The sequence below is a fragment of the Lentzea sp. NPDC036955 genome, from assembly GCF_055608005.1.
Map to the genome: position 1 here is coordinate 1 of NZ_JBVJRC010000019.1, position 84,075 is coordinate 84,075.

Annotated in this window: 79 protein-coding genes and 1 pseudogene; 38 read left to right on the forward strand and 42 right to left on the reverse strand. The window is 71.7% G+C overall.

Translation table 11 applies throughout. The features are described from left to right. Positions 1-326 precede the first annotated feature (326 nt). Both ACZ7CF_RS40905 and ACZ7CF_RS40910 read right to left on the reverse strand, forming a co-directional pair. Positions 327-1,103 carry a hypothetical protein gene (locus tag ACZ7CF_RS40905; protein WP_470372392.1) on the reverse strand — a complete coding sequence of 259 codons (777 nt, stop codon included), beginning with the start codon at positions 1,101-1,103 and terminating at the stop codon, positions 327-329. After that, positions 1,100-1,633 carry a hypothetical protein gene (locus tag ACZ7CF_RS40910; protein ID WP_470372393.1) on the reverse strand — a complete coding sequence of 178 codons (534 nt, stop codon included), beginning with the start codon at positions 1,631-1,633 and terminating at the stop codon, positions 1,100-1,102. Before ACZ7CF_RS40910 ends, ACZ7CF_RS40905 begins: the two co-directional genes overlap by 4 nt. A 115-nt stretch (positions 1,634-1,748) precedes the next feature. On the opposite strand from ACZ7CF_RS40910, the gene ACZ7CF_RS40915 reads away from it, so the two are divergent. Genes ACZ7CF_RS40915 through ACZ7CF_RS40925 form a run of 3 tightly spaced genes read left to right on the forward strand, consistent with a single transcriptional unit; the run spans position 1,749 to position 4,942 of the window. Then, on the forward strand, positions 1,749-2,276 hold the full coding sequence (locus ACZ7CF_RS40915) for a hypothetical protein (protein ID WP_470372394.1): 528 nt from the start codon (positions 1,749-1,751) through the stop codon (positions 2,274-2,276). A 25-nt stretch (positions 2,277-2,301) separates the two neighbouring features. Next, a complete protein-coding gene (locus ACZ7CF_RS40920; RefSeq protein ID WP_470372395.1) occupies positions 2,302-3,549 on the forward strand; it encodes an ATP-grasp domain-containing protein in 1,248 nt (415 codons plus the stop codon). Beyond that, positions 3,542-4,942 (forward strand): pyridoxal phosphate-dependent decarboxylase family protein, encoded by a 1,401-nt coding sequence (locus tag ACZ7CF_RS40925; RefSeq protein WP_360400566.1) that lies wholly within the window; start codon positions 3,542-3,544, stop codon positions 4,940-4,942. Before ACZ7CF_RS40920 ends, ACZ7CF_RS40925 begins: the two co-directional genes overlap by 8 nt. Here the strand turns inward: ACZ7CF_RS40925 and ACZ7CF_RS40930 are convergent. From ACZ7CF_RS40930 to ACZ7CF_RS40945, 4 genes are all read right to left on the reverse strand, one after another. Next, positions 4,908-5,600, reverse strand: coding sequence for a response regulator transcription factor (locus ACZ7CF_RS40930; protein ID WP_470372441.1), 693 nt, complete (start codon positions 5,598-5,600; stop codon positions 4,908-4,910). The two genes, ACZ7CF_RS40925 and ACZ7CF_RS40930, sit on opposite strands and share 35 nt — an antisense overlap. A gap of 222 nt (positions 5,601-5,822) precedes the next feature. Next, positions 5,823-6,638 carry a VOC family protein gene (locus ACZ7CF_RS40935; RefSeq protein ID WP_470372396.1) on the reverse strand — a complete coding sequence of 272 codons (816 nt, stop codon included), beginning with the start codon at positions 6,636-6,638 and terminating at the stop codon, positions 5,823-5,825. 57 nt (positions 6,639-6,695) lie between these two features. Continuing rightward, entirely contained in the window at positions 6,696-6,992 is a 297-nt protein-coding gene (locus ACZ7CF_RS40940) for a DUF3040 domain-containing protein (RefSeq protein ID WP_360400560.1), read from the reverse strand. Positions 6,993-7,141: 149 nt separating this feature from the next. Next, positions 7,142-8,086, reverse strand: a complete 945-nt coding sequence (locus ACZ7CF_RS40945; RefSeq protein ID WP_470372397.1) for a ketopantoate reductase family protein — start codon at positions 8,084-8,086, stop codon at positions 7,142-7,144. 88 nt (positions 8,087-8,174) lie between these two features. On the opposite strand from ACZ7CF_RS40945, the gene ACZ7CF_RS40950 reads away from it, so the two are divergent. Then, positions 8,175-8,741, forward strand: coding sequence for a TetR/AcrR family transcriptional regulator (locus ACZ7CF_RS40950; RefSeq protein WP_470372398.1), 567 nt, complete (start codon positions 8,175-8,177; stop codon positions 8,739-8,741). Positions 8,742-8,792: 51 nt separating this feature from the next. On the opposite strand, the gene ACZ7CF_RS40955 is transcribed toward ACZ7CF_RS40950, so the two are convergent. The 6 genes from ACZ7CF_RS40955 to ACZ7CF_RS40980 form a co-directional block, all read right to left on the reverse strand. Continuing rightward, complete coding sequence (locus ACZ7CF_RS40955) at positions 8,793-10,034, reverse strand: RNA polymerase sigma factor (protein ID WP_470372399.1); 1,242 nt, start codon at positions 10,032-10,034, stop codon at positions 8,793-8,795. Beyond that, positions 10,031-10,426, reverse strand: a complete 396-nt coding sequence (locus ACZ7CF_RS40960) for a YciI family protein (RefSeq protein WP_360400548.1) — start codon at positions 10,424-10,426, stop codon at positions 10,031-10,033. Before ACZ7CF_RS40960 ends, ACZ7CF_RS40955 begins: the two co-directional genes overlap by 4 nt. A gap of 149 nt (positions 10,427-10,575) precedes the next feature. Continuing rightward, a complete protein-coding gene (locus ACZ7CF_RS40965) occupies positions 10,576-11,136 on the reverse strand; it encodes an EF-hand domain-containing protein (protein ID WP_360400545.1) in 561 nt (186 codons plus the stop codon). 115 nt (positions 11,137-11,251) lie between these two features. Beyond that, positions 11,252-12,448, reverse strand: coding sequence for an RICIN domain-containing protein (locus tag ACZ7CF_RS40970; protein ID WP_470372400.1), 1,197 nt, complete (start codon positions 12,446-12,448; stop codon positions 11,252-11,254). Position 12,449: 1 nt separating this feature from the next. Next, on the reverse strand, positions 12,450-13,970 hold the full coding sequence (locus ACZ7CF_RS40975) for an RICIN domain-containing protein (protein ID WP_470372401.1): 1,521 nt from the start codon (positions 13,968-13,970) through the stop codon (positions 12,450-12,452). A 219-nt stretch (positions 13,971-14,189) separates the two neighbouring features. Continuing rightward, the gene (locus ACZ7CF_RS40980; RefSeq protein WP_470372402.1) at positions 14,190-15,725 is read right to left on the reverse strand and encodes an RICIN domain-containing protein; all 1,536 of its coding nucleotides are present in this window, start codon (positions 15,723-15,725) and stop codon (positions 14,190-14,192) included. A 478-nt stretch (positions 15,726-16,203) separates the two neighbouring features. Here ACZ7CF_RS40980 and ACZ7CF_RS40985 point away from each other — a divergent pair, with 478 nt between their 5' ends. Further along, the gene (locus ACZ7CF_RS40985) at positions 16,204-17,442 is read left to right on the forward strand and encodes a glycosyltransferase family 2 protein (RefSeq protein ID WP_360400533.1); all 1,239 of its coding nucleotides are present in this window, start codon (positions 16,204-16,206) and stop codon (positions 17,440-17,442) included. On the opposite strand, the gene ACZ7CF_RS40990 is transcribed toward ACZ7CF_RS40985, so the two are convergent. After that, positions 17,404-18,492, reverse strand: a complete 1,089-nt coding sequence (locus ACZ7CF_RS40990) for a P-loop NTPase family protein (protein WP_470372403.1) — start codon at positions 18,490-18,492, stop codon at positions 17,404-17,406. The two genes, ACZ7CF_RS40985 and ACZ7CF_RS40990, sit on opposite strands and share 39 nt — an antisense overlap. 1,290 nt (positions 18,493-19,782) lie before the next feature. Here ACZ7CF_RS40990 and ACZ7CF_RS40995 point away from each other — a divergent pair. From ACZ7CF_RS40995 to lysA, 4 genes are all read left to right on the forward strand, one after another. Then, the gene (locus ACZ7CF_RS40995; RefSeq protein WP_470372404.1) at positions 19,783-22,032 is read left to right on the forward strand and encodes a collagenase; all 2,250 of its coding nucleotides are present in this window, start codon (positions 19,783-19,785) and stop codon (positions 22,030-22,032) included. A gap of 231 nt (positions 22,033-22,263) precedes the next feature. Beyond that, a complete protein-coding gene (locus ACZ7CF_RS41000; RefSeq protein WP_470372405.1) occupies positions 22,264-23,706 on the forward strand; it encodes a flavin monoamine oxidase family protein in 1,443 nt (480 codons plus the stop codon). A 254-nt stretch (positions 23,707-23,960) separates the two neighbouring features. Next, the gene (locus ACZ7CF_RS41005; protein WP_470372406.1) at positions 23,961-24,416 is read left to right on the forward strand and encodes a hypothetical protein; all 456 of its coding nucleotides are present in this window, start codon (positions 23,961-23,963) and stop codon (positions 24,414-24,416) included. Positions 24,417-24,595: 179 nt separating this feature from the next. Beyond that, complete coding sequence (gene lysA, locus ACZ7CF_RS41010) at positions 24,596-25,909, forward strand: diaminopimelate decarboxylase (protein WP_470372407.1); 1,314 nt, start codon at positions 24,596-24,598, stop codon at positions 25,907-25,909. Positions 25,910-26,040: 131 nt separating this feature from the next. Here the strand turns inward: lysA and sph are convergent, their stop codons facing one another. Continuing rightward, complete coding sequence (gene sph / locus ACZ7CF_RS41015; RefSeq protein ID WP_470372408.1) at positions 26,041-26,973, reverse strand: sphingomyelin phosphodiesterase; 933 nt, start codon at positions 26,971-26,973, stop codon at positions 26,041-26,043. A 113-nt stretch (positions 26,974-27,086) separates the two neighbouring features. Here sph and ACZ7CF_RS41020 point away from each other — a divergent pair, with 113 nt between their 5' ends. Next, entirely contained in the window at positions 27,087-27,548 is a 462-nt protein-coding gene (locus ACZ7CF_RS41020; RefSeq protein WP_470372409.1) for a hypothetical protein, read from the forward strand. Between the two features lie 5 nt (positions 27,549-27,553). Here the strand turns inward: ACZ7CF_RS41020 and ACZ7CF_RS41025 are convergent, their stop codons facing one another. Further along, complete coding sequence (locus ACZ7CF_RS41025; RefSeq protein ID WP_470372410.1) at positions 27,554-28,177, reverse strand: TetR/AcrR family transcriptional regulator; 624 nt, start codon at positions 28,175-28,177, stop codon at positions 27,554-27,556. A gap of 58 nt (positions 28,178-28,235) precedes the next feature. On the opposite strand from ACZ7CF_RS41025, the gene ACZ7CF_RS41030 reads away from it, so the two are divergent. After that, entirely contained in the window at positions 28,236-29,183 is a 948-nt protein-coding gene (locus ACZ7CF_RS41030) for an NAD(P)-dependent alcohol dehydrogenase (protein ID WP_360400506.1), read from the forward strand. A 10-nt stretch (positions 29,184-29,193) separates the two neighbouring features. Here the strand turns inward: ACZ7CF_RS41030 and ACZ7CF_RS41035 are convergent, their stop codons facing one another. Beyond that, a complete protein-coding gene (locus ACZ7CF_RS41035) occupies positions 29,194-29,784 on the reverse strand; it encodes a bifunctional 4-hydroxy-2-oxoglutarate aldolase/2-dehydro-3-deoxy-phosphogluconate aldolase (protein WP_470372411.1) in 591 nt (196 codons plus the stop codon). 113 nt (positions 29,785-29,897) lie between these two features. On the opposite strand from ACZ7CF_RS41035, the gene ACZ7CF_RS41040 reads away from it, so the two are divergent. Further along, entirely contained in the window at positions 29,898-30,758 is an 861-nt protein-coding gene (locus ACZ7CF_RS41040; protein ID WP_360400500.1) for an NYN domain-containing protein, read from the forward strand. Between the two features lie 58 nt (positions 30,759-30,816). Further along, the gene (locus ACZ7CF_RS41045; RefSeq protein ID WP_470372412.1) at positions 30,817-32,034 is read left to right on the forward strand and encodes a GDSL-type esterase/lipase family protein; all 1,218 of its coding nucleotides are present in this window, start codon (positions 30,817-30,819) and stop codon (positions 32,032-32,034) included. Between the two features lie 2 nt (positions 32,035-32,036). Here the strand turns inward: ACZ7CF_RS41045 and ACZ7CF_RS41050 are convergent, their stop codons facing one another. After that, the gene (locus ACZ7CF_RS41050; protein WP_470372413.1) at positions 32,037-32,939 is read right to left on the reverse strand and encodes an NAD(P)/FAD-dependent oxidoreductase; all 903 of its coding nucleotides are present in this window, start codon (positions 32,937-32,939) and stop codon (positions 32,037-32,039) included. Positions 32,940-32,987: 48 nt separating this feature from the next. On the opposite strand from ACZ7CF_RS41050, the gene ACZ7CF_RS41055 reads away from it, so the two are divergent. The 5 genes from ACZ7CF_RS41055 (at position 32,988) to ACZ7CF_RS41075 (ending at position 41,072) form a co-directional block, all read left to right on the forward strand. Beyond that, the gene (locus ACZ7CF_RS41055) at positions 32,988-33,557 is read left to right on the forward strand and encodes a helix-turn-helix domain-containing protein (RefSeq protein ID WP_360400491.1); all 570 of its coding nucleotides are present in this window, start codon (positions 32,988-32,990) and stop codon (positions 33,555-33,557) included. Between the two features lie 91 nt (positions 33,558-33,648). After that, positions 33,649-34,473, forward strand: coding sequence for a class I SAM-dependent methyltransferase (locus ACZ7CF_RS41060; protein WP_470372414.1), 825 nt, complete (start codon positions 33,649-33,651; stop codon positions 34,471-34,473). Positions 34,474-34,630: 157 nt separating this feature from the next. Then, on the forward strand, positions 34,631-37,723 hold the full coding sequence (locus ACZ7CF_RS41065; RefSeq protein WP_470372415.1) for a PA14 domain-containing protein: 3,093 nt from the start codon (positions 34,631-34,633) through the stop codon (positions 37,721-37,723). A gap of 40 nt (positions 37,724-37,763) precedes the next feature. Next, a complete protein-coding gene (locus ACZ7CF_RS41070; protein ID WP_360400482.1) occupies positions 37,764-38,777 on the forward strand; it encodes a LacI family DNA-binding transcriptional regulator in 1,014 nt (337 codons plus the stop codon). Positions 38,778-38,879: 102 nt separating this feature from the next. Beyond that, positions 38,880-41,072, forward strand: a complete 2,193-nt coding sequence (locus ACZ7CF_RS41075; protein ID WP_470372416.1) for a discoidin domain-containing protein — start codon at positions 38,880-38,882, stop codon at positions 41,070-41,072. Between the two features lie 122 nt (positions 41,073-41,194). Here ACZ7CF_RS41075 and ACZ7CF_RS41080 read toward each other — a convergent pair whose 3' ends face one another. Beyond that, positions 41,195-42,097, reverse strand: coding sequence for a DUF1996 domain-containing protein (locus tag ACZ7CF_RS41080; protein WP_470372417.1), 903 nt, complete (start codon positions 42,095-42,097; stop codon positions 41,195-41,197). A gap of 227 nt (positions 42,098-42,324) precedes the next feature. On the opposite strand from ACZ7CF_RS41080, the gene ACZ7CF_RS41085 reads away from it, so the two are divergent. Next, positions 42,325-43,617: a hypothetical protein gene (locus ACZ7CF_RS41085; RefSeq protein WP_470372418.1), complete on the forward strand. Its 1,293-nt coding sequence runs from the start codon at positions 42,325-42,327 to the stop codon at positions 43,615-43,617. A gap of 37 nt (positions 43,618-43,654) precedes the next feature. Here ACZ7CF_RS41085 and ACZ7CF_RS41090 read toward each other — a convergent pair whose 3' ends face one another. The 5 genes from ACZ7CF_RS41090 to ACZ7CF_RS41110 all read right to left on the reverse strand — a co-directional run bounded on the left by ACZ7CF_RS41090 (position 43,655) and on the right by ACZ7CF_RS41110 (position 47,685). Further along, positions 43,655-45,235 (reverse strand): Na+/H+ antiporter, encoded by a 1,581-nt coding sequence (locus tag ACZ7CF_RS41090; protein WP_470372419.1) that lies wholly within the window; start codon positions 45,233-45,235, stop codon positions 43,655-43,657. Between the two features lie 18 nt (positions 45,236-45,253). After that, positions 45,254-45,562: a thioredoxin gene (gene trxA / locus ACZ7CF_RS41095; RefSeq protein ID WP_360400467.1), complete on the reverse strand. Its 309-nt coding sequence runs from the start codon at positions 45,560-45,562 to the stop codon at positions 45,254-45,256. Then, positions 45,553-45,939 (reverse strand): MerR family transcriptional regulator, encoded by a 387-nt coding sequence (locus ACZ7CF_RS41100; protein WP_360400464.1) that lies wholly within the window; start codon positions 45,937-45,939, stop codon positions 45,553-45,555. Before ACZ7CF_RS41100 ends, trxA begins: the two co-directional genes overlap by 10 nt. A gap of 46 nt (positions 45,940-45,985) precedes the next feature. Next, positions 45,986-46,420: an ATP-binding protein gene (locus ACZ7CF_RS41105; protein ID WP_360400461.1), complete on the reverse strand. Its 435-nt coding sequence runs from the start codon at positions 46,418-46,420 to the stop codon at positions 45,986-45,988. A 98-nt stretch (positions 46,421-46,518) separates the two neighbouring features. Next, the gene (locus ACZ7CF_RS41110; RefSeq protein ID WP_470372420.1) at positions 46,519-47,685 is read right to left on the reverse strand and encodes a PP2C family protein-serine/threonine phosphatase; all 1,167 of its coding nucleotides are present in this window, start codon (positions 47,683-47,685) and stop codon (positions 46,519-46,521) included. Between the two features lie 107 nt (positions 47,686-47,792). On the opposite strand from ACZ7CF_RS41110, the gene ACZ7CF_RS41115 reads away from it, so the two are divergent. From ACZ7CF_RS41115 to ACZ7CF_RS41135, 5 genes are all read left to right on the forward strand, one after another. After that, positions 47,793-48,287, forward strand: coding sequence for a MarR family winged helix-turn-helix transcriptional regulator (locus ACZ7CF_RS41115; RefSeq protein WP_470372421.1), 495 nt, complete (start codon positions 47,793-47,795; stop codon positions 48,285-48,287). A gap of 180 nt (positions 48,288-48,467) precedes the next feature. Further along, on the forward strand, positions 48,468-48,908 hold the full coding sequence (locus ACZ7CF_RS41120) for an ATP-binding protein (protein ID WP_470372422.1): 441 nt from the start codon (positions 48,468-48,470) through the stop codon (positions 48,906-48,908). Further along, positions 48,905-50,155, forward strand: a complete 1,251-nt coding sequence (locus ACZ7CF_RS41125; protein ID WP_470372423.1) for a PP2C family protein-serine/threonine phosphatase — start codon at positions 48,905-48,907, stop codon at positions 50,153-50,155. Before ACZ7CF_RS41120 ends, ACZ7CF_RS41125 begins: the two co-directional genes overlap by 4 nt. 111 nt (positions 50,156-50,266) lie before the next feature. After that, positions 50,267-51,562, forward strand: a complete 1,296-nt coding sequence (locus ACZ7CF_RS41130) for a GAF domain-containing protein (RefSeq protein ID WP_470372424.1) — start codon at positions 50,267-50,269, stop codon at positions 51,560-51,562. 17 nt (positions 51,563-51,579) lie between these two features. After that, positions 51,580-52,263, forward strand: coding sequence for a hypothetical protein (locus ACZ7CF_RS41135; protein ID WP_470372425.1), 684 nt, complete (start codon positions 51,580-51,582; stop codon positions 52,261-52,263). Positions 52,264-52,271: 8 nt separating this feature from the next. Here ACZ7CF_RS41135 and ACZ7CF_RS41140 read toward each other — a convergent pair whose 3' ends face one another. Beyond that, complete coding sequence (locus tag ACZ7CF_RS41140; RefSeq protein ID WP_470372426.1) at positions 52,272-52,412, reverse strand: hypothetical protein; 141 nt, start codon at positions 52,410-52,412, stop codon at positions 52,272-52,274. 123 nt (positions 52,413-52,535) lie between these two features. Here ACZ7CF_RS41140 and ACZ7CF_RS41145 point away from each other — a divergent pair, with 123 nt between their 5' ends. After that, positions 52,536-53,105 (forward strand): TetR/AcrR family transcriptional regulator, encoded by a 570-nt coding sequence (locus tag ACZ7CF_RS41145; RefSeq protein WP_470372427.1) that lies wholly within the window; start codon positions 52,536-52,538, stop codon positions 53,103-53,105. 476 nt (positions 53,106-53,581) lie between these two features. Further along, complete coding sequence (locus tag ACZ7CF_RS41150) at positions 53,582-54,580, forward strand: hypothetical protein (RefSeq protein WP_470372428.1); 999 nt, start codon at positions 53,582-53,584, stop codon at positions 54,578-54,580. Here the strand turns inward: ACZ7CF_RS41150 and ACZ7CF_RS41155 are convergent, their stop codons facing one another. The 4 genes from ACZ7CF_RS41155 to ACZ7CF_RS41170 form a co-directional block, all read right to left on the reverse strand. After that, complete coding sequence (locus tag ACZ7CF_RS41155) at positions 54,581-54,985, reverse strand: ATP-binding protein (protein WP_360400431.1); 405 nt, start codon at positions 54,983-54,985, stop codon at positions 54,581-54,583. A gap of 71 nt (positions 54,986-55,056) precedes the next feature. Next, on the reverse strand, positions 55,057-55,470 hold the full coding sequence (locus ACZ7CF_RS41160; protein WP_470372429.1) for an ATP-binding protein: 414 nt from the start codon (positions 55,468-55,470) through the stop codon (positions 55,057-55,059). A gap of 16 nt (positions 55,471-55,486) precedes the next feature. After that, positions 55,487-57,799 carry a SpoIIE family protein phosphatase gene (locus ACZ7CF_RS41165; protein WP_470372430.1) on the reverse strand — a complete coding sequence of 771 codons (2,313 nt, stop codon included), beginning with the start codon at positions 57,797-57,799 and terminating at the stop codon, positions 55,487-55,489. Beyond that, positions 57,781-62,319: a HAMP domain-containing protein gene (locus tag ACZ7CF_RS41170; RefSeq protein ID WP_470372431.1), complete on the reverse strand. Its 4,539-nt coding sequence runs from the start codon at positions 62,317-62,319 to the stop codon at positions 57,781-57,783. The genes ACZ7CF_RS41165 and ACZ7CF_RS41170 overlap by 19 nt, the downstream gene beginning before the upstream one ends. A gap of 30 nt (positions 62,320-62,349) precedes the next feature. On the opposite strand from ACZ7CF_RS41170, the gene ACZ7CF_RS41175 reads away from it, so the two are divergent. From ACZ7CF_RS41175 to ACZ7CF_RS41185, 3 genes are all read left to right on the forward strand, one after another. After that, a complete protein-coding gene (locus ACZ7CF_RS41175; RefSeq protein WP_470372432.1) occupies positions 62,350-62,751 on the forward strand; it encodes a hypothetical protein in 402 nt (133 codons plus the stop codon). Positions 62,752-62,835: 84 nt separating this feature from the next. Beyond that, the gene (locus ACZ7CF_RS41180) at positions 62,836-63,960 is read left to right on the forward strand and encodes a hypothetical protein (protein ID WP_470372433.1); all 1,125 of its coding nucleotides are present in this window, start codon (positions 62,836-62,838) and stop codon (positions 63,958-63,960) included. Positions 63,961-64,050: 90 nt separating this feature from the next. Then, the gene (locus ACZ7CF_RS41185) at positions 64,051-65,118 is read left to right on the forward strand and encodes a spore photoproduct lyase family protein (RefSeq protein WP_470372434.1); all 1,068 of its coding nucleotides are present in this window, start codon (positions 64,051-64,053) and stop codon (positions 65,116-65,118) included. Positions 65,119-65,874: 756 nt separating this feature from the next. Here the strand turns inward: ACZ7CF_RS41185 and ACZ7CF_RS41190 are convergent. Continuing rightward, the gene (locus tag ACZ7CF_RS41190; protein ID WP_458432872.1) at positions 65,875-66,723 is read right to left on the reverse strand and encodes a coiled-coil domain-containing protein; all 849 of its coding nucleotides are present in this window, start codon (positions 66,721-66,723) and stop codon (positions 65,875-65,877) included. A 234-nt stretch (positions 66,724-66,957) separates the two neighbouring features. On the opposite strand from ACZ7CF_RS41190, the gene ACZ7CF_RS41195 reads away from it, so the two are divergent. From ACZ7CF_RS41195 to ACZ7CF_RS41210, 4 genes are read left to right on the forward strand one after another with little or no spacing between them, the layout of a single operon-like run. Next, entirely contained in the window at positions 66,958-67,677 is a 720-nt protein-coding gene (locus tag ACZ7CF_RS41195; RefSeq protein ID WP_470372435.1) for a transglycosylase SLT domain-containing protein, read from the forward strand. Position 67,678: 1 nt separating this feature from the next. Then, positions 67,679-68,716, forward strand: coding sequence for a CHAP domain-containing protein (locus tag ACZ7CF_RS41200; protein WP_470372436.1), 1,038 nt, complete (start codon positions 67,679-67,681; stop codon positions 68,714-68,716). Next, entirely contained in the window at positions 68,713-68,994 is a 282-nt protein-coding gene (locus ACZ7CF_RS41205) for a YbaB/EbfC family DNA-binding protein (protein ID WP_360400392.1), read from the forward strand. The genes ACZ7CF_RS41200 and ACZ7CF_RS41205 overlap by 4 nt, the downstream gene beginning before the upstream one ends. Next, positions 68,991-69,305 (forward strand): hypothetical protein, encoded by a 315-nt coding sequence (locus tag ACZ7CF_RS41210; protein WP_360400389.1) that lies wholly within the window; start codon positions 68,991-68,993, stop codon positions 69,303-69,305. The genes ACZ7CF_RS41205 and ACZ7CF_RS41210 overlap by 4 nt, the downstream gene beginning before the upstream one ends. A gap of 10 nt (positions 69,306-69,315) precedes the next feature. Here ACZ7CF_RS41210 and ACZ7CF_RS41215 read toward each other — a convergent pair whose 3' ends face one another. After that, complete coding sequence (locus ACZ7CF_RS41215; RefSeq protein ID WP_360400386.1) at positions 69,316-70,089, reverse strand: ESX secretion-associated protein EspG; 774 nt, start codon at positions 70,087-70,089, stop codon at positions 69,316-69,318. Positions 70,090-70,117: 28 nt separating this feature from the next. Between ACZ7CF_RS41215 and ACZ7CF_RS41220 the strand changes: the two genes are divergently transcribed. Then, positions 70,118-70,894 carry a helix-turn-helix domain-containing protein gene (locus tag ACZ7CF_RS41220; RefSeq protein WP_360400383.1) on the forward strand — a complete coding sequence of 259 codons (777 nt, stop codon included), beginning with the start codon at positions 70,118-70,120 and terminating at the stop codon, positions 70,892-70,894. Here ACZ7CF_RS41220 and ACZ7CF_RS41225 read toward each other — a convergent pair. From ACZ7CF_RS41225 to ACZ7CF_RS41255, 7 genes are all read right to left on the reverse strand, one after another. Continuing rightward, positions 70,809-71,378 (reverse strand): hypothetical protein, encoded by a 570-nt coding sequence (locus ACZ7CF_RS41225; RefSeq protein WP_360400380.1) that lies wholly within the window; start codon positions 71,376-71,378, stop codon positions 70,809-70,811. The genes ACZ7CF_RS41220 and ACZ7CF_RS41225 overlap by 86 nt on opposite strands. Positions 71,379-71,413: 35 nt before the next feature. Then, complete coding sequence (locus ACZ7CF_RS41230; RefSeq protein WP_360400377.1) at positions 71,414-72,085, reverse strand: hypothetical protein; 672 nt, start codon at positions 72,083-72,085, stop codon at positions 71,414-71,416. Further along, a complete protein-coding gene (locus tag ACZ7CF_RS41235) occupies positions 72,078-72,350 on the reverse strand; it encodes a type VII secretion target (RefSeq protein WP_458432864.1) in 273 nt (90 codons plus the stop codon). The genes ACZ7CF_RS41230 and ACZ7CF_RS41235 overlap by 8 nt, the downstream gene beginning before the upstream one ends. Continuing rightward, complete coding sequence (locus ACZ7CF_RS41240; RefSeq protein ID WP_458432863.1) at positions 72,347-73,582, reverse strand: PPE domain-containing protein; 1,236 nt, start codon at positions 73,580-73,582, stop codon at positions 72,347-72,349. Before ACZ7CF_RS41240 ends, ACZ7CF_RS41235 begins: the two co-directional genes overlap by 4 nt. Continuing rightward, positions 73,579-74,010: a hypothetical protein gene (locus tag ACZ7CF_RS41245; RefSeq protein WP_360400368.1), complete on the reverse strand. Its 432-nt coding sequence runs from the start codon at positions 74,008-74,010 to the stop codon at positions 73,579-73,581. Before ACZ7CF_RS41245 ends, ACZ7CF_RS41240 begins: the two co-directional genes overlap by 4 nt. Before the next feature lie 221 nt (positions 74,011-74,231). Continuing rightward, complete coding sequence (locus ACZ7CF_RS41250) at positions 74,232-74,756, reverse strand: peptidase inhibitor family I36 protein (RefSeq protein WP_470372437.1); 525 nt, start codon at positions 74,754-74,756, stop codon at positions 74,232-74,234. 48 nt (positions 74,757-74,804) lie between these two features. Further along, the gene (locus ACZ7CF_RS41255; RefSeq protein ID WP_360400362.1) at positions 74,805-75,263 is read right to left on the reverse strand and encodes a hypothetical protein; all 459 of its coding nucleotides are present in this window, start codon (positions 75,261-75,263) and stop codon (positions 74,805-74,807) included. A 124-nt stretch (positions 75,264-75,387) separates the two neighbouring features. Here ACZ7CF_RS41255 and ACZ7CF_RS41260 point away from each other — a divergent pair, with 124 nt between their 5' ends. Both ACZ7CF_RS41260 and ACZ7CF_RS41265 read left to right on the forward strand, forming a co-directional pair. Further along, positions 75,388-78,237 carry an AfsR/SARP family transcriptional regulator gene (locus tag ACZ7CF_RS41260; RefSeq protein ID WP_360400359.1) on the forward strand — a complete coding sequence of 950 codons (2,850 nt, stop codon included), beginning with the start codon at positions 75,388-75,390 and terminating at the stop codon, positions 78,235-78,237. A 90-nt stretch (positions 78,238-78,327) separates the two neighbouring features. Next, positions 78,328-78,756 carry a DoxX family membrane protein gene (locus tag ACZ7CF_RS41265; RefSeq protein ID WP_360400356.1) on the forward strand — a complete coding sequence of 143 codons (429 nt, stop codon included), beginning with the start codon at positions 78,328-78,330 and terminating at the stop codon, positions 78,754-78,756. A 222-nt stretch (positions 78,757-78,978) separates the two neighbouring features. Here ACZ7CF_RS41265 and ACZ7CF_RS41270 read toward each other — a convergent pair whose 3' ends face one another. The 3 genes from ACZ7CF_RS41270 to ACZ7CF_RS41280 form a co-directional block, all read right to left on the reverse strand. Beyond that, positions 78,979-80,115, reverse strand: coding sequence for a serine/threonine-protein kinase (locus ACZ7CF_RS41270; RefSeq protein WP_470372438.1), 1,137 nt, complete (start codon positions 80,113-80,115; stop codon positions 78,979-78,981). A 73-nt stretch (positions 80,116-80,188) separates the two neighbouring features. Further along, positions 80,189-80,530 (reverse strand): STAS domain-containing protein, encoded by a 342-nt coding sequence (locus tag ACZ7CF_RS41275; RefSeq protein WP_458432858.1) that lies wholly within the window; start codon positions 80,528-80,530, stop codon positions 80,189-80,191. Positions 80,531-80,607: 77 nt separating this feature from the next. Next, positions 80,608-81,030, reverse strand: coding sequence for a hypothetical protein (locus ACZ7CF_RS41280; protein WP_360400347.1), 423 nt, complete (start codon positions 81,028-81,030; stop codon positions 80,608-80,610). A 254-nt stretch (positions 81,031-81,284) separates the two neighbouring features. Between ACZ7CF_RS41280 and ACZ7CF_RS41285 the strand changes: the two genes are divergently transcribed. Then, entirely contained in the window at positions 81,285-82,262 is a 978-nt protein-coding gene (locus tag ACZ7CF_RS41285; RefSeq protein WP_470372439.1) for an L-threonylcarbamoyladenylate synthase, read from the forward strand. 246 nt (positions 82,263-82,508) lie between these two features. Here the strand turns inward: ACZ7CF_RS41285 and ACZ7CF_RS41290 are convergent, their stop codons facing one another. Both ACZ7CF_RS41290 and ACZ7CF_RS41295 read right to left on the reverse strand, forming a co-directional pair. Further along, complete coding sequence (locus ACZ7CF_RS41290) at positions 82,509-83,147, reverse strand: carbonic anhydrase (protein WP_470372440.1); 639 nt, start codon at positions 83,145-83,147, stop codon at positions 82,509-82,511. Between the two features lie 44 nt (positions 83,148-83,191). Continuing rightward, positions 83,192-83,656, reverse strand: coding sequence for a peroxiredoxin (locus tag ACZ7CF_RS41295; RefSeq protein ID WP_360400338.1), 465 nt, complete (start codon positions 83,654-83,656; stop codon positions 83,192-83,194). Between the two features lie 228 nt (positions 83,657-83,884). Between ACZ7CF_RS41295 and ACZ7CF_RS41300 the strand changes: the two are divergent. Further along, a pseudogene (locus ACZ7CF_RS41300) lies at positions 83,885-84,075 on the forward strand (fasciclin domain-containing protein); the annotation flags it as partial.

The window sequence follows — 84,075 nt, forward strand, 5'->3', positions numbered from 1 at the left end:
CGTGGAACCGCTCATCGGCAGCGTTGGCCGCCGCCCCTGCGACGCGCGCGGCCGCGTTGGCCGGCTTCGTCGGCGTGGTGATGGCACTCATGACTCACGCTCCCAGAACGCCGAACCCGCAGCAGCCACGACGACGCTGCGGGCGTTGGACCTCTCGTTCCTCGACCCACCGTAAGCGGGCACCCCGCCGAACGCTCAACGGTGGGTCCGCAGCACGCGGTCGCCGCTGAGAACAGCCGCTCATCGCAGACCCCGGCTCTCAGCTTCGGCCGCACGCTCCACCTGGTGTTCGGAGCGGGGTCCGGGAGCGGTTCGTGTCTGCCCGGTCACCCGGCGACCGGGGTCCACTTCCACCAGGGGTAGTGGTACTCGCCCTGCTCGACCTGGAACCGCCGGCCGCAGTCGAGGCACTCGCAGACGCGGTCGGGCACCCACTGCCGGTCATTGGGAACCGTCCGCACGACCCGGACGTGCCGGCGCCCGCTCTCCTTCGCCGGGTCGTAGAACTGGTGCGCGGGGTACGCCGCGCACAGGCACGTCCCGGCGGCGAAGAGCCGGACCCGGTCGAGCGCGTGCTCCAGGTTGGAGTGGTTGGACACGAGCAGGCCGCCGAGCTCGACGTCCGCGGTCGCCTCCTCGACGGCGCGCAGCGCGGGGACCAGCGGGGCCAGGACCTCGGGGTCACGGGTCCCGAAGACCGCCCACACCGAGGACAGGACGCGTTCGCCGTCACCGGAGAGGAAGTCCGCGACGACCGGCGACACGTCACTTCCGGCAGGTGGCTCTGCCAGCCACCGCGCCGGCAGCACCACCACGGCGGCGGGGGTGCCGACCAGGGCGACGGCGTCGTCCCCGGACCGCCACCACACCACCTCGGAGTCGATGAAGCGGCTCGCACCGGCGCGGTGGCGCGTGCCCCAGCTCCGGTCGGCCAGGTCGAGGAAGGACGACGGCACGGCAGCAAGGGGCAGCACGTGCTGGTGGACGTCCGTGTGCCCGGCGAGCCCGTCGACCTCCCAGTCGAGCCGCCCGTCGTCCGGCCACGGCAGCCCGGTCATCTGCTCGACCGCGGCCACCAGCTGCCCGGCGGTGACACCGGTCATCCAGCCGCGCCTTCGGCGAGCAGCGCGCGGTACCGGGCGCCGTGGTGCTCGTCCGGGGTCGGCGACACGGCCGGCTCCGGCAGGTCGTCGGGGTCGTCGGCGCTGATCGGGACGCCCTCCGCCCGGCACCGCGCGACCACACCGGCGTAGCCGTCGTCGGCCCACTGGCCGTACTCGTCGCTGAGGGCCTCGCTGAGGCTGCTGCCGCGGAGGCGCTCGAACTGGCCCTCGTTGTCGAGGACGACGACGGGCGCCGCGGTGAGCGGGAGGTGGCCCGGTCCGCGCCAGTAGCCGAACGCCCTGCCCTCGTCCTCGTCCTCGGCGACCCAGGTGACCAGCGCGGCCGTCTCCTCGATCGCCCTGGTGTTGGCGGCGACGTCGGGGTTCGCGAGGTCCGCGGCGGTCAGGTAACCGGTGTCCAGCGCCGCGGGCCGCTCGTCGTCCGCGAGCAGCCGCAGGCCCTCCGACCAGGGGTTGGGCTGACCCGCGTCCTGCCGGCGGCGCCACACGACGAGGTCTTCGGGAACCATCTGCGCACCTCTCGTAGGGGGACCGCAGTGTCGCACGGTGTACCCGATCCGGTGATCACCCGGATCGACTCGTGATCAATACGATCCGCTCACCCCCCGGTGCTTCGAGATCAGGATGCGTGACCGAATGAGCCACCTCGCCAAGTCCTGCCGCGCCCTCGGCGTCGTCGTCGCGGCGCTCGTGCCCGCCGTTCCCGGTGCGGCCGCGGTCGCGGACACGCCCGTCGTGGCGTGCACGACGACGTCGACCTGGACGTACTCGCCCGGTGTCGTGCTGGTGCCGCGACCGCTGCGCACGTCGGTGCGGGACGAGTACACCTCGTGCACCGGTGTGGTCACGGGCGGCACCAGCGAGTTCACCGTGGACCGCACCGCCGGGTGCCTGGAACCGCTCGCCGCCGTGCCGGAGAGCCGCGTGATCAGGTGGGCGGACGGGCGGACCAGCACGTTCACCTACACCGTGACCGTCACGTCCGCCCCCGGCGCCGACGTGGTCACCAAGACCGGCACGATCACCGGCGGCGTGTTCGCCGGGCGGTCAGCCCAGGCCGTGCAGGTGGCCCCCGCGGTCGACCTCGCGCGGTGCCTCACCGCGGAAGGCATCACCCGGCAGTCGTCGGCCGGCACCTTCACCGTCCTCTGAGCCCGCCGTGCCGACCATCGGTGGCGTGCCCCTCGACGAGGGCGTGCGGCTGTTACGCGCGCACGCGCCGCACCTGACGTGGCACGACCGGTCGCCGTTCCTCGGTGCGGTGGCCACGCCTGTGATCCCGTGGCTGCGCATCGCCCACCGGGACCACCGGCGCGAGGCGGACCTCCCGCCGCCCGCGCGACCGGCTGAACCGCACGGGCTCGCGGTGAGCTTCGCACCCGAGGACGGGATCGGCGCACACGCCTGGGCGGCTGCGGCGGGCCTGCGGCTGCTGGCCGCCGACCCGGCCGCCGTGGCCACCGCGGCCGACAAGATCACCTCGCTGGAGCTGTTCGCGGCGGCCGGTGCGGACACACCGCGCACATGGGTCGTCGAGGGCGAGATCCCCGACGCCGCAACGGGTCCGCTCGTCGTGCAGCGCCGGGCGAACAACCTCACCGGCAAGGGCACGCGCCTGGTCACCACACCGCGGCAGCGCGCCGACGTGCTGCGCGAGTGGGCCGGTGAGGCGCTGCGGGTGTCGGTCCACGTCGACGGAGTCCCGGTGACGGTGAGCGGATGCGTGACGCGGCACGGCACGGTGGTGTCCGCGTTGTCCCACCAGCTGGTGGGCATCCCCGAGCTGACGCCGTACTGGGGCGCGCACTGCGGCAACCAGCTGATCGCCGACGACGACCTCCCACCCGGTGCCGCGGCGCGGTGCCGCGAGGTGGGCGCACTGGTGGGCGACCAGCTCGGCGGGCTGGGGTTCCTCGGCGCGTTCGGGCTCGACCTGCTCGTCACACCCGCTGCGGCCGTGCTGGCCATCGAGATCAACCCGAGGTTCCAGACGGTCGTGTCGCTGGTGCAGGCCCAGGAACGCGCCGCGGGACTGCTGCCCACCCTCGGCACGCACGTGCTCGCCGCGGTGGCGCCGTCACTGCCCGTCGAGGAGGTGCAGGTGCCGCACCTGGAGCTCAGCCAGCTCGTCGTCACCGCCGACCGCAGCGGTGTGCTGCGGGAGGGGGTCGAGGCGGGTGTGCACCGGCTCGACGGCGGCGTGCCGCACCACCAGGGCGACGGCGACCTCGTCGGCCTGCGGCCCGGCGAGGCGCTGCTGTGGCCGCACGCCCGTCCCGGTGACCGGGTCCGGCCGGGGGAGGAGCTCGTCCTGCTGCAGTGGCGCGGACCGGCAGCCGCCGTGCGGCCGGCTCCGGAGCTCACGGCCGAGGCGCGGGACTGGGTCAGGGCCGTGCGCCGCGCGGTGGTGGTCGACGATGGCTGACGAGGAGGGCTGGCTCGACCTGCCACCGGAACGCATGCGCGAGCTCGGGCACCGGGTGGTCGACCTCGTCGTCGACCACCTGACCGGCCTGCGCGCCCAGCCGGTCAGAACACCGGCGACACCGCACGAGCTGCGGCACGTGCTGGACGACCCCGTGCCCGAGCACCCGTCCGACCCCGGCCTGCTCGTCGAGTTCCTCGCCCACGAGGTCTTGCCGCGTTCGCTGCGGCTCGGGCACCCCGGCTGCCTGGCGTTCATCCCCAGCGCCGGCAACTTCCTCAGCGTGCTCGGCGACCTGCTCGCCTCCGGCTTCAACACCTCGCCCGGTGCGTGGCCGGTCGGCGCCGGACCCGCGGCCGTCGAGCTGGTGACCGCACGGTGGCTCGCGAGCCTGCTCGGACTGCCGGAGGGCGCGGGCGGCGTGTTCACCCCCGGTGGTGCGCTCGCCAACCTGACGGCGATCGCCGCCGCGCGCGACGACCGCCTCGGCACGAACGCGACGGGCGGCGTCCTCTACTGCTCGGACCAGACCCACCCCGCCGTGCTGCGCGCCTGCCACGTCCTCGGGCTGCGGCGGGACCAGGTGCGGCTGCTGCCGGCGCTGCGCGCGGAGCCCGTGCGGCACGCGGTCCACGCCGACCGCGCCGCCGGACTGCGCCCGTTCCTGGTGCTGGCGACGGCGGGCACGACCGCGACCGGCGCGATCGACCCGCTGCCCGAGCTCGCCGCGCTGTGCCGGGCGGAAGACCTGTGGCTGCACGTGGACGGCGCCCACGGTGCCGCCGCGGCACTGACCGACCGCGGCCGCGCCGCCCTGCGCGGCCTGGACGAGGCCGACTCGGTCGTGGTCGACCCGCACAAGTGGCTGTTCCAGCCCTACGAGATCGGCTGCGTGCTGGTGCGCGACCCCGAGGTGCTGCGCAGGGCGTTCACCGTCGACCGCTACCGCGCCGGTGCCGACTACCTCAGCGTCTCCCGGCCCGCAGCCGCCGAGACGAACCTGTCCGACCACGGCGTGCAGTTCACCACCGCCGCCCGCGCGCTGAAGCTGTGGTTGTCCCTCAAGGGTTTCGGCGTGGCCGCCTTCCGCGCCGCCGTCGACCACGGCCTCGACCAGGCCGAGCACGTCGCCCGCCGCGTCACCGCCAGCAGGGACCTCGAACTGGTGGCGGGCCCGAGCCTGGGGATCGTCTGCCTGCGCCACCGCGGCGGTTCCGACGAGCTCCAGGCGGCGATCTGCGCCGCCGTCAACGAGTCCGGCAGCGCGTTCGTCACGACGACCACTGTGGACGGCCGGCTCGCGGTGCGGCTGTGCACGATCAACCCGCGCACCACCCGGGCCGACCTCGACGCCGTGCTCACCGCGATCGAGGCCGCCGGACGGAGGTCCTGAGCGACGGTTGCAGCGGCAGGATGCCCACGTGGTAGGCCAGTGCGACCGCGTGGGCGCGGTCGTGGGCGCCGAGCCGCCGCCGGATCTCCCGGACGTGGGTTCGCACCGTGGTCACGGCGATGTCCAGGGCGTGGGCGATGTCCTCGTCCACCTTCCCCTCGGCGACCAGTGCGAGGGTCTGGCACTGCCGTGAGGTGAGCACGTCGTGCCCGCTGCCGGACGGGTGCGGGCCCGGCGCGTTGAGGGCCAGCAGCAGCCCGGGGTCGATGTAGTGGCCGGCCGGCGCCGGCTGGAGGATCGCGCGGACCATCCTCGACGCGTCGGTCTCCCTGCTGAGCAGGCAGTGCGCCCCGGCCGCCCTGGCGATGCGCACGGAGGCGGGGGTGTGGTCGCGTTCGCGGAGCAGGACCGCCACCCGCAGCCTCGGGTTGGTCGTGACGAGTTCCTCGGTCAGCCGCCCCTGCGGGTCGATCGCGCTGTCCAGCAGGACCACGTGCGGGAGCGTGGTGCGCACGCTGTCGCGGATGACGTCGGGGTGGTCCGTGCCGCCGGCCCACTCCAGGCCGATCGTGCGCTGCACGACCGTGCGCAGGCCTTCGCGGAACACCGGGGTCGCGTCGGCGGCCAAGACCCGGCAGATGGCGGCGGTGGTGTGCATCGACGTCACGTGAGCTCGCCGAGCGCACGCGTCGGTAGGCCGTTCAGTGTGGTTCCGCCTAGGCCGTGAGGGTGAATCAAGAAGTAGGGGACCACACGACTGTAGTGGTGACCGAGTCGCGTTCTCGCTGCGTTGACCTGTGCGTTCAGTCGTTCAGGTGAAGAAGTGACACGTCCGGGTCGGTGATCTGCCCGGTCGACACCTGCGGCCCGTGCGCGGACGTCAGTCGTCGTAGGGGTCGTCGGCCGGTGAGTGGTCGTCCCAGTCCGAGGCCAGCTCCGGGTCGATGATCGCGAAGCGGGTGCCGAGCGGGTCGGCCAGCACCGCGACCTGACCCAGCGGCGAGGGGTAGGGCTGGAACCGCAGCCGCGCCCCGGCCGTGCGGGCCCGGTGCAGCGTCTCGGCGAAGTCCAGACCGGGCGGCACGGCGAAGTGCGCGATCCACCGCGGCGGCACGGTCGCCGGGGTGTCCGGCGCCATCCGCACCCGGCCGATCACCGTGTCCCCGCCGGTGGAGTACACGACGTGGTCGACGGCTGTGCCGTCCCCGACCTGCCGCTGCCGGAAGTCGAAGAGCGCGCCGTAGAACGGATCGGCCTGGCGGGGCGCGCGCGTGACGAACTCCAGCCACACGAGCGCACCCGGCACCCCGGCGGTGAACCCCCAGCCGTCGGCGACGGGCTGGGCGAGCCCCACCGTCGCCCCGCTCGGGTCGTCGACCAGGACCTTGGCCACGAGACCGGGCAGGACGTGCTGCCGGGTCTCCAGTGCCGTGCCACCGAGCCGCCGCACCCGTTCGCCCGCGGCGGCCAGGTCCGCGACGGCCAGGTAGGGCGTCCAGTCCAGCGTCGCGCGCTCCAGCGGCCGGACGCCGCCCACCGGTTCGCCGTCCAGGAGGGCGATCGCGTAGTCCTCGCCCGCGCCGTCCTTGATCCAGTGGTACCGCCAGCCGAACACGGACCCGTAGAAGGCCGTGCTGCGCTCGGTGTCGGTCGTGGCCAGCTCCACCCAGCACGGGTGTCCCGGTCGGATGATCATGGAAGTTGTCGGCTCCTGTGGGGCGTCAGCGGCTACCGGACTGCGGTGCGGGCGGGGTCACCGCTTCCCGCGCGTGCCCTGCCAGGCGCGGACGACGACCAGCACGGGGAAGACGGCGAGAACGGCGACGCCGAGCACGATGAGCACGACCGACCCGAGCGTGACACCACCCACCAGCACCGCCAGGCCGACGACGTCGGCCAGCACGAGCAGGACGGCGAACATCGCCTTGCGGGACAGCCGCTGGTGCGGCGGGGGCTTGCGGGTCAGCCTGGCGGCGAACCGCGGGTCCTCCTCGGCGAGCTGCCTCTCGATCTCCTTGAGCTGGAGCCTCTCCTTCTCGGGGAGTTCCACCGGGACACCTCCTGTTCTCGCAGGTGCTGTGCGCGCTCGGCGGCCGGGTCCGTGCCGACCGCTCGCGGTGGAACTTGTTCCGGCAACCACCCTCCTGTGTACACGAGTCGGCTCGTGCGCTGGTCAGGGCGGGCACGGCCCGTGCGGGCTCACGAAGTTCCGAGCAGGGCCGCCTCCAGCCGGGGCACCGCGACACCCCACCGCCGGGCCTCCGCCACGGCGTCGCGGACGATCTCCCGCGGCTCGGCGGCGCTCGCGTCCCAGTGGGTCCGGAAGCTGGCACGGGCCGGCGGGAAGTGGGCGACCAGCCACGCGAGGACGCTTCCCGTCAGCCAGGCGGGCGCGCGGAGCCCCAGCACGGCGGCCCGGTGCCGGCGCAGGTCGATCCCGCGCGCCTCCAGCACCGGCAGCAGCTCGCGACCGGTGCGCAGCGCCTCGCGGAAGGCACCCGGCACGCCGACCAGGTCGGCGAGCGCGCCCCTGCGCAGCGCCTGCGCGTGCAGACCGGCGTCCACCACGAAGTGCAACCACAGCCAGCCGCGGAGGTCCTGCCGTTCCCGCGGGCGGAACCCGGCCGCGCGGAACACCTGGCGCACAACCAGTTCACGCTCGGTGGGCGGCGCACCGACCGTGCCGAAGACGACCGGCGGCAGGAGCACCCCGCGCAGCACGCCGTCCGCGCCGAACGCGCCGCCGAAGCCGGGAAAGCCCCACGCGAGCCGGTCGAGGAGAAGCGGCTCGACCGCCTCCTCCGGTTCCTCCCAGACGTTGCCGAGCACCAGCACGGTCGCGCCGCCGACGCGTGGCGCCAGGAACTCGGCGGCCTCCGCCAGCCGGTGGTGGGGCACGCTCAGCACGACGAGGTCGTAGTCGTGATCGGCCGCCAGCTCCTCCCGCAGGCGCACCGGCCACCGCTGCTCGACCCGCCGCCCCCACGGCCGCCGCCGCGCGTCGACGAGCTCCAGCCGCACCGCGTCCCCGTACTGCGCCGCGCGCCCCGGCCGCACGTAGAACTCCACGTCGTGGCCCGCCTGCTCCAGCGCCCAGCCGCAGCCGGTGCTGATCGCGCCACGACCGAACATGAGGATATTCACTGCACACCCCGTGGAGTACGATAAAACGGAGACGATCTCCACTTCGACGATATGGAGATGGTCTCCACTTGTCAACGAGAGGCACCGCGTGAACACCGCCAAGCCGCTGCGCGCCGACGCCCGGCGCAACCGGGACGCCCTGGTCGCCAAGGCCAGGGAGCTCTTCGCCGACGGCAGCTTCTTCGACCTGCGCTTCGACGACTTCGCCCGCCTCGCCGGCGTCGGCACCGGCACGCTGTACCGCCACTTCCCGACCAGGGAGGCACTGGCCGAGGCCGTCTACCGCGGCGAGGTCGCCGCGCTCTGCGACCGCGTCCGCGACCTGCGGGCCCAGCTCCCCGCGGCGGACGCGCTGGCGGCGTTCCTGCGCGGCATGGTCGAGTACGTGGACGCCCACCGGGGCCTGGCCCGCACGCTGGCCACGCTCATGGCCACCCGTTCCGGCGCACTGGCGGAAGGCGGCCTCGCGCTGGAACAGGCCGTCGTCGAGCTGGTGCGGGCCGGGGTGGCGGAGGGCACCGTGCGGGACGACGTCGAGCCCAGTGCCGTCATGATGGCGTTGCACGGCATCACCGCGGCGCACGACCGTCCTCAATGGCGTGCCGAGGCCGACAGCGTGGTCACCGTCGTGCTCGCTGGCCTGAAGCCCCGGTAGTGCTGTGCCGGGTGGCTGCCGTGTGTCATTTTCCCTTGTGGACGTCCGGCTTCACTTCGCGTCGAGACGGCCGATCCGCGCGTTGAGGTAGCGCTGCTCGGGTTGGCTCGCCGTGAGACGGGCCGCCTGGCGGTAGCTCTCGAGCGCACCGGGCAGGTCGCCGGTCATCTCCACCAGGTGCGCGCGTACGGCGTGAGTGCGGTGGTGCCGCCTCGTCACGGGATCGTCGAGCAACGGACCGAGGAGGGCCAAGCCGTCCTCGGGGCCGAACGCCATCCCGACCGCGACCGCCTGGTTGAGCGTCACGGCCGGACTGGGCGCCACCTGCGCCAGCATGGCGTAGAGCAGGGTGATCTGCCGCCAGTCGGTGTCCTCCCAGCTCTCGGCCTCCGCGTGGACGGCGGCGATCGCGGCCTGCAGCTGGAACCTGCCGACGTGCCCGCGCGGCAGCACCCGTTCCAGGATTCGCACGCCTTCGGCGATCCGCCGGTGGTCCCACCGGGACCGGTCCTGCTCCGCGAGCGGCACGAGGTTCCCGTTCTCGGTCCTGGCAGCCGCGCGGGCGTGCGTCAGGAGCATCAACGCCAGTGCGCCGGCGACCTCGTCGTGGTCGGGTACGACCGCGTGCAGTTGCCGGGTGAGGCGGATGGCTTCCTCGGCCAGCGGCGAGTCGACCAGTGCGTCACCGGTGGATCGCGTGTGCCCTTCGGTGAACATCAGGTGGCAGACGTCGAGCACGGCGGCGACGCGCGCGGGCAGGTCGGCTGGGGCCGGGAGCCGGAACACCGCACCTGCCGCCCGCAACGTGGAGCGCGCCCTGGTGAGGCGTTGCGTCATCGTGCGCTCGGGAACCAGGTAGGCGGCGGCGATCTGCGCCGTGCTCAGCCCGCCGACGGCGTGCAACGTCAACGCGACCTGCGAGGACCGGCTCAGACCCGGGTGACAGCACAGCAGCAACAACCGCAGGGTGTCGTCGGCTTCCTCGTGCGGTGACCGGTCGGCGGCGGGGGAGAGGCGGGCGTCGGCGGGAAGTGCGGCGCTGAGGGCGTTCTCCCGCGCTGTCCGCGCGTCGTCGGTGCGCATCCGGTCGATCAGCCGCCGGGACGCGACCCTGATGAGCCAGCCGCGGGGGTTGCCGGGCACGCCGTCCCGGTCCCACTGCCGCGCCGCCGCCTCGGCTGCCTCCTGCGCCGCGTCCTCGCAGTCGCCCAGGTCGCCATACCGGTGCAGCAGGGCGGCGAGGACGTGCGCGGACTCCTGCCGCCACACGTCCTCGACCACCTGTGCGGTCACTGGTCGGAACCCCCTGGCCCCATCGCGGGACGCAGCTCGACGGTCTCACCAGGACCGCTGAACCGCGCCGCGATCTCCTCCGCGCGCTCCTGGCTCTCCACGTCGACGAGGAAGAACCCGGCCAGGTGCTCCTTGGCCTCCGAGTACGGGCCGTCGGTGACCAGGGGCTTGCCGTCGCTCCAGCGGTAGAGCCGTGACGACTCGGGCGCTCCCAGCGCCTCACCGCCCAGCAGCTCGCCCCTCTCCTGCAGGTCCGCGAGCATGGCCGCGAAGTCGGCGTTCATCCGTTCCCGCTGCTCGTCCGGCATGACCCGGTACTCGGGCAGGTGGTCGGAGGTCGGGTGCCCCCACGGCTGCGGGTTGGAGTGGATCATGATCACGTACTTCACCATCGGCCCCTTGGTCTTCGTCGTGGACGCAGCCGGTCGGCCCCATCCTCGCCTGGGACGTCGGAGCCGTGCGCGCTGTGTCGACATCCCGTCGGAGAAAATCTTCCGGGATGACGGAGGACCTGCCCGTCGACCTCACTCGTCGCGAATCCTCAGCCCAGGGCGCGGCCCGCCCACCAGTTCCCGGGCGAGTCGGGGTCCGTGCTGGTCCAGTAGTCCACGCACGCCCGGACGAACTCCTCCGCCGTCAGCACCCCGTCGCTGTCGAGGTCGAGGTGGTGGAACGCCTGCGCCGACTCCTCGTCGGTCAGGTCCGGGAAGTGCCCGTGCTGGAACTTCCGGAACTCTTCCGGGCTGACGTTGCCGTCCGCGTCGGTGTCGGCGATCGCCAGGAACGCCTTGGCAAGCGCTCCCACGGTCGCGGAGGCGGCCTGCGGGTCATCGGCGAGACTGCCGGTGGAGGCGAGGAACTGCTCGCGGCTGATGGCCTGGCCGCCGCCGGGGATGTGGGGTGCGTGCAGCTCGCGCCAAATGCCCAGGTAGGCGTCCACGATGCGCTGCTCCTCCGCCGAGCCGGACGCGTGGCCCAGGGACTCGGCGGTGCGGCGGCCCATCAGGACGTGGTCCTGCTCGGTCAACAGACCGTCGCCGTCCACGTCCAGCTGGGCGAAGCCGTGGTCGATCTTGGCTTTGAGCAGGTCGGTGAGAGGCACTGCATCCTCCGGACTGGTGTGGTGGGTACTTGAGCTCGCTCAGAACATCGGAAAGTCGGGCACAGCCGGATAGCCCCGATCGGGTCGGGTCGGGTCACTGCCCGTGCCGGCGCGGTCACACGGTGCCGCGCCAGTGCTCGGGTATGGGTTCGGGGTGGATCGGCTCGCCGCAGACCCTGTCCCGGTAGAACCAGCGGTGGAACTCGTCGGGCTCGACGATGCGGTTCTGGTAGCCGCGGTGGTTGTCGATGTCGTCCTGCGCGGTCCTGTGGGTGGTGCGCAGCTGGTGACGGCGGAGGCAGAGCTGGTAGTCCATGCGGTGCAGGTGGATCAGGTACAGGTTCGGGTCGGGGTTGGTGGCCTGGTCGGCGCGTTCGTGGAAGCCGCCCAGCCAGGTCATCGGTATCCGCGCCAGCAGGGGCTTGGAGTACAGGGGGTTGGAGAACCAGGTCGAGCGCTGCTCCAGCACACCGCGTCCGGCGTCGAAGGGTGCTTCGCTGTCGTGCTGGTGCAGGACCTCCCAGCCGGTGCAGTTGACGAAGTCCTGGTCGAACTGGTCGATGTAGCGGCTCAGGTCGCCGTAGCGCGGGTCGGGGGTGACGATCTCGTCGACGTCGGTGCTGAGCACGACGTCGTAGCGGTCGACGAGGTCGTGCTGGTGTTGCTGGACGATGTCGCGGTGCCAGTCGCTGCTGAACTCGTCGTGGTGGATCGGGATGCGCGTGAACCGGTCGTCGGGCGGCAGGCCGGGTGCGGGCTGGTGTTCCAGGACGTGGATGTCCTGCGGTGCGAAGAACCGGGAGTAGTAGTCGAGCCAGATCGGGAAGAAGTCAGGTTCGTCGCGGACCAGGGTGACCACGGCCCGGCTGTTGCGGCGGTGTGCGACTGGGCGCAGGCACCAGCGCTGCTGTGGTCCGTGCCAGAAGTCGAACTGGGCCAGCCGGGGCTCGTGACCGGAGTCGGCGTCCCACAGGTCCAGGTACTTGCCGCTGGCCAGGTTCGCCAGGGCGTGGCAGCCCGAGCGCAGCGGCACCAGCCGCCACAGCTGGTGCTGACCGTTCTCCCGTCGTGCCTCCAGCACCACCTCGGCGCCGTTGTGCCCGGCGGCGCCGGCCACGGACAACACCAGCCCGCTCGCGGTGTTCTCCACCACGACGGTGTGACGGCTTTCCGCCGTGCGGCGCAGCCTCCACCGCTGCGCCGGTGCGGTGTTGTCGGGCCAGGTCTGGCGGATCCGCGGGCCATCGGCCGTCAGGGCCTTGCCGCTGGCGCCGTTGACCAGCGCGAGGTGGGCGTCGTCCTGGGGAGTCATCTCAGATGCGCTCCAGGACCCAGTGCTGGTTGTGGTGCTCGTGGTAGGTGGGGTAGTCGCCCCAGTAGCTCTGCTGGGTCACCCGTGCGTCGGGGTCCAGGCTCTGGTTGCGGACGTCGAGGACCTTGCCGGAGTGCAGGTTCTGGATGCGGAACACCGACCCGCCCTGGGACGCCCCGGCGGGGATGAACAGCCACTGCTTGTGCGTGCCGCTGGGATCGGACCGGGTGAGCACCTCGGCGCCGTTGTCCATCGACATGCCGACCACCTCCAGGTAGCGGTCACGGGCCGGGTCGCAGTTCTTCATGTGGTAGCCGCCGCCGGGGACGGGCACCAGCTGCCATCCCACGGCCGGGATGCCGCTGTCGACGTTCTGGTCGACGTTGGCGCCGTCACCGGTCCAGTTCGGATCGTCCAGCTGCAGGTACAGGCCGCTCAGGGTGCAGCGGATCTTGTAGCTGCCGGTCAGGTCCGGCACGGTGATCTTCACCTGGGTGGAGCCGGTCCGCACGCCGTCCACGACCACGTCGACCGCGCCCTGCACCGTGATCGCCCGGGTCACCGGGGCGGCGGCAGCTGCCGTGGCCCTGGGGAACTCCAGCGCGAAGTCCAGGGTCTGCGGCTGTGTGCCGGGGAAGGGGCCGTAGCCGGCGGGCGAGACGTGCACGAACGGCGCGATCGTGGTGTCGGGAACGAAGCTGACGCTGCCGATGGTGGTGATGCCCGTGGTGCCCAGGGTGATGATCGTGTCGACGATCGTGGCGGGGGTGATGCCGTCGGTGTAGGTGCCGCCGGTGGCGGCGGCGACCCGGCTGCCCTGCCCGGCGGTGCCGCCGATGCTGCAGTTGCCCTGGTAAGGGGCGCCGTTGGACAGCGGCACCGGGTCGACGTCGAGCCCTGGTCCGCTCGACCCGGAGGGGGTGCTGATCACCAGCACGGCGATGCCCTCGGCCTGCAGCTTGGAGATCACCGAGTGCTCGGTGATGGTGTGGGTCAGACCGGACACGGCCTGGCAGATCGGGTCGTGCCCCGGGGCGTCGCCGACCCAGAGGATGATCCGCTTGGCGTCGGCACGCCAGCCGATCGTGCCGCCGGGAGGCTGGGCGAGGTGGTCCAGGGCGAAGAACTGACCTTCGGCGACGGTGGTGCCGCCGGCCACGGTCCAGGCGTGGATGGCGCCGGCGGCGGCCGGGGAGCTGGAGGTCAGCGAGACCTGGTGGTGGAAGCGCTGGGTGACGGGGTAGTCCAGGTCCCGGTAGTTGCCCACACCGAACTGCACGTCCGCGCCGACCTGGCCGGCCGCGGTGACCAGCCTGGTGAGGATTTCCTCCACCCTGGCGCGGACCGCGTCGATGATGCCGGTCATGCTGCCGGTGCTGTCGGCGAGGAAGTACACGTCGATCTTGGGGATCGCGCCGGTGGCGGGCAGCTGCACCTGGACCTGTTCGTGATGGCTGTCCGACGAGTTCGGGTTGATCGAGAGCTCGATGTCGGACGGGGTCGGCGGTGTGGTGATGGGCATGCTGGGGCTGCTCCTTCTTCCGCTGTCGGGTCGTCAGGTGGTCGCAGATCCGTGATCGGCGGCGCGGTCTCGGTTGAGGGGGACCGTGAGTTCGGTCGGCCAACCCGGATGTCGGCGTGTCGACCGTCGGCGGTCCTTCTCCGGAGGGCGGCCGGAGCCGGTGGGCATCACGGTCCGCGGCCGCACCGGTCCGGCGCGTGATGCGCGGGAGGCGCTGTGTCAGAGGCGTTCCAGCCGCCAGTGCTGGTTGTGGTTCTCGTGGTAGGCGGGGTAGTCGCCCCAGTAGAAGTACTGGAACACCGGCGCGTCCTGCTGCGTGCTGCCGCCCTGGATGTCGAGGACCTTGCCGGTGTGCAGGTTCTGGATGCGGAACACCAGGCCGCCCGCACCAGAGGAACCCGCCGGTATGAGCAGCCATTCCTTGTGCGGGCCGCTGGGGTCGGACCGGGTGAGGACCTCGGCGCCGTCGTCGAAGGACATGCCGACCACTTCCAGGTAGCGGTCGCGGGCCGGGTCGCAGTTCTTGATCCGGTAACCGCCGCCGGAGACCGGCATCAGCTCCCAGTGCTGAGCGGCCAGGCCGGTGTAGGTGTTCTGGTCGACGTTGGCACCGTCACCGGTCCAGCCGGGGTCGTCGAGTTGGAGGTACAGGCCGCTGAGCGTGCTCTGGATCTTGTACTGCCCGGCCAGGTCGGGCACGGTGATCTTCACCCGGGTCGAGCCGGTCCGCACCCCGTCCACGACCACGTCGACATCGCCTTCCACCGCGACCTCCTGGGTCACCGGCGTACCGGAGACGGGTGTCACGGCGGGGAACTCCAGCTCGAAGTCCAGCGTGCCGGGATGGGCGCCGGTGAAGGGACCGTGACCGCCGGCGGGGTGGACGCGCACGAAAGGCGCGATCGCCGTGCCCGGCACGAGGCTGACGTTGCCCAGCGTGGAGATGCCCGCGGTGCCGAGGTTGATGATCGTCTGCACCACGGTGTCAGGGGTGATCCCCTCGGTGTACGTGCCGCCGGTCGCGGCGGCGATGCGCGAACCCTGGCCGGCCAGACCGCCGAAAGCGCCGCAGAAGCTCTCGTACACGCCTCCACCGGAGGACAGGGGAACCGGATCCGCGTTCAACCCCGAACCCGGCCCGCTGGGGCCGGTGCTGATCGCGAGCACGAAGATGCCCTGCGCCTGGAGTTTGGCGGTGACCGACGCCTCGGTGATGTCGTAGGTCAGGCCGGACAACCCCTGGCAGATCGGGTCGTGCCCTGGCATGTCGCCGATCCAGACGACGATCCGCTTGGTGCCGGCACGCCAACCGATCGACCCGCCGGGGGGCTGCGCGAGCTGGTCCAGCGCGTAGAACTGGCCCTCCGCGTGGCTCCAACCACCACCGGCGGCGCTCCAGGCCCGGATGCCGTTGGCCGCAGCCGCGGTGCTCGTGCCCAGGGGGACCTGACTGCGGAAGCGATCGGGTTGCGGGTCCTCCATGTCCTTGTAGTTCCCGACACCGAAGTTCACGTCCGCGCCGACCGCGTTCGCGGCGGTGATCAGCCTGTTCAGGATGTCCTCCACCCGCGCGCTGACCGCGCCGATGATGCCGCCCATGCTGCCGGTGCTGTCGGTCAGGAAGTACACGTCGATCTTCGGGACCACCCCGGAGCCGGGCAGCTGCACCAGCACCTGCTCACGGTGGCTGTCCGGTGAGTCGGGGTTGGTCGACAGTTCGACGTCGGACGGGGAAACCGGTGTGGTGACGGGCATGGCGTAGTGCCTCCTCGACCAGGCCTTGAGACCGCTTCGTGACTGCGGACCTCTGACCGAGGATTACAACGTCGATCTCACAAAGGAATAGGCAAACCGGCCGGTCAACCCGAAGGTGTGCGTTTCCGTCATCTGCAACACCCTGCCGCGGGAATCACCTGTGCAGGGCATCGACAACGCTCCGGACGCTCCCGGGAACACGCCGGTGGTCTGATCTCCCTCGGCCGGGCAGGTGATTCGGTGTCGCATTCGGTGAGCCTGAGCTGCGGCGTCCCGCTTCGCGGTCACGGTTGGTGACGGCGCTTTCCGATCGCGGTCCTACCTGATCGAGGTATCGCTACCCAGCGGCTGAACCAGCAATGCTGTGTAGTAGGACGCGACGTGGGGAGGGTTATGTCCTTGCTGGCCAGCACCGGCATCGGTGCGGTCCTGTTGACGGTGTCGGCATTGGTTCGAATCGGATTGGGGACACCCTCGAATGAGGGCGGAAGACGCACACCTGAAGCTGACCGAAGGCGAACGGAAGACGGTCACGGGCCATTTCGGGGAAAGGGCGTGGTCGCACTTCCCGAGCAGCGTGTCGTTGGTGATCCCGGCACACAACGAGGAGGCGTCAATCGCGGGGACAATCAAATCCTGCCGCGCACAGAGCCATCCGATTGACCAGATCATCGTGGTCGCGGACAACTGTTCCGACCGCACCGCCGACATCGCCCGCGGTCTGGGCGTGGTCGTCATAGAAGGCAAAGGCGGGTCGAAGGCGGCGGCGCAGAACATGGCCCTGCCCAGGATCACCAGCGACGCCGTCGTCGCGCTCGACGCCGACGCCACCCTGTCCCCTCGCGCGGTGGAGCAGATGATGGCCACCCTGCGCCGCGGCTACGCCGGAACCTGCCCCTCGGCCATGCCCCGCGACACCGACACCCCCTACAGCCGCTACCGCACGCTCTACCACGCCATCGCCAACGGCTGGATCCGGCCACTCCAAGACGTGTTCCACCGGCAGTTGGTCCTGAGCGGCATGGCCAACTGCCACCGCACCGACGTGCTGCGCGAGGTCGGCGGCTACCCCGACGACAACATCACCGAGGACTTCAACCTCACCTGGACCCTGCACCGCCTCGGTCACCGCGTCGCCTTCACCCCCGAAGCGTTCGTCTACACCGGCGAACCCACCTCGCTGTCCGAGCTGCTCTCCCAGATGCACCGCTGGACCGCCGGGTTCGCCCAGACCATGGTCAAACACCGTGCTCCGGTCATGGACGGCGGAGCGTTCATCATCGTCGCCTCCCAGGTCGTCGACTCACTCGTCGGCGGCATGGCCATCTGCACCCTGCCCCTCTACGTGGCCCGCCACGGCGTGGTGCGCGGGCTGCGCAGCTGGTGGAGTCCACTGTGGATCGTGGTCACCGTCGCCTCGGTCGCGGTCGCGGTCCGGCAGCTCGGATGGCGCACCACGGTGAAGTGCCTGCCCAGCTGGATCGTCCTGCAGAACCTCACCGGACCGCTGAACGCCTGGTGGCTGTTCCGCGAGTGGGTCCTGGGCCGCAGCCTGACCACCTGGACCGGCCGCCACGGCCGACGACCCGCGCTGACCCCGGTCACCACACGTCGGAAGGCAGTGCTGATCGCGGCCGCCGTCGCCGGCGCGCTGCTCGGCGTGCGGTCCTGGCGGCGCTCAACCGACCCGGCGCCGCAACGACGTCGGCAGCGATGAGACGACACCGTGCAGGGCGGAGGCCGGGAACCTGTGGCGGAAGTCGTCCAGCTCCCACTGGCACGCCTCGGCCGCACGCCGCAGCAACCTCGCCCGCCCCGCCTGTCCGTGAACAGGGCGCGTGGCCCGGTCGGACCAGGTCCTGACCGCGGCCTCCGCCAGCATCGATGCCCCCGCCGCCGCGAATCCCGCGTACCGCCGCGCGCCACGTCCCTCCGGCACCTCGCCCACCACGCGGTGCAGCACCCGCCGCACCGCCTCCGCCGTCACCGCCTGCGCCAACCAGTTCACCCCGACCTCGGCCGCCGCCGAACCACCCCGCCCCGTGCGCCGGGCCCGTTCGGCGGCCACCTGCAGCACCGGCGCCAGCGCCGACCACAACGGCACCACCGCCTGCCGCCCTGGTTCCTCGCCGACGACGCTGACCGGGATCAGCCCAACCGAGCCGGGCGCGTTGCGCCACCCCGATGACCGCCGTGCCGCCGCCGCGAAACCGGGCACCCCGGCCAGCGCGTCACGAACCTGCTCCAACGTGGCACGCCCCTCCAGCAGGTCCCACTTGGTCACCACGAACCGCACGACCTTGCCCCGGCCGGCGGCCAGCTTCCACACCCCGGACATGGTGTGCTCGAAGAACGCGCGCTCACCGCCGAGCAGGGCCGCGACCCGCGCGCCGTCCAGGACGCACAGCACCGCATCAGCCCTGCGGACGCGCGCGGCCAACGTCCGGCTCACCGGATGCCCGTCCACCGTGACGCACGAGCCGTCGTAGTCGACCAGTCCCACCTCGTACAACGGCTCCCCGTCGTCACACCACGCCTCGAAGCACAGTTCCGCCCACGCGTCGCGGTCGGTGGCCGCGGGCCACCCCGACCCGTCGGCCCGCACCAAGCCCCACGTCTGGTCCAGCCTCAAGGTGGTGGTCGGATCCGCGCTGAGCACGGGGACCGCGTCAGACGAGTGCGTGTCGAGCCCTTGCTTCATCGCGGCCAGCAGACATGTCTTGCCGGAGCCGGCCGGACCGATCGGAACGATGTCGATGAACGGCACGATCGGCACCGTAACGACTCCGGCCGGCTCCGGCAGCCCTCGGCGCCACCGCACCGCTCACCCTCCGCTTTCGCCTACACGCCAACCGGGTTCGATCGGTGGGCAAGACGGCGAAGACGACACCGAACAGGCATGCCGCTGCCGCCCGGTGGCGACTTCCGGCGCGTGGCTGATCACCCGAGAGGCGGAAGCCTTGCTTGAGCGGGCGATCCGCCCTGCGTGGGCGTCTCAAGCTGAATTCCCTCTGCGGAAAGTGCGGCAGTGAGGGAGCTTTCAGAAGGCGGTCAAGTCGGGTCAGCCTCAGCCAGTCGATGTGTACGCTCGTGCTATCGGTAACACGCCCAGCCTTGCGCGTGGTTCTGCTCAAGTACCGCATACGCCTCTCCGCCGTACTGCAACCTGCAGGCGTGGTTGAGGTCCATGTCCCGCACGGCGTAGGTCGCCCAGCCGAAGGGCGGGCCCACCCACATCGAGTCCACGCAGCGCCATCCCCTCGCGTGGTTCTCCACCAGGTAGGCGATGCTGGCGTCCCCCGGATTGACTGTTCTCTGACAGTAGGCGCCCAGGTCGATGCCGCCGAGGCGAGTGGCCGCCGACGCCGACGGAGCCATGCCGGCCAATCCTGACGTGACCACGACCGTGACGGCCGCTGCGCTCAACCACTTCCGTACACCCACGTCAGCCCCATCTCGTCGCCTTGTCGTCCCGCCTTTTAGCGGACCGGAAGCAAGTCTGCCCCTCGTCAGGCACGAACTGGACGAAACGCCGAATTTGTCCTGTAACTGTCCACAGCGTGTCCCCAGGCACCAACCGCTGCACCTGCTCCGGCCCCAACGGCTGCCAGGTCTGCCCTGGAAGCAGTCCTCATAGCACGGTCCTATCGGTGTTCGGCATGAACGTTGACTATCGCGCTGTGTGACGCTGCGCACACAGAACGGTCCCTGCCATAGCCGTCACGGTCGTGCTCGAGCGACCGATGTTGAAGGACAAGCCATGACATCATTGAGAATTCGACGATGCGTGTGGACGACCCTGCTCGTCGTCATCGTCACGTTGGGTTACAGCACCAGTGCCGGATCTGCCGGTGCGGCGCCGGCTTCCGGCACTGCGGAAAGCAGCAACCGAGCGCAAGCGCCTGCCCCTGTCGGCCGCCCGCTGGCGGCCAGTGATCGACATGTTGCGAAGACCCCGCTGCCGGTCGATGGACGGGCACCGAGGCCGGCGTTCGAGGCCGAGTCACGGCGCGACTACAACGCGCCGGAGGAAGTCCGCGCTCCTGAGCCGCCCTCGATGCGCGATCGCCGATCCGCGGCGGCCGTGTGCAGCGTCGCCGACTTCACCAGCCGAACCGGCGTGGCGCTGGTCGACAAGATCCGGAGCTCGACGACCGACTGCGTGAACTCCCTGTTCAACCTCACCGGATCGGATGCCTACCACGCGTTCCGTGAAGCACAGATGGCCAGCGTTGCCCATGGGTTGCGCGACAACGGAACGACGTATCCCGGGAACAACTCGACGGGCACGGCGCAGCTGGTCCTGTACTTGCGGGCCGGGTACTACGTGCACTGGTACAACCAGTCCACGGTCGGGACGTACGGCCCGGCCCTGCAGACGGCCATCCAGGCCGGTCTGGACGGGTTCTTCGGCAGTTCGCGGGCTTTCGAGGTCAGTGACGCCAACGGCGAGGTGTTGGCCGAGGCGATCACGCTGATCGACAGCGCCGAACAGAACGCGCGCTACCTGAACGTCGTCAAGCGGATGTTGACGGGCTACAACACCTCGTACGACGCCTCCTGGTGGATGCTGAACGCGGTCAACAACGTGTACACCGTCCTCTTCCGGGGGCATCAGGTTCCGGAGTTCGTGTCGGCGGTGCAGCGCGACACCGGCGTGCTGGACACGTTGTACAACTTCGCGTCTAGCCACCTGGGGCTGCTCTCCGGGCAGCAGGGCTACCTCACGTCCAACGCGGGCCGGGAGCTCGGGCGGTTCTCGCAGTACTCCTCGCTGCGCGTGACCGTGCAGCCCAAGGTCAAGGGCTTGCTCGGCATGTCGTCGATCACGGGTCCGACCGCGCCGCTGTGGGTCGGGGTGGCGGAGATGACCGATGCCTACGACAAGCCGAACTGCGCTTACTACGACACCTGCGACCTGCAGGCCCGGTTGATGGCCGCGGTGTTGCCGATCACCCACCGGTGCAGTGCGTCGCTGAACATCCGGGCCCAGGAGATGACCAGCGCGCAACTGCGTGACACTTGTGTGAGTTTGGCGAACCAGGACGCCTACTTCCACAACGTGGTCAGGGACCCAGGTCCGGTGGCCAACGACTACAACACGACGCTCGAGGTCGTGGTGTACGACTCCAGCACGGACTACCAGACCTACGCGGGTGCGCAGTTCGGCATCGACACCAACAACGGTGGCATGTACCTGGAAGGCAATCCGGCCGCGTCGGGCAACCAGCCGCGGTTCATCGCCTACGAGGCGGAGTGGCTGCGCCCGCAGTTCGCGATCTGGAACCTCAACCACGAGTACACCCACTACCTCGACGGCCGGTTCAACATGTACGGCGACTTCGGCGCCGGAACGACCACGCCGACGATCTGGTGGATCGAAGGGTTCGCCGAGTACATCTCCTACCACTACCGCAACATCAACTACGACGCCGCGATCACCGAGGCCGGGCGGCGCACCTACGCGCTGAGCACGCTGTTCGACACGACCTACTCCCACGACACCACACGCGTGTACCGGTGGGGCTACCTCGCCGTGCGCTACATGCTCCAGTCCCACCCCGCCGACATGACCGCGGTGCTCAACCACTACCGCGCCGGCAACTGGAACGCCGCGCGCACCCTGCTCAAGAACACCATCGGCACCCGGTACGACACCGACTGGTACACCTGGCTGTCGGCCTGCGCGGCTGGCAACTGCGGCGGAGGCGGCGGCGGAAACCGGGCCCCCGTGGCGGAGTTCACCAGCACCGTCACCGGTCGCACGGTCACCCTCACCGACCGCTCCACCGACGCCGACGGCACCATCGCCTCCCGCCGGTGGGACTTCGGCGACGGAACCACCTCCACCGCCACCAACCCGACCAAGACCTACACCGCCGACGGCACCTACACCATCGCCCTCACCGTCACCGACAACAGCGGTTCGACGGCGACGACCTCCAGGCAGGTCGCCATCGGCAACGGCGGCGGCACGGCCGAATGCACGGGCAGCGACCTGCGTGCGCTCGGCAAGAACTGCCAGCGTTCCAACAGGTCGGTCAGCAACGGCGACTACGACTACCTCTTCCTGTCCCTGCCCGCGGGCACGCCGCAGCTGCGGATCACGGCCTCGGGCGGAACCGGCAACTGCGACCTGTTCTTCAGCCCCAGCTCGTGGGCGACCACCGCGAACGCCACTCAGCGCTCGGCCGGTGGCGACAACACCGAAGCGATCACCGTGAGCAACCCGTCCTCCGGCTACGTCTACATCAGCCTGAAGGGCGAGACCGGCTGCTCGGGCGTCACCGTGGCAACCCAGTACTGACCGATCACCACCTGCCCGACATCTTCACCGGTTGAGGCTGCGGCTCGGCGGGGCCACGTTCCGTCGAGCCGCACCTCCACCACCTGGGAAGAACGGCGAAGTCGAGTGGTTCCTGGACAACACCACCCCATCGTGTCGTAGTCCGGTGTTTGATTCGGCAGTACGGTCGAACCGAGGACGGCCGCCTCTCCTACCAGCTCAGGACGAAGACGGTGAGTGAGGGGTTCGGTCATGGCTTTGGACGTGCTCGACCTGTTGAAGGACGGGTTGCCGGAGAGTTCGGCGCCGAAGCGCCGAGTCGCGGTGGTCGGTGCCGGGATGGCGGGCTTGACGGCCGCCTTGCTGCTCAAGGAAGCCGGGCACGAGGTCACCGTCCTGGAAGGGCAGAACCGGTTGGGTGGGCGCATCCTCACCCACCGCGGGTTCGCGGGCGACATGTACGGCGAGTTCGGCGCGATGCGCTTCCCGGAGCAGCACCCCTTGGTGCAGTGGCTCATCAAGGACAAGTTCGGCCTCGCGACCAAGCCCTTCCCGATGTACGACGAGGACACGTTCATCTACCTGCAGGGCAAAGGCGTGCGGCGGCGCGACTTCGACGCGACCTCGTTCAACTTCGACCTGTCCACTGCAGAGGCCGACAAGGCACCGCACGAACTGCTGCGGCACACCGTGCAGCCGCTGATCGACCTGATGGAGAGCGAAGGCCCGGACAAGGCCTGGCAGAAGATCCTCGTCGACTACGACAAGTACACGCTGCTGGGCTACCTCAAGGAGCGCGGGCTCGGTGACGGCGCGCTGTCCATGCTCGGCCCGCTGTTCAACCTGGAGGGTCGCTACCACTTCTCGCTCGTCGAGTGGTTCTCCCACTACTACGAGGACGTCTTCGGCGATCTCACGTACATAGTGGACGGAGCAGAGTCGCTGCCCCGCGCGTTCGAGCCGTACCTGATGGACGACATCCGGCTCGGCGCGCAGGTGCACGGCATCGACCAGGACGAGAGCGGGGTGCGCGTGCACTACCGCTCGGGTCGCCGATCGCACACCGTCGTCGCGGACGAGGTGGTGGTGACCGTGCCGTTCGCGGCCCTGCGGCACATGGAGATCCAGGGCCTCGACCCGGACAAGTGGTACGCGATCCGCAACACCTACTACGGCCGCGCGCACAAGCTGTTCATGCAGTTCAGCGAGCGGTGGTGGGAGAGCGCGTACGGCATCACGCACGGGCTCACGGTGACCGACCTGGCCATCCGCAACATCGTCTACCCGCCAGCCGGTCAGGACCCCCGCTACCGCAAGGGTGTGATGATCGCGTCCTACTGCTGGGAGCAGGACAGCATGCCCTACACGCCGCTGGCCGGCGAGGAGAGCGTGCAGCAGGCGCTGGAGGACCTGGTCAAGATCCACCCGGAGGCGCGGGACACCTTCGAGTTCGGCGTCTACAAGGACTGGGCGCTCGACTGGTACGCGTGCGGCATCGGCCCGCTGTTCCGCGCGTTCGAGATGAGCGAGGGCTTCTACGAGGACGTGATCCGGCCGGTGGGCCGGGTGTGGTTCGCCAACGACGCGTGCGACCGCCGTCACCGCCGCTGGGTGGAGGGTGCGCTCAAGGCCGCGGTGAAGAACGCCTTCGCCATCAACGAGGGGCTGCGCGACGAGGTGCCCTGGAAGGACTAGCCCGAGTTTCAGCCCGGGGCGGCGAAGTGCGGGCCTTGGTTGATCACGGATGAAGCCCTTGGACGATCGTTCTTCCTGTCGAGGAAGATCGCTGCCAAGGGCTTCAGCGTGCAGGATGCCGGTGAAACCGGTGTGGGCAGGGGCCCTTTCGGCGGGCGGGCACGCTGTGCGACGCGGTGTTGCGTGTGGACTGGTGTCACCCGGTCGGGGACGGCAACGAGCCGGAGCGCGTCTACGGCCGCAGAATCGGACTCGTGGAGGCAACGGACAAGGTACTGCTGATCGACCTGGAGAACGTGGTCGGACCGAACCAGCCGCGTCCTCGCCTGCTGCGCGCGAGGGTGGGTGCGCTGGTGGCGGCGGCCGGGCCGGTTCATCACGTGATGGCCGGTTACAGCCATCCGGGCACGCACGAGGACCTCACGCTCAGCGTGCTGGCGGAGCTCGGGATCGCCGCGTGCCGGGTGCCGCAGCACGCCAACGCCGCCGAACACGCCTTGCTGTGCCACGCGCGGTATGCCCATCAGCAGGGCTGCCGCAGCTTCGCCGTGGCGTCGGCTGATCGTGCGTTCACCGCGCTGGCCGACTACGGGGAGTTCGACGTCCTGATCTGGGAGGGCCAGCCGGTCGCTGCCAGGTTGGAGGCCTGCGCACACCGCGTGGTGCGGGTACCGCGTCCGGTGCTCGCTCCGGTCGCCGCGGCTCGGTGAACTGCACGGCGGGCGGGAGCACCTGGGCGCCGAGCCGTGCGGTACCACCTGCGCAACCGATCGCCGATGTGGTCCGGGCCACCCGGCCCGTCAGGATCGCGTCAAAGCGGGTCCCCACCGTGTCAGGGACTCGTCGCGGGCCCTGACACCGCACCGGTGACCGGCGTGCAATCACCGGCATGACACTCGCGGAGTTGTTGCCCAGCACCGGGTGCTCCACCGGACCGGTGCCGGAACAGGGCCTGTGGCCGGACGGAACCCGGCTCGACGGCGCGGACCTCGTCATCGGTGGAGTGCCCGTCTCGCGGTTGGCAGCCCAGTTCGGCACGCCGTGCCAGGTGCTGGACGAGGCGACGGTGCGTGCGCGGGCACGGGCGTTCGTCAGCACGCTGCCCGAGGCGGAGGTGGTGTTCGCGGGGAAGTCACTGCCGTGTCCCGAGGTGTACCGGTGGATGGCCGCCGAAGGGCTTTCGCTGGACGTGTCGTCCGCGGGGGAGCTGGCGCTGGCGCGGGTCGCGGGGTTTCCGGCCGCGCGGATCGTCCTGCACGGCAACGTGAAGACCGGTGAGGACCTCAAAGCCGCGCTCGCGTACGGGGTGTCGCGGGTCGTGGTCGACTCGTTCGACGAGATCGCCCAGCTCGGCTCCCTCGCCCGGCACGGGCAGGAGGTGATGGTGCGGGTGACGCCCGGTGTGGACGCGCAGACCCACGCCGCCATCGCCACCGGGGTGGAGGACCAGAAGTTCGGGTTCTCGCTGGCGTCCGGTGTGGCGCTGGAGGCGGTGCAGCGGGTGGCGGAGCAGCCGTCGTTGCGGCTGGTCGGGGTGCACTGCCACATCGGGTCGCAGGTGCGGCACGTGGCCGCGTACGAGGAGGCGGTGCGGCGGATGGTCGGGTTGATCGCGTCGTGCGGGGTGCGGATCGAGCAGCTGGACCTGGGTGGCGGGTTCTGCGCGCCGTACCTGCCGGGGGAGCCGGCGTTCGACCTGGCCGGGTTCGCGCACCGGGTGCGGGTGGCGCTGAGCTACGAGTGCGGGGTGCACCGGGTGCCGGTGCCGCGGTTGCTCATCGAGCCGGGGCGGTCGATCGTCGCGAACGCCGGGGTGACGCTGTACCGGGTGTGCGCGGTGAAGCGGTCGGCGGCGAGGACGTTCGTGGCGGTGGACGGCGGGATGAGCGACAACCCGCGGCCGGCGTTGTACGGGGCGAAGTACGCGGTGCGGCTCGTCGGGCGGGGCGGCCGCCGGGCGCCGGTGACCGTGGTCGGGCGGCACTGCGAGGCCGGCGACGTGCTCGCGCAGGACGTGCCGCTGCCCGCGGACGTGCACGCCGGTGACCTGCTGGCGGTGCCCGTGACGGGTGCGTACCACCACGCGCTGGCGTCGAACTACAACCAGGTCGGCCGGCCGCCGGTCGTCGCGGTCCGCGACGGTGTGGCGCGGCCGGTCGTGCGGCGGGAGACCGAAGAAGACCTGCTGCGCCGATACGTCTGAGCACCTGGCCAGAAGTCTTGCCCGCCCCCTGCTTGCAGACGCCAGCAGAGCAAGGGGCGGGGGACTTGGGGCGGCGAAGGCACAACAGCTGGCAACCTGCGTGAGCGAAGCGGCTGTGTTGCGGCGGGCGCTCAGCCCGTGGCGAAGACGGGGTAGTGGTCGGACAGGTCGGTGTAGGTGTGCTTGCGGCCCCACGACCAGATCGTCCACTCCGGACTCTTCACCCGCCGGGTCTCGTTGACCAGTGGAGGTCCCTGGACCGTGAGCACGTAGTCGAGGTGCTCCGAGGCGTACTCGGGCCCGTACTGGTCGCGGCAGACGCTGTTGTCGGCGCAGTCCCACGAGTACGGGTGCCCGGTGATCGTCGGCGTCCGCGCGCCCAGTTCGGTGACCATGCTCGCGAACTCGGCGCTCGCCCGGACGACGTTGAGGTCACCCGCGACGTAGACGGGTTCGGTGGCGGGGATGGCGCGTGCGGTGAGGAACGCCCTGATCTCGGCCCGCTGCTTGGCCCGGTACCCGCCCGGCGCGCTGGTGCAGGCCGAGTCCTCCGCCTGCAGGTGGGTGCCGATCACGTGCAGCGGCCCGCTCGGCGCCTCGATGCGCACGTACGCGAACCCCTTGTTGGAGAACCAGTCCGCGCCGCACGCGTCGCGGTAGACGTGCTGGACCCGTGTCGTGATCGGCCACCGGCTCAGCACCGCCACACCGCCGTCCTCGGGCGTCTCGTCGCGGTAGGCGCCGCTCGTGACGTCCCAGCCGGCCCGGCTGCGACCCAGCACCGGCGTCTGGTGCGGGTAGGTGTCGCGCAGGTTGCCCAGCAGCCGGTCGGAGGCGGTGTTGTCGAAGGCCTCCTGCAGCACCACGACGTCCTGGCCGTTCAGCGTGCCGGTGCTGTCGATGAGGTCGGCGCGGGCGACCTGGCCCCAGTTGGGGTAGAGGTTCCGCGACAGCATGAAGACGTTGTAGGTGGCGATCTTCGGGGCGGTCGCGGCGGAGGCGGCGGTCGCCGGTGCCGCGGCGATCGCGAGCGCGACGGCGGCGGTGAGCGTGATCAGGCGCATGAGGGCCGATGGTGCAGTACGTGAAACTCCTTCACAACTGCTGGCGCATGGCCCGATGGTGTCGTATCGATTAAGTCCAGCCGACCGCTGCGCGTGGTCACTACGCTGGTGCGATGGGGGAGTTGCAGGCACGCAGGCGAGCCGGTGTGGTGGTCGGGGCGGTGGTGTTCGCGTCCGTGCTGGCCGGAGTGGTCGCGGCCATGCCGTCCGACGGGCCCGCGATCGAACGGGCTGAGGCGGAGGCGTTGCTCGACGAGGCGGTGCGGCTGGCCCCGGCGGGTGACCACGGCCGGTTCTGCGAGTCGGTCGCGCAGGTGCCCGGCATCTGCAGAGGGCTGGTGGACGACGCGCGCTCGTCGGGGCAGACCCCGGGCGGTGATCGTCCTGTCGTCGTGTCGTTCGAACCTGACGCCGGGTCCACCGGTGGCTCCCGGGTAGCGGTTCTGCGCCTGCGGGCGACCAGCGCCGACCGGTCGGTCGTCGAGAGCGACTTCGCCGTGGTGCGGTCCGGTGACGGGCGGCTCGCCGGCCTCACGCCGGTGTACTGGTCCGGCGTGCGGTACTCGGCCCGATAACCGGCTCAGCTCAACGCCGCGTCGAGCGAGATGGTGACGGGACGAGGGAGCGGGCCGGCCCCTTCTGCGCGGAACGCCTGCAGCAGGTAGGCCACGAGCCGGTGGGAGGCGTCCGCGGTCGCCTCGGGCGTACTGGCCCGGATTCCGCCGTTCGCCTGCAGGACGAGGGCGAGGTCGGCCGGGTCGAAGTCGCGGCGCAGCGCACCGGCCGCCTGGGCGCGGCGTAACAGTTCCGCGAAGCCCCGCTCGGCCTGCTCGCGCAGCGTCCTGAACTCCACCGCGTGCGGGAAGGCCGTGATGAACGCCTTGGAGAACCCCTGGTCCCTGGCCTGCATCGCGCACACCTGGGTGATCACCCGGCAGAACGCGCGCCACGGGTCGGGGTCGGCGAGGGCGGTGTCGAGCAGGCCGACGCACTCGTGCATCTGCTCGGAGAACGCCTCCGCGACCAGGTCCTCCTTGGTCGGGAACCGGCGGTAGAGGGTCGCGACGCCGAGGCCGGCGCGGCGTGCGATCTCGCTCATCGGGACCGCTAGCCCTTCCGCCGCGAAGACCTCCCGTGCCGTGTCGAGAATCCTGGTCCGGTTGGCGGCGGCGTCCGTGCGCAAGCGAGGCGATGTCGTCGACACCCCTCTCACTTTAAGCGAAGTGGATGACACCGTCCGGTTCCGGTCGTAGAACTGGAGCATGGTTTCCACTTCGATGCGGCTCGCGACCTACGACCGGTACGGGCCCGCTGAGGTCCTGTCCGTGACCACCGGGCCCGTCCCGCGGCCACGCCCCGGTGAGGTCCTGGTCCGGGTGCGGGCCGTGTCGGTCAACGGCGGCGAGCTGGCGATGCGTGCCGGGCGGCTGCGCCCGTTCAGCGGCAAGAGCTTTCCCAAGCGGGTGGGCATCGACCTGGTCGGCGAGGTCGTCGCGCCGGAGAACAGCAGGTTCGCGGCGGGTGACCTGGTCTGGGGCGTGCTGGGGCGGCGGATGGGCTCGGCCGCGGAGTACGTGGCCGTACCGGCCGAGCGGCTCGACCACGTTCCCGCCGGGCTCGACGCCGTGCAGGCCGCCGCCTTGCCCGTCGGGACCACGGCGATCACCGCGTTGCGCGACCTGGCCGCGCTCGCGCCCGGTGAGCGGCTGCTCGTCCGGGGAGCGACGGGCGGCGTCGGCTACATCGCCGTGCAGCTCGGGAAGGCGATGGGGGCGCACGTGACCGGGTTGGCCAGTGCCAAGAACCTGGACCTGGTGACCGGGCTCGGAGCGGACGAGGCGGTCGACTACCGCGCGCCCGGCGATCTGGGGCGTTTCGACGTCGTGCTCGACACCGTCGGCACCGACCTGCCCGCCTTCCGCCGGTTGCTCACCCCGCGCGGGCGGCTGGTGGCGATCGCGTTCGACCTCGACCGCCCGGTCCGCTCACTGGGTTACATCGCGGCGCACGCGCTGCACCGCACCCGCTGGACCCGCTTCTTCAGCGGCAACCCGACCGCCCCGCTGATCGCCGAGCTCGGCCGCCTGGTCGCGACCGGGGCGATCCGCCCGCAGGTCGACCGGGTGTTCCCGCTGGCCGACATCGCTGCCGCGCACGGTGCGCTGGAGCACGGCGGTGTGCGGGGCAAGGTGGTCGTGCAGATCGACTGAACCCGTGGTGCTACGGCCGCAGCAGCGCCTGGAGCTCGGCCAACGGCGTGCGGGCGAGAGCCGACCCGACCCCGCACGCCACCGCACCCGCCGCGAGCCACGCGGGCACGTCGGCCGGTGCGACACCGCCGGTCGGCACCAGCGGCGCGTGCGGCAGCACGGCGAGCACGTCCTCGACCCACCGCGGGGTGGGCGCCGGGAACACCTTCACGGCGTCCGCGCCCGCTTCCAGCGCCTGGACCACCTCGGTGACGGTGGCGGCACCGGGCAGCACGGCGGCGCCGTAGCGGTGACCGGCGCGGATCACGGCCGGTTCGAGGTTGGGCGCCACCAGGAACCGGGCGCCCGCGCGGACGGCGGCGACGGCGGAGGTCTCGTCCAGCACGGAACCGGCGCCGATGGTGGCGTCCGGGTGGCTCGCGCGCAGCTCGCGGATGGCGTCCAGCGCGCCGGGGTTGGTCAGCGGGAGCTCCAGCGACGTGAGGCCCGCGTCCAGCAACGGGACGGCGGCCTTCACCGCGGACTCGGCGTCGGTGGTGCGGACGATCGCGATGATGCCCTGCCGCACGACCGCCTGCGTGATCTCGTAGCGGTAGCTCACGCTCGCCACCCTACTGACCATCAACTGTGGACTGTTCCCGGCGCGGAGCCGGGACGCGCGCTGCCGGGGTCGGGCGATCCGTACGCCCTGACCGGGTCGGTAATGTCTGTCCGATGGGGATCGTCCGCATCGGCGTGTTCTACGACGGCACGTGGTTCGCCTACCTCAGCGACTTCTACGCCACCGCGCACCGGCGGGCGGCGCGGATCTCGGTGGACGGGCTGCACGACGCCGTGCGCTGGTTCGTCCACGCCGAGACCGGCCGGCCGCTCGACGAGTGCGTGGTCGCGGAGGCCCACTACGTGCGCGGCCGCATCGAGACCCCGGCGGCGTCGTTCGACGCGGTGCTGAACGCCGCCGGGATCACGCGGCACGACATGCCGTTGCACGGCGGCAAGGAGAAGGGCGTCGACGTCCACCTCGCGCTGGAGGCCTGGGACCGGGCGACCACCGTGCCGCTGGACTGGGTCGTCCTGCTCACCGGTGACGCGGACTTCGCGCCGCTGGTGACCAGGCTGACCGCGCGCGGCGTGCACGTGGTGCTGCCGGTGGTGGACGTGCGGTCGGGGGAGGACATGCCCTCGTGGACCCCGCGCACCGCCGCGCCGTTGCGGGCCGCGACGCCGTTCACGCCGGGGTTCGACGAGCTGTTCGCGCCCGGTGACCAGCCGGACTACCCGCTGCGCCGGGCGTTCGTGCGCTCGTCGGAGGCGGTGGCGTCACCGGTCGGCGCACCGCGCGGCCGCCGCAGGGGCACGGTCGCGACCTGGAAGTCCGGGCAGTCGCACGGCTTCATCACCGACTCCAAGGGCGGGTCGTGGTTCGTCTCGCGCGACGACCTGCCGGAGGGGCTGACGCTGCTGCTGGCGGGAACACCGGTGTCGTTCACCGGATCGCCGGTGCCGATGGCGGGCCGCAAGTACCCGCGGGCGCAGTCCGTGCGGCTCGGCGACGTGCCGCCACCGGCCAAGTGAGACGGCTGTGACACAGCACATGATTACAGCACGTGCGTGAGTGGGCACTCTACGGCGCATGGATTTACCCATCCAGGTGATCGCCGTCGTGCTCGCCGCTGTCCTCGCGCCCGCCGCCCCCGAGGCCGGTCGGCCCGGCTGGTTCACCTCGTGGGCGCAGTCGCAGCAAAACCTCGCCCCGGTCGCCGTGCGCGACCAGTCGCTGCGGATGATCACGCACCTCAGCCAGGGCGGCAACGCCGTGCGGGTCAGGCTGCAGAACACGTTCGGGCGGCAGCCGCTGACCGTCGACCGCACCACCGCGGGGCTCAGCACCGGTGACGCGGCGGTCTCCCGGCCGGTGGACGTCACGTTCGGCGGGCGCCGGAGCGTGACCATCCCGGCCGGTGGCGAGGTGTGGAGCGACCGGACCCCGCTCGACACGGCGCCGGGCACCGACCTCGCGGTCAGCACGTACGTCAGCGGCGACGTCGTCCCCGGCCGGCACGAGTCGGCGTTCCGCGACAACTACCTCACCCCGGCGGGCTCGGGTGACCACACGGCCGACACCGGCGCCGCCGCCTACACCGAACGCGTCCAGTCGACGTACCTCGTCAGCGCCGTGGACGTGTTCAACCCGCGGCTGCGGGGGACGATCGTGTCGTTCGGCAGCTCGGTGGTCGACGGCGTCGGCAGCACGAATTGCGGTCCGGGCTGCACCGAGCTCGGCACGAACAAGCGCTGGACGGACGTGCTCGCACGGCGGATCGTGGCCGAACTGCCCGCCGACCAGCAGTTGGCCGTGGCCAACGCGGGCGTCAGTGGCACGACGAGCGCCGTCTGCCCGAGGACACCGGATGCGTTCGTCGGACTCGATGCGTTGTCACGGCTGGAAAGGGACGTTCTCGCGCTGCACGGCGTCACCGACGTCATTTACTACTACGGCACGAACGACATCGCGAACGGCTGCACGGCCAACGACATCGTCACCAGCTATCGCGCCGTGTTCGACCGTCTGCGCAAGGCCGGTATCGACGTGCACGTCACGCCGATCACGCCGCGACCCGGTTACAGCGACCAGAACAACGTGGACCGGCACACCGTCAACGACTTCGTGAAGCGCGGCGGCGACTGCTCCGGCACCTGCGCCGAGGTCGTGGACCTCGACCAGGTGCTGGAAGACCCGCTGCGGCCCAACAGCATCAACCCGCTCTACGACACCGGCGACGGCGTGCACGCGAACATCAGGGGACAGCAGGCGATCGCCGACTACGTGGCGCTGAAGTCGTTCCGCTGACCTCAGTGCAGCAGGTCGGCGTTGATGTGCGCGCCCGCGAGCGCTCCGGCCGCGGCGGACGCGCCGACCTGCGCGGTGGGGTCGGTGGCGTTGCCCGCGACCCACACGCCCGGCACGTCGGTGGTGCCCGCCGCGCCGCTGACGAACCGGCGGCCCAGCCCGTTGGGCAGGTCCTCCACCGGCAGGCCGAGCCCCTCGACGCCCTCGGTGCGGGCGAGCATCCTGGTGACGACGGCGATCACCCGGCGCGGCACGACCTCGCCGTCGGTGAGCCGGACGCCGCTGATGTCGTCGCCGTCGGACTCGACCTCCGCGACGGGCGTGTCCACGACCCGGATGCCCTTCGCGGCGAAGCTCGCGCGGGTCTCGGCGTCGAGCCCCGTGCCGTTCGCGAAGTAGACGAGGTCGTCGGTGAGCTGCCGGAACAGCAGCGCGTGGTGCACCGACGCCGGGCCGACCGCGAGCACGCCGATCGGTTCGTCGCGCACCTCCCAGCCGTGGCAGTACGGGCAGTGCACCAGGCCGCGGCCCCAGTGGCGGGCCAGGCCGGGCACGTCGGGGAGCACGTCGCGCAGCCCGGTGGCGACGAGCAGCCGGCGGGCGTGCAGGACCCGGCCGTCCCTCAGCGTGACGGTGAAGCCGTCCTGCACCCGTGCGGTCGCCGCGACCTCGCCGGCGATGATCTGCCCGCCATAGCCCTCGACCTCCTCGCGGCCGCGTTTGAGCAGGTCGGCGGGCGGGATGCCGTCGTGGCCGAGGAGGCCGTGCACGCCGTGGGCGGGCGCGTTGCGGGGCGTGCCGCTGTCGACCACGGCAACGGTGCGGCGGGAACGGGCCAGCATGAGGGCGCCGCTCAGTCCGGCGGCACCACCGCCGATCACCACGGCGTCGAAGTTCTTCGTCATGGCACCGACGGTAGGTGCGCCTTGCGGATCGAGCATACGATCGTGCGCATGACGCAAGAAGATGGTGAGCTGGACAGCCTCGTGCGCAAACGGATCCGCGCGTTGCGGCTCGCGCAGGGCTGGTCGCTGGAGGAGCTGGCGACCCGCGCGCGGCTGAGCCCGTCCTCGCTCAGCCGCATCGAGAACGGTCAGCGCCGCCTCGCCCTCGACCAGCTCGTCGTGCTCGCGCGGGCGCTGGACACCTCGCTGGACCAGCTCGTCGAGACCGACACCGAGGACGTGATCGTCAGCCCGCTGATCGACGGCGCGCACGGCCAGATGCGCTGGCCGATCAGGGCCGAGCCCGGCATCACCGTGATCCGCCAGCGCATGACCACCCCGCCGCCGGACAGCCCCTCGGGCCTGCGCGCGCACTCCGGGCACGAGTGGCTCGTCGTGCTGTCCGGGACCGCGATCCTGCTGCTGGGCAACCGCCGGTACCGCGTGGAGACCAACCAGGCCGCCGAGTTCCCGACGATGCTGCCGCACGCCATCGGCACCGCGGGCGGGCCGTGCGAGGTCATGGGCATCTTCGACCGCGAGGCGCGGCGGGGGCACAACGAGCGGAAAACGGGCTGATCTTGCGCTTCCGGCAGGGCTGAGGACGACCTGTTTGCTTCCTGCGCAAGACGCCGTGCATCTGGCGCACGGCGGTCCTAGTTTGAGTTGCATGAACCACGAGCACGGACACGGACACGGCGCTGGTCACGGCCACAGCCACGACCACGGGATGGCGGACATCCTCGACCTCGACGCCGAGGTGGTCGCCGAGCACACCGCCGACCTCATCCGGTGGCTGCCCGTCGACCGCCCCCGCCAGGTCGTGGACCTGGGCTGCGGCACCGGCGCCGGCACGTTCGCGCTGCTGGCCGAGTTCCCGGAGGCGCACGTCACCGCGGTCGACACGGACGTCGACCACCTGCGGCGCCTGCGCGAGAAGGCCTGCGAGCTCGGCCTCGCCGACCGCGTGACCACCGTCCAGGCCGACCTGGACACCACCTGGCCCGACCTCGGCACCCCGGACCTGGTGTGGGCATCGGCCTCGATGCACCACATGGCCGACCCCGCACGCGCCCTGCGTCAGGTCCACGACGTCCTCGCTCCGGGCGGCCTGTTCGCGGTCGTCGAGCTCGCCGGCTTCCCCCGCTTCCTCGGCACCGACCTCGAAGACCGCATCCACGCCGCCAGCGACCGCCGCCACGCCGACCTCGTCCCGCACCGCGGCGCCGACTGGGGCCCGAAGCTGACCGCCGCCGGTTTCACCGTGGAGGCCGAGCGCACCCTCGCCATCCACCTCCCGCAGTCCGAAGTGGTCGGTCGGTACGCACTGGCCGGCCTGCGGCGCATGCGCGGCACCGTCGACGACGTGCTGTCCGCGGAGGACCTGGCCGCGTTCGACGACCTCCTCGACCCGCACAGCCCCACCGGTCTGCTGCACCGCACCGATCTGGCCGTGCGCACCGAACGTTCCGTGTGGGCCGCACGAAAGGCATAGCTCACGAGATGACAATCGGCGCCGCTGCCTGTCCGGCAACTTGTCCGGTCTGACATGCCTGATACCTCCGAACGGCCGTAGCAGGGACTCCGAACCCTGTGCGTGGATGTATGGGAGCGCTCTTACAACGTTGTAAATTCGAAGGGGAATCTCGCCGATGAGGAAAGCCGCCCCCGCACTCCTCGCCCTGCTGCTCACACTGGGCGTCATGCCAGGAACACCACCGGCCGGCGCCGCCGAGCCCGTGCACGGGCTGAAGGGCGAGTACTTCAGCATGTCGGCGCCGGGGGCCAGGGACTTCGCGAACCTCGCCGGCACGGTGCTCGACGCCGAGGTCAACCACTCGGACCTCACCTCGACGTTCGGGTTCCTGGCCGGGCGCACCGAGCACACGACGGCGCGGTGGACCGGGCAGATCGCGGTGCCGCAGACCGGTGACTACACGTTCCACGCCATCGGGGACAACGGGTTCCGGCTCTTCGTGGACGGGCAGCCGGTCATCGACCACTGGGTGGGGGACTGGGACCGCGAGCAGACCAGTGCGCCGGTCGCGCTCACCGCGGGGCGCCAGTACGACTTCCGGTTGGAGATGTTCCAGGACGTCGGCGGCGCCAACATGTACCTGCGCTGGTCGAGCGCGACCACGCCGAAGCAGATCGTGCCGGAGTCCGCGTTCACGCCGCCCGCGGACTTCCGGGTCGTGCCGCGCAGCGCGCAGGTCTCGAAGGACGGGCGGACGCTCACCGCGGACTTCGACGGGCGCGTCACGGGGACGTCCGACCTCAGGGAGCACCTGCGGGTCGAGGTCGACGCCACGCCGATGCCGGTCTCGGTCGTCACGGCCAGCCGCGGCAGGGTGACCGTGCGGCTCGCGGAGGAAGTGCTCAAGAGCCAGCGGGTGAAGATCTACTACGACGGTGCCGGTGCGCTCGCCGTGGACGGGCGGAAGGTCGAGAAGACGGCCCGCACGGTGAAGAACACCTCGGCCGAGCGGCTCAGGACGCCGTGGGGCGAGAACTTCGACGCGCGCAACCCCTTGCCGGAGTACCCGCGGCCGCAGCTCGAACGCGACCGGTGGCTCAACCTCAACGGGCCGTGGGAGTTCGCGGGTGCCAAGGCCGGTGAGCAGCCGCGGTTCGGCAAGAAGCTGCCGGAGAAGATCATCGTGCCGTACCCGGTCGAGTCGCAGCTCTCCGGCCTCGAACGGCACGAGGACCACATGTTCTACCGCAGGACCGTCACCGTGCCGCACGACTGGCGGATCGGCAGCGGGCAGCGGCTCAAGCTCAACTTCGGCGCCGTCGACTACCAGGCCAAGGTCTGGGTGAACGGCACGCTGGTCGCCGAGCACACCGGTGGCTACACGGCGTTCAGCGCGGACATCACCGACGCCCTCAAGCGCGGTGAGCAGGAGATCGTCGTCGCCGTCACCGACACCACCGGCCCGCACCAGCCCAAGGGCAAGCAGTCGCCCGACCCCAGCGGCATCTTCTACACGCCGTCGTCGGGCATCTGGCAGACCGTGTGGCTGGAACCGGTCGCGGACAAGGGCATCGACGGGATCAAGACGACCCCGGACCTGGCCACCGGCACGCTCACGGTCAACGTGCGGTCCGCCGGCACCGGGACCGTCACGGCCGTCGCCCGCGACGCCAGGGGCAAGCAGGTCGGCACCGTCACCGGGCCGGCGAACGCGGACCTGGCGCTGCCCGTGCCGAACGCGCACCTGTGGACGCCGGACGACCCGTACCTCTACAAGCTCGACGTCACGCTCGGCAAGGACAAGGTCAAGAGCTACTTCGGCATGCGCTCGACCGGCATCGCGAACGTCGGCGGCACGCCCAAGCTGACCCTCAACGGCCAGCCGGTCTTCAACCTCATGCAGCTCGACCAGGGCTTCTACCCGGACGGCCTGAACACCGCGCCCAGTGACGAGGCGCTGGTCTTCGACCTGAAGGCGCAGAAGGACCTCGGCTTCAACGCGGTGCGCAAGCACATCAAGGCGGAGCCCGCCCGCTGGTACTACCACGCGGACCGGCTCGGACTGCTGGTGTGGCAGGACTTCGTGTCGCTGGAGGACGGCAACGACCCCGGCGCGCAGCAGGCCTTCGTCAGCCAGGGCCGCGAGCTGATGGAGCAGCTGCACAACTACCCGTCCATCTACGCCTGGATCGTGTTCAACGAGGGCTGGGGCGAGTGGGACCGCACGGTCACCGGCCAGATCACCGACCAGGTCAAGGCCGCCGACCCGAGCCGGATCGTCAACGCCCACAGCGGCGTGAACTGCTGCGCGTCCAAGGGCGACAGCGGCAGGGGTGACGTGCTCGACCACCACGACTACAACAACACCGACCCGGCCCGCCCGGACGGCAAGCGCGTCGTGGTGGACGGCGAGCACGGCGGCTTCACGCTGCGCACGCCGGGGCACCAGTGGCCGGGCGCGCCGATCGCGATCTACAGCGGTGTGGCGGACAAGGCGGCGCTGACGGCGAAGTACGTCGACAACACCCGCACGTTCTACCTCGGTCAGGCTCGCGCCGAGCTGTCCGCGTCGGTCTACACCCAGGTCACGGACCTGGAGGGCGAGCTCAACGGCCTGTGGACCTACGACCGCAAGCGCATCAAGGTCGACCCCGGTCCCGTCCGCGAGATCAACCGGCGCGTCATCGAGGCCGGGGCGAACGCGGGCAAGCCGTACCCGTACGCGGGCAGCGGCGAGTGGAAGCTCGACGAGACCAGGGGAGCCGTCGCCGAGGACTCGACCGGCAAGAACCCGCTCACGCTCAGCCCGACCGGCGCCACCTGGAAGGACGGCGCGCTGCAGTTCCACAACGGCTCGGCGGACACCTACGGCCCGGTGGTCGACACGACCGGCGACTACGCGGTGTCCGCGAAGGTGCGGCTCGACGAGGTGCCCGGCAACTACGCCACCGCCGTCAGCCAGGACGGCCGCGAGCGGGAGAACCCCTTCTACCTGCAGTACGGGCAGGGCGCGTTCGCGTTCAGCACGCCGGGCGGCAACCGGGCCCGGTTCGAGACCACGCCGGAGATCGGCCGCTGGTACGAGCTGAAGGGGGAGCGCAGGGGCGGCGAGATCCGGCTCTACGTGGACGGCGCGCTGGTCGCCACCGCGGCGGCGGGTCCGGCGGTCGTGAGCACCGGCGCGTTCACGGTGGGACGAGCCAAGTACAACGGCCAGAACGTCGACTTCTGGCCTGGTGCGATCAAGGACGTGCGCGTCACGTCCTGATGTTGGGAGAACGCTCTCCCTGCGTGGTACAACCGGTGGCATGAGCAAGAGCGCACCCACGTTGGAGGACGTCGCCAGAGTTGCGGGTGTCTCGCGCGCGACCGTGTCGCGCGTGGTCAACGGCACCCGCAACGTCGACCCTCAGCTCCAGGAGACGGTGCGCAGCGCGATCGAGCAGACCGGGTACTCGCCCAACCGGGCGGCCCGGTCCCTCGTGACCCGCAGGACCGGCACGGTCGCGCTGGTGATCTCCGGTGCCGGCGGCGGGTCGGACGTGTTCACCGACCCGTTCTTCGGCCGAGTCGCGGCGGGCGTGGTCGACTTCCTGCGCCCGCACAGCGTGCACCCGGTGCTCATGCTCGCCGACTCCGAACCGGCCAGGACCGAGGTGGTCGAGTTCCTGCGGCAGGGCAGTGCCGACGGCGCGCTGCTCGTCACCACCCACCCCGCCGACCCGTTGCCGGCCCGGCTGCTGGCCGCCGGGGTGCCCTCGGTGCTCTACGCCCGGCCCGGCGCGCCCACGCCCGTCAGCTACGTCGACATGGACCACCGCGCGGGCGGGCGGCTCGCGGCCGACCACCTGGTGGCGTCCGGGCGCACGGACGTCGTCACCATCTCCGGCCCGCTCGACGTGCTGGCGAGCCAGGACCGGCTCGCGGGGTTCCGCGATGCCATGGCCCGCCACGGTTTCCCGTACGTGCCGAGCGCGGAGGGCGGGTTCACGGCGGAGAGCGGCGGGGCCGCGATGACCCGGCTGCTCACCGAGCACCCCGACCTCGACGGCGTCTTCGCCGCCAACGACCTGATGGCGCAGGCGGCGGTGTTCGTCATCCAGGAGCACGGGCTGCGCGTCCCCGACGACGTGGCGGTCGTGGGCTTCGACGACAGCACGCCCGCGCTCGCGTGCCGCCCGCAGCTCACGACCGTGCGGCAGCCGGTCGAGCAGATGGCCGCCGCGATGGCCGAGCTGCTGCTCACCGACCTGGAAAAACCGGGACAACGCCCGAGATCCGTCATCTTCGAACCGGAACTCGTCGTCCGCGCCTCTGCTTGATTGACCTGTCCGACACACGGGGTTAACGTTCGGGAGAGCGCTCTCACGGCGACCGGTCGCCACCCGTCCCGGGCTCAACGCCCCTTCGTGTCAGGCAGGATCATGGGCATACCCCTGTCCAGGGTGGCCGCGCTCTCCGCCGCCGCCCTGTGTCTCGTGACCACCGTCAGCGCCACGACCTCGACCTCCGCCGGTGCCGCCGCGTGCGGCACCGCCAACGTCGCCCTCAACAAGACCGCCACGGCGTCCTCGACCGAGAACGGTGGCACCCCGGCGTCCGCCGCCGTCGACGGCAACGCGGGTTCGCGGTGGTCGTCGCAGTTCTCCGACCCGCAGTGGGTGCAGGTCGACCTCGGCTCCACGCAGCAGGTCTGCCGGGTGACCCTGGCCTGGGAGGGGGCGTACGGCAAGGCGTTCCAGGTGCAGGTGAGCAACAACGCGAGCTCCTGGAGCACCCTGTACTCGACCACGACCGGTACCGGCGGCACGCAGGCACTGGACGTCACCGGGTCCGGCCGGTACGTGCGGGTGCTGGGCACCCAGCGCGGCACCGGGTACGGCTACTCGTTGTGGGAGCTGAGCGTCAACGCGGTGACCGACTCGACCGGGGTGCCGCCGACGGACCCGCGGAACCCGGACTTCGGGCCGAACGTGTTCGTGTACGGGCCGGGGTCGTCGCAGTCGGAGATGCAGTCGCGGCTGGACGCGATCTCCGCGCAGATGAAGACCAACCAGTTCGGGCCGCAGCGCTACGCCGTGTTGTTCAAGCCGGGCAGCTACAACGCCGATGTGAACCTGCGGTTCTACACGCAGGTCGCGGGTCTGGGGCTGAACCCGGACGACGTGAACATCAACGGCCACATCCGCGTCGAGGCCGACTGGTTGCAGCAGGGCGACGACCCGAACAACCTCGGCAACGCGACGCAGAACTTCTGGCGTGGCGCGGAGAACCTGTCGGTGACGCTGCCGGCCAACCAGATCGAACGCTGGGCGGTGTCGCAGGCCACGGCGTACCGGCGGATGCACCTGCGTGGCCAGGCGCACCTGTGGAACGGCTACGACGGCTGGGCCAGCGGTGGCCTGATCGTCGACAGCAAGATCGACGGCGTGGTCGTCTCCGGTTCGCAGCAGCAGTTCCTCACCCGCAACAGCAACCTCGCGGGCGGCTGGTCCGGCTCGGTGTGGAACATGGTGTTCGCCGGCACGCAGGGCGCCCCTGCCGACCACTTCCCGAACCCGTCGCACACGACCGTGGACACCTCTCCGGTGACGCGCGAGAAGCCGTACCTGTACCTCGACGGCTCCGGTGAGTACCGGGTCTTCCTGCCCGCGCTGCGCACCAACTCCCGCGGCACCAGCTGGGAGAACGGCAACCCCGGCACGTCGGTGTCGCTGGCGGACTTCTTCATCGTCAAGCCCGGCACGCCGGTCGCGACCACCAACGCCGCACTGGCCCAGGGCAAGCACCTGCTGCTCACGCCCGGTGTGCACCAGGTCGACGACACGATCCGCATCACCCGCCCGAACACCGTCGTGCTCGGCCTGGGCCTCGCCACGCTGACGCCGACCACCGGGAAGGCCGCGCTCACCACGTCCGATGTGGACGGTGTCCGGCTGGCCGGCTTCCTGGTCGACGCCGGCGTGCAGAACTCCCCGGTGCTGCTGGAGATCGGTGACGCCGGCACCGCGGACCACTCGGCGAACCCGACCTCGCTGCACGACGTGTACCTGCGCGTCGGCGGTTCCCAGGCGGGCAAGGCGACGGTCAGCATGCGGGTCAACAGCCGCAACACGATCATCGACCACACCTGGGTCTGGCGCGCCGACCACGGCGAGGGCGTCAGCTGGACCGCCAACCCCGGCCAGAACGGCGTGGTCGTCAACGGCGACAACGTCATCGCCTACGGCCTGTTCGTCGAGCACTACCAGCAGCACAACCTGATCTGGAACGGCAACGGCGGCCGGGTGTACCTCTACCAGAACGAGCTGCCGTACGACCCGCCGAACCAGGCGGCGTGGATGAACGGCTCCAAGCGCGGCTGGGCCGGCTACAAGGTCGCCGACTCGGTGACCACGCACCAGGCGTTCGGCGTCGGCGTGTACTGCTTCAACCAGGCCAACCCGGGCGTGGTCACGGACAACGCGTTCGAGGCGCCGAACCGGGCAGGCGTGCGGTTCACGCACCTGGTCGCGGTGTCGCTGGGCGGTGTGGGCACGATCGCCAACGTCATCAACGGCACCGGCGGGCAGGCGGACCTCGCGAACCAGGTCCGCTACGTCGTGAGCTACCCCTGACAGCGGGATGAGCGCCTGACGGGCGCCGCGGCCACCCCGGTCGCGGCGCCCGTTCTGCTCCGCGGTGGAAGGGGAACACCCCAGGGCACGCGCCGCCCCGGGGTGCGGGGAAGGGGAGAACGCTACCTCGGCAACCGGTAGTCCGGGCCGAGGGCGGCACCCCTCTGCGGCTTGTACAGGTCATATCCACGCGGGTCGCACTGGAGACCACCGTTGATGCAGTGGCGGACCAGCGCGGCCTGGGTGGGCGCGTCCCAGGCGTTCATGAAGTCGTAGTGCCAGGTGTAGCCGCGGCCGCTGGAGAGCCGGACGCGCGACATGTCACCGGACACCGGGAACGCCATCTTGAACTCGATCATCGGCACCGCCACCGGGTGCGACGACGGGCAGACGAGCGTCGCGCGGTCCGGGTACGCCATGTGCGACCTGTGGTCAGCCGAGTCGAGGTCGCGGCCGTTCCAGCAGCTCGGTGCCTGGTAGCGGATGTTGAGCTGGGTGCCGGGCGGGCAGTGCGCCGGGATGTCCCAGTTGTGGGAGCTGTCACCGCACTCCCAGCCCTCCACGGCGCCGGGCGCGGTGCGGAACTGCTCCTGGGTGGCACCGGGACTGCCGACCACGAACCGGATGCCCGGCGGGAACGGCACCACGTCCTGGTACCTCAGGATGCCGGACTTGTAGTAGATGACCTGCGGGAAGTTCGGCGGCACCACCTGGTCGCCGTTGTAGACCGACGGGAACCAGTAGGCGGACCTGTCGTCGGGCGTCCTGCAGTTGGTCTGGGCTGCCCGCAGCGAGTCGGTGGTGGTGCGGGCGTTGGTGGACGGGTTGCCGAGGAACGTGTGGAGGTGCGACGCGCCCGCCAGCCCCGGGAAGACGATCGGGTCGTCCGGGAGGTGGTGCGTGACCGAGCAGTTCGCCTGGAACTCGTGGTGCGTGACCAGGTCGTCGGCCTGGGCTTGCTGCACGACGACAACTGCCGCCACGAGGGTGGCCGCTGCCGTCAGTGCGCTGAGCTTTCTGGACAACTGTGTCCTCCTGCCGATGGTGGGTACCGGCTTGGAGAGCGCTCTCCCACTCAGGTTCCCGCTCCGGTCCGCGAGGTGTCAAGACCGGTTCTTTGACAGCGCGGACGTCTCGTCGTACCGTGCGACAGGAAGGCTGTGAGAGCGCTCTCCCCGCACGCGGCCTCAGGTTCCACCGGTTGAGCAGTTCTGCGGTTCCCGTCGCGCCGGGGAGCTGACAGGGTGACCGCGTGGTGCACATGGGGGAACGGCACGGAGTGGGCCCGGCGTTGGCCCAGGTGAGTCTGGCGGGGGTGGCCGGCGCGCTGGTCGTCTCGTGCGGGATCGGGCCCGTGGTCGTGTCGCTGTTCGGCGGCCCGGTGGTGGCCGTCGTCGTCGGCGGGGTCCTGGTCGTGGTGCTCGTCGCCGCGCTGACCGCCGCGGCGTCCGTGGCGCCGGGGGAGTCGTGGCTCACCGGGAACGTCGGCGGGCGGGTGTGCTGGGCGCTGCTCGTCGGCGGCGCCGGAACCGGTGCGTGGCTGCTCGCCTGGAGCGTGTCCGACGAGGCACGCCTGGGCCTCAGCGAGTCCCCGTGGCTGTGGTGGCCCGCCACGGCCCTGCTGTTCGCGCTGGTGGCGGGGGTGTTGCTGCGCCGCTGGTACCTGGCGCTCACCTCGTTCGCGGTGCTCGTCGCGGTGGCGCTGCTGATGCTGCGCGCACTCGCGGGCGCGTTGCCGTCCGATGTGGAGCAACGCCTGGCCGTGAGCCAGGTGCCGCGCACGTCGATGATGGTGACCGCGGTGCCCGGCTACCACCTGGTGCCGGCCCAGGGGGTGTGGCACCTCGTATCCGACGACCTCGACCCGAACGCGCCGTCGCCCGACGTCTCCCTGCACGCGCTGCCGGACGGCCCGGACTGCCGGTTCGAGCCGCACGACTCCCGTTACCCGTTCACGGACCGCTGCGAGGTCGAGCGCCCCGGCCTGTTCTTCCTGGACGGCACGCCGGTCCGCATCGGCTACGCCCACCGCGTCGGCACCACGCGCCTGCTGCTGACCGCGCCGCCGTCGTTCGACCGGGCCGTGCTGCGCGAGGCGGTGCTCACCGCACGGGTCACCGACGGCGTGGCGACCGCCGTGGTGCCCGGTTACTCGGCCGGGTCCGCTTCGCCGCAGGGCACCCACTTCACCCCCGATGACCGCTCACTGCTGCCCGGCGCCCGGTACGTCTCGGTCGGACCCCGGCTGGGCGCGGGCTTCGGCGAGTGCACCTTCGGCGCGCAGGTGTGCGAGACCGAGTCGCCGGCGTTGCGCTACGAGCGCTTCACCGATGGCCAGATGTATGTGCGCACCGAGGGTGGCCGTGAGTTCGAGATCAGGGGCGGTCCCGGCGTTGACCGCGAGGTCCTGCGCACGGCCGCGCTCGCCGCCCGTTCCGCCACCGACGAGGAGGCGCTGGCGATGCTGCCGCCACCACCCCCGTCCCCGCCGGACCGCTCGCTCATGGCGTCCGTGCGCACTTTGTCCCGCACCCTGTTCAACTAACCCCCTTGCAGATGCCGGAAGAGCAGGGGGTTTTTGGTCAGTCCTCGACCTCGCGGCGGGACAACCGGACCTCCTCGACGTCCAGCCGTGCCTGCACCGTGCGCAGCACGATGTCGTCGATCGCCCGTTCGTCGCGCAGGCGCACCACGGTGGCCCGCTTGTGCGCGATCAGCTCCAGCCGCAGCGCCGCGTACTCGGCCTCGGCCTGGGTGGCCTCCTCGTCACCGCTCGCGGTAGAGCGGATCACCTCCAGGTGGTGGTCGTACTCGGCGAGCACCCGCTTGTAGACGACGTCGCTGACGCCGACCTCGTCCGCGAGCCGGGGCAACGCCTCGTAGGCCTCCTCGGACGCCGTGGACTGCGCGAGCCGGAGCTCCTCGTCCAGCGCGGTGTCCTCGGGCAGGTGCGACGCCCGCACGATCACGGGCAGCAGCAGCGACTGCACGACCAGCGTCAGCACGACGACACCGGACGTGATGAGGATGATCTCCCCGCGGAACGGGAAGGGCGCGCCGGACGCGGTCGTCTCCGGCACCGCGAGCGCCGCCGCCAGCGACACGGCACCGCGGAAACCGGCTGCCGTGGTGACCATGCGCTGCCGTGCGCCGACGCGTCGCGCGCGTTGCTGAGGGCGCCGGTCGAGCGCACGGATGATGTACGGCGTGGTGTAGCTCCACACCACCCGCGAGCCCACGACCGTGAGCGCCACCAAACCGATGGTGCCGAACGCCGCCAACACCTCCGGGCCGTCCAACGCGCGCACGGCACCATGGGCCTGCAGTCCGATCAGGACGAACAAAGACCCGTTCAACAGGAACGTCGACAACCGCCAGAACGCCTCGGACTGCTGCCGCGCGTCGGCCCGCACCAGCCGCGGCCCGATCTGGCTCAGCGTCAGCCCCGCGACCACCACGGCGATCACGCCGGAGCCGTGCACGACCTCGGCCGCCAGGAACGCCGCGAACGGCGTCAGCACGCTGACCACGCTCTCCTGCACCGGGTTGTCGAGCCGCCGCCGGACCAGCACCACCAGCCACGCGCACAACAGGCCCGCCGCCGCGCCACCGGCGTAGGACAGCAGGAACCGCCACCCGACCAGCCCGGCGCTGTACTGCGCCTCGCCGACGGTGACGGCGACCGCGATGCCGTAGATGACGAGCGCGGTGCCGTCGTTGATCAGCGACTCGGCCTTGATGATCGTGGTGGTGCGCCGCGGCAGCCCGCGTGCGATCGCCGCCACCGCCGTCGCGTCGGTCGGGGCCAGCGCCGCGCCGAGCACCCACGCGGGTCCCCAGGGCAGCCCCAGCGCGTGCCCCACCCACGCGATCGCCGCGGCCGTCGCGATCACCAGCACGGTGCTGGTGAGCACGATGACCCGCAGGTTCGACCTGACCTCGCGCAACGAGGTGGTGAGGCTCTCCCAGTACAGCAGGGCCGGGAGGAAGATCAGCAGCATCGCCTCCGGCGGCAGGGTCACCGACTCCAGGGCCGGCACGAACCCGAGCACCGCGCCGCACACGACCAGCAGGGCCGGTGCGGCGACGCGCAACCGCCCGGCCGCGACGCTGCTCACGAGCACGCACACGCCCAGCACCACCACGAGTTCCAGACCGAGCATGTGCCCAATCTAGGACGCTCACGCGGTCAGGGCGGCATCCAGCTCCGCGAGCAGCCGCGACTTGGGTCGCGCTCCCACGATCGACCGGATCGGCACCCCGTCGCGGAACAGCAGCATCGTCGGCAGCGACATCACCTGGTAGTCGCGGGCGGTCGCCGTGTTCTCGTCGGCGTTGATGCGCAGAACGGTCAGGTCGTCGCGTTCCCGGTCGATCTCGTCGAGCACCGGCGACAGCATGTGGCACGGCCCGCACCACTGCGCCCAGAACTCGACCAGCACGGTCCCGGTCCGCACGCTCTCGCCGAACGTGGCGTCGGTCAGCTGCACTTGAACTCCCTGGGTTCGTCCACCCGGCACGGGTCGAAGGCCTCGATCTTGTCCACGAGGAACGCGCGCACCGCGCCCAGCCGCTCCAGGCACGCGTCCAGCTCGGCGAGCTTGCGCCGGTAGACCTCCCGCGAGTCCGGGCACGAGTCGCCGGAGGAGTGCCCGGCGCGCAGGCACGCCACGAACGGGCGGGTGTCCTCCAGCGACAGCCCGATCGACTGCAGCGACTGGATCTCCGCGACCAGCCGGAGGTCGTGCTCGTCGTACTCGCGGTAGCCGTTGGCGCTGCGGTCCGCCTCCAGGAGTCCCTGCGACTCGTAGAACCGCAGCGCCCGCGTCGTGGTGCCGGCTCGCCTGGCCAGTTCGCCGATCCTCATGACCGCAGACGCTAAACCTTGACGCCCACGTCAAGGCAAGGCCGCGTCACCCGCGCTGCACCGGGATGCGCACCGGTCCGGTCCTGGTCACGTCGGCCCAGACGACCTTGCCGTTGTGCCGGGCCCGCACGCCCCAGGCGGTGCTCAGCCCCGCGACCAGCCGCAGCCCGAGGTGGAACCGGACGGGGGCGGTCGGCACCAGGGCAGCCGTGCGCTCACCGTCCTCCACCTCGATGCGGACGTACGGGCTGGTGCGGTGGCGGATCAGGGTGGTGGCGCGCGGCGCGGAGGTGTGCCGGTAGGCGTTGCTCACCAGCGAGTTGACGACCTGCACGACGGCCTCGGAGCTGGAGGTCGTCTCGTCGGCGAGGGCGCGGCGCACCCACCAGCGCACCTGCGCGAGGCTGGGGGCGGGGTGGATCAGCCGCATGGTGGCCCACTGACCACCGGGTGCGGTGACGTCCGGCGTGGCGTCGCTCAAGTTCGGTCCTCGTGCCGGTGACAGGTCTCCTGATCACGCTAGGGCCCGTTCGCGATCTTGGCAGGAGGCCAAGGTCCTCGTCGGCGCGGGACCTTCGGTCAGGAACGGTCGGCGCCGTGCCAGTCCAGGCACAGCACCATCGCGTCGTCGTCGACGGTCAGGCCGCTGCGGTGCCCGGCGAGCTGCTGGAGGACCTCCCTGGGGACCTGCGCGGCGGGCAGCAGACGGGTCAGGTTGATCGCGCGGGCCAGCGCGCGTTCGCCGTAGCGCTCGCCGGCGGGGGAGGCCACGTCGTAGACGCCGTCGCTGGCGAAGATCAGCCGGTCGCCGGGGCGGACGTGGAACTCCTGCGGGGAGAACTGGGTGTCCTCGAACATGCCCAGCGGCAGCTGGTCCTCGAACGTGACGCGCTCGGCGGTGGTGCCGCGCAGGCGCCACATGCTGGGCGAGCCCGCGTCGATCACCTCGACCCTGCCGGTCTTCAGCTCGAACTGCAGCAGCAGGACCGAGACGTGCACCCGGCCGCCGTGCTGGCCGTAGATCGCCTGGTCGGCCAGCGCCGCCTGGTCGGCGAGGGGGACGCCGGCGCGGCGGGCGTTGCGCAGGGCGTTGACCGCGAGGTTGGTCAGCAGGGCGGCGTCGATGCCCTCGCCCATGCCGTTGGTGACCGTCAGCGTGAGGTGCTCGGCGTTGGTCGACCAGTCGAAGTTGTCGCCGTAGATGGCGTAGGCGGGTTCCAGCTGGCCGCCGAGGTCGTACTCGGACCGGCGGCAGGACCGGCCCGGCAGCAGCTGCCACTGCATCTCCGCGGCGAGGGTCAGCCGCGTCGCCCGCCGCGCCTGCAGGTACAGGTCGGTGTCGCGTTCGGCGACCACGATCTCGTGGCCCAGCGTCTGCGCGATCCGGCCCAGCTCCGCCACGTCGTCCTGGCCGGGCACGTCCGCCAGGTCGACCGCGAGCACGCCGAGCCGGTCGCCGCGGACGGTGACCGGCAGGTAGGTGGTCACGGCGGTGCCCTCGCGGTGCTCGACGAACGGCTGCTGGGCGCCGAACGCCTGACCGGGCGTGCTGCCGTTCACCGGGATCGGGCTGCTCGTGTACGGCAGCTCCGCGACCGGTTGCAGCATGAGCAGCGCGTAGTCGGCCAGCAGCAGCTGCACCGCTTCGGCCTGGTACAGCTGTCTCAGCTGGGTGCGCGTGACGTCGAGCAGCTCGTGCGGTGCCGCGGCCCGGAGGGCCTGCTCGACGACGAGGTATCTGTTCACCGCTTGTGCGGTCACGGGGTGCCTGCCTTCTGTGCCGGGTGTCGATCCCGTGTCGCGGGCGCGGCCGGACATGACACGGGAACACTAAGGATGCGACAGTGGGGGACGTGAACCGGATTCGGCCACACGCCTCCGTCGACGACGTGCTCCGGGTTCTCACCCAGGTGGTCGAGCAGATCGAGGTGATGTGGGAACGGAGCAAGGACGTGTCGCCCGCTCCGCTGTCGGTGTCCCAGCTGCGCGTGATGTTCGTGCTCGAGAAGTCCGAGGGCGCCAACCTGCGCGCGCTCGGCGAGGCGCTGGACGCCGCACCGTCCTCGGTCAGCCGCCTGTGCGACCGGCTGGAGGCGGTCGGTTTCCTGGAACGCGGCCTGAGCGCCACCAGCCGCCGCGAGGTCGAGCTCTCGCTGAGCGACCGCGGCCGCGCGTACCTGCACGACCTGCGTGAACGGCGGCGTGAGCACCTGCGCGACGTCGTGGACACGCTGCCGCCGTCCGCCCGGTCCACGCTCGTCAGCGGGTTGCGGCAGCTGCGGGACGCGGCCACGTCCGTCCAAGGCGTCGACGACGGCGACGGCCAGCCGGGAACGCAGACCGCCTGACCACCGTCGTCCCCCCATCGGTGCTCCCGTGCCACAACCGCGCCCACGTGTCGGCGTCTTCTGCTAACTTTTGTTGTGCGACAATAGTTTAGTGACGGGAACATCCGGCGGTTGGGGCTGCAGTGGCGACTTGCGAGGTTGCGCGACCGCACCGGAACCGGCCCCGTGCGGCCAGGTGAGGTGCACGTCGACCTCCCAGCCGGGGACCGGTCTGCGCCGACCGGCGAGACCGTCCACCCCATCCGTTCCGAGTCGGACCTGCTCGCCGCCCGGCACGCCGTGCGTGCCGCGGCCCTCGCGGCGGGGTTCGACCTCGTCAGTCAGACGAAGGTCGTGACGGCAGCGAGTGAGCTCGTGCGCAACGCCTACGTCCACGGCGGTGGTGGGGCGATGACCATCACCCGGCTCGTCGGGCTCAACGGCCGGCGCGGGCTCCGGTTGCAGGTCCGCGACCACGGGCCCGGCATCAGCGACGTCACGGCGGCGCTGGCCGACGGCTTCAGCACGTCCGCGGGACTCGGCCACGGGCTCGGTGGCATCCGCCTGCTCGTCGACGAGTTCACCCTCGACACCGCCGTGGGCGAGGGCACCACCGTGACCGTGGTGGGATGGGCGTCGTGACCGCAGAACAGCCCGTCACCTCCGCCACGACCGACGGCGTCCTCGCGTTGCGCGCGCGGCTCCGCTCGCTGTGCGACGAGCACGGCGTGTCCATCGAGCTGCGCGCCCGCCTGGTGCAGAGCGCGACGATCCTGGCGCGCGAGCACCACCTGGCCGCCGACCCCGCCGACCCCGCCGACCGCGCCGCCGTCGACGGGCAGCTCAGGGCCGAGCCGGGCGGCACGGCCACCCTGGTCGTGACCCTGCCGCTGGTCGAGCCGCTCGACCGCACCCGGCCGCTGAACCTGCCCCTGCTCCCCGAACCGGTCGACGCGCCCGCCGCCGTGTGGCACCTGCCCGCACAGGTGGAACCGCAGGTCGCCGTGCGGGCGGACCCGGCGGACGACCAGGCCGCGACCGACCTCGAACTGTGCGCCCTCCTGGCCCGCACCGACTCGCTGGAGCGCGAGCACCTGCAGCTCAAGCACGAGCTGGCGGAGACCAACAGCGGCGTCGTGGCGATGTACGTGGAGCTGGAGGAGCGGGACGAACAGCTGCGCAGGGCCCACGCGGTGATCTTCCGCGAGCTGGAGGACGCCCTGCGCCCACCGCCCCCGGTCGTGCCCGGCGTCGAGCTCGGGGTGCACTACCGGCCGGCCGACCGCGACGCCCCCACCGGCGGCGACCTCTACGACTGGTTCGTGCTCGCCGACGGCACCCTGCAGATCACCGTCGTCGACGCCGTCGGCCACGGCGTCACCTGCACCCGCAACGCCCTCAACGTCACCCACACCATCCGCACCCTGACCCTCGACGGCTACCCGCTCGAAGACCTGGTCCGGCGGGCCGCCGAGATCAACGAGGGTCTGATGGCCACCCTGCTGGTCGCCCGGCTCGACCCGCGCACGGGCGCGCTGCGCCTGGCCGGCGGCGGCCACCCGCCCGCGTTGCTGGTGCCCGGCACCGGCGACACGGCCTACCTGCCCGCGAAGGGCCGCGGTGTCGGGTTCCCCGTGCCCGGCAGCACCGGCATCAACACCACGGTGCTGGCGCCGGGGGACCTGCTGCTGCTCTACACCGACGGGCTGGTCGAGAGCCGCGGCGACGTGGACGAGGGCGAGCTCCGGCTCTCCTCCGCCGCCAAGGCGTACGCGGACCAGCCGCTCGACCTGGCGTTGTCCACGATCGTGGCGGACATGCACGACATCGTCCTGTACACCGACGACACCGTGCTCCTCGGTGTCCGGTTCCGAGGTGCGATGACCTGAGGGGACACCGGCGGTGCGTACGATCGCACCGCTCACAGGAGTGCGGTAACAGTGGAACAGCGTCCGAGGTCCAGCAGCGTGCCTGCGACGCATGAGGGTGGGAATGCGGGCGTGAGCGCTTTGGACGGTCGGGACCAGGTCGAGGTGTCGCGGGTGACGGCGGGTGGCGGTGGCGCGGAGGAAGACCTGCGCGCGTTGTTCGGGCAGTCGACGGCGATCTTCGCGTCGTTCTCGGGACCGGAGCACGTGCTGGGGACGGCGAACCCCGCGTTCACGGCGTCCATCGGCCAGGGCCGGGCCCGTCCGGGGCAGCCGCTGGCGGACGTGCTGCCCGAGCCGGCCGAGCAGGGGCTGCGCGCCCTGCTGGACGAGGTCCACCGCACCGGCGAGGCGCGCACCGGTCGTGACGTGCGGGTCGTGCTGGGGGACGGCCCGGACGCGCGGGAGGCGTTCTTCGACGTCACCTGCGAGGCGCGCCGCGACCGGTCCGGCGAGGTGGTCGGCGTGCGGGTCATCGGGGTGGAGACCACGCAGGTCAAGCACGCCCAGCGGTTGATGGCCGAGCACCGCGCCCTGCTGGAGCAGATCGCCCGGCAGGCGCCGCTGACCGAGGTGCTCGACGGGATGGCCCGCTCCATCGAGGAGCTGGTGCCGCAGGAGCTGTTCGTGTCCGTCCTGCTGGCCGATCCCGACGGCCTGCACCTGCGGCACGGTGCCGCGCCCAGCCTGCCCGGCTTCTACAACGAGGCCATCGACGGCATCGCCACCGGTGAGGGCGTCGGTTCCTGCGGCACCGCGGCCCACCGGCGGGAACCGGTCGTGGTCGCCGACATCGCCACCGACCCGTTCTGGGACGACTTCCGCCACCTGGCCGAGCGCGCCGGGCTGGGGGCCTGCTGGTCGACGCCGATCCTGGCCCGCGACGGCGGCCTGCTGGGCACCTTCGCCCTGTACCACCGCACGCCCAGGGTGCCGCAGGACACCGACCTCGCCCTCATCCAGGTCTTCACCGGCACCGCGGCCCTCGCCATCGAACGCCACCACGACGACCAGGCCAAACGTGCCGCAGAGGCCCGCGCGGAAGCGGCACTGGAGGAGCTGGGCAAGGCCGTCGAGGCGGAACGCGAGCTGCGCGCCGACGCCGAACGGCGGGCCGCTGCCGCCGCGGAGCTGAACGCCAAGATGCGCGCCGCCGCCGAGAACCAGGCCCGCACGCCGCGCCCGGAGCAGTGCCAGCTCGGCGGCACCGCCGGGTGCGGCGCGCCGGCCGAGATCAAGGTCGCCGACTCGTGGGGCGACGCGGCCTGGGGCTGCGCCGCGCACGTCGAGGAGGCGCTGATCAACGTGCGGTCGGTGTTCATCGCGAGCGAGGAGCTCGGCGGGCTGGCGGCCTACGTGCACCGCTGACCGACTAGGCTCTTCGGGTGAAGCGTTTCCTGCTGGCCGCGCTGTGCCTGCTCGTGGCCGCCTACGGCACCCCAGCACCGGCCACTGCCCCCACCGCGGCGTCCGGCTCGACCAGCACCCGGCCCTCCGCCGACGAGTCGGCGGCGGTCCGCGCCGCCTTCGAGACCTACCAGAAGGCCGTGCTCGCCAAGGACGGCGCCGCGGCGGTGTCGGTGCTGGCCGGCCCGATCTTCGACGTCTACGAGAACTACCGGACGCTGGCGCTCACCGCCACCGAGCAGCAGCTCGCCACCTCGCTGCTCAGCGTGCGCCTCGCGGTCTACGTGATGCGGGGCGCGCTGGACCCCGCGGTCCTGCGCACCGCGTCGTCGAAGGACGTGGTGAAGGCGGCGGTCGACCGGGGGCTGGTCGGGGAGCAGGGCGTGTCCAACCTCGCCGTCGGCGAGGTCGAGGTCGACGGCGACAAGGCGTCGACCGAGGTGATCGCCCGCGGGCAGCAGGCGCCGTACCGGTTCGAGTTCGCGCGCGAGGACGGGGCTTGGAAGATCGACCTGCGCCCGTTGCTGGACCTGGCCGACACCGGGCTGGCCGAGGTGGCGAAGCAGCGGAACCTGACCCCGGAGCAGTTGCTCGACCAGACGCTGGTCGCGATGTACGGGCCCGCGAAGGCGACCGAGCTCCGCAAGCCCCTCGGACGCTGACCGGCCTCCTACAGCGACATGAACGTGTCGCGTTCGCAGCGGGCCAGAGCGCGCAGCAACTCGGTCGTGCGCACCGCGAGCCGCGCGGCGAACCTGGTCAGGGCGTTGCCTCGGCGACCGTAGGCCGAGGTCCAGAGCTGAGGAATCATGGTTCGATGCTCTGCCGGGACCGGTCGCGCGCCGGGGTTCGTGGACGACTCTGGACGGCGGTTGCGCGGGCCCGCCGGCAGGACTAACTTGGAACGGTTCAAGTTAGTCCTGAGGTGGCAACGATGCCCGACGTGAAGCACTTCGACCCGGACGCCGTTCTCGACGAGGTCATGGCGTTGTTCTGGAAGCGAGGTGCCGCGTCGACCGGCATCCAGGACATCGTGACCGCCACCGGCCTGAACCGGTCGAGCCTGTACTCGACGTTCGGCGGCAAGCGCGACCTCTACCTGGCGGCGCTGCGCCGCTACGTCCGCGAGCGGTCCCAGCCGGTCTTCGACCAGCTGGCCGGCGAGGAGTCAGGGCTCGCGGCGGTCGAGGTGTTCTTCGCCCGGCTCGTCCAGGTCCGGTGCGCGGGCCCGCACGCCCGGTGGGGGTGCATGGTGGCGAACGCGCACGCCAACGGCGAGAACGACGACCCGGAGATCAGCGCGGTGCTGCACGAGCACCACGACCAGCTCGGCAAGGCGCTGCGCGCGGCGCTCGAACGGGAGCCGGGGCTGCGGCTCGCTCCCGCGCAGGCGGCGGACATGCTCGCCATGCTCGCCTACGGGGTGAACCTGCGTTCTCGTGCCGGTGCCGACCGGAAAGCGCTGAACGCGACCGTGAAGGCCGCGCTCAGCGCTCTCGTGTGAGCCCCTGCTGGACGGCGACCTCCTTGATGTCGTCCAGGAGCTCCCTGATCCCTCCAAGGTCCAGCCCTTGGCTCCCGAGTGCGGTGCACGGGAGGTGCTTGACAGCCCGACTATCTTGAAACGAGTGTTCCAAGTTCGCTGAGGGGGCGTTCGGTGTTCACTCCGAGCAGACCGCGCACGCTCGACGAGTACGTCGTGCAGCTGCGCGGGTTGAAGGTCGACGCGGGCAGTCCGTCGATCACCGAGATCACCCGGCGCATCCACGCGTCGTGGCACGGGGCCGGTCGCCCGCGCACCGAGTGGCCCGCCCGCTCGACCGTCGGCAACTGCTTCCAGACCGGGCGGCGGCGGCCGAACGTCGACCTGGTTCTTGCCGTCGTGGAGGTGCTCGTCGACGGCGACGTCGCGCTGCTGGGGCAGTGGCGGCAGGCGCTGCGCCGGGTGCTGGGGGAGACCGACGCGACCGGCTGTGCCGCGTGCGCACCGAGCTGCCGGAGGACCTTCCCGCGTTCGTCGGCAGGCGGGACCTGCTCCAGCGGTTCGCCTCCGGCGGTGTCGTGGCGCTCGCCGGGATGCCGGGCATCGGGAAGACGGCGCTGGCCGTCCACCTGGGACACTCGTGGGCTCGCCGCGGTCTGGTCCGCGGCCCGGTGCTGTTCCTGGACCTGTGCGGGCTTGACCCCGTGCGCCCGCCCGTGGCCGTCGCCGCCGCACTGGAGTCGTTCCTGCGGGTGCTCGGCGTACCGGGCGATCTGATCCCACCCGGCCTCGACGACCGGATCCGGTTGTACCGCACCAAGGTCGCGGAGACCTCCGCGCTCGTCGTGCTCGACAACGCGGCCGACGCGGCCCAGGTGCGGCCGCTGCTGCCCCCACCCGGCTGCCACGCGCTCATCACGAGCCGCACCGCTCTACCCGGCCTCGGCTCCACCACGCTGCCCCCGCTCACCGCCGGGGAGGCGCTGGAACTGCTGCGCCTCAGCGCAGCGCCGCGCACCGCGGACGCCGGCCCGGTCGGCTCGATCGTCGAGCTCCTCGGCTGCCACCCGCTCGCCGTGTCGGTCATCGGCCGCCACCTGCGCGAGCACCCCGGCTGGACGCTGACCGACTACCTGGAACCGCTCACCGCGCTGGCCCTCGAAGGCGGCCTGCGGGCGACGCTGGCGCTCTCCGACCGCGCGCTGCCCCCGGACGCGCGCCGGTTGCTGCGCCTGCTGACGTTGCACCCCTGCACGACCTTCGACGTGCACGCGGTGGCGGTGCTGGCGGACCTGAGCGGGCGGCCGACGCGCGGCCTGCTCGACGCGTTGGTCGAGGCGCACCTGGTGGAGCAGAAGGGGTACGGGCTCTACGAGCTGCACCCGCTGGTGCGCGCCTACGGTGCGGAACGCCTGCTGATCGACGAACCGGTGAGCCGCAGCCGGCGTGCGCTGGAACGGCTGCTGGACCAGCGCGACCTGCGGCTGGTCAGCTGATCACCGCGCCGGCGCGCAGGGGATGACCGCCCACACGGCCTTGCCGACGGTGCGGTGCACCACGCCCCAGCGCTCGGCCAGCCGGTTCACGATCACCATGCCGCGGCCGCGCACCGAGTCGGGCGTGGACGGCCGCAGCAGAGGCGAGTCAGGCGAGGCGTCCTCAGCCACGACGTTGACGACGCACGGCTCGTCCGACCGCCGCAACCGCAGGCGGGCGGGCAGACGTGCGTGGTCGAAGACGTTGGCGGCAAGCTCGGTGATCACCATCAGCACGTCGAGGAGGTCGTCCTCGCCCAGGTCGCCCAGGATCGACCTGGTCCACCTGCGGATCTTCGCCGTGTCCGGTACGGCGCTGACGAGCTCCAGCGTGTGCCAGCCGTCAACAGAGCACTCGGCAGCCACGTCGCGGCCTCCTCCCTGTCGGCATCGCACGACTGGAGTACCTCGGCCGGGGGCGGCGAAACCCGGCACCGTCAGGACGGACCCAGCTCACACCGCAGCTCCGCCCACACCGTCTTGCAGCCGTCACCGGGGCTCGTGCCCCAGGACGTGGCCAGCCGGTCGACCATCACGATCCCGCGGCCGCGGCAGCCGCCGAGCCGCGACCGGCCGAGAACGGGCAGCTCAGGCGCGGTGTCGTCGACCTCGCAGCGCACCACGCACGGGTCCGGCGCCACGTGCAGGCGCAACCGGCGCGGGCCCCGGCCGTGGTCGAAGGCGTTGCACACCAGCTCGCTGAGCACGAGCAGCACGTCCCCGACGTCGTCGCCGCCGAACCCGGTGAGCGCGAGCCGCGCCAGGGCCCGGATTCCGGCGACGTCGTCGTGGTAGTCCTCCAGGTCGAAGCTGCGGAAGAAGGCCTGGTGGCCGGGGTGGCTGAGCGACACGGTCGGCACCTCCTCGTCACGGCAGCTGGACACCGACGACGCACGTGTCGTCGTCGGTGTCGGACCGGCTCTGGGTCAGCAGGTGGTCCAGCAGGTCGTCCAGGTCGGCCCGCGGTTCCCGCACGGCGGCGCACAGCTGCTCCAGGCACTCGTCCAGCGGCAGGTCCCTGCGCTCGACCAGGCCGTCGGTGTAGAGCAGCAGCGTGTCACGGGGTTCGAGCACGACCTCGCCCTCCACGTAGGTCGCCTCGGACAGGGCGCCGAGCATCGTGCCGGGCAGCATCGGCAGCAGCTCGCCCTCCCCGTCCCTGATCAGCACCGGCGGCAGGTGACCGGCGCGGGCCCAGCGCAGCACGCGGGTCAACGGGTCGTACACGCCGCAGATCGCGGTGGCGAAGATGTTGTCGGCGAGGTGGTGGGCCACGAGGTTCAGCCAGGTGAGCAGCTGGCCCGGTCCCGCGCCGGTGGCGGCCAGCCCGCGCAACGCGTTGCGCAGCACCACCATCCCGGTCGCGCCCTTGATGCCGTGACCGGTGATGTCGCCGACCGACACCAGGATCTGCTTGGACGGCAGCACGACGGCGTCGTACCAGTCGCCGCCGACCAGCTCTTCCTGCGCGGCGGGCCGGTAACGCACCGCGACCCGCAGTCCGAACGCCTCCAGCGTGGGGTGCGTCGGCGGCATGATCACCTGCTGGAGCTGCAGCGTCAGCCTGTTGCGCTCCGCGGCCTCCTGCGCGGTGATCGCCAGCTGGTCCTGCGTGGCCGACAGCGCCACCTCGGTCCAGTGCTGGGAGGACACGTCCTGGTAGGCGCCGCGGACGGCGAGCAGCGTGCCGTGCGGGTCGAGCACGGGCTCGGCGATCACGCGGACGTGTCGGGTGACACCGCCGGTGCGCTGCAGGCGGAACGCCGCGGACGCTTGCCGGTGGTCGTGCAGCACGGTCTGCACGAACCCGTTGAGCGCCGGCACGTCGTCCGGGTGGGCGTGCGCCGCGATCTGCGCCAGCGGCACGGGATCGGCGCCGGGGGCGTGTCCGTAGAGCGAGTGCAGCTGGCTGTTCCACACGATCGCGCCGGTGAGCCGGTCCTCCTCGAAGCCGCCGACCCGGCCGAGGCGCTGGGCGTGCTGCAGCAGGTTCGCCAGGCGGGTCGTCTCGTCCTGCACCCGCCACACGACCAGCACCAGCACCCCGTGCCGGGTGATGCTCACCCCGGCGGTCACCGTCAGCGGCACCTCGTCGATCAGCGCGGCGAGGTTCATGTGCTCTGCGCGGAACGGCTCACCGGTGGCGTGCACGTGCTCGACCTTGTCGAACAGGCCGCCCTCGGTCGCGGCCAGCGGGTAGGCCTCCAGCAACGACCGGCCCGCCACCGCGGCCCGCGGCCGTCCGGCGAGGTCCACGAACCGGCTGTTGACGTGGTGGATGCGGAAGTCGGTGATCGTGCCCTCCGGCGAGACCTCGGGGCCCAGCACGAACGCCGGGTCGAGCAGCCCGTCGGCGAGGTCCACCAGCTCCGCCGGCGCGGGTGCCGCGTGGTCGGCCATGCGCACGACCGCGGTGCTGTCCAGGGTGGCGGCGCACAGCTCCGCCAGCGCCTCCACCTGCTTGTGCACGCTCAACGGCTGCGGTGCGAGCCCGGTGGGCCAGCAGATCTCCAGCACGCCGGTGATGCGGCCGCCGGTGCCGGCCGGGACGGTGACGCGGCCGAGCAGGCCGGCACCGATCGACGGCAGCCCCGACGCGCCCAGGTCGCCGATCCACACCGCCTCCCGCTCCAGGAGCGCCCGGCGTGCGGGTGTCGGCACGCCGGGAGGGACGTAGCGCCAGCGGTGCGCCTCACCGGTGCCGAACCCGGCGTGCCCGGCGAGGGTGAGCGAGGCGTCCGCACCGGCCAGCCAGATCGCCACGGCGCTCGCGCCCAGCGGGGCCAGCGCGTGGTCGAAGAGCGACTGGGCCACCGACTGCGTGTCGTCGGCGTGCAGAGCGCCGCTTTCCGCCGTCCGCAACCGGATCGCCGTCGTGGCGGTGTGGTCGCCGGCCGCGGCGGGGACCGCGGTGAGCTCGTCGCCGGAGACCTCGTTGATGATCTCCACGGCGAGCTGCAACTGGGTGGTGCCCGCCCGGTCCGCGAGCAGGGCGAGCTGCTCGGCCGCCTGCGCGGGACCGCAGCGCAGGCGTTCGACGAGCACGCCCTTGGCGAGCTCCACCAGCGCCCGGCCGTCCGCTGCCGCCCGTGCCTGCTCGATCTCCCGGTGCAGGCGGGCGACGGTGCCCGCGAGCCGGCCGACACCGGCCTCGTCGGCGGTCACCGGGTGCGCATCCACCGGTGCACGCAGGCCACCAGGTCGTCGGCGTCGACCGGTTTGGTGACGTAGTCGTTGGCGCCCGCCGAGATGCTCTTGTCCCGGTCGCCCGGCATCGCCTTCGCCGTGACGGCGATGATCGGGACCTCCGCGTGGTCGGGCATGGAGCGGATCGCGGCGGTGGCGGCGTAGCCGTCCATCTCCGGCATCATCACGTCCATCAGGATCAGGTCGATCTCCGGGTGGCTGACGAGCGCCTCGATGCCCTCCCTGCCGTTCTCCGCGTGCAGCACCCGCACGTCGTGCAGCTCCAGGATGCTGCTGAGCGCGAACAGGTTGCGGGCGTCGTCGTCGACGATCAGCACCGTGCGACCGGCCAGCTGCCCGTTCACCCGGTGCGCGGCCGGCGGCCGCGGCTGCTCGGGACGCACGAGGGGCAGCACGTCCTCGGGGCCGTCCGCGTTGAGGTGCAACGCGATCCGCTCCCGCAGCTCGTCCAGGCTGGACAGCAGCTCGAGCGGGCGGGTGCTGCTGCGCGTCTGCAGCTGCTGCTCGTACTGCGCCGGCAGCCTGCGGTTGTTGTGCGCCAGCACGGGAATCGTGCGGGTGGCGGTGTCACCGTCGAGCGCCTCCAGGAACCGCAGCGCGGCACCGTCGGGCATGTCCAGCTCCAGCACGACGCAGTGGCACGGCTCGGTCGCGAGCGCGGCCGCCGCCTCCTCGCGGCCGACGGCGGTGACCACCTCCACCGGCCCGCGCGGGTCGTTGCTCGCCGACAGGTCGGTCACCGCGCTCTGCGCGACCAGGGAGAGCAGGCCCTGCGGCCGTTCCTCCACGACCAGCAGCCGCCGCTGGTGCGTGGCGGCCGGTGCGGGTTCCTCCGCCGCGACAGCGGGTTCGGCCGCCGCCGTCGCCGCCTCCTGCACGGGCTCGGCGAACTCGCTGCTGTGCACCGGCAGGTACAGGGTGAAGGTGCTGCCCCTGCCCAGGGTGCTCTCCGCGGTGATCGACCCGCCGAGCAGGTAGGCGATCTCGCGGCTGATCGACAGGCCCAGCCCGGTGCCGCCGTACTTGCGGCTGGTGGTGCCGTCGGCCTGCTGGAACGCACCGAAGATCGACTCCAGCTGGTGCTCGGCGATGCCGATGCCGGTGTCGCTGACCTGGAACCGGATGGCCTGGCCGTGCGCGCGGACCGCGTGCGGCAGCTCGTCCGGGTCGGCGAGCCCGATGCGCAGCTCCACACCGCCGGTCTCGGTGAACTTGACCGCGTTGGACAGCAGGTTGCGCAGCACCTGCTGCAGGCGGGTGTCGTCGGTGACGAGCTCCGGCGGCGTGCCCGGCGAGGTGTTCAGCTGGAAGCTCAGCCCCTTCTGCGAGGTGAGCGGGCGGAACGTGACCTCGACGTAGTCCAGCAGCCGCCGCAGCGACACGCGTTCCGGCGTGATGTCCATCTTGCCGGCCTCGATCTTGGACAGGTCGAGGATGTCGTTGATCAACCCCAGCAGGTCGGAGCCCGCGGAGTGGATGATGCCCGCGTACTCGACCTGCTTCGGGGTGAGGTTGCGGCTGGGGTTCTGGGCCAGCAGCTGCGCGAGGATCAGCAGGCTGTTGAGCGGGGTGCGCAGCTCGTGGCTCATGTTGGCCAGGAACTCCGACTTGTACTTCGACGCGAGCGTCAGCTCCTGCGCGCGGACCTCCAGCTGCTGCCGCGCCTGCTCGATCTCCAGGTTCTTCGTCTCGATGTCGCTGTTCTGGATCGCGAGCAGCTCCGCCTTCTCCTCCAGCTCCTTGTTGGAGCGCTGCAGCTCCTCCTGGCGGGCCTGCAGCTCACCGGAGCGCGACTGCAGCTCCTCCGCGAGCCGCTGCGACTCGGTGAGCAGCTCGTCGGTGCGGGCGTTGGCGATGATGGTGTTGACGTTGACGCCGATGGCCTCCATCAGCTGGTCGAGGAAGTCGCGGTGGATGTCGGTGAAGCGGTGCACCGACGCGACCTCGATGACGCCGAGGACCTGGTCCTCCACGACGATCGGCAGCACCAGCAGGTTGACCGGCGCGGTGCGGCCGAGACCGGAGGTGATGGCGACGTAGTCGGCCGGCATCTCGTCCACGGCGATCGTGCGGCGGCTGCGCGCGGCCTGCCCGACGAGCGACTGCCCGAACCGGAACCGGGTGGTCCGCGAACCGTCGTCGGGGTGGCCGTAGGAGCTGATCAGCCGCAGCTCCTGGCGGTCCTCGGTGTCGTCGGCCAGGTAGAACGCGCCGAACTGGGCCGACACCAGCGGCGTCAGCTCGTCCATGATCAGCTCGGCGACGACGGCGAGGTCCCTGCGGCCCTGCATGAGCCCGGAGATGCGGGCCAGGTTGGACTTCAGCCAGTCCTGGTCCTCGTTGGCCTTCGTGGAGTCGCGCAACGACTCCACCATCGAGTTGATGTTGTCCTTGAGCTCGGCGACCTCACCGGAGGCCTCGACGGTGATCGACCGGGTCAGGTCGCCCTCGGCGACCGCGCTCGTCACCTCGGCGATCGCGCGCACCTGGCGGGTCAGGTTCCCGGCCAGCTCGTTGACGTTCTCGGTGAGCCGCTTCCACGTGCCGGACACGCCCTCGACCTCGGCCTGACCACCCAACCGGCCCTCGCTGCCCACCTCGCGGGCCACGCGGGTGACCTCGGCGGCGAAGGAACTGAGCTGGTCGACCATCGTGTTGATCGTGGTCTTGAGCTCCAGGATCTCGCCGCGGGCGTCGACGTCGATCTTCTTGGTCAGGTCGCCCTGCGCGACGGCGGTGGTGACCTGGGCGATGTTGCGGACCTGGTTGGTCAGGTTGTTCGCCATGAAGTTGACGTTGTCGGTCAGGTCCTTCCAGGTGCCCGCCACGTTCGGCACCCGTGCCTGACCGCCGAGCATGCCCTCGGTGCCGACCTCGCGGGCCACGCGGGTGACCTCGTCGGCGAACGCGGACAGCGTGTCGACCATCGTGTTGATCACGCCGGCCAGCGCGGCGACCTCGCCCTTGGCCTCGACGGTGATCTTCTGGCTGAGGTCGCCGCGGGCCACCGCCGTGGCGACCTGGGCGATCGACCGCACCTGGTTGGTGAGGTTGGAGGCCATGACGTTCACGTTGTCCGTCAGGTGCTTCCACGTGCCGGAGACACCGCGCACGGTCGCCTGGCCGCCGAGGTTGCCCTCGGTGCCGACCTCGCGGGACACGCGGGTGACCTCGTCGGCGAAGCCGGACAGCTGGTCGACCATCGTGTTGATGGTCTCCTTCAGCTCCAGGATCTCGCCGCGCGCGTCCACGCGGATCTTCTGGCTCAGGTCACCGCGCGCCACCGCCGTCGTCACCTGCGCGATGGAGCGCACCTGCGCGGTGAGGTTGTCCGCCATGACGTTGACGGACTCGGTGAGGTCCTTCCACGTGCCGGACACGCCCTTCACGTCCGCCTGGCCGCCGAGGCGCCCGTCCGTGCCGACCTCGCGGGAGACGCGGGTGACCTCGTCGGCGAAGGAGGAGAGCTGGTCGACCATCGTGTTGATGGTGTCCTTGAGCTCCAGGATCTCGCCGCGGGCCGTCACGGTGATCTTCTGGCTGAGGTCGCCGCGGGCGACCGCCGTGGCGACCTGGGCGATGGAGCGCACCTGCGCGGTCAGGTTGCCCGCCATGAAGTTCACCGAGTCGGTGAGGTCGCGCCACGTGCCGGACACGCCCTTCACGTCGGCCTGACCGCCCAGGGCGCCCTCGGTGCCGACCTCGCGCGAGACGCGGGTGACCTCGTCGGCGAAGGAGGAGAGCTGGTCGACCATCGTGTTGATGGTGTTCTTCAGTTCGAGGATCTCGCCGCGCGCGGTGACCGTGATCTTCTGGCTGAGGTCGCCGCGCGCGACGGCGGTGGTCACCTGGGCGATGTTGCGGACCTGGTCGGTCAGGTTGCCCGCCATGAAGTTCACGGAGTTCGTGAGGTCCAGCCACACGCCGCCGACGCCGGGCACCTCGGCCTGACCGCCCAGCCGGCCCTCGCTGCCCACCTCGCGGGCCACGCGGGTGACCTCGTCGGCGAACGAGGAGAGCTGGTCGACCATCGTGTTGACGGTGTTCTTCAGCTCCAGGATCTCGCCGCGCGCGTCGACGTCGATCTTCTGGCTGAGGTCGCCGCGGGCGACCGCGGTGGCGACCTGGGCGATGTCGCGGACCTGGCTGGTCAGGTTGCCCGCCATGGCGTTCACCGAGTCGGTGAGGTCCTTCCACGTGCCGGACACGCCCGGCACCTCGGCCTGTCCGCCGAGGCGCCCGTCCGTGCCGACCTCGCGCGCGACGCGGGTGACCTCGGAGGTGAACAGCGACAGCTGGTCGACCATGCCGTTGAAGACGGTGGCGATCTCGCCGAGCAGCCCGTCGGAGTCGTCGGGCAGGCGGATCCCGAAGTCGCCGTCGCGCACGGCGGTGAGCCCGGCGAGCAGCTGCCGCAGCTCCGGCAGCTCCGCCGCTCTTCGCGCGGCGTCCTGACCGGCCAGGACATCGGCCGGCGCACTCGTGCCACTCATCCAGAATCCTCCACTGCACGGCGAAACCACGTGGAGGTGGGCACCTGTCTGCTCAAGCTCACCTCAGCGAACGCGAATGACATTACTGGAAGCCCGGTGGTGTGCTTCTCCGCGACGATCCCGGCGGTCTTGCAGGTCCGGTGCGCGTCGGCGAATTCGATCGGCCGGGAATGTTCTTCGGATTTCCGTCCGGCACGCCGCTGCCGCGACGGCCCGCCTCGAACCGGCACGCGTCTGGGCGGGCGCCTGCTGCTGCTCGACATCGGCGGCGGCTCGGTGGAGACCGCCCTGGGCCGTGACGCCGGTGCCCGCGAGGGCCGATTCGTGAGGTGGCCGTCAATGGTGCTCACCGGATCGGGCGAATGTGCGGAGAATGGGGTTCGTTCACTCGATGAGTTGATGCTTTCCCCGTGCGGGGCTGTCGCAAATTGACGCTGATCACCCGTTTCGATCATGATCAGATTCATGATCGAAACGGGCGATCACACGAATCGTCGCCTTTTCCTCCGTGCCGGCGTGGTGACCGCGGGTGGTGCGGGCCTGCTGGCCGCGACCACCCCCGCCGCCGAGGCCGCCACCGGCTCGCACGTCTTCCGGGTGGCGCACTTCGGCGCCAGGGGAGACGGCCGCACCGACGACACCGCCGCCGTGCAGCGCGCGATCGACGCGGCCTGCGCCTTCGCCGCACGCGCGAACGGCTACGCACGCGTCGAGTTCGACGCCAGGACCTACCTGCTCGCCACACCACCGGCCCGACCTCGCCCCGGCCCCACCCACGCGGCCGGCCAGCTGCTGTTCCCGGAACGCACCTCCGGCCCGCAGATCACGGTCGAGCTCGCCGGCGCCGGCACCCAGCAGGGCCTGCAGTTCATCCCGGACGGCCGGCAGACGGCGGCGGGCACCATGCTGAAGTCGACGGTCACCGCCACCTGGGACGGCCTCGCGACCGGCATGCCCCCGGCCGTGATCGCCTCGCCGAAGGGCAACGTGTGGGGCGGCTTCAACCGCGTGGCCGTGGCGGTCACGAACATCGCCGTCCAGGTGCCGTCGAACCCGTCGCTGGCCGGCCTGAACCTGCTGTGGGCACCGCAGGTCCGCCTGCGCGGCGTCCGCGTGTGCACCCCGGACCCGCTGCCCGCGGTGGTCGAGCCGGAGATCCCGTGGTCCACCGGCGTCGTCCTGCCGGGCGGCGGCAACAACGCGGTCGTCTACCTGCGCGACGTGCACATCGCCGGCTTCCACACCGGCCTGCTGTTCGGCGAGCACACCGACGCCTCCAGCGTCCTGGTCTTCGCGTGCAAGGTGGCGCTGGCCCCGTTCGGCAGGCGCCTGCACACCGCCCGCTTCGGCCTGGTCACCGTCGAGTGCTGCCCGACCGTGCTCTCCGAGGTCAGCTGGGAGACCGGTCGCGTCGCCGGCACCGAGGGCGACAGCCTCAAGATCGACCTGCTCGACGTCGAGGAGTACAACGGCTTCAGCCGCAGCCTGGCCTGGACCCGGCACGACTGCCACGTCTTCGACCCGAACAGCGTGCTGCGGGGGTGGATCTGGATGGCCCGCTCCGGTGCCGACTACCTGAACATCCCGCTGACCCTGCGGGGCGCCCGGCACCTGCAGATCTCCGAGATCCAGCAGACGTGACGGGGTCGCCGGAGGAGAGTTGCGCCACGTGTTCACCCTGGTAGGGCGCATGCGCGCGGTTTTTGTCGGTGCCGTGTGGACACTGCAGGGGTGAGCACCTCGACACCGCTGCTGAACCCGACCCGCATCTACGTGGAGCCCGCTGCCGCGCTGCTGCCGCGCGGCCGCGAGGTGCTCGACCGGTTCCCGGACGCGCAGCGGGTCGAGGTCGACAGCCACTGGCGCATCCCCGAGCTGCACGGCGACGAGGCCAACGCCCAGCGGTGGGTGCGGATCAAGCGCGAGGCGCTGGTGCTCGGGGTGAAGAAGTCGCTGAGCGCGCGCCCCAACGGCCGTTCCGCGCACTTCATCGCCCCGTCCACCGCCAACGGCTGCGCGATGGCCTGCGCCTACTGCTACGTGCCGCGGCGCAAGGGCTACTCCAACCCGATCACGGTGTTCGCGAACATCGACCAGATCACCGGCTACCTGGCCCGCCACGTCGCCCGGCAGGGCCCGCTGACCGAGCCCGGCCAGATCGACGACCACGCGTGGGTCTACGACATCGGCGAGAACTCCGACTGCTCGGCGGACGCACTGGTCAGCGACAACGTGCGGGACCTGGTGCGGCTGTTCCGCGGCCTGCCCACCGCCAAGGCGTCCTTCGCGACCAAGTACGTCAACCGCGACCTGCTGGACTGGGACCCGCGGGGCCGCACCCGCGTCCGCTTCTCGCTGATGCCCGAACGCACCGCGAAACTGCTCGACATCCGCACCACCCCCGTCGCCGACCGCCTCGCCGCCCTCGACGACTTCCGCGCCGCCGGCTACGAGGTGCACGTGAACCTCAGCCCAGTTGTTGTGCACGACGGCTGGCTGGAGGACTGGCGGCAGCTGTTCCAGTCGCTCGGCGACGCGGTCTCACCCGCCACCCGCGCGCAGCTGGCCGCCGAGGTCATCATGCTCACCCACAACCAGCCGCTGCACGAGGTCAACCTGCGCTGGCACCCGCGGGCGGAGGACCTGCTGTGGCGCCCGGACCTGCAGGAGGTCAAGCGCAGCGAGGGCGGAGGGGTCAACGTGCGGTACCGGCGGGGGCTCAAGCGGGAACTGCTCGACTCGTTCCTCGCACTGGTCGCGGAGCAGGCTCCGTACCTGCGGGTCCGGTACGCGTTCTGAGCTCCGGCCCGGGGTGGATCAGGAGACGTCCGACTCCTGCCAGTGCACGCAGGTGGGGCGTTGACCTGTTTCCGCGAGCTCCAGCAGCAGGCCACCTTGAGCTTTGCCAACGGGATGAGGGCATCCGCGGGGAACCGGGTGCGCGTGTCCACGTCCACGTACAGCGTGATGTCCCGATCATCGGGACGGGTGGCCGAATTCCCGTGTGGGTGTTCATCGGTCCGGCGGGTGACCCACGCACACATTTCGTCGTCCTTCATCTCGGACGAGACAGAACGGCCTGATCCGGGCCGTGACACCGGATCATCGTCGGCCGCGAAACTCGGTGGTCCCATGGCGTGCATGGCCGCGACCCGGTGTGGCACATCGATGTCGAACTTCAGCTGGTGGTCCGGGAGCTTGAGCGCACCGACCTTCGGGCGATCCCGCAGGTACACGACAGTCGGGTGGGGCTGTTCGTTGGCCAGGACATCGGCAAGCACCTGGTCGAGCTTCGCCTCCGAGTCCACCCTCACAGGGGTCCGGCCGCGGTTCTCGGGAGAGAAGTAGTACGCGTCGAGAACATGTTTCACGGCAGGCTCCTTCCGGTGAAGGTCTCGGAGTCTGCCGGACCAGCGTTGCGCTGTCGCCAGGCCACCTTGATCTCGACGTGCTCAGCGGCCGCCACCCGGCCTCGCCCTCCTCGCGGAAACCCCAGCGGTTGGAGGAAGGTGCCGACCCGTCCGTGGCGGTGCTTGAGGCGACGATCCGGAGTGCTCAGCGGTGAACGGGTTCGCGAGCGCGCCGATCGGGGTGGATGACGTCCATCTTCAGCAGGTTCTCCTCGGGCAACGCCGCCAGCACGGGCTCGATGTCGGCCAGGAGTGCCTGTGCGGCGAGCAGTTGGTCGCCGATGCGCTTGCGGTGCTGACGCAGGACCTCGACGCGGTGCTCGGCTTCGGTGACGATCCGCCGCGCGTGCTCGGTGGCGTCGCGGACGGTCTTCTCGGCGCGGGCCTGAGCGGAGCGCTGCTGCTCCTCCAGCGCACGCATCTGTTCGGCGCGGCGCTGGGCCATGGCCTGCTCGAAGTCCGCCTCGACCTGGCGGCGGAGCTGCGCGGCCTGGTCGTCGAGCTGGCGGCGGCGGCGTTCCGCGTGCCGGGTCATCGTCTCGACCTGGGCGTGGGCGCGGGTCATCAGCTCGCGGTGCTCGGTCTCCACGTCCGCGCGGCGCCGGTCGAGGTCGGTCACGAGGTGCTCGGCGCGCTGGCGCAGGCGTTCGGCGGCGCGGTGGGCGTTCGCCCAGTCCTGCTCGGCGGCGCTGCGGGCGCGGGTGGTGATCTCCTCGGCTTCGGCGTGGGCCAGCTCGACCATGCGCCGGGTGCGTTCGGTGAGCGCCTCGGGGTCGATCGGCGTCCGGCAGATCCGGTCGACGCGGGCGCGCAGCTCGGCGATCTCCGTGCGGGCGGCTTCCAGTTGCCGGGCAAGGGACTCGGCCTGGGCCAGGGCGGCGTCGCGGTCGGCGGTGAGCGCTGTCGTCTCGCTCTCCGCCGCGTGCACGTAGTGCTGGACCTGGTCCTGGTCGTAGCCGCGCCAGCGCACGTCGAAGTCGGTTCGCAGCGGCAACAGCTCCACTTCCCCCTGCTCCTCTCCAGTCGCAGCAACACTCACCCGGAAGACGAAGCGGGGCCGGCGAATGTTCCCGGGAGGGAGGCGTTGGGGCGCAACGACTTGTGTGATCTGGATCAACCGGCGGTCGCACGGCTCCGGTGCACGGCCACTGGTCCAGCCGTGCACTGGAGCTGTCCCAGCGCGCAACGCCCCTGTCGCGGTGATCGGCCACCGGCCAAGCTCACCGGCATGAGCAGGTTGAGCCCCGAGCAGATCGCACAGCACGCCCGTGCCGCCGGGTTCGAAGGACAGGGCCTCACGATCGCGATCGCCGTCGCCCTCGCGGAGTCCGGTGGGGACCCGCGGGCGCACAACAGCCGGCCGCCGGACGACTCCTACGGGCTGTGGCAGATCAACATGCTGGGCGCGATGGGGCCCGAGCGGCGCCGGCAGCACGGGCTCGACTCGAACCGCGACCTGTTCGACCCGCGGACCAATGCCAAGGTGGCCAACGCGATCTCCGGCGACGGAAAGTCGTGGACGCCGTGGTCGACCTACACCAACGGTGCTTACCGGAAGTACCTCGACATCGCGCGCCGGGCGGCGAAGGACAGCCCGCGGCGGGCGCCGGCACGGCCGGAGCGCGGGGGCAGGGGCGGTGGCGGGTTCGCGGTGGACCCGGAGGCGCTGGACCGCTATGTGCGGCAGGGCAGGGGCATCGCCGACGACATCGCGGCGATCGGCACCCGGCACGTCCGGCAGGTCGGCAAGATCGCCGACGACAGCTTCGGGCGGATCGGCAAGGAGACCGGGTTCGCGTCGGCGCTGGAGGCGTTCGGCGCGGCTCTGCACCGGCAGGTCGACGGGGTCGGCCGCAACGCCGACCGGCTGGCGCGCTCCACCGGGCGCATGGCGGGGGCCTACCGGGCGCAGGACGACGCGATCGCCGACGACTTGAAGCGAGGATGACGTGGACACGCGAGCGATGGCGCTGCAGTTCGCCAGGAGGATGGTCGGGCACCGCAACGCCTTGGCGGGCAAGGCGGACGACGCGATGCGCGTGCAGTTCGCGCTGCACCAGGCGGGCAGTGCGCTGGAGGACCAGCGCGACGCCGTGCGCAAGGCCGCGGGGACCGCGCTCGGCCACTGGCAGGGGGCGAACTCCGAGCAGTTCGAACGGCGGTCCGACCGGCTGGGCAAGCAGCTCCGGATGACGGCGGCGGCCGGCACCGAGGCCGAGAAGGTGGTGGCAGGGGCGAGCAGCGCGCTGCTCACCGGGCACACCGCGGCACAACGGCTGGTCGACGAGTACGTCACCAAGGCCGCCGCGCTGCTCGACGCGGGGGTCGCGAGCGGATCGCGGGCCGCGCTGATGAAGGCGGTGGCCGCCGCGGCCGACCTGGAGCCGCAGTACACGCGGGAGTCGGTGCGCACCGTGCGACAGGTCAAGGCCGAGCTCGACGAAGCCGGGCGGAAGCTGCGCGCGCTCACCAAGGAGATCCAGGACGACGGCATCGCCGACCCCCGCGCGGCACGACGCGGCGGCGACGGTGGCGGTGGCGGTGGCGCGACGAAGCTGTCCGGTGCGAAGGTGCGCAAGATCGTGTCCGCCGCCCGCGGCGAGATCGGCACGCGGGAGAACCCGCCGGGCAGCAACCGCAACCCGTACGGGCCGACGACCTTCTGGTGCTCGTCGTTCGCCACGGCGATGTGGCGCAGGGCCGGTGTGGACATCCCGGTCCTGCCGTTCACCGGGGACGTCTACCGCTGGGGCCAGCGAAACGGCAAGGCCTACGGCAACGGCGACCTGAAGCAGCACGTGCGGCCCGGCGACGTGCTGCTGTTCGGCACCGGGCCGCAGAGCCCCGCCACCAGCAAGCACATCGGCATCGTCGAGAAGGTCGACGGGAACACGGTCACCCTGATCGAGGGCAACTCCGGCGACCAGGTGCGCCGCAACACCCACCAGCTCAGCAGCACCAAGTTCTACGGAGGAGTGCACCCGTGACCACCGGACACGCCCACCACGCCACGGGCATCGCTATCGAGGTCGGCGTGGGCGGCGGGCTGCGCGCCATCACGCTGACCGAGCGGTCGATGCGGCTGGGCCGCGCCGCACTCGCCGACGAGATCCTGACCCTGGTGCGCACGGCGACCGCGCGGGCCGGCGAACGCGCCAGGCACGTTCTCGGCGGCGAGCACCTGGAGGCGCTCGGCATCCACGCCGACCCCGCGCTCGTCGAGGAGATCGAGTCCACGACACCCGAGAGCTGGATGGTCCGATGACGCACGAACCGCAGACCGTCGAGGAGATGCTGGCCGAGGACGACGACCGCGAACCGCTCGGCGTCCGTGCCGCGCTGGACGCGATCACCTGCTCCGCGCGGGAGGACGACGTGGTGGTGACGGTCGACCTGCACGGCAAGCTCGTCGGGCTCGACCTCGGTCCGCGGGCGATGGCGGTGCGGCCCGCGGCGCTGGCGGCGCGCATCCACCGGCTCGTCGAGTGCGCCGCGCAGGAGGCGCTGCAGGAAGGGGAGGCGGTGCTGGCGGCCGTGCTGGACGAGGCGGTCCTGGCGGAGCTCGTGCCGGTCTGACCGGACCGGACTACGAGGCCTCGGCCAGCATGTCGGTGAGGCGCCGGGTGATCCAGGCCAGGTCGGCGGGCACCACCCGGACCCACTGCTCGTCGCGGATGGCCTCGGTCGTGATGACGTACCGGCCCGCCCTGGTGTCCGACCAGGTGAGCACCGGCGAGCGCCCGCGGCTGCCGGTCACGGCCAGCTGCCCCGCCCCGAGCCGGCCCGCCTCCGCGATGGTGATCAGCGGGCGCATCGCGCTGCCGCGCACACCCGCGTCGGCCAGGGCCCGTTCCAGGCCGTGGTACCCGCTCTCCACGTGTCCGCGCAGGGCCGCCGAGTACGCCGGGCGCGGCAGCCGCACCTGGTCGCCCGGTCCGGCCGGGTGGTCGCCGAGCAGCTTCGCCACGGCCCGCACGAGGTCGGTGCGCGCGATGGGTTCGAGGGCCAGCTCCTCGTTGTTCAGCACGGCGAGCACGCCGCGGCTGCCCCTGACCGCGGCCAGGACGCGCCACGGCTGGTCGCCGAACACCAGAGCGTCGACGGACACCGCGTGGTGGCGCAGCATCCCGAGCAGCTCCTCCAGCTCGGGGACGACGTCGCCGTGGTCGTCCGCCAGGCCGGCGCGGGCCAGTTCCGCGAACACGTCCACGGCCAGCTGGTCGCGCTCGTCCTCGGTGGCGCCGTGGGACGGCACGTCGAGCGCGGCGGGCAGGTCACCGAAGCCGAGGTCCTCCCACACCAGGTCGAACTCCAGGTGGGACAGGACCACCGCGCCGGTTGCGGGCAAACGCCGTGCCATGAGGACTCCCGTGGTTAGTCTTGACCGCGTGCAGCACGACGCAGAGGTCGCGAGCGGTGTGCTGGTCGTGCGTGCTTCCGGTGCCGCCGCGGCGAAAGCCGCGTTCACCGGTGCGCCGTCCGCGCGGACGCCGGCGGCCGTCCAGTTGCTGATGAGGTGCCCGGTGCACCGGTCGCTGCCGGAGGCCGTGCACGTGTTCGGCGACTGCTCGCTGCACGTGCTGCCGGTCGGCGCGATCATGCTGACCGTGCCGGAGACCCGGCTGTCGACGGGAGTGCGCGAGCTGCGGCCGCTGATGTTCCAGCCCGTCGCGGTCGGTGCCGGTCTGCGCAGCGCGTTCGCGAGCGCGGTCGGCCACCTCGTCACCGCGCGCGACGTGCTGGACCCGGTGGGCGCGGCGCACCACCTGGTGGGGCTGGCGGAGCTGGTGCTGCGCAGCGCGTTGCGCGAGGAGCTGGAACGCGCCGACATCGCCACCGGGCATCGGCGTGCCGCGCTCGAGCACATCCGCGCGCACCTCGGTGAGCCGGACCTGACGCCGGGGCGGGTCGCCAAGGCGCTGAACATCTCGCTGCGCCGCCTCTACCAGGTGTTCGAGGGGGAGCCGAACGTCGCCGAGCGGATCAAGGTGCTGCGCATCGACCGGGCCAAGGCGCTGCTGGCCGACCCGGCGAAGGCCGACCGCGGTGTCGGTGAGATCTCCCGCGACTGCGGGTTCGTCAGTGCGACGCACTTCTCCCGGGCCTTCCGCGCGCTGGTCGGGCAGCCGCCGACGGAGTACCGCCGGCGCGCTCTGGCGAGGTGAACTCCACCCCGTTCACGAACCGCCCGGTGATGCCCGCCAGCTCCAGCCACCCGCGCCCGCTGGGGGAGTGCAGGGTGAACACGGCGATCCGCGGGCGCGCCGGGTCGGGCACGACGATCTGGAGCTGCGCCCCGACGCCGTCGACCGGAACCCGCTCGACGATCGCCACCGGGTAGCCGGTGCCGGTCGTGGCGGTGGTCAGCTCCTTGATGCCGGGGCCACCGGCGTCGGCGAGGTGGAAGCACAGCTCCTCCGCGGCCTCCGCGCTGAGCGCGCGCTCCACCGCGACCAGGCCGGCCACCAGGACCGCCGGGTCGGCGTCGCGGTGCTCGACGACCGCCACGAAGCTCGCGTGGTGGCGCTGGGCCAGCTCGGCGGCCTGCGTCGCCGCGACCTCCAGGCCGGGGTCACGTGCCCGGTCTGGGCCGCGCAGCTGCCGCAGCAACGCCAACAGCTCGGCGGAGGTCGTCTCGACCGAGCCCACTGCGACCGGGATGACGCCCCGTACCGGCGTGAGTCTCACCGCTGACCGAGTGCCGACGCGAAGGCGGCCGCCCCGCCCGCCGGTGTGCCTGCGGTGCGCGGCGTCGTGACCAGCACACCGGCCAGCGCACCGGCCAGCGCCGAGTGGTCGTTCAACGCACGGACGATCCCGTCGAACAGGTCGGCGCGGCTCGGCACGTGCCCGGCCGCCTCGACACCGCCGGAGACGAGGCGGCGCAACCGCTCCTCGACCCGCCGGGCGGCGCTGCGGTGGTCGGCCTCCAGGTCACGGGCGGCCGCGAGCACGCCGTCGAGCTCGCCGCGCAGCTCCTCCAGCCGCGCGGAGGCGGCCACGTGCTCCGGTCCGCCGCGGAACGACGCGATCACCACGGCGTTGTCCGCGTCGTCGACCGCACCCCGCAGCGCCCGTGCGCGCCGGTCCAGCTCCTCGGCCCTGCGCTGGTTCGCCAGCACCGTCCCCGCCCAGTCGTCCAACGCATCGGCAGCCGCCCCGAGGGTGCGCTGCGCGGTTTCGAGCTCGTCGCGCACCTGCGCGAGCCGTGCCGTGAACGCGTCCGCCGCCGCGCCCGTCCACCCGGTGGGCGGCGCCGGGACCTCGACGCGGTGGCGGCAGCGGTCGCTCGCCGCGGCGACGGTGCCCGGATCGCCCGGCACCGGGTCGAACCCGAGGCCCCGGTAGTCAGCCATGGTGCAGCTCGTCGGCGTCGCGGTAGGCGGCACCGGCCGCGCGCAGCTCGTCGGCGGCCTCGGCGAGCTCGGTGCGCAGCGCCGCGGTCCGGTCCGCCCACGACCGCAGCAGCTCGTCCGCCGCCGCCGTGACGCCGGGGCCGAGGTCGCCGCCGGAGCCCTGGCCGAGTGCGGTGGTCACCGCCTCGACCTCGGCAGCCGTGCCGTCCAGCCGGGTCGCCGCGGCCCGCACCGCGGCGACGTCGGTGACGTAGCCGTCGCTCATTCGCCCAGCACCGGCGGCGCACCCGGCGGGATGTCGTCGAGGAGGTCCATCTTCTCCGCGTACCGGTTGGTGTGGTGGCGTTCCTCGTCGTTGCCGCCACCGAACGGCGGCGCCATGCCGTACCCCGGCGTTCCGGGGACACCGGCCGATCCGCGGCCGCCCAGGCCCGCCGCGGTGCCCCGGCCGGCCTGCTGGCCGAGCACACCGGTGGCGCCGCCGGGCACTCCCGGTCCGGCGCCCGGCGTCCCCGGCGCGGTGCCACCGGACGTGCCGCCGGACGCGCCGCCGAGGAAGCCGTGCGTCCCGTGCGTTCCCTGAGGTCCAGAGGTGCCGAACGGTCCGCCGAACGTCGTCGTGCCGTTGAGCGTTCCCGTGGCGGAAGGGCCGACCGAGGCCACACCCGTGTCGTCGTCGGCGGCGGGCGGCACCGGAACGTCCGGTACCTGCTCCGGTGGTTGCGGCGTGGGCGTCGGCCCCGGCCTCGGCGCCGGATCGGGGCGCGGGACGGGGTCGGGCCCCAGGACCACCGTGGGCGGCGGTGTGGTGGGACCCGGTTGCTGCGCGGTCGGCGGTGCCGTGTCGAACACCGGCAGCGTGGAGCGGGTGTGCCGGCTCTCGTTCTCGTAGACCTGCATGACGGCCACCGCCTCGGCCTTGGCGTTGCGCGCCTCGGTCTTGGTCGGCATGTGGTCGTCGGTGAGCTGTTCGAGCAGGTTCAGCCCCTGCGGCCCGTCGGCCACCTTGACGTCGTAGCCCTCCCGGAAGTGCCGTTCCGCCCAGTAGTGCACGGGTTCCGGCAGCCGCCGCTTGGTCTCCTGGAGCACCGTCGTGTAGGTGTCCATGCCCCTGGCGACCCGCTCGGCGGAGTCGCCGACCGTCTCGCCCCACGACGTCAGCGCCGTCGCCGCCTGGGCCGCGAGCTCGGCCGAGGGCCCGCGCCACGACGCGGTCAGCCGGTTGACGACCTCCTGCACGGCGCGCGAGGTGTGGCGCAGCTGCGGTGCGAGCTCCTGCCACTGAGCGGTCCGCACGGACATCCCCGGCAGGTCAGCCGAGTGCACCATGTTCCACATCTGCTGGTGGGTGTAGACCTCCCAGCGGATGGTCCCGGAGTCGAACGCCTCCTCGCGCAGGTTCGCGCGGCGTTCCCTGCTGCGCCTCCGCTCGCGCCTGAGCTGCTTCGCGGTGGGTTTGTGCTCCTCGGAGTGGTAACCCTTGTCGCGCCCGCTCATGCCTGCCCCTTGAATGCCGCCGCGGTGTTCTCGTCAACGGCAACGTGCATTTTCTTCACGTTCTCCAGCGCGTCGATCACGAGGTCGAGCTGCTGCACGTAGGACTGCAACGCGGCCCGCACGCCACCCTCGACGTCGCGGGCCCGCAGCCCGAACGCCTTGCGCATCTGCCGTGCGACCGGCCCCTTGCCGTCCGGCAGCGGTGCCGCCAGCACGGCGCTGTCCGCGAGGTGCCCCGCCAGCTCGTCCCTGCGCCGGTGCAGCTGGCGAATGGCCTGGTCGAAGTCGGCGGGGTCGACCTCGATGCGGTCCGCACCGGTCGTCGGGACGCCCACCAGGCCGCCCACACCGATGCCGGCGGCCGACCCCACGACCTCGGCGACGCTCCCGTCCCGCAGCGAATTCTTGAGGCGCTCGGCCTCGTCCATGCTGCCCACCCTGACCACGGGCGCACACTCCCTCGTTCCGACGGTTCGGTACATGGTGTCCGGATGCGGCCGGAAGATCCAGTACCGGGTGCGCGGATCGGCACGAAAGCTGCGCGCGTGGGCAAAACTGCCGCCAAGGATGTCGAATGGCGAATTCAGGAAAGGGCCGGGGAGCACCGCGGGCCGACGTTCCCCCGATGGCCGGCGAAAGCGACCGCGACCTATCCGACCTGGATCTCGTCGGCCTTGTCGTTCCAGCCGAACTCGCGGAAGTCGGAGTAGATGCCGCCCGCGCGCAGGAACGCCTCCTGGTTCGGGAGCGCGGTGCGGTAGTTGACCAGCGTCGCCCCGCCCTGGATGCGGTGCAGCGCCCCGCTGCTGGCCTGGTCGCGGAACCCCCAGTCGGCGAGCTTCTTCTTGCCCGGCAGGTTCCACTGCAGCCGCCTGCCGGTGTGGTTGATGTCGGCCCAGAGGCAGACCCACGTGTTCTTGCAGTCCTCCGCCGCCGCGATGCCGGCCTCGCGCGTGGCGGCGGCGAGTTGCTGCGGCGTCCGGAAACAGCGGACGTCGCCGAGGGCGAGCTCGGCGCAGACCTGCGCGCCGTCCCAGCTCCGGGCCAGGTTGATGGTCCGTCCCTCGAACGACGCCCGCACCCCCGGTGCCGCGCCGGCCTGGACGGGGACCGCCGCGATGAGCCCGATGACGGCGGCGGCGATCCCGCAGTTGCGAATGGACTTCCCGAACATGATCTCTCCTCGCTGGTGGTCGGACGTGACGTGCGGACCCGGCGCCGGTCAGCAGCCCTGCCGGCCGCTGCTGATCTGGTAGCGGAAGCCGTGCCAGTCGATGTAGCCGACGGCGGCCACGCAGCGGCTGGCCGTGCCCGTGACGCCCCTGGGCCCCGCGTAGTAGCGGTAGTTGTCCAGGTCCGGGGTGGAGGAGCGGTCGATCGTGCAGGGCTGGCCCTCGCCGCTGCTCTCGACGCAGCGGAAGGTCCGGACGTAGGTCGGTGCGGCTACCCCGTAGGCCGCGCCCCGGTGGTAGAAGCAGGCGCTGTTCGTGCCGCCGTCGGAGCTGTTGTAGAAGATCGTCAGCTCACCGACGCCGCCGATGGTGTCGCTGTAGCTGATGGTGCCCGAACACGACACCGCCGCGTTCGCGGGTGCCGCCGACACGACCCCCGCGCCCACCACCACGGCGGCCAGCGGCAGTGCGGTCATCACCGATCGTGCTGCTCTTCCGACGAAGCTCATCGCTGTCCCCTTCGCAACGGTTTCCGGTCTGCTCAGGACTGTGCAGGGCGGTGCTGCACCGTCACGGAAATCTCACGGAAAGTCACTGGTCGGCGTACCGTTGGCGACGGGGAGGGACAGCGCGATGCCAGATCTTCGGTTCGGGGTCCTCGGACCCGTGGTCGTGTGGAGGGGATCGGACGCGGTAGGGCTCAGGCCCGGGAAGAGCTGCCAGGTCCTCGGGCTGTTGTTGTTGCACGCGAACGATTGCGTGGACCGCGACCGGATCATCGAGTGCGCCTGGGGGACGAGACCGCCGCGCAGCGCGCTCAACCTCGTGCAGAAGTGCGTCGGCGACCTGCGCCGGTCGCTGGGTGACGACGGCGGCGTGCTGGAGACGGTGGGCTCGGGGTACCGGCTGCGGGTGGCGCCCGAACAGCTCGACAGCGCCGTGTTCGCCCGAGGCCTGGCCCAGGCGCGGACGACCAGGAACGACGGTGACCTCGCCTCCGCGTGGCAACGGCTGTCGCAGGCCGTGGCGCTGTGGCGGGGACCGGCGTTCAGCGGCATCGACACCCCTGCGGCGGAGACCGAGCGCATCCGGCTGGAGGAGTACCGCCTGGCCGCCCTCGAAGACCTGGCCGAGCTGGACCTCCTGCGCGGTGAGCACGGCCTCGCCGTCGCCGAGCTGTCCCGCCTCGCGGCCGAGCACCCGTACCGGGAACGGGTGCGCGAACTGCTGATGATCGGGCTGTACCGCGGTGAACGCCAAGCCGACGCCCTCGCCGTGTACGAGGACGTCCGCCGGCTCCTCGCCGACGAGCTCGGCGCCAACCCCGGCCACCGCCTGCAACGCGTGCACGCCCAGGTGCTGCGGGCCGACCCGGCGCTCGACCTGGTGAGCGCCATCCGCGAGCCGGAGACCCGGCAGCCGCGCCAGCTGCCGGCCGACATCGCCGACTTCACCGGCCGGGAGACGGCACTGGACGCGGTGCTCGGGCTGCTCACCGGTGGACGGGTGCCGGTGGTCGTCGGCGCTCCCGGCACCGGCAAGTCGATGCTCGCCGTCAAGGCCGGCCACCGTGCGCGCGAGCGGTTCCCCGACGGCCAGCTGTACCTGGACCTGGCGGGCACGGCCGCCGTGCCGAGAGATCCCGCGGCGCTGCTCGCGGAGCTGCTGCGCGCGCTGGGCGTCACCGACGCGGTGATGCCGGACAGCCTGCACGAGCGGGCCGGCCTGTACCGCTCCCGGCTCGCCGGGCGCCGGGTGCTGGTGCTGCTCGACGACGCCGCCGGTGCGGGTCAGGTGCGGCCGCTGCTGCCGCCGTCCGACGGGTGCGCGGTGCTCGTGACCAGCAGGCGGTGGCTCACCGACCTGGAGGGCGCGCACCACGTCGAGCTGGACGTGCTGCCTCCCGCCGACGCCCGCACGCTGCTGGCGCGGGTCGGTGGCGCGGACCGGATCGACCGCGAACCGGAGGCGTCGGACGCGATCGTCCGCCTGTGCGGGTACCTCCCGCTGGCCATCCGGATCGCCGGGGCACGCCTCGCCAGCCGCGGCGCGTGGACGCTGGGGCTCCTGCGCGAACGGCTGGAGGACGAGTCCCGCCGGCTGGCCGAGCTGCGCGTGGGCGACCTCGACGTGCGGGCCAGCTTCCAGCTGAGCGTGCGGCAGCTGCCCGAGGCGGCCGGACGGGCGTTCCGGCTGATGGGCCTGCTCGGCGCGGAGACCCTGCCGGGGTGGGTGGTCGGCGCGCTCACCGGTGAGCGCGACGCCGAGGACGTGCTGGACGCCCTCGTCGACGCCAACCTGCTCCGCCTGGTCGGCACCGACGCCGCCGGCCAACCCCGGTACCGGCTGCACGACCTGCTGCGCACCTACGCCGCCCGCGCCGCCGCCGACCACTACAGCGAGACCGAACGCCGTGCCGCCGTGCGGCGGGTGCTGGGCGCCTGGCTCGCCCTGGCCGAGCAGGCCCGCGACCTGTTCCACCCCGCGTTGTTCCAGCACACCCCCGGACGGTCGGACCGCTGGCAGCCGGACCACGTCGTGGCCGACCCGGTCGCGTGGTTCGACGTCGAACGGGCGACGTTGCTGCGGGCCGTGGAGCTCGGCGCCGAATGGGGACTCGACGAGCTCGTGTGGGAGCTCGCACTCGCGTTCGTGCCGTACTACGACCACCGCAGCCTCTACCAGGACTGGCGGCGCAGCCACCGGATCGCGCTCGACGCCACCCGTGCCGCGGGCAACGCGCACGGCCAGGCCGCGCTGCTGCAGGGCATCGGCCAGGTCCACGTCTACCTCGACGAGCTGGACGAGGCGCGGACGGCGCTGGAGGAGTCCCTGCGGCTGTACCGCGACCTCGGCGACCGGCGCGGGGAGGCGCTCGCACTGGCCGGCCTGTCCACCGTGTGGCGCGTGCTCGACCGCACCGACCTCGCCCTGCGCTGCGCCGGTGACGCGCTGGCCCTGCTCGACCGGGTCGGGCACCCGCCCATGCAGGCCCAGCTGCGCAGCTCGATCGGCTTCATGTGGTTCCAGCAGGGCCACGGCTGCCACGCCGGCGCCGTGATCGCGGACGGGTTGCGCATCGCGCGGGAGCTCGGCGACCGGCACCGCGAGGCCGTGATCCTGCGGACGATGAGCCAGTACCGGCAGACCTGCGGCAACAGCACGGAGGCGCTGCGCTGCCTCGTCCAGGCGCTCACCATCTTCAACGAGATCGGCGACGAGCGCTGCGCCGCCTACGCCGAGCAGCGCATCGGCAGCGTGTACGCCGGCCTCGACGACCCCACCAGGGCCGGTCCCGCCCTCGAACGCGCCGCCGGCGTCTTCCGCCGCAACGGCGACCGCCGCAACGAAGCCGAGTGCCTGCAAGCGTTGGGGGAGCTGGAACTGCGGCACGGTGCTCCCGGCGCCGCCGAACGCCACCTCGGCCGCGCACACGACCTGGTGCGGACGTTGGACAGGCAGGTGCTGACGGGAACCGGATGAGTCCTGACCCCCGTGCGTCCGGCCAGTGCCTTCTGCTGCGGGCGAACAGGCCTTTACCTCCAGTTTCGTGGAGGTTCCAGGATGATCCGCATGGGGAAGACCGTGAAGTACATCAACGTTGTCGTGCGGGTGTTGTTCGGAGCGCTGTTCGCGTTCTCCGGGTTCACCGGCCTGTTCGGGATCGGGTCGCAGTCGACCGACGGCATGTCGGCCGAGGCGGTCGCGTTCGCCACCGCGCTGGGGGAGAGCGGGTTCATCGTGCCCGTCACCAAGGTCGTCGAGCTGGTGGCCGGAATCATGTTGCTGGTCAACAGGTTCGTGCCGCTCGCACTGGCGCTGCTGGCGCCGCTGGTGGTCGGGATCTTCGGGTTCCACGTGCTGCTGGAGCCCAGTGGTGCGGTGCTCGCCGTGGTGCTCGCGGCGGCCGAGGTCCACCTGGCCTGGGTGCACCGGGACGCGTTCGTGCCGATGTTGCGACCCACGGCTCCGCGGGTAGCGCCGTCGTCGGCCAGGTCGTAGCCGGGTGGCCGGGCGGAGCAGTCCGTTCGGCCACCCGGACGCCCCCGTGTTTGCCGGTTCGCGGCACGGGGGTACGCCGGGTCCATGGTCATCCTTGCTGAAGTTTCCGGACGGTACGACCACGTTCCGGACAGCCCCTGGATCCTCCTCGTCCCCGTCGCCCTCCTGGCCGCGGGGTTCGCCGTGAACTGGTGGAAGGAGCGCCAGCGGCAGCGGTGACCGTCAGCGCTTGCCGTGCGGGCCCTTGGCCTTCTCGGCCTTCTTGCCGGGTGGCGACGCGGGCTTGCCCGCCTTCGGCTGGGGGACGGGCTGGACCTGCTGCGGGCTGGTGACCTCGGCCTGCTGCTCGACCGCCACCGCCACCGGCACCGGAACCGCTGCGGGGGGAGCGGTGGTCGTCGCGGCGGGAGCCGACGGCGTGGACGGGGCGGGTGCGGACTCCACGGGCGGCTGCGGTGCCAGCACGACCGCGGTCAGACCGGCCGTGGCGACCAGGGTCGCCACGGCCGCGGCCTTGAGGACGTGGTGCAGGCGGCGCCGGGGCTGCGGCAGGGCGATGTGCGTGGCCGAGTCGTCAGAAGCACGCAGGATGCGGGCGCAGTCCGCGGCGGTCGGGCGGCGACGTGGGGACAGCGAGGTCATCAGCGTCAGCAGGCGGTGCAGGTCGGTGGGGAGGTCGTCGGGGACCGCGGGCCGGCGGTGCAGGCGGGCGACGGCCGACTCGATCTCGCTGCCCTCGAACTCGCGGCGGCCGGTGAGGCATTCGAGCAGGACCAGGCCGAGCGCGTAGACGTCGACGGCGCTGCCGGGGTCCTCGCCGCGCACCTGTTCCGGTGCCAGGTAGGCGGCGGTGCCGACGACCTGGTCGGACCTGGTGAGCCGGGTCGTGCCGACCAGGCGGGCGAGGCCGAAGTCGGCGAGGTGGGCGTTGCCGTCCTCGTCGAGCAGGATGTTGGACGGCTTGATGTCGCGGTGCACCACGCCCGTCTCGTGCACGTGGGCGAGCGCCTCGGCCAGGTCGGCGCCGAGCAGGCGGACCTCACCGACCGTCAGCGGGGCGCTGTTGATGCGCTCGCGCAGCGTGCAGCCGTCGATGAGCTGGAGGACGACGAACGGCGTGCCGTCGCTCGTCCCGGCGTCGTGCACGTCCACGAGCCTGGGGTGCGACAGCGAGGCCAGGGTTCTGACCTCGTTGTCGAACCTCCGCTCGTGGGAGACCTCGGAGCCGTTGTGGAACAGCTTGACCGCCACGTGCCGTTGCAGCCGGGTGTCCCAGGCGCGGTGGACGTCGGCCATGCCACCCGTGCCCAGCAACTCGGCGAGCACGTACCTGTCGGCGAGGAGGCGGTCCGGCGGCATGGCGGCCTTCCTGTCGGCTGTCGGCTGCCTGCCTGGTTCCCGCATTCTTCGAGCGCAAACATCTTTTTCGGCCTCAGCGGCCGGAAAGTGCCTCCGGCACGCTGGCGTGCAGCTCGATCATCTCGTTCAGAGTGGTCGCGCGCAGGGCCCGCAGCACGCTCCCGGCCGGTGCCACGACCCGCAGCGGTGTGCCCTTGTCGACGCCGCGCAGGTGGTACTCGACCAGCACGGACAGCCCGGACGACGCCATGAACGACACGTCCGTCACGTTCAGCACCACCGCGAGCCGGCGGTCCGCGGCCTGGGCGAACGCCTCGTCCAGGTGCTCGCGCAGCAGCGGCGCGGTGTAGGTGTCGACCTCGCCGGTGATCTGGAGGACCACTGCGTTGTCCCGCAGGTCGGTCTTGGCTTCCACTGGTGTCACTCCTCCCGAGATCCCCGTTTCCAGCCTGTCACGCCGGGCACGGGTTGTCGATCAACGGGCGGTGTGGGTCAGGCCTCGTCCGGCGCGGTCAGACGCGCGTCGGGGGCCTGGCGCGGATCGGGGGCCTGGCGCGGGTCGGGGACGGCCCGCGCGCAGCGCAGCCGTGCGAGCTGCCGCAGCAGTTCCTGGCGGACGGGCTCGACGTCGGCGACGAGCGCGGCGAGCTCGTCCAGGCCGGCGGCGTCCGGGTGGTCCCGGCGCCACCGCTCCAGCTGCCGCGCCATCGCCGCCTGCCCGGCACCCGCGTCGCGGTACTCGTCGTCGAGCCGGTCGCACCACGAGCTGTCGGCCTGCTCCGGTGCCATCCCGGCCAGGTCGCTGATGAAGCCGCGGGCCTCGGCGAGCTCGGCGCGCAGGTTCGCCAGCGCGACGGGCAGCATCTCGATGCCCAGTTCCGACACGTCCTGCCCGGCTGACCGTTCGTCTCCCACTCCGGCGACGATACGAACGGCACCGCCTTCACAGGCCTGAGCAGCACCGATCGCACACGAAAGTGTGTACCGGAGCGTGGTTGGCCGGGTGCGGTCCGGGCATTCTCGCCGCGTGCGGTGAGAGGAGTCCCGTCGGGCGCCGGTGGACCGGGGCGTCGGGCGGTCGACATCGGCGGGGGCGTGACCGGCAGGCCGCGCCCCCCGCCTCCACCCGTGCCGCGGGGTGAGGTCGCGCCGGGTGGGAGGATCGTCCGGTGTCAGCAGGAACCAACGACATCGAGAAGGCGGTCGGCGTGCTCCGCGCCGGAGGCCTGGTGGCCCTTCCCACGGAGACCGTCTACGGCCTGGGCGCGAACGCCGAGGACCCGGCCGCGGTGCGCCGCGTGTTCGAGGCCAAGGGCCGCCCGCCCACGCACCCGCTGATCGTCCACATCGGCAGCGCCGGCCAGTTGGCCGACTGGGCGGAGGACGTGCCCGCCACCGCGCGGCTGCTGGCGGAGCGGTTCTGGCCGGGACCGCTGACGCTGGTCCTGCGCCGCGGTGCCCGAGTACCGCTGGAGGCGACGGGCGGCCTGGAGACGGTGGCCCTGCGCGTGCCCGACCACCCCGTGGCGCTGGCGCTGCTCTCGGCGTTCGGCGGCGGCGTGGCGGCCCCCTCCGCGAACCGCTTCGGCTCGGTCAGCCCCACCACGGCCGACCACGTCCGCGCGGAGCTCGGCGACGCCGTCGACCTCGTCCTGGACGGCGGCCCCTGCGCGGTCGGCGTCGAGTCGACCATCGTCGACGCCACCGGTGACGTCCCGAGCGTGCTCCGGCCCGGCGGCGTGACCCGGGAGGAGCTCGAAGAGGTGCTGGGCGTGCCCGTGGCGGTGCACTCGACCAGCAGCGTCCGGGTGCCGGGCCAGCACCCCTCGCACTACGCGCCGCGGGCACGGGTCGTCCTCGTCGAGCCGGAGCAGGTCGTCGCCGAGGCGGAGCTCGTGCAGGGCATGGGGCACCGGGTGGGGGTGCTGGTGCCCGCGTCCTACGCCGGTGCCGAGCCGGACGTGCACGCCGTGGTGCGCGTCCCCGACTCGGACGCCGCCTACGCGCGGGGGCTGTACGGCTTCCTGCGGGAGCTCGACCAGCGGGACTGCGACGTCGTCGTGGCCTCACCGCCGGAGGAGGCCGGACTGGGGCTCGCCATCGCCAACCGGCTGCACCGTGCCGCAGGACCCCGGCCGACCGACTGAGGCGGCGCGGCCGGAGGTGGACGCGGACGTGGCGGGAGTTCGGCTCATGGCGGGGCGTCCAGTCGGCGGCGGATGTCCGCTGTGACGGGGACGCCCCAGGCCGCGTGAGTCCGGTCGGTGGCGGGATGCCCTGGTCGCGTGACTCCCGCCGACACCGGGCCATGCCGTCGTGACGGACGCCCTAACCGCAGGACTCCCGCCGACAGCAGGACGCCCCAACTGCAGGAGTCCCACCGGCGGTCGTGGCTAGTCCGCCGTGACCGGAACGTCCAGCCCACGCGCCGCGACCAGGCGTGCGCTGCCGTCGGCGAGCCGGTAGCAGAGGCCGACGACGGCCGCCTTGCCCGTGGCGACCCGGTCGGCGAGCAGGCGGGAGCGGTCGAGCAGCAGGTCCACGGTGCGGCTGACGTGTTCGGCGAGGACCTCGTCGGCCTCCACGCGGCCGGCGGCGCGTGCCGCCAGCACGCTGGGGGTCACCCGTTCGACGACGTCGCGGATGTACCCGGCGGGCACCGCGCCCTCGTCGAGGGCCGCGCACGCGGCGGCGACCGCACCGCAGGCGTCGTGGCCGAGGACCACGACGAGCGGGCAGTCCAGCACGTCCACGCCGTACTCGACGCTGCCGATCACCTCGGCGCCGACGACGTGGCCCGCTGTGCGGACCACGAACAGGTCGCCCAGACCGCGGTCGAAGATGATCTCGGCGGCCAGTCGCGAGTCCGAGCACCCGAACAGCACGGCGAACGGGCGCTGCGCCGGTGCGATCTCGGTGCGGCGGGTCGCGTCCTGGTTCGGGTGCTCGGGCGTACCGGCGACGAACCGGTGGTTGCCCGACAGCAGCAACTCGAAGGCTTCCTGGGGCGTCGGGGAGGTCAGCTCGGCCATGATCACAGACTAGGTGAAATCCGGCGCCGTGCCGACTGGCCGGGTCAAGACATCTCGGCCGCGCGCGTTCGCAGGACCGCGAGGGCCTCGTCGGCGTGAACGGTGAAGTTCAGCTCGCCCTTGATCAGGCGGAGCACCGTGCGGTCGATGTCGATGACGAACGTGCGCCGCTTCGCGCGCAGCGGGCTGAACCGCCGCCACACGCCGAACTGCTTCGCGACCGCACCGTCCGCATCGGACAGAAGCGGGTAGTCGAAGCCGTAGGTGGTGGCGAACGTGCGCTGTTTGGACACGGTGTCCGGGCTGATGCCGATCCGGTGTGCGCCGACCTCGCCGAACTCCGCCGCCAGGTCGCGGAAGTGGCAGCTCTCCTCGGTGCAGCCGCCGGTCATCGCCGCGGGGTAGAAGAACAGCACGACCGGGCCCGTGGCCAGGAAGGCCGACAGGGTGCGCGGTTCGCCGTTGTCGTCGGTGAGGGTGAAGTCGGGTGCGATGTCTCCTTGTTCCACCCGGGGTCTTCGGGTCCGTACCGAGTATGGATTGGTCCACGGAAGAGTGCATGACAGACGGGATTCCACGCCGGTTGTGCGTCCACTGTGGACGAAAAACTCATTTGTGCAGGTCGCGCGCGATTTGCGGATTCTTCGGTAACGAACCGATAACCGCACCCATCCGATCGGCCATGCGGTGCGAACTACTCACATCAACTGCTCGAAACCCCTTGGAGATGTCCCGTCATGAACAAGACCGTCCGCAAGACCGTCCTGGCCGTCGGCGCCGCCTCGCTCGCCCTCTTCGGTGCGGCCTGTGGCTCGGGTGACATGGCCAGCTCGAGCTCCACCACCGCGACCACGTCGGCGACCTCGATGGCACCGCCGTCCTCGTCGGCGATGGCCGACCCCGCCTCGAACCTCGTCGGCCCCGGCTG

Bases quoted from the DNA above. Each gene is read 5' to 3' on its own strand.
- ACZ7CF_RS41000 (WP_470372405.1), top strand. From the start codon at position 22,264: ATGGCTTTGGACGTGCTCGACCTGTTGAAGGACGGGTTGCCGGAGAGT.
- ACZ7CF_RS41065 (WP_470372415.1), top strand. From the start codon at position 34,631: ATGAGGAAAGCCGCCCCCGCACTCCTCGCCCTGCTGCTCACACTGGGC.
- ACZ7CF_RS41075 (WP_470372416.1), top strand. From the start codon at position 38,880: ATGGGCATACCCCTGTCCAGGGTGGCCGCGCTCTCCGCCGCCGCCCTG.
- ACZ7CF_RS41070 (WP_360400482.1), top strand. From the start codon at position 37,764: ATGAGCAAGAGCGCACCCACGTTGGAGGACGTCGCCAGAGTTGCGGGT.
- ACZ7CF_RS40985 (WP_360400533.1), top strand. From the start codon at position 16,204: ATGAGGGCGGAAGACGCACACCTGAAGCTGACCGAAGGCGAACGGAAG.
- ACZ7CF_RS41290 (WP_470372440.1), bottom strand. From the start codon at position 83,147: ATGGCCGAGCTGACCTCCCCGACGCCCCAGGAAGCCTTCGAGTTGCTG.
- ACZ7CF_RS40905 (WP_470372392.1), bottom strand. From the start codon at position 1,103: ATGACCGGTGTCACCGCCGGGCAGCTGGTGGCCGCGGTCGAGCAGATG.
- ACZ7CF_RS41195 (WP_470372435.1), top strand. From the start codon at position 66,958: ATGAGCAGGTTGAGCCCCGAGCAGATCGCACAGCACGCCCGTGCCGCC.
- ACZ7CF_RS40935 (WP_470372396.1), bottom strand. From the start codon at position 6,638: ATGATCATCCGACCGGGACACCCGTGCTGGGTGGAGCTGGCCACGACC.
- ACZ7CF_RS41055 (WP_360400491.1), top strand. From the start codon at position 32,988: ATGACGCAAGAAGATGGTGAGCTGGACAGCCTCGTGCGCAAACGGATC.
- ACZ7CF_RS41240 (WP_458432863.1), bottom strand. From the start codon at position 73,582: ATGAGCGGGCGCGACAAGGGTTACCACTCCGAGGAGCACAAACCCACC.
- ACZ7CF_RS40995 (WP_470372404.1), top strand. From the start codon at position 19,783: ATGCGCGATCGCCGATCCGCGGCGGCCGTGTGCAGCGTCGCCGACTTC.
- ACZ7CF_RS41260 (WP_360400359.1), top strand. From the start codon at position 75,388: ATGCCAGATCTTCGGTTCGGGGTCCTCGGACCCGTGGTCGTGTGGAGG.
- ACZ7CF_RS40980 (WP_470372402.1), bottom strand. From the start codon at position 15,725: ATGCCCGTCACCACACCGGTTTCCCCGTCCGACGTCGAACTGTCGACC.
- ACZ7CF_RS41060 (WP_470372414.1), top strand. From the start codon at position 33,649: ATGAACCACGAGCACGGACACGGACACGGCGCTGGTCACGGCCACAGC.
- ACZ7CF_RS41270 (WP_470372438.1), bottom strand. From the start codon at position 80,115: ATGCCGCCGGACCGCCTCCTCGCCGACAGGTACGTGCTCGCCGAGTTG.
- ACZ7CF_RS41040 (WP_360400500.1), top strand. From the start codon at position 29,898: ATGGGGATCGTCCGCATCGGCGTGTTCTACGACGGCACGTGGTTCGCC.
- ACZ7CF_RS41145 (WP_470372427.1), top strand. From the start codon at position 52,536: ATGCCCGACGTGAAGCACTTCGACCCGGACGCCGTTCTCGACGAGGTC.
- ACZ7CF_RS40975 (WP_470372401.1), bottom strand. From the start codon at position 13,970: ATGCCCATCACCACACCGCCGACCCCGTCCGACATCGAGCTCTCGATC.
- ACZ7CF_RS41030 (WP_360400506.1), top strand. From the start codon at position 28,236: ATGGTTTCCACTTCGATGCGGCTCGCGACCTACGACCGGTACGGGCCC.
- ACZ7CF_RS41045 (WP_470372412.1), top strand. From the start codon at position 30,817: ATGGATTTACCCATCCAGGTGATCGCCGTCGTGCTCGCCGCTGTCCTC.
- ACZ7CF_RS41090 (WP_470372419.1), bottom strand. From the start codon at position 45,235: ATGCTCGGTCTGGAACTCGTGGTGGTGCTGGGCGTGTGCGTGCTCGTG.
- ACZ7CF_RS41235 (WP_458432864.1), bottom strand. From the start codon at position 72,350: ATGAGCGACGGCTACGTCACCGACGTCGCCGCGGTGCGGGCCGCGGCG.
- ACZ7CF_RS41140 (WP_470372426.1), bottom strand. From the start codon at position 52,412: ATGATTCCTCAGCTCTGGACCTCGGCCTACGGTCGCCGAGGCAACGCC.
- ACZ7CF_RS40910 (WP_470372393.1), bottom strand. From the start codon at position 1,633: ATGGTTCCCGAAGACCTCGTCGTGTGGCGCCGCCGGCAGGACGCGGGT.
- ACZ7CF_RS41170 (WP_470372431.1), bottom strand. From the start codon at position 62,319: ATGAGTGGCACGAGTGCGCCGGCCGATGTCCTGGCCGGTCAGGACGCC.
- ACZ7CF_RS41230 (WP_360400377.1), bottom strand. From the start codon at position 72,085: ATGGCTGACTACCGGGGCCTCGGGTTCGACCCGGTGCCGGGCGATCCG.
- ACZ7CF_RS41020 (WP_470372409.1), top strand. From the start codon at position 27,087: ATGGGGGAGTTGCAGGCACGCAGGCGAGCCGGTGTGGTGGTCGGGGCG.
- ACZ7CF_RS40960 (WP_360400548.1), bottom strand. From the start codon at position 10,426: ATGGTGAAGTACGTGATCATGATCCACTCCAACCCGCAGCCGTGGGGG.
- ACZ7CF_RS41265 (WP_360400356.1), top strand. From the start codon at position 78,328: ATGGGGAAGACCGTGAAGTACATCAACGTTGTCGTGCGGGTGTTGTTC.
- sph (WP_470372408.1), bottom strand. From the start codon at position 26,973: ATGCGCCTGATCACGCTCACCGCCGCCGTCGCGCTCGCGATCGCCGCG.
- ACZ7CF_RS41050 (WP_470372413.1), bottom strand. From the start codon at position 32,939: ATGACGAAGAACTTCGACGCCGTGGTGATCGGCGGTGGTGCCGCCGGA.
- ACZ7CF_RS40970 (WP_470372400.1), bottom strand. From the start codon at position 12,448: ATGACTCCCCAGGACGACGCCCACCTCGCGCTGGTCAACGGCGCCAGC.
- lysA (WP_470372407.1), top strand. From the start codon at position 24,596: ATGACACTCGCGGAGTTGTTGCCCAGCACCGGGTGCTCCACCGGACCG.
- ACZ7CF_RS41100 (WP_360400464.1), bottom strand. From the start codon at position 45,939: ATGAGGATCGGCGAACTGGCCAGGCGAGCCGGCACCACGACGCGGGCG.
- ACZ7CF_RS40915 (WP_470372394.1), top strand. From the start codon at position 1,749: ATGCGTGACCGAATGAGCCACCTCGCCAAGTCCTGCCGCGCCCTCGGC.
- ACZ7CF_RS41215 (WP_360400386.1), bottom strand. From the start codon at position 70,089: ATGGCACGGCGTTTGCCCGCAACCGGCGCGGTGGTCCTGTCCCACCTG.
- ACZ7CF_RS41250 (WP_470372437.1), bottom strand. From the start codon at position 74,756: ATGTTCGGGAAGTCCATTCGCAACTGCGGGATCGCCGCCGCCGTCATC.
- ACZ7CF_RS41210 (WP_360400389.1), top strand. From the start codon at position 68,991: ATGACGCACGAACCGCAGACCGTCGAGGAGATGCTGGCCGAGGACGAC.
- ACZ7CF_RS40925 (WP_360400566.1), top strand. From the start codon at position 3,542: ATGGCTGACGAGGAGGGCTGGCTCGACCTGCCACCGGAACGCATGCGC.
- ACZ7CF_RS40930 (WP_470372441.1), bottom strand. From the start codon at position 5,600: ATGCACACCACCGCCGCCATCTGCCGGGTCTTGGCCGCCGACGCGACC.
- ACZ7CF_RS41255 (WP_360400362.1), bottom strand. From the start codon at position 75,263: ATGAGCTTCGTCGGAAGAGCAGCACGATCGGTGATGACCGCACTGCCG.
- ACZ7CF_RS41245 (WP_360400368.1), bottom strand. From the start codon at position 74,010: ATGGACGAGGCCGAGCGCCTCAAGAATTCGCTGCGGGACGGGAGCGTC.